The sequence below is a fragment of the Salipiger bermudensis genome, assembly GCF_019801965.1.
In the GTDB taxonomy this organism is placed as follows: Bacteria; Pseudomonadota; Alphaproteobacteria; order Rhodobacterales; family Rhodobacteraceae; genus Salipiger; species Salipiger bermudensis_A.
This window is the reverse complement of sequence record NZ_JAHVIA010000005.1, coordinates 56,629-169,177: the sequence shown is the minus strand read 5'-3', so window position 1 is coordinate 169,177 and position 112,549 is coordinate 56,629. Positions and strand designations below refer to the sequence as shown.

Sequence of the window (112,549 nt, the reverse complement as noted above, 5' to 3'; positions counted from 1 at the left end):
CGGAGGTCTGACATGACGCTCGATCCCATCACCCTCACCGTCATCCAGTCCGGGCTGCAGCAGGTCTGTGACGAGATGGATCTCTCCTTCTCCCGCGCCGCCTTCTCGCCGGTCATCGCCGAGGCCAACGATCGCTCCGACGGTATCTATTCCGCCGAGGATGGCAGCCTCATCGCGCAAGGCTCGCAGGGGCTGCCGGTCTTCGTGGGCGTGATGCAGTATTCCACCGCGACGCTGATCAGGATGATCGCGGAGGGCAAGGTCGTGGCGCCCAAGCCCGGCGACATCTACATCGTGAACGATCCCTATCTCGGTGGCACCCACCTGATGGACGTGCGCTTCGCCATGCCGGTCTGGCGCAACGGCGAGATCTTCTGCTGGCTCTCCAATACCGGCCACTGGCCCGATACCGGCGGCGCGGTGCCCGGCGGGTTCTCGGCCTCAGCCACGGCGGTCGAGCAGGAGGGGCTGCGGCTGCCGCCCGTGCGCCTGTTCAAGAACGGCGAACTCGACCCTGAGATCTACGCCATCATCTGCTCCAACATCCGCGTCGCCGACCAGCGCATCGGCGACGTCAAGGCGCAGGCCGCGGCGCTCTACGTCGGCGAGGCGCGGCTCACCCGGCTGCTCGACCGCTACGGCGACGACACCGTGCGCGAGGCCATCGGCGAGCTGCGCAGCCGCGCCGCCGAGCAGATGCGGGCGCAGATCGCCCAGATCCCGCCGGGCACCTATCGCTCCACCGCCTATATCGACAGCGACGGCGTGGTGAACGAGCCGCTCGAGATCAAGCTCGCGGTGACCGCCGACGGCGAAGGCCTGACCTTCGATTTCGCCGGCTCCAGCCCGCCCTGCCAGGGGCCGATGAACTCGGTCATCGCCACCACGCTGAGCTCGGTCTATCTCGCCATGCGGCACATCTTTCCCGACGTGCCGATCAGCGCCGGCGCCTTCGAGCCGCTCACCGTCAAACGCCCGGAGGGCACCTTCCTCGACGCGCAATACCCGCGCCCCGTTTCGGGCTGCGCGGCAGAGGTCAGCCAGCGTATCGCCGAGGCGGTGTTCGCGGCGCTGGTCGAGGCGCTGCCGGGCAAGGTCAGCGCGGCACCTGCGGGCTCTTCGGGCAATTTCGCGCTCGGCGGCGAGGTGCCGGAAACCGGCCAGAGCTACGTCATGTACCAGATCTCGGGCGGCGGCTACGGCGGCTACGCGGGGGGCGACGGCATCTCCAACGGCTGCTCGACCATCGGCATCTCGAAGGCGCCTCCGGTCGAGATCATGGAGCAGCAATTCCCGGTGCTCTACCACCGCTACGCCCTGCGCGAGGGCTCGGGCGGGGCGGGGGCGCAACGCGGCGGCTTCGGGCTCGACTACGAGGTCGAGATCCTGAAGGGCCAGGCACGGGCGAGCTTCGTCATGGATCACGGCCGCTTCGGCCCGCAGGGGGCGCTCGGCGGCGGTGATGGCGCGGTGAACGAGGTGGCGGTGACGCGCGGCGGCGAGAGCTTCACGCCGGAGCACCTGTCGAAGGCGCAGGACATCTCGCTGGTCGCGGGAGACCGGGTGCGGGTCAAGACGCCGGGTGGCGGCGGCTACGGAGATCCCGCGATGCGGGACCGGGCGTTGGTGGAAGAGGACGTGCGGCTTGGGCGGTATACGGCGGAGGAGGCGAAGCTGCTCTTCGGGTGATCGCTTCCCTCGCGCGGAATCAAGGCCGAAGGCCGCCGCGCAAGCGCCGGACCGTCCCCGCGGTCTGGCGCTCTTGTGACGTTGGCGCGACGTGTCGAGGTCCTTCGGACGTGGCCAAGATAAATCGAGAGGTTCGATACAAGGCGCGCCAAACCACGGTCCGGCGCTTGCGCGGCTGACATTCATCGCACGACCCAATGAGAAAGCCCGCCGGCGAGACCGGCGGGCTTTCTGTCTTTCGGGATCGGGCCACTCGCACCGGAGCACGGGTGGCCTAATCCGAAATCAAGCGGCGGCGAGATCGCGCAGCACGTAGTGCAGCACGCCGCCATGCTCGACATATTCCTTCTCGATCGCCGTATCGATGCGGCACTTGAGGGTGATCTCCTTGGTAGAGCCATCCGCATAGGTGATCGAGCAGGGCACCTCGGCCAGCGGGGTGACACTGTCGAGCCCGGTGATCGAGACCGTCTCCTCGCCGGTGAGGCCCAGCGTCTTGCGGGTGTCGCCGCCGGTGAACTCGAAGGGGATCACCCCCATGCCAACGAGGTTCGAGCGGTGGATGCGTTCGAAGCTCTCAGCGATCACCGCCTTCACCCCAAGCAGCGCCGTGCCCTTGGCCGCCCAGTCGCGCGAGGAGCCCGCGCCATACTGTTCGCCGCCGAAGATCACCAGCGGGGTGCCTTGCTCCTGGTAGGCCATCGAGGCCTCGTAGATCGAGGTCTGTTCGCCGTCCGGGCCCTTGGTGTAGCCGCCCTCGACGCCGTCGAGCATCTCGTTCTTGATGCGGATGTTGGCGAAGGTGCCGCGCATCATCACCTCGTGGTTGCCACGCCGCGAGCCGTAGGAGTTGAACTCGCGCACCGGGACCTGGCGCTCGATCAGGTACTGACCGGCGGGGGTGCTTTCCTTGAACGAGCCGGCGGGCGAGATATGGTCGGTGGTGATCATGTCGCCCAGAAGCGCCAGCACCTTGGCGCCCTCGATATTGGTGATCTCACCGGGCTCCTTCGACATGCCCTGGAAATAGGGCGGGTTCTGCACGTAGGTCGAGCTTGCCGGCCAGTCATAGGTCTCGCCGCCGTTCACCTCGACGGCCTGCCACTTCTCGTCGCCCTTGAACACGTCGGCATATTTCGACTGGAACGACTCGCGCGTCACGGTCTTCTCGACCAGTTCGGCGATCTCGGCGTTCGACGGCCAGATGTCCTTAAGATAGACATCGTTGCCGTCCTTGTCGGTGCCGATCGGATCGGTGGCGATGTTGACGTTCATGTCGCCGACCAGCGCATAGGCCACGACGAGCGGCGGCGAGGCGAGGTAGTTGGCGCGCACGTCTGGCGAGATCCGGCCCTCGAAGTTGCGGTTGCCCGACAGCACCGAGGTGGCGATCAGGTCGTAATCGTTGATCGCCTTCGAGATCGGCGCATCGAGCGGGCCGGAGTTGCCGATGCAGGTGGTGCAGCCATAGCCCACGAGGTTGAAGCCCACCGCGTCGAGATCCTCCTGCAGGCCGGCGGCCTCGAGATAATCCGAGACGACCTGAGAGCCCGGCGCCAGCGAGGTCTTGACCCACGGCTTGCGGTTCAGCCCGAGCTCGCGCGCCTTGCGGGCGACGAGGCCGGCGCCGATCATCACGTAGGGGTTCGAGGTGTTGGTGCACGACGTGATCGAGGCGATCACGATGGAGCCGTCATGGAGCTGGTAGGCGCCGTCATCGGTCTTGTACCAGCCCTTCTTGTGGTGGCCCTCGTCGCCGGGGATGTCGGCGGGCTCGGGGGCGCCGCCTTCGCCTTCCCAGCGGACCTCTTCCTTGTCGGTGGCGTCCTTGCCGGAGCGCTGGCCCTCGACGAACTTGGCAAAGGCCGGGGCCGCGCCGTCGAGCGCGATGTAGTCCTGCGGGCGCTTGGGACCGGAGATCGCCGGCACGATGGTGCCCATGTCGAGCTCGAGCGTGTCGGTGTAGACCGGATCATAATCCGGGGTGCGCCAGAAGCCGTTCTCCTTGGCATAGGCCTCGACCAGCGCAATCCGGTCCTTCTCGCGGCCGGTCTGCTCGAGGTAGCGGATGGTCTCGGCGTCGATCGGGAAGAAGCCGCAGGTGGCGCCGTATTCGGGGGCCATGTTGGCGATGGTGGCGCGCTGCGCCAGCGGCAGGTTGTCGAGGCCGGAGCCGTAGAACTCGACGAACTTGCCGACCACGCCCTTCTCGCGCAGCATCTCGACGACCTTGAGCACGAGGTCGGTGCCGGTGGTGCCTTCCATCATCTCGCCGGTGAGCTTGAAGCCCACCACCTCGGGGATCAGCATCGAGATCGGCTGGCCGAGCATCGCGGCCTCGGCCTCGATGCCGCCCACGCCCCAGCCCAGAACGGCGGCGCCGTTGACCATGGTGGTGTGGCTGTCGGTGCCGACCAGCGTGTCGGGATAGGCGACCTCCTGGCCGTCCTGGTCCTCGTCGGTCCAGACCGTCTGGGCGAGATATTCGAGGTTCACCTGGTGGCAGATGCCGGTGCCCGGGGGCACGACGCGGAAATTGTTGAAGGCCGACTGGCCCCACTTGAGAAACTCGTAGCGCTCGATGTTGCGCTCGTATTCACGGTCCACGTTCATCTGGAAGGCGCGCGGGTTGCCGAACTCGTCGATCATCACCGAGTGGTCGATGACAAGGTCGACCGGGTTCAGCGGGTTGATCTTCTGGGCGTCGCCGCCAAGCGCCTTGATGCCGTCGCGCATCGCGGCGAGGTCGACCACCGCCGGAACGCCGGTGAAATCCTGCATCAGGACGCGGGCCGGGCGGTAGGCCAGCTCGCGATTGCCCTTGCCGCCGTTCTTGGCCCAGTCGGAGAAGGCCTTGATGTCATCCACCGAGACAGTCTTGCCGTCCTCGAAGCGGAGCATGTTCTCGAGCACCACCTTCAGCGCCGCCGGGAGCTTCGAAAACTCACCGAGCCCGGCCGCCTCCGCCGCGGGGATGGAATAATAGGCATAGCTCTTGCCGTTCACCTCGAGCGTCTTGCGGGTCTTGGAGGTGTCGGTTCCGACTGTGATAGGCATATCTGGCTCCCTTGCATGAAGGCTGGAGAAAAACTCTTCGCTTTCCAATATATCTGGCGCAGGACAGGTAGCGTTCAAGTCCGTTTGGCCAAATTGTATACCGTGGAATACAAGATTATGTCGCATTCGCCACGGCTGCGCGGGCTTCACCCGCTCTCGCAAAACCTTGATTGGTTATTTCAACCACCTTTGGATACCCCATTCGAGGGGAAAACCAGGGAAAAGACTTTTGATGCATCGACTCAGCCAATGGATTGCCGCCGCCTGCCTCGCCGTTTCGGCAAGCGCTGCAGTGGCCGAAGAGCATCCCGTGGTGGTCGAGCTGTTCACCTCGCAGGGCTGTGCCTCGTGCCCGGCGGCGGATGCCGTGCTGGCCGAGCTTGGCGAGCAGGACAATGTCATCCCGCTGGCGCTGCACGTGGATTACTGGGATTACATCGGCTGGAAGGACGATTTCGCCGACCCGGCCTTCACCAAGCGTCAGAAAGGCTATGCCCGGGCCGCCGGCCGGCGCTCGATCTACACGCCGCAGATGATGATCGGCGGCAGCTATGACGTGGTGGGCTCCCGCCCGATGAAGGTGGTCGACGCGATCCGCCATGCCAGCGAGAAGCCGGCATTGGCTCGGTTGGTTCTGAGCCGAGAGGGCGATGATCTGACAATCACTGCCGAGCCGCTGGCAGCGCTTCCCGAGACCACGGTGCATCTTGTGCGCTATACGCCGCGCGAGCGGGTCGACATCCTTGATGGCGAGAATGCCGGGCGCGCGATCACCTACACCCATGTCGCCCATGGCTGGCAGGTGCTGGGCGTCTGGAACGGCGATGCCGCGCTCGAGATGAAGGTGCCCGTAGAGGGCAGCGATCCGGTGGTCGTGATGCTTCAGGAGAAGGATTACGGCCCCATCGTCGCGGCGGCGCGCTTGCGCTGACGCTTGGCCTGCCGCCGCGGTTTCCAGCGACGGTGAATCCAGAACCACTGACCGGGATCCGCCTCGATGCGCGCCTCGAGCCGGCGTGTCGCCGCGCGCATCATCTCGACCGGCTCGCCATGCGGGATCGGCGCCTCGAACACCGCCTCGAAGGAGATGCCGTCGGGCTGGCGGATGCCGAAGAAGGGCACGAAGAGCGCCCCGGTCTTGACCGCGATCTCGGCGCTCGAGGTCAGGGTGGGGGCGGGCTGGCCGAGGAAATCGATCGGTGTGCCGTCGCTGCTATAGACATCGAAGAGCAGCACGCCCATGCCGCCGTCGCGGATATGTTTCAGCAGCCCCATGGTGCCGCGCCGTCCCTGCTCGAAGACCGGGTCCGAGAGCGCGTGCATGTTGGCGGCATAGTGCTCGTTGAAGAACGGGTTGGCCATCGGGCGGTAGAGCCCGCCGATGCGCCAGCCGCGCGCCACCAGCGCCGCGCGCGGGGCTTCGAAATTGCCGTAATGGCCGGTGACGAAGAGCACCGGGCGGCCCTCGGCCCGGGCGCGCTCGATCTCGGGCAGACCTTCGCCGGAGACCTTTGCGTCCGTCATGCGCTCGAGCAGGCCGGCGACGTCGTAATTCTCGATCATCGTGCGACCGGCATTTTCCGTCACCTCGTCGGCAATGCGCTGGCGCTCGGGCTCTGGCAGGTCGGGCCAGACATGGGCGAGGTTGTCGAGCACGCGGGCCCGATAGCCGGCGAGCGGAGCGATGACCCGACGCACGGCCCAGCCCATGACCCGGAGCCGGGTGCGCAGCGGCAGGGCGAGCGCCATCGCGATCAGCCCGCGCAGCGCGCGGTCGGCCATCCAGTCGGCCCATCCGCCGCGTGGTTTGTCTTCGCTCTTGCCCAAGCGCTCGCTCCCGTGGTTGCGGGCGAAGAGATAGGCCGGGCGGCGGCGCGGCACAAGCGCCCGGTCCGGACCGCGGGGGTGCGCGGGGCTTCCGCGCATCGGCCGGGCTCTCGCTCCTCAGCCCTGAACGCCGCGATCACTCGTCATCGCTATCGGGATCGCGCAGCTCGATCTCGCCGGTGGCGACCAGCTCGCGGATCGCCGAGACCACCTCGTTCATCGCGGCCTCGCCCTTCTTGGCGTTGACGCTCATGCCGGCGGCATCCTCTCGCAGCGAGCCCGACATGCGCTTGGAGACGTTTTCGAGAATGAACTCCACCGCCTTGAGATCGTCTTCGCCGCTGGCCGCGGCGATGGCCATGGTCAGCACGTCGCCCGGGACATCGCGGGTGATCTTGGGGACATCCGAGGCCTTCATGCGCTCGGGGATGTTGGCGAAGGTGAAGATCGCCTTGCGCACCGCTTCGGCAAACTCCTTGTCGGTCTCCTCGAGCCCTTCGAGCACCTCGTCGCGCTTGGCGCTGGCGGCATAGTTGAGGATCGCGCCGACCCGCTCATTGGGCTTCTTCTCGAAGGCGCGGGGCGGCTCGGCATCGAGCTGGGCGGCGATGCTGAGGCCGATCCGGTCGACCGCCTCCGGGCTGACCCCGGCGGTCATCGAGATGGCATAGCTGATGCGGCGGGCGCGGTCGCCGGGCAGGCGGGCCAGCACCTTGGCGGCCTTCGCGGTCTCGATCTTCGACATCATCACCGCCGCGATCTCGGTCGACTCGCCGAGCACGAGCTTCTCCAGCCGCTCCTCGTCGAGCCCGTTGATGCGCTCCCAGGGATCGCCGGTCTGGCGCACCCCGGCCTCCTTGCGCAGGCGCGCCGCGGTGCGGTGGCTGATGCGCCCGTCGAGCGCCGAGAGCGCGCCGGCCATGTCGCCGGGGAAGGACATGCCGATCTGCTCGAGCTCGTTGGCGAATTCCTCGATCACGCTGTTCAGGGTCTCGCGGTCGATATAGCGCATGCGGCCGAGCTGGGTCGTGAGCTCGGCCTGCAGATCGTCGGGCAGGGCGGATAGCGGCACGTCGGCGCCCTCGTTGAGCAGGAACTGCACCACGATGGCGGCCTTGGCGCGACGGGTCAGCGGGCTGCGGCCGGAGGAGGGGCCCGGAAGGGCGGCGAGAGAGGAGGCTTGGGACATCGGACACCGCTGCGGATGGGACACCCGAAGAGGTAGCGCGGCGGGGTTAACGAAGCCTCACCAGCGGCGTGTGGAGAGGCCCGCGCAGACGGAAAAGGCGGCCGAGGGGCCGCCTTCCCGATCTCGTGTCGCGGGTGGCTCAGCCCGAGACGGTCTTGCAGGTGCCAGTGGCCGCGTCGAACTGCATGCCCTCGGCGCAGCTCACCTTGGCTTCGCTGTGTCCGGTGCAGGCGGCGGTGGCGGCAAAGGGGGCCACGGCGAGGGCGGCGGCGGTCAGCAGGGTCTTGATCGTCATCTTGCGTCCTCCTGTTGGAATGGCAGGAAGGCTAGCACGGGTTGACGCTACGGCAAAAAGAAACCGCGCGGATGCCGGTTTCACATCGCCGTGACGGGTGCGGTGTCAGCGCAATGGCACGTCCGGAAGAACGAACTCCGGTGTCAGCGCGTCGACACAGCTCAGATCGAGCTCGGCCGATGGGTCGAGAATGAAGCGGTCGTTCATATCGAGGCCGCAGTCGGAGTAGAGGCTGGCGCCATGCCCGGCATTGGGGAAGATCACCAGCTGCGCGTGGGGTAGGGTCTCGGCCGCAAGCTGCGACCATTTCCAGGAGGTCTGCGTGTCGTTGGTACCGCCCGCGACCAGCACCGGCACCTCCGAGCGCACCGGTTCGTGAAACTCCGCGCGCGGGGCCGGCTCGAAGAGGGCGCATGTGGCGTACATGTTGCGCAGCTCGGTCTGCATCGGCTCGGTGGCCGCCAGCGCGTAGGGGAAGGCCTCGAGCGCGGCCTCGAACCCGTCCTGTGAGTTGTAGGGAAAGTCCTCCTGACAGGCGTAGATGTAGAGCCCCATGACGCTCTCCACTGCGGCCTCGAAGGGCGCAATCTCGGTGGCGCCCATCTCGAAGACCCGCTCGACATCGGCATCGTTCATCGCGGCAACATGCGCGCTGAGTGCCTGCTGGTCGGGGCCGATGAAGTGGCTGTCGATCCAGGCGGCAATGGCCTCCTTGCTGCGTGGCCCGGCCAGCATGCGGGCATAATCCTTCGCGGCGGCGAACAGCGCCTCCCGGGTGAGGTCGCGCCCCGCCTCGGTGACGCGCTGATCGAAGGCCTCGGCCACCGAGACGGCGGTGACGCCGGTCACGAGGTCGTGCTTGAGCTGCTCCATCGCCGCCGCCACGGTCTTCCTCTGTGCCTGCATGGATTGCGCGGTGGCGAGCGCCGCCAGTGCCAGCGCCCGCTCGTCGTCGCTCAGGCGCTCGGCACCCGCCCCCAGCAGGTCGGCGGGCTCTTTTGACCGGGGGTCGATATGGGTGTCGAGATACCAGTCGAGAGTGGCGGCGTTGCCGTCGCTCAACTCGTAGATCATGCGCGGAAGGTAGGCTGTCAGGTCGCGGGCCCAGAGGGCGCTGTGATGGGTGCGCTGGTTGATGAGGTTGTAGAAACGGGTGGCATCAATCTCGATCTGGCCGCGTGCGGCCGGGATCGGGGTCTGGGTCAGTTTGCCGCCGAGATCCGCCGTTTTCTGGCGCAGGTCGGGATAGGCCTCGGCGCAGGCGGGCTGTGCCGCGCATTGGTCGAACATCGCCTCCAACGCGTCGCCATGCGGACCGAAGAGATCGTCGTAGAGCTTCACGCCGGTCGGCGCGACGCCGTCGATGATCACCGCCCGCACGCCGTCGGGGGCGGTGCGCAGCACCTCGAGCGCCAGCCGGGTGCCATAAGAGATGCCGAAGATGTTATACTCCGGGTAGCCGAGCGCCGACATCACCGCGCGTACGTCGCGCGCATTGTTGGCGGTGTTGTAGGCGGTCAGGTCGGCTTCGCTCGCGTAAAGCTCCTCGATGCAGGGGCCGAACACGGTCTCGTCGCTGACCTCCTCGCCCTCGATGGCGGGCTTGCCTGCGCCGCTGCGGACAAGGCCGACGATGTTCTCAGCCATCACGCCACTGCAGCGCACCGTGGTCGAAGACAGCATGGCAGCGCGCTGGTCGAAGCTGACCACGTCGCGATGCGCCCGCTGGCTGCCGAGGATCACGTCGGTCATCGCGGCGATGGAGCCGAGCGCGCCGCTCGCAGGACCGCCATGCAGGTACACCACGGCATCGGGAAAGGGTTGCGTGGTGTGCGCCCGGCCAAGGGCGAATTCGAGCGGAATACGGCGGCCGTCGGGAGCGTCGTAATTCTCGGGCACGCTGACCGTGCCGCAGATTAGCGTGTGGCCCTCGATGTCAAGCGGTGAGGTGGTTTCAGGGCAGGCCTCGACGCTGACCGGGTAGCGCGCGTCGAAACCGCCATCGCGCAATGTGTCGAAGGCCGGATCCGGTTCGGAGACCAGAAGGCCGATGGCGGCGATGATCTGTTCGGGGGTCATGGCGCGGCTCCTCGCTGGGCGCGGCGCCGGGGCGTCGGGCACCGCTGGCGAAACCAGTGGAGCCCGGAAGTTGCCGCTGCGTCAACCCTGGGTTGACGCTTGCGGCGGCTGGGGCGAGGACGGTCGTGCCGTCCCCGCCATTGGTCGGGAGGTCACTCGCCGAAGACCCGCTTGAAGATCGTGTCGACATGCTTGGTGTGGTAGCCCATGTCGAACTTCTCGTTGATGCCGTCGACGCCGAGCGCGGCCACGACCTCTTCATCCGCCAGCAGCAGCTCACGGAAATCGAGGCGCTCTTCCCAGACCTTGAGCGCGTTGCGCTGCACCATGGAATAGGCATCCTCGCGGCTCACGCCGGCCTGGGTCAGCGCCAGCAGCACGCGCTGCGACATCACCAGACCCGGGAACTTGTTCATGTTGTCGAGCATGTTCTGCGGGTAGATGATCATCTTGTCGACGACGCCGGCGAGGCGGTTCAGCGCGAAGTCGAGGGTGATGGTGGCATCGGGGCCGATGCCGCGCTCGACCGAGCTGTGCGAGATGTCGCGCTCGTGCCAGAGGGCGACGTTCTCCATCGCCGGGATCACCGTCATGCGCACCAGGCGTGCGAGGCCGGTGAGGTTCTCGGTCAGCACCGGGTTCTTCTTGTGCGGCATCGCCGAGGAGCCCTTCTGGCCCATCGAGAAGAATTCGGCGCCCTCCAGCACCTCGGTGCGCTGCATGTGACGGATCTCGATGGCGATGTTCTCGATCGAGGAGGCGATGACGCCGAGCGTGGCAAAGAACATCGCGTGACGGTCGCGCGGGATCACCTGCGTCGAGATCGGTTCCGGGCGCAGGCCGAGCTTGTCGCAGACATGCTCCTCGACCGCCGGGTCGATATTGGCGAAGGTGCCAACTGCGCCCGAGATCGCGCCAGTGGCGATCTCCCACTTGGCCTTCTCGAGACGGTTCTTGTTGCGGTCCATCTCGGCGTAGAAGCGGGCGAAGGTCAGGCCCATGGTGGTGGGTTCGGCATGGATGCCGTGGGAGCGGCCGACGCGCACCGTCATCTTGTGCTCTAGCGCGCGCTTCTTCAGCGCCGCGAGCACCTTGTCGACGCCCTCGAGCAGGATGTCGGCGGCGCGCACCAGCTGCACGTTGAGGCAGGTGTCGAGCACGTCGGAGCTGGTCATGCCCTGGTGCACGAAGCGGGCCTCGTCGGAGCCCACGTGCTCGGCGAGATGGGTCAGGAAGGCGATGACATCATGCTTGGTGACGGCCTCGATCTCGTCGATGCGGGCGACGTCGAACTCGACATCCTTGGCCTTCCACACGGCGTCGGCGTTTTCCTGCGGGATCACGCCAAGCTTGGCCTGCGCGTCGCAGGCATGGGCCTCGATCTCGTACCAGATGCGGAACTTGGTGGCGGGCTCCCAGATCGCGGTCATCTCGGGGCGGGCATAACGGGGGATCATCGGCTGTCCTCGGGGTTGCGTGCGGATTGCGCGCGTCATAGGCCGTGCGGGGCTGGGCGGCAAGGGTTGGCTGCCTTCGCGGCAGGCGGTGGGTTGGCCTGGGCGGTACCCCTGGGGCGCGAGGGGTGGCAGGCTCGGGAGAAGAGGGGGCGCTGCCCCCGCCGCAGCGGAGCTGCGACTCCCCCGGAGTATTTTGGACGTAAAGAAGGGCTTGGCGATGCGTGGGTTGGAGGGGTTTCTCGGAACGTGGCGGATCGAGCGGGAGATCTTGCACGGCGATGGCAGCTCTGCGCGGTTCGAGGGGATCGCGGAATGGCGCGCGGCGGGTGAGGGCGCGGACTATGTCGAACGCGGTGAGCTGGTGATGGGCCAGGGGCGCTTCGCCGCGGAGCGGCGCTATCGATGGGACCGCGAGCTGCGGGTGTTCTTCGGCGACGGGCGGTTCTTTCACCAGGTGCCGGCCGAGGGCGGCGAGGCCGCGCATTGGTGCGATCCCGACCAGTATGACGTGAGCTACGATTTCAGCCGCTGGCCGGAGTGGCAGGCGCGCTGGCAGGTGCGGGGGCCGCGCAAGGACTATGTCATGGTCTCGCGCTACCTGCCGCTGGGGCAGGCAAAGCTCTGAGATTTCCGGGGCTTGCGGGCGGGTATACGCTGGTATCCCGCTAAGGCTCTGAAAGGGCTGGTGAAATTATCTTTACTTCGGGCAAGGGCCTTGTAGGTTTCGGCAAGGAATTGCCCAAGGACGACAGATGCCCCCGATCGAGGACCACCCGCTGCGCTACCAGCTCGCCAACGAGCTGCACGCCCGCCCGTTTCCCGCGCTGCAGGCGCCCGCGAGGGCGGTCTACCTCGCCATCAAGAAGGCGCAGGACGCGGCCTCGCGCGACCGCTCGGAGGATCTCGCGCACCTGATCGACCTGCTCGACCGCTACGGCACCCAGCATCCGCAGCCCGGCGCCACGCATTTCACCGCGCCGATCGGCAAGCACGTGCTGAAATGGGAGCAGCACACCGAGTTCGTCACCTACACGGTGTTCCTGAACGGGCTCGGGGAGCGGCCCTACGACCCGGCGGATTTCGAGGTCTTTCCCGATGACTGGCTGCGCGATGCGCCCGGCGTGCGGGTGACCTCGGCGATGCTGCGGATCTGTGCGCGGCCCGAGGATGAGAGCCAGATCAACGATCTGACCGCCTCGTGGATGGTGGCCGACAGCCTCGCGGTGAGCCGGGTGATCGACGATGCCGTCGTGGTGGCCGGCGATTTCCGCATCGATTCCGGCGGCCACCTGCGTTTCGCGGTGTTCCCGCGCGGCGATGTGGGGGTGCGGCGGGTCGGGCGCATCGTGCAGCGGCTCTGCGAGATCGAGACCTACAAGGCGCTGTCGATGCTGGGCTTCACGCGGGTGCGGGCGATCCAGCCGCGGATGACCGAGATCGACGAGGAGCTGACCGAGCTGATGACCGCCATGACCCATGGCGATGCGCCGGAGGAGGACACGCTGCAGGCGCTCCTGCGGGTGTCTTCCGAGCTCGAGACCCTGGCGGCGCAGACCGCGTTCCGGCTCTCGGCCACCGGCGCCTACGAGGCGCTGGTGACGCAGCGCATCGCGGTGCTGCGCGAGGAGCGCTTCGAGGGGCGGCAGACCTTCCGCGAGTTCATGGCGCGGCGCTTCGATCCTGCGATGCGCACGGTGAAGAGTGCCGAGAAGCGGCTCGAGGCGATGTCGGCCCGGGCGATGCGGGCGGGCGATCTGCTGCGCACCCGGGTCGAGGTCAAGCGCTCGGCGCAGAACCAAGACCTGCTTGAGAGCATGGATCGGCGCGCCGGGCTGCAGCTGCGGCTGCAGCACACGGTCGAGGGGCTTTCGGTCGTGGCGATCAGCTATTACGCCGTCTCTCTGGTGGCCTACCTGCTCTACCCGGTGGCGGGCATGGCGGGGCTCAGCAAGGGCATGATGACGGCGCTGGTGGTGCCGCCGGTGGTTCTGGCGGTGTGGCTCGGGCTCAGGCGCATCCGCGCCAAGGTCGAGGGCGGGGAGACTCACGAATAGCGGTAGCCGAGATCCGCTTCGCGCCCGAGATCGAGCTGGCTTTGCAGGAAGGTGAGATCCTCCGGCGCCAGCACCGACGGGGTCTCGGGGCGGTCGTCGACAGACGGCAGGAAGCGCGATCCGAGGCGTTTGACCACCGGCCGGTAGGGTTGCGGCGCCGGTGGCAGCGCGAGGCGCGTCTCGAGGGTCTTCAGGAAGCCCTGTGGGTCGCTCTGGACGGTTTCGAGCCGGCAGAAGATCACGGAACAGTCGCGGTTGAGGAAGCCCAGCAGCCCCTCGAGCTTGGCGCGGCGCAGGGCGAAAAGATTGGCGAAGGGCGCGCCGGTCAGCGGGTGGCGGTCGAGCTGCAGTGGCTCGCCGGTGCCGCCATGGGCCTTCACGTCCGGGAAATAGCGCGGGCGATCGGCAATGGTGGCCCACTCGGCGCGCAGGAAGTCGGGGAAGGGAAGGCGCTGCATCTCGGGCGGGCAGTGCCAGGGCTTCGCGTGCATCGAGAGGGCCCATTCGGCGGCGTGGCGGAGAACGCAGATCACCGCGAGATCGGCGGGGATCGCGGTCATGTGCGGGAATCCGTGCTTCCAGCCGAAATCGTCGCTCGGGGCCAGCGCGGTGTTCCGCCCGATCAGCCGCTTGACGTAGTTGGTGCCCGAGGAGCGCTCGCCGAAGGTCTGGTAGCGGGTGATCCTGGCGCCGGTCTGGGCAAAATGCAGGCCGGTCTCGGGGAAGGTATCGGGGAGCATGCGGGCGGGCCTCGCGTGATATGCCCGCAACGCTGGCGGGCCGGGCTGGCAATGTCGATTCTCTTCAGCGTGACACGGCGATAGGGTATCGAGGGGGCAGCTGGCAAGGAAGGGATGGGGCGGATGCAATCGGTCGTGGCGGCGGTGACGATGGTGCGGGACGACGCCTTCTTCCTGAAGGCGTGGCTGCGTCATTACGGCGAGATGCTGGGGCGCGAGAATTGCTACGTCGTTAATCACGGGCGCGGCGCAGAGGTGGCGCGGCTTGCCGAGGGCTGCAACGTGATCGGCATCCCCGGCGATCCGCATCCGAATTTCGACATGAAGCGCTGGCGGCTCTTGAACGGCCTCGTGGCCGGGCTGCGCAGCTATTACAGCCATGTCATCGTCGGCGATGTGGACGAGTTGGTGGTGCTGGACCCCGCCGAGGGGCGCGGCCTCGTCGACTATCTCGCCGAGCAGCCGCTGCGGCGGGTTCTGACGCCGCTGGGGCTCGAGGTGATCCACCGCATCGATCTCGAGGAGCAGCCCGTCGAGGGTGCCATCCTCGGGCCGCGTCGGCACGCGCGGCTGGCACCGCATTACTCCAAGCCCTGCGTGCTCTCGCTTGGCACCAAGATTGCGCGGGGCGGGCATTTCACCCAGGCCTCGAAGCTGTTCACGCCGGACCCGCTCTATCTCTTCCACCTGAAGTTCTGCGATTTCGGCACCTATGTCGAGACGATGAACCGCCGCAACGCGGTGACGGAGGAGGTCGGCGTGGGGGTGAAGGAGGCGGCGATCGGGCGGCACTGGTTCGCCGAGGCGCGGGGGGAGGACCGCGCGGTCTTCGAGGGCTTCGCGGCGCTGCCGATGCAGGAGGGGTTCGATCTTGGCTGGGTGCGCAAGCGCATGAAGCGGAGCTGGAAGCCGCGGGGCGAGACCGGCTTCTGGCAGTTCGACCGGCCGGATTACGACCAGCAATACCTGCTGCCGGAGCGCTTCAGCGGGATCTTCTAGGCCACGTGCCGGAGGTGAAAGGCGCGCAGCGCTGCGGCGGTCTCCGCGGGAGATTGATCGGGGAAGAAGTGGCCCCCGGCGATTGCCTGCGCCTCCATCCTCTCCAGCCGGTCGGCCCATGTGGCGGGCACGTCCATCAGCCGGGCCATGGCGCCTTCGGCGCCGTAGAGAACCTGCGTCGGCACCGCGACCTTGCGGCCCAGGTCGGCGGCGTCGTGGTGGAAATCGATCTCGATGGCAGCGCGATAGTCGTTGCAGCCGGCGCGGATGGCGCCCGATTGCGCCCAGGCGCGTCGGTATTCGGCCAGGAGCTCGGGGGCGAAATCCGACAGCTGCGCCTTGCCGAAGCCCAGCAGGCAGCGCTCGAAATAGGTCTCGGGATCGTGGCCGATCAGGGTTTCGGGGAAGGGCGCGGGCTGGGCGAGGAAGAACCAGTGGTAATAGGCGCGCGCCACCTCCTGCGTGCAGTGGCTCAGCAGGTGATGGGTCGGCACGATGTCGAGCAGCGAGACCGAAGCCAGGCGCCCGGGCGCGTCGAGCGCCATGCGGTGGCTGACCCGCGCGCCGCGATCGTGGCCGGCGAGGTGGAAGCGCTCGAAGTCGAGCGTCGTCATCAGCGCCAGCATGTCGCTGCCCATGTTGCGGAAGCTCATCGCCTCCATGCTGTCGGGCATCCAGCTGTCACCATAGCCGCGCAGATCTGCGGCGATCACGGTGAAGGCATCGGTGAGGTGGGGGAGCAGCGGGCGCCAGAGGGCGCGGCATTGCGGATAGCCGTGCAGCAGGAGCAGCGGTGGTCCGTTTCCGGCAATGTCATAGGTGATCGTGTGGTCGCCGATCTCGGCTGCGCGGGTCTCGGTCGGCGTCGGAGGCTGCGTGCTCATGGCCGCAGGGAAGCGCGGCAGCGGGGCCGCGTCAAGCGGCGGCTCAGTTCAGGCCGTTCGACGACACGAAGGAGATCGAGGCAAGGTCGACATTGACGCCCTCGGAGGCCGCGAGGATCAGCGCGTTGGAATTCTCGTGCAGAAGGCCGAGGCCGTTGTCGAACACATCGGCGGGGGTATAGGCCAGCGCGCCGGCGGCGAGGGCACCGACCAGCAGACCGCCGGAGTTGCGCTTGCCGTTGCTGGCGCGGCGCGACATCAGGAAGCGGAGCAGGTGGCCGCCCAGCATGACCGCCGAGATCGACAGCAGACCCGCGAGCATGAAGAAGATGTAGTCATGATACTGGGCCGGCAGAGCGCCCTGGAGGAGGCTTTCCTCGATCTGGGTGCGATTGCGCGCCACGGTGAAGATCAGGTAGGCCCAGCCGAAGCCCATCACCAGCGACAGAAGCGGGCGGGCAGGGCGCGAGCAAGTGCGCTTGGTATCGCCATGCTTGAAGTAATACGGATCGATGCGCTGAACGCGTTGCTGGAAGTCCTGCTGCGTCTGCTTGCGAAACGTGTAGTTTCTCATGTCCGAGACCTTGACCCTTAAGCTCTTCTTCTTGCGAGGCGGCCCGTCCTGTTGGGCGGTCTCCCCTATCCTTAAGGGTAGGCTAGAAACCAATCATGGCATTTTCTTGGGGCGATTTTGGCTTGAAGACGTTTTGAGGAAGAAGATTTTCGCACACGTTTAGATAGTTTTTCGCGGAATCTGGTCAATCGGGGCGACATTGTGGCGAAACTGGGCCGCAAGTGGTCCCAACGGCGGCAAATCGGCGCGTTGGAGGGCCCTGAAGGGGAAACGCGATTCTGACGAATCCCCTTCAGGTTGTTCATCTGTCGTCAGGCCGACATTGCATCGAGGATGCGCGCCCAGCTGCGAATACCCTTGTGATAGCTTTCGAGGTCGTACTTCTCGTTGGGCGAGTGGATCTGGTCGTCATCCTTGCCCCAGCCCACCAGCATGGCGTCCATGTCTAGGATGGTCTTGAAGTAGCCGGCGATCGGGATCGAGCCGCCGCAGCCCGCATAGGCAGCCGGATCGGGCCATTCGTCGGACAGCGCCTTGCGTGCCGCCTCGAAGCCCGGATGCTCGGTCGACATCTGAGAGGCGGGCGAGCAGCTGTGGTCCTTCCAGGCGATCTTGCAGTCGGCCGGGATCTGCGCCTCCACCCAGGCGCGGAAGTTCTTGCGGATCGCCTCCGGGTCCTGCGTGCCGACGAGGCGGAAGCTGATCTTGGCATGGGCCTCGGAGGGCAGCACGGTCTTGAAGCCGTCGCCGGTATAGCCCGACCAGATGCCATTGATCTCGGCGGTGGGGCGGGCCCAGATCATCTCGAGCGGGCTGACGCTGCGCTCGCCCGCCGGGATCGACAGCCCGACATCGCCGAGGAAGCCCTCGGCGTCGAAGCCCAGCCCCTCCCACTGCGCCTTCAACTCGTCCGACAACTCCGGCACACCTTCATAAAGCTCGGGCACCTGGATCACGCCGTTCTCGTCGAAGAGCCCGCCAAGGATCTTGGTGAGCACGCGGGCGGGGTTCATCGCGATGCCGCCATACATGCCCGAGTGCAGATCCTTGTCGGGGCCGGTGATGGTCAGTTCCTCGCCCAGCAGGCCGCGCAGCATGGTCATGATTGCCGGGGTCTTGGACTGGAACAGGCCGGTGTCGCAGATCAGCGCGATCTCGGCCTTCAGCTCCTCGGCGTTCTCCTTCATGAACGGCACCAGCGACGGCGAGCCGCTCTCTTCCTCGCCCTCGAGGAAGAAGGTGATCTTGCAGGGCAGGGCGCCGTGCTCGGCCTTGTAGGCGCGGCAGGCCTCGATGAAGGTCATCAGCTGGCCCTTGTCGTCCGAGGCGCCACGGCCGCGGATCACCTTGCCCTTGGGCGTCTCCTCGATGGCCGGATCGAACGGGTCCCGGTCCCAGAGATTGAGCGGGTCGACCGGCTGCACATCATAATGGCCGTAGAACAGCACGTGCGGGCCGGGGCCGTCCACATGGCCCACCACCATCGGGTGGCCCGGGGTCGGGCGCTTCTCGGCGCTCACGCCGATCGACCGGAGGTCGGCCACCAGCCAGTCGGCGGCCTTGTCGCACTCCGCCTTGTAGGCCGGGTCGGTCGAGATCGACTGGATGCGGAGAAGCTCGAGCAGACGATCGGTTGCGGCGGGGAGATCGCTGTCGATGCGGGCGAGAACGGCGTCGAGGGACATGCCTTGTGCTCCTGTGGCGTTGGGGAGATCAGATGGCCGCGACCCTAGCAGCGCCTTCCGCACTGTCCAGAGCCGGCGCCTGGACCAAGGCCCGTGTCAGACCTGCGCCCGTGTCAGACCGAGACCACCGCCAGCCCGGCCAGCACCATCGCCGCGCCGAGGGTCTGCCGCAGGCTCAGCCCCTCGCCGATCCAGCTGGCATAGCCGAGTACCAGCAGTGTCTCGGCGGCGATGATGGCGAGATAGACAACCGAAAGCTCGGCCCGCCGCATCAACAGGATCTCGGCGAGGAAGGCGCCGAGAAAGCCCGCGATCGCGAGGCTGAGACCGGCGGGCAGGTGGCCCTGGGCGGAAAGCTTCATGCCGATGGTGGCAATCGCGTAGCCGGCCGCGGTGCCGAGCACGAGCGTCGGGGCCGGCAAGGGCGGGAGGGAAAGGCTCCACATGAAATGACCTTCGAAAAAGACCTTTGAAAAATCAACAACGCGTAAAATCGGAACAGCGCCGGGGGCGTCGTCCACGAGTGTCTCTAATTTCATCAGGATGCACGCGTCCGGGTGGTCTGGCGAGTAAGCAAAACCTTACCTTTCGTAACTCTGCCTCGGAACAGGCCGTGGACCCGGGCGACGCCCGGGAGAGGGCCGGGGCGCAAGGGGCGCGCCCCGGCCGGCAGGGCTCAGCGCTTGTGGGATCCCTGGCCTCGGGATCCGCCCTGATTGCCGCTGCCGCTTTTGCCACTGTCGGTCCCGGCGGCGCTGCCGCCGGTCTTGCCATGGGCGTTGCGGGTCATGACCCCACGCATCTCGTCTTCGCCGGGCGTGTCGGCGCTCCTGGCCTGATTGCTGTCGTGGTTCTTCTCCAGAACCTCGCTCAGGTCATCGGTCCACGGGTTGGCGTGGCCCGCCTCGAGCGCGCTGATGCTGCCGCTCAGCGCGATGACGGCAAGTGCGAGTGGCGTGATGTGCTTCATGTGGCTTGGTCTCCTCTTGGTGATGCATGCGAGGGTCCCACGGTGCGCCTGTAATATAACATTTATTGAATGTGATGTCGCCGCGGCATGGTGTCCCGCTCCGCCTCACGCTTGCGGGAGCGGGGAGGAAGGCGCTTGAATTGCTGTATTCGGGCGGTATCTATGCGCCAGATTCCGATGCGCCCCCGAGAGACGACGCCGGAACACGATCCGAAAGTCTTGATGCAAATCAAGGCCGCGACTCTTAGTCTCTTTCTAAACCGTGGACAGGATGCCCTGTGAGCGTTATCCATTCACGAATGTGAATGCGGCCAGAACCGCCGACGAGACACGCAACGACGTGGCCAAAGCGAAGGAGGAGATGCCGGTGGATTACACCGCGAAGCTCGACGAAGCCCTGAACCGCCTGCACGAGGAAGGCCGCTACCGCACCTTCATCGACATCGAGCGCAAGAAGGGCCAGTTCCCGCACGCCACCTGGCGCAAGGCAGACGGCTCGGAGCAGGCGATCACCGTGTGGTGCGGCAACGATTATCTCGGCATGGGCCAGCACCCGGCGGTGCTCGCCGCGATGCATGAGGCGATCGACGCCACCGGCGCGGGCTCCGGCGGCACGCGCAACATCTCCGGCACCACGGTCTATCACAAGCGGCTCGAAGCCGAGCTGGCGGACCTGCACGGCAAGGAGGCGGCGCTGGTCTTCTCCTCCGCCTACATCGCCAATGACGCCACGCTCTCGACCCTGCCCAAGCTGTTCCCCGGCCTGATCATCTATTCCGACGAGCTCAACCACGCCTCGATGATCGAGGGCATCAAGCGCAATGGCGGCGCCAAGCGGATCTTCCGCCACAACGACGTCGACCACCTGCGAGAGCTGATCGCCGCAGACGACCCGCGCGCGCCGAAGCTCATCGCCTTTGAATCGGTCTACTCGATGGACGGCGATTTCGGTCCGATCGGGGAGATCTGCGATCTCGCTGAGGAGGTTGGCGCGCTGACCTATCTCGACGAGGTGCACGCGGTGGGCATGTACGGCCCGCGCGGCGGCGGCGTCGCCGAGCGCGACCGGCTGGCGCATCGCATCGACATCATCAACGGCACGCTCGGCAAGGCCTTCGGCGTGTTCGGCGGCTATATCGCGGCGAGCGAGAAGATGTGCGACGCGGTGCGCTCCTACGCGCCGGGCTTCATCTTCACCACCTCGATCCCGCCGGCGGTGGCAGCCGGGGCGGCGGCCTCGATCGCCCATCTCAAGCAGGATCAGGCCCTGCGCGACGCACACCAGACCCAGGCGCGAATCCTCAAGACCCGCCTCAAGGGCATGGGCCTGCCGATCATCGATCACGGCAGCCATATCGTTCCGGTGATCGTCGGCGATCCGGTGCACACCAAGCAGCTCTCCGACATGCTGCTTGACGGCTACGGCATCTATGTCCAGCCGATCAACTTCCCCACCGTGCCCCGCGGCACCGAGCGCCTGCGCTTCACCCCCTCGCCGGTGCATGGCCCCGACGAGATGGACAAGCTGGTGCGCGCGCTCGACGCGCTGTGGTCGCATTGCGCGCTGAACCGGCAGGAGCTCAGCGCCTGATCCGGACCGGATCCGCGGCCCGGAGACCGTTGCCGACGCCGCGACTGTAACATCGATTGAAACCCTTCCGCTCAAATCGAGCGGGAGGGTTTTATCTATCATTTACCATTCTGTCCGAAGATGCTTGCGCGTCGAACGAGAATCCCTCGATCGGGATTCGTGAGCAGATAGAGGAACTTCGGCGCGGCGCATATCGTTGGGCCGAGTGCACGATGCACGGGCGGGGTTGCGCAGAACCACGCTCATGACCCCTCGAATCTCTGTAAAAGCAGTTGTGATGTGCTAACGTAGTCCTAATAAAACACGCGAAGCGAATCGCGAAAGCGTGATTGGGCAGGCGAGCTGGGACAGCACCATTTTTAGGTTGAACGCATGATCGGGCGGAAATCCTCACGTAGGCCGGACGAGGTTGTCGAAGATGATGGCCCCCGCGGCTTCGATGATTTCACATTGCGGCTGGGAGATGTCATGCGCGGTGAACGCGCGACGATGGGCAAATCCCTGCTCGACGTCCAGCGCGAGCTGAGGATCAAGGCGAGCTACATCGCCGCGATCGAGAATTGCGATCCCTCCGCCTTCGATACCCCCGGTTTCATCGCCGGCTATGTGCGCTCCTACGCCCGTTATCTCGGCATGGATCCCGACGAGTGCTTCCAGGAATTCTGCACCGAGAGCGGCTTCTCCGTCGCTCACGGCATGTCGGAAAACGCCTCGACCATCCGCAAGCCGAACTACACCAAGTCCGAGGCGCCGCGCCCCGCCGCGCGCGATCCCTTCGCCGAGCCGCGGATGCCCTTCGTGCCCGCCGGCGACAGCTTCCTGTCGCGGATCGAGCCGGGGGCCGTGGCCTCGATGCTGGTGCTGGTCGCGCTGATCGGCGGCATCGGCTATGGCGGCTGGGCGGTCCTGCGCGAGGTGCAGCGCGTGCAGCTCGCACCGGTGGATCAGACCCCGGTGGTGCTGAGCGAGCTGGACCCGCTCGACGGCGCCGTTGCACCGATTGCCGAGGAAGATGGTGAAGACGTGCTGGCGCAAGTCGATGGCGTCGGCGCCTTCTCGCCCCCCGGGGCCGAGGCGCTGGATCGTCTCTACCGCCCGCAGGCGCTCGACGTGCCGGTGCTGGTGGCCCGCGATGCCCCGATTTCCTCGCTCGATCCGGCCACGGTCGGTGTCTTCGCGCAGCGCGGCACCGTGCCGCCGGCGCCGGTCGCCGCCCCCGATGGCTCCGAGCGACAGTTCGCCGAGGCCACGCCGCGGGCGCCGCAGCTTGCCACGCCCGGCCAGATGACGCTGGTCGCGGTGCGCCCGGCCTGGGTGCGGGTGCGCGGCGATGACGGCAGCGTGCTGTTCGAGCGGGTGATGGATGCCGGCGATACCTGGGCGGTGCCCGCCGACCAGACCGATCCGAAGCTCAATGTCGGTGAATCCGGCGCGGTCTACTTCGCGATGAACGGCCAGACCTACGGGCCCGCCGGCCCCACCGGCACCGTGACCCGGGATCTTTCGCTGCAGCCCGAGCTGATCGCCGCCGCCTACAGCCCCGCAGACGCTTCCCGCGATGGCGACCTGCAGCGTGTGATCGACGACCTGACCCAGTTTGCCGTGGCGGAGCCGCAGGGCGAGCCCGGACAGCCCAAGGTTCTGGAAGACAGCGCCCCCGGCGTGACGATGATCGCCGTGCGCACCGCCTGGGTGCGGGTGCGCGCCGCCGACGGCTCGGTGATCTACGAGGCGACGATGCGCGCCGGCGACACGTTCGAACTGCCCAACACCGAGGATCCGGCCACCCTGCGGGTGGGCGAATCCGGCGCGGTCTATTTCGCCGTCAACGGCCAGACCTACGGCCCGGCCGGCGATACCGGCGCGGTGACTTCGAACCTCGCGCTCTCGGTCGACAACCTGACCTCGAGCTACCAGGTCGCCGATATCAGCCGCGATGCCGATCTCGAGCGCGTCGTGGCCGAGCTCAACAGCGCCGTGACAGTCACCGACTGAGCCCGGAGCCGGTTGATCCGCTCACCGATTTCGTCCGTAGCTGATCGACCCGGTCAGCGACTGAGCCCGCAACTGACGGACCCGGCCACCGACGGCGTCTCTAACTGACAGCGCCCGTTGCCGACTGAGCCTCTCCGCGGCTGCTCCGGCAGGCGGGGGCAGGGGCGCTTCGGCGGTTTCACGCAATCGTCTCTGGCCTCAAGGCGCTCACGGCATTAGGTATGGCCGCACGCGACCCACCTTTCCCGAGGAGCCTTGCGGCATGAGCCACAACCCGATCCGTCCCTGGCGCAACATCGAGCGGCGCAAGTCGCGCCGGATCATGGTCGGCAACGTTCCCGTGGGCGGCGATGCGCCGATCTCGGTCCAGACCATGACCAACACCATCACCACCGACGTCAAGGCGACGGTGGATCAGGTCCAGCGCGCCGCCGAAGCCGGGGCCGATATCGTGCGGGTCTCGGTGCCTGACGAGGACAGCGCGAAAGCGCTGAAGGAGATCGTTCGCGAGAGCCCGGTGCCGATCGTCGCCGACATCCATTTCCACTACAAGCGCGGCATTGAGGCCGCAGAGGCCGGCGCCGCCTGCCTGCGCATCAATCCCGGCAATATCGGCAGCGAGGCGCGGGTGCGCGAGGTCATCGCCGCCGCCCGCGATCATGGCTGCTCAATGCGCATCGGCGTGAATGGCGGCTCGCTCGAGAAGCACCTGCTGGAGAAATACGGCGAGCCATGCCCCGACGCGATGGTCGAGAGCGCGCTGGATCACATCCGTATCCTCGAGGACAACGATTTCCACGAGTTCAAGATCTCGGTGAAGGCGTCCGACGTCTTCCTCTCCTCCGCCGCCTACATGGGGCTGGCCGAGGTCACCGACAAGCCGATCCATCTCGGCATCACCGAGGCCGGCGGGCTGACCTCGGGCACCATCAAGAGCGCGATCGGCCTCGGCCAGTTGCTGTGGATGGGCATCGGCGACACGTTGCGCGTCTCGCTCTCGGCGGACCCGGTCGAGGAGGTCAAGGTCGGCTACGAGATCCTCAAGTCGCTCGGCCTGCGCCACCGCGGCGTCAATATCATCTCCTGCCCGTCCTGCGCCCGTCAGGGCTTTGACGTGATCAAGACCGTCGAGGCGCTGGAAGAGCGGCTCGAGCACATCAAGACGCCGATGTCGCTGTCGATCATCGGCTGCGTGGTGAACGGCCCCGGCGAGGCGCTGATGACCGATGTCGGCTTCACCGGCGGCGGCGCCGGCAGCGGCATGGTCTATCTGGCGGGCAAGGCCAGCCACAAGATGAACAACGACCAGATGATCGATCACATCGTCGAGGAGGTCGAGAAGAAGGCCGCGCAGATCGAGGCCCAGAACGCAGCCGAAGCCGAGGCCGCATCGGAAGCAGCCGAATAGGGCGCCGGGTCTCCGCGCGGCGCTCGCGCGGGATCAGCCCCGGAGACGACGGCAGGACGACGGCCCGCAAACCATCTCGAAGCCCGCCCCGAGCCGCGCCGGGGGCGGGCTTTTGCTCATCCTTCCGAGCGGATCTGCTCGACCATCTGGCGCATGCCGTCGAGCGGCACGTAGCCGCGCAGCATCTGGTCGCCGAAGACGAAGCTCGGCGTGCCGTTGATCTGCAGCCGCGTCGCCAGCGCGCGGGTCTCCTGGATGCGGCGGGTGACTTCCTCGTCCGACATCCGGGCGATGATCGCCTCGGCATCGAGCCCCAGCGTCTCCGCCAGCCGGCGCAGGACCGGCTCGGAGGGCTCGCCCTCGAGGGTGATCAGCGCGTCATGCACCGACTTGTAGGCCTCGTCGCCCGCTTCCATCAGCGTCGCGATGGCAAAGCGCGAGGAGGTGACCGAGGCCTCGCCGAGGATCGGGAACTCCTTCATGATGAAACGGATGTTGCCGTCGCTCTCGATCAGCTCCTCGACCTCGGGAAAGGCGCGGCGGCAATAGCCGCAGCGATAATCGGAGAATTCGACGATGGTGATGTCGCCATCGGGGTTGCCGCCGACATAGGAATAGCCGTCGCGGAACAGCGCGTCGGCGTTGTCGGCGACGATCTGCTGGTCGGCCACCGCCTGCTGCTCGGCCTGGCGGCTCTCGAGCGCGTTGACGGCCTCCATGATGACCTCCGGGTTTTCCAGGAGGTATTCACGCACCTGCGCCCCGAAGGCGGCGCGCTGCTCGGGCGTCATGGCGGAGAAATCCATCTCCTGTGCCGTGGCCGGCAGCGCTGCGGCGAGACCGGCAGCGAGGGTCAGCGCGGCGGCGGGGCGGGTCAGTCGGGTCAGCATGGAAGCTCCTGTCTTGGTTCGTTGGGTGACCTGTATCGGTCGCGGTGTCGGGTGTCAGCGTTTCTTTTCGGCGCGGGCCGCGGCGTCGGCCACGTCCTGCGCCCGGCGATAGGGGGCGGAGCCGCGGGGCAGCAGACCCAGCGCGCGCTTGGCGTGGATGCCGGCATCGTGCAGACGGCCCTGCAGCGCGTAGCGCTGCGCCGTGGCCTCCGAGGCCATGCCGGTATTGCCGGTCTTGGCATAGGCCACCGCGAGATCGCGCAGCACGCGGCCATCGCGCCAGTCACGGTCGCGGGCTTCTTCGAGCGTGCGCAGCGCGGCACCATATTGGCCGGCGGCGAGCTGCGCCCGACCGAGCCCGCCGAGGATCTGGGCGTTGCGCGGGGCCAGCTGGCGGGCCTGTCCGTAGACCTGCACCGCCGGTCCGGCCTGGCGGCTCTCGAGCAGGATCTCTCCCTTTAGGTCGCGCAGGAACGGATCGTTCGGGCGCATCGCGATGGCGCCGTCGATGGCACGCAGGGCGCGTTTCAGGTCGGATTGCCGGTGCTGCGCCACCGCCTCGGCCATCAAAGCGATATCCTTGCTGGGCAGCCGGTCGAGCCGCCTCAGTGTCCAGCTCGGCGCCCGCAGGAAGCCCGCGAGCTTGGCGCGGGCGCGGGCGAACCAGTAGGCCGTCGCGGGATCGGCGGCGGTGCCCTGGCCGGGCGCGGCGGCGACAAGCCCCTGCAGGGCGCGCAGACGATCGCGGGTCAGCGGATGGGTGCGCACGTAGGGGTCCTGCCGCGGCGCCGAGAGCAGCTCCTGGCCGCGGAAGATCTCCTGCACCTCGACGGCGCCGCTCGGGTCGAGCCCGGCATTCACCATGCTGCGCACCGAGCTGATATCGGCGGCGCTTTCCTCCGCCCGCGTGTGCGACATGAAATTGTTCATCGCCGAGGCCGAGGACCCCAGCATGATCGCCGCCGCGGCGTCGCCGCTGCCGGTGCCCGCCCCGGCCGCCGCCGCCAGCGCCATGCCGAGCAGCGTCGCGGTGCGGGCGTTGCGCATGTTGCCGAGACGCCGGGCGATATGGCCGTTGGTGATATGCGCCGCCTCATGCGCGATCACCGCCTGCAGCTGCGCCGGGGTCTCGAGCTTCATGATCAGCCCGGAATTGATGTAGATCGCCTTGCTGTCGATGATGAAGGCGTTGAGCTTGTCATCCTTGACCACCATCACCTGCACCTGCGACGGGCTCAGCCCGGCGCCGCGCAGTACCGGCGCGGCAACCATCGCCAGCGCGTGTTCGATATCGGCATCGCGCAGCAGGGTGACGGCGCGGGCGGGCAGGGCCGCGAAGAGCAGCGTGGCCACGAGCAGCAGCGCGGCAATCGGTCTTGCGACAGCGGCGGACATTGACCCTCCCCGGTATCCTCAATACTCCCAATCCCGAGCCACCATGGGAGAGCAGGATGCGAAACTCAAGCCGGGGGGCGGTCGATCCCTTCATCGTGATGGATGTCATGGAAGCGGCGCGGGCCGCCGAGGAGGCCGGGCGCCACATCATCCACATGGAAGTGGGCCAGCCCTCGTCGCCGGCGCCGGCCCATGCCCGCGCGGTGCTGGCCGAGACCATGAAGTCCGACCCGCTGGGCTACACGGTGGCGCTCGGCCTGCCGGCGCTGCGCCAGCGCATCGCGCGGCTCTACGGCGAGTGGTACGACGTCGATCTCGATCCGGCCCGCGTGGTGGTTACGCCGGGCTCCTCGGGCGGCTTCATCCTCGCCTTCACCGCGATGTTCGACGCCGGTGACCGGGTGGCGCTGGGGATGCCCGGATACCCGTCCTACCGTCAGATCCTCAAGGCGCTGGACCTGGTGCCCGTGGAGGTGCCGGCGAAGCCCGAGAACGGCTACCAGCTTGTGCCCGGGGATCTCGCGGGCGTCGACTACCAGGGCCTGATGATGGCCTCCCCGGCGAACCCCACCGGAACGATGCTCGACCGCGCCGAGCTCGGCGCGATGATCGAGACCTGCCAGGCCAACGGCGCGGCGTTCCTTTCGGACGAGATCTATCACGGCATCGAGTATGACAAACGCGCGGTGACGGCGCTCGAGCTGTCGGACGATGTCTGCGTGATCAACTCCTTCTCGAAGTATTTCTCGATGACCGGCTGGCGCGTCGGCTGGCTGGTGCTGCCCGAGCGCATGGTGCGGCAGGTCGAACGGCTGGCGCAGAACCTGTTCATCTGCCCGCCGCACGCGGCGCAGGTGGCGGCGCTGGCGGCGATGGATTGCGGCGAGGAGCTGCAGGACAACCTCGCGGTCTATGCGAAGAACCGTCAGCTGATGCTCGACGGGTTGCCCAAGGCCGGCTTCGACCGCATCGCGCCGCCCGACGGGGCGTTCTATGTCTACGCCGATGTCAGCCACCTGACCGACGACAGCCGCGCCTTCGCGGCCGAGATCCTCGACAAGGCCGGGGTGGCGGTGACGCCGGGGCTCGATTTCGATCCCGAGCGCGGCCACGGCACGCTGCGGTTTTCCTATGCGCGCAGCAGCGCCGATATCGAAGAGGGGCTGGCGCGGCTTGCGCAGTTCATGAAGTGCCGCGGGTAAGCCTAAGATTTTTTGGATAAAAATCTTCAAGTTCAAGAATTTTCGCAGGAAAATTCTTGCCGCGGGCGGCGCGGGCTGCGAATCCGGCGCGGGCGTGATAGCGTCGGGCAAAACAACAAGACTGATGGCGGATGAGCAGGATCTTCCTTCTTCTGGCGGCGCTTCTTCTGGGCTCCGCGGCTGTGGCGCAGGAGCTTGGCGGGCGGGCGCTCTACGAGCGCGGCGCGCTCAAGGATCGGCGCGGCGGCACCGAGCTGACGCTCGGGCTGAGCCAGGGTGTGCCGTGGCGCGCCTTCACCCTCACCGATCCGGCGCGGATGGTGGTGGATTTCCGCGAGGTCGACTGGCAGGGCACCGACCCCACCGAGCTGGGCCAGTCGGACGCTGTCGAGACGCTGCGCGTCGGGCGCATCCGGTCGGGCTGGTCGCGGCTGGTGGCCGAGCTCTCCGGGCCGATGGTGATCGCACGGGCAGGGATGCGCGTCGCCGAGGAGACCGGGGTGGCCACGCTCTCGCTGCGGCTCGAGCCTGCCACGCCTGACGAGATGGCCGCCGCCTCCGGCGCGCCGCGCGATCCGCGCTGGGATCTGCCCGAGCCGCGCGCCACCGCGGTGCCACCGCGCGATCCCGCGGCGCCATTGCGCATCATGCTCGACCCCGGGCATGGCGGGATCGACCCGGGCGCGCAGCGCGACGGCCACAGCGAGGCCGAGCTGATGCTCACTTTCGCCCGCGAGCTGCGCGACGTGCTGCGCCGCGCCGGATACTCGGTCGAGATGACCCGCGATGCCGATGTCTTCGTCTCGCTCGAGGCGCGGGTGGCGCTGGCGCACCAGGCCGGCGCCGATCTCTTCGTGTCGCTGCATGCCGATGCCATCGCCGAGGGCGTCGCCCACGGGGCGACGGTCTACACCTTGTCGGAGGACGCCACGGACGCCGCCTCGGCGGCGCTGGCCGAGCGCCACGACCGCGACGATATCCTCGCCGGGCTCGACCTCTCGGGCGCCGATGACCGCGTCGCCAACGTTCTGCTCGAGCTCGCCCGGCTCGACAATGGCCCGCGCAGCACGGCGCTGGCGAAACACCTGGTGGACCGCATCCGCAACGCGGTGGGCGAGGTGCACAAGCGTCCGCTGCGCCGCGCTGGCTTCTCGGTCCTGAAGGCCGCTGACATTCCCTCGGTGCTTGTCGAGGTCGGTTTCCTGTCGACAGAGCGCGACCTCGAGAACCTGCAGGACGAATTCTGGCGCGCCGGCATGGCCGCGGGCATCCGCGACGGCATCAGCGCCTGGGCGCTCGAGGACGCGGCGCTGGCACGGCTGCGGCGGCAATAGACGCCGCGTCGCCCTTGGCAGAGCCCTGCCGTCACGCCCCCGTGTGTTTTGACCGCGGGCGGCGCAGGGTATAAGGACACGGCAATCTTCAGAGGCGGCCCTCAGTGACTCGGTTCATTCTTTCCTTCTTCGGCGGCATCTTCAGCATCATCACGCTGGGGATCATGATGTTCGCGCTCACCGTGGGCGCGGTGATCTGGATCTACGGCCAGGACCTGCCCAGCCACGAGAGCCTGGCGCGCTACACGCCGCCGACGATCAGCCGGATCTACAGCCAGGAAGGCCGGATCATCGACGAGTTCGCCCAGGAGCGGCGCCTGTTTACCCCGGCTGACCAGATCCCCGACCTGGTGAAAGAGGCGTTCATCTCGGCCGAGGACAAGAACTTTTACACCCACCAGGGCTATGACCCGCGCGGCATCGCCGCGGCGGTGGTCGATGCGGTGAAATCCCGCGGCCGCGACGTGCGCGGCGCCTCGACGATCACCCAGCAGGTGATGAAGAACTTCCTGCTCGACGGTGGCCGCCGCGCCGAGCGCAAGGTCAAGGAGATCATCCTCGCCACCCGCGTCGAGCAGGCGCTGAGCAAGGAGAAGATCCTCGAACTCTACCTCAACGAAATCTTCCTCGGCCAGAACTCCTACGGCGTCACCGCCGCCGCCCAGACCTATTTCAACAAGACCCTGTCGGAGCTCGAGCCGCACGAGGCGGCCTTCCTGGCCTCGATGCCGAAGGCGCCGTCGGATTTCCATCCGGTGCGCAACAAGGAGCGCCTGCTGCAGCGCCGCAACTACGTGCTGCGCGAGATGCATGACAACGGCTACCTCTCCGACGAGCTCTACGAGCAGGAGCGCGCGCAGCCGCTGCGCTCGGTGCAGAACGGCGATTTCGAGCCCTACCAGCGCTCGCTGCCGCCGCGGGACTATTTCACCGACGAGATCCGTCGCCAGTTGACCCGCGATTTCGGCGAGGGCGAGTTCTTCTCCGGCGGCTTCAGCGTGCGCGCCACGCTCGATCCCGAGATGCAGACCAAGGCGGCGGAATCGCTGCGCATCTCGCTCGAGAACTACGACCGCAGCCTGGGCCGCTGGCGCGGCACCGGCAAGACCATCCCCGAGGAGCAGCTCGGCTCGGAAGAGGCCTGGCGCGAGGCGCTGGCCAACACCTCGGTGGCACGCGACATCGATCTTGAGAGCGAGTGGCGTCCGGCGGTGGTGCTCGAGGTCGGCGATGCGTCGATGCGGCTCGGCATCGAGGGCATCGCGAGCGACGATGCCCGCGGCACCTCCGTCCCGCGAGACGACATCTCCTGGATCCGCGGCAGCTTCCGCGACAATTTCGAGCGCGGCGACGTTGTGCATGTGCGCGAGATGACCGCCGACAACGATGGCAGCTTCATCCGCTGGACCCTGCGGCAGGTGCCGCGGGTGCAGGGCGCCTTCATGGCGATGGACGTGCATACCGGCCGGGTGATCGCCATGCAGGGCGGCTTCTCCTACCAGGATTCGGTGTTCAACCGCGCCACCCAGGCGCAGCGTCAGCCGGGCTCGTCCTTCAAGCCCTTCGTCTACGCCTCGGCGCTCGACTCGGGCTACGCCCCCTCGACCATCGTCATCGACGCGCCGATCGAGATCGACACGCCGCAGGGCGTGTGGCGGCCGAAGAACGCCTCCAACACCTATTACGGCCCGACGCCGCTGCGCACCGGCATCGAGCAATCGCGCAACCTGATGACCATCCGCCTGGCGCAGGAGATCGGCATGGACACGGTGGCGTGCTACGCCGAGAAGTTCGGCGTCTACGATCACATGGGGCGCTTCCTGTCGAACGCGCTCGGCGCCGACGAGACCACGCTCTACAAGATGATCTCGGCCTACGCGATGTTCGCCAATGGCGGCGAGCGCGTCGAGCCGACGCTGGTCGACCGGGTGCAGGACCGCTACGGTCGCACGATCTACAATCACGAGAGCGCCAAGGGCAACGAGCGGGTCTGCATCGACTGTGCCGAGGACAGCCTGCCGCCGGGCGTCGGCCCGACCATCCGCAACAGCCGCGAGCGGGTGATGGACGCGGTGACGGCCTACCAGCTGACCTCGATGATGCAGGGCGTGGTGCAGCGCGGCACCGCCTCGAGCGTCGTCGATCTCGGCGTGCCCACCGCCGGCAAGACCGGCACCACCAACGACGCCAAGGACGTGTGGTTCATCGGCTTCACCTCGAACATCGTCGCCGGCTGCTACATCGGTTACGACAACCCCAGCCCGCTGGGCCGCGGCGCCTATGGCGCTTCGATGTGCGGGCCGGTGTTCCAGCGCTTCATGACCGAGGCGGTGCAGAAATACGGCGGCGGCGCCTTCGACGTGCCGGAGGCCTGCGAGTTCATCAATATCGACCGCTTCTCCGGCGCCCGTCTCGGCCCCGACGCCTCGGGTCCGAACGTCGTGGCCGAGTGTTTCCGCCGTGGCCAGGAACCGCTCTTCGGCATCCAGCTCGATGGCGGCTGGGCGATGTCGGGCAATTTCGACCTGATCCAGCCCGATGGCACCACCCGGGCCCGCGAAGTCACCACCTCGACCGGGCGCAAGGCGACCGTGGGGCCGAAGGCGAGCTTCGGCACGCTGTCCTCGGGCGGGCTCTACTGAGCTCGGGGCTCCGGCACCGCCGGCGCGGTTGGGCCGCGTTTTGGGGGCGCCGCCCCCGCCGCGGCTGCGCCGCGACTCCCCCGAGGTATTTTCGAACCAGAGAAGACGGGGCGTGGCGCGATCGCGGCCATCTGACCGCGGGGCGGCGGCAGGCGCGCCGGGCCGAGATGAGGCGGGCGCTTGAAGGGGAGGCGGCGCTGGTCTATGTCCCCCTGACCACAGTTTTCCCGAAGTGAGATCGCCATGCGTGCCGAGACCCAGAAGACCGTCGACAAGATCGAGAAGTCGCTCGACCTGTTGGGCCAGCGGCTTGACTGGGAGACCGCGCCGCACCGGCTCGAGGAGTTCAATGCCCGGGTCGAGGATCCCAACCTCTGGGACGATCCGCAAGCGGCGCAGAAGCTGATGCGCGACCGCCAGTTCCTCGTCGACGCGATGGAGACCTACAGTTCGATCAAGCAGGAGCTGTCGGACAATGTCGAGCTGATCGAGCTCGGCGAGATGGAAGAGGATGACGAGGTCGTGGGCGAGGCCGAGGCCGCGCTCAAGGCGCTGGCCGAGAAGGCCGGTCAGAAGGAGCTCGAGGCGCTGCTCGACGGCGAGGCCGACGGCAACGACACCTTCCTCGAGATCAATGCCGGCGCCGGCGGCACCGAGGCCTGCGACTGGGCGCAGATGCTGCAGCGCATGTATGTGCGCTGGGCCGAGAAGCGCGGCTACGAGGTCGAGCTGCAATCGGAGGAAGCGGGCGCCGAGGCGGGCATCAAGTCGGTGGCCTACAAGATCTCCGGGCCCAATGCCTATGGCTGGCTGAAATCCGAGAGCGGCGTGCACCGGTTGGTGCGGATCTCGCCCTTCGGCAAGGGCACGCGCGAGACCTCCTTTGCCTCGGTCTGGGTCTACCCGGTGGTCGACGACAATATCGAGATCGACGTGAACCCCTCCGACATCCGCGTCGACACCTACCGTTCCTCGGGCGCCGGCGGCCAACACGTCAACACCACCGACTCGGCGGTGCGGATCACCCACATGCCGACCGGCATCGTGGTGACCAGCTCGGAGAAATCGCAGCACCAGAACCGCGACATCGCCATGAAGGCGCTGAAATCGCGGCTCTACCAGATGGAGCTCGACCGCCGCAACGCCGAGATCAACGCCCAGCACGAGGCCAAGGGCGATGCCGGCTGGGGCAACCAGATCCGCTCCTACGTGCTGCAGCCCTACCAGATGGTGAAGGACCTGCGTACCAGCCACGAGACCTCCGACACCCAAGGGGTGCTCGACGGCGATCTCGATCCGTTTATGGCGGCGACGCTGGCGCAGAAGGCGGCGGGCAAGAGCCGCGCCGACGCGCAGACCGGCTGAGCCCAGGCGGGGCGCTTGCCGCCCCGCGGGCCCGCCGCTAGGCTTGCCGGAAAACACCGGGGGCAGGGCGATGCGGGCAGCAGACAGGGAGTGTTGCGGGGCAGGGCGCCGCAAGGCCATCGCGGCCGGGCTTCTGGCCCTGACGCTGCTCTCGGCTTGCGCCGCGCCCTGGCGTTCCGAGTATTCCAGACAGGACAGCGTGGCCTTCGCGGAGGCCGTCACCGGTACCACGCTGCTGGCACGGCGGGTGCGGGCGCTTGGCGATCCCGGCGACGGGCGCTCGGGCGTGGCGCTGGTGAGCGATGGCCCCACCGCGTTGGCGCTCAGGCTCGGTCTGACGCAGCGCGCCGAGCGCAGCATCGATGCGCAGTATTACCTCTTGCATGACGACCCCTCCGGCCATCTCTTCCTCGGCCAGCTGATGCGGGCGGCGGATCGTGGCGTGCGGGTGCGGCTGCTGCTCGATGACATGGACGCGGCGGCCTATGACGATGCTCTCGCCGCGCTGGCGCGCCATCCCAAGGTGCAGATCCGGCTGTTCAACCCGTTCCCGCGCGGGCTGGCGCGCCCGGTGGTGACCGCGCTCGAGTTCCTCAGGGTGAACCGGCGCATGCACAACAAGTCGATGACCTTCGACAACGTCGTCACGCTGGTCGGCGGGCGCAACATCGGCGACGAGTATTTCGCCGCCAAGGACGAGAGCAACTACACCGATCTCGACCTGCTGGCGGCGGGGCCGCTGGCGGCGCAGGTCTCGGCGCAGTTCGACGCCTACTGGAACAGCGCCAAGGCGGTGCCGGTGGGGGCGGTTTCGGACCGGGGCATCGCGCTTGCGGAGGCCCGCGAGGCGCTGGAGGCGCGCATGGACGCGGCGCTGCGCACGCCCTTCGGCGCGGCTCTCGCGGCAGGTCGCCGTGATTGGCTTCCGGAGGGCGGGGCGCAGCTCGTCTGGGTGCCGGCCCGGCTGATCGCCGACCCGGTGGAGAAATCCAGCCGCAAGGCCCGTGGCAGCCAGACGGTCAGCGGGCAGATCCTGCCCTACCTGACCGGCGCGGAGCGCGAGCTCTTCGTCTCATCGGCCTATTTCGTGCCGCGCAATCGCGGGGTGGCGCTGCTCGGGGGGCTCGCCCAACGCGGTGTCGACGTGACGGTGCTGACCAACTCGATGGATTCCACCGACGTGCTGTCGGTCTATGGCCATTACGCGCTCTGGCGCACGCCGCTCCTGCAGCGCGGTGTCGACCTCTGGGAGCTGCGCGCCGACAGCGCCCGCGCCGATCGCCTGCGGCTTGGGCTCGAGGAGACGCAATCGTCGCTGCACACCAAGGCCTTCGTGGTCGATCGCCGCTATCTCTTCGTGGGCTCGTTCAACTGGGATCCGCGCTCGGTCTTCATCAATACCGAGATGGGTATCCTGATCGACAGCCCGCCGCTCGCCGGCGAGGCGGCGACGCTGTTCCAGCAGCACCTTCAGGAAAGCGCCTACCGGGTGAGGCTCGATGACGAGGGTACGCTGCGCTGGCAGGAGCGGCGCGATGCGCAGACGCTGGTCGAGTATCGCGGCGAGCCCTTCGTCTCGCACTGGCGGGCGCTCTTGAGCCGGCTCTACACGCTGCTGCCGATCGGCGGCCAGCTCTGAGGCACGCAGCGACTCCGCGCAAAGATCTTGCGCGCGTCGGCGGGTTCGGGGTTACACTCCGAGCCGGAGGAGAGGTCGCATCAGGGGAGGAGCGTCATGAGCGAGACACCGGAGCACGGCGTGCCGCCGCTAGGAGAGGTGAGTTTCGCCACGCTTGGCGAGGCGCTGCGGCGCGGTGCGCGCGACATGATGCGGGCGCCGGGCTTTGCGCTGGTGTTCGCGGGCTTCTACGTGCTCGCCGGGCTGCTGATGAGCTGGATCACCTGGGCCACCGGGCAGAGCTACTGGCTGGTTCTGGCGGCGATCGGCTTTCCGCTGCTGGGGCCCTTCGCGGCGGTCGGCTTCTACGAGGTCAGCCGCCGGCTCGAGCGCGGTCTGCCGATGGACTGGATGCAGATCTTCAGCGTCATCCTGCGCCAGTCGAAGCGCCAGCTGCCGTCGATCTGCGCGGTGATCGTGATCGTCTTCCTGTTCTGGTTCTTCCTCGCGCACATGATCTTCGCGCTGTTCCTCGGACTGTCGGTGATGACCAATGTCTCGTCGAGCTTCGACATCTACCTGAGCGCGGAAGGGCTGACGATGCTGGGTGTGGGCTCGGTGGTGGGGGCGGGCTTCGCGGCGCTGCTTTACATGATCACCGTGCTGGCGCTGCCGCTGCTGCTCGACCGGGAGGTGGATTTCGTGACCGCGATGATCACCTCCTTCCAATACGTGCTGTCGCACCCGGTGGTGATGTTCGCCTGGGCGGCCTTCATCGCGGCGGCAACCTTTCTCGCCATGCTGCCGGGCTTCCTGGGCCTGTTCCTGGTTCTGCCGCTGCTGGGGCATGCCACCTGGCATCTCTACGACCTGATCAAGGCCGGCGCCGCGCCGGAGGCGGCGTCGGGGATCGTGGCGGCCTGACGCGAAGCCGCGTCGCAGTCACACGATGTCAGACGAAGGGTTCGCCGATGCGCAGCTGCTTGCGGTGGAAGGTGGGGAGCTTGTCCTCGGTGACATAGCCGGCGGAGCGGGCCGTGGCGAGGATCTGGTGCGTGTCGTGCCCGAGATATTCATAGACCAGACGGGCGGCGCGCCGTGTGGTCGGGCTCTCGGGCGTGGTCCGCAGCGTGTAGCCGACCCAGTAGATCTTGGCCAGCGCCGGCACCCGCGCGAGATAATTGAACGAGCTGGTCACCGAGTCGCGCCGGCTGACGAGAATCGCGAGCCCCTCCGCTTGCGGCATCACCAGCCCGCGGAATTCGCGGGTCTGCGCGTCGGTGGACATGCCGTGCATCTCCATCGCGGCCTTGGGCTCGAAACCGCGCAGGAAGGCGAAATTGTCGCGCCGGGTGATCTGCACCAGCCCGACGATGAAGCTGTCGGGATCGGTGAAGGCGGCGCGCGAGAAGCGATAGAAGCCGGAGGGAAAATCCTCTTCCGGAATTGGAATGACCAAACCGCCGCCGACAAAGTCTCCGATATAGGGATGATGCAGCAATCCCTTCGGGTCGCTGCCGATGTCACCGACCGGTTCGAGCAGTATTCTGGCATCGACACCAAAGAATGAGCAGATCCGGTGAAGAACATCTGGACGTGGGAAACTCTCCCCGGCAAGATACCGGTTAAATTGAGTTCTATTGATCCCCAAATCGCGGCATAGTTGCGAGACCGATTCTGCAGTTTGACCCAGTTGACGCAGATTCGCGCCAAAGACACTGCGTAATTCGGCCGGACTCCGCTGGTTCATGTCTCTAAGTGACTCAATTTGTATCCGGATTGTCGCCAAGGGCCGGGAGATTGTGGCTAAACCTTGGCGTCAAATGGGCGAAATCACACACAAAATTCCCAAATGACGCCAAGTAGCATCAGAGGTGACGCTGCTTCGCATCAAGAATTATATTATTCGTCACAAAATGCAACCCAGAGACACGTTTCGCGGAATGTGCTGTGACACGGAAATGCTTCACCTTGTTTCACATCGAATTGTTGGGAACGTGAAAATGTCGCAGACGATGTACGGGGTTGTCCTCTGGGCCGATCACACTGATCAGAAAGCTGTCATTTGGTGCGAGGATCACGGAGACCTCGCCCTCTATCACGACACCGAGGCGAGCGTTCATGACGGCGTGTCGCTCGACGAGGGAGATCTCATCGAATTCGATCTCAAGCAGGAGGAGAACCTGCGCCTGGCTCACAATCCCCGACGGCTGGCGCAGAATCACTATCCCGGTCTCGCACAGGCGCTTCGCCACGCTGATGCATCCCGAAACACCGGCCCGACGGTGCCCAACGAGACCGGGAATGTGATCCCATTCAGGGGTCGCAATGCCTCTTCTTCCCGCGGGGCCATTCCCGCGATCCACGCAGGCTGAATTACAAGCGGCGACCACTCACACGACACTACACCCACACTCACGCTGAAACGCCCGATCCCCGAAGATCGGGCGTTTTTCCTTTTCGGCACCCTGTGCTTCGGCGAGGGGCCAAGAAAAAGGCCCGGGACGCGCGTGCTGCGTCCCGGGCCGTGTCAGGCTTGCTCGTTGAAGGGCGGGCGGCTCAGCTGGTGCCGCGCGACAGCGCCGCGACGCCGGTGCGGGCCACCTGGACGAGCCCCAGCGGGCGCATCAGGTCGGCGAAGGCGTCGATCTTGTCGGGGGCGCCGGTGAGCTGGAAGATGAAGCTCTCGAGCGTCGAGTCGACGACCTGGGCGCGGAAGATGTCGGCCAGGCGCAGCGCCTCGACGCGCTTGTCGCCGCTGCCATTGACCTTCATCAGCGCCAGTTCGCGCTCGACCGAGCTGCCCTCGGCGGTCAGGTCATGCACGTCGCGCACCGAGACGATGCGGCCGAGCTGGGCCTTGATCTGCTCGATCACCTGCGGCGTGCCGGTGGTGACGATGGTGATCCGCGACAGGTGGCCTTCGTGGTCGACCTCGGCCACGGTCAGGCTGTCGATGTTGTAGCCGCGGCCCGAGAACAGGCCGATGACGCGCGCCAGCACGCCCGGCTCGTTCTCGACCAGCACGGTGATGGTGTGCGCTTCCTGCACGTCCGAGAAGGTCGGGCGCAGGTTGTAGGCCGAGTGCTTGGACGAGCCCTTCTTGATCTGTAGCGCGGACATGGTCTTTCCTTTCCGGTCGGGTCAGAGAATTTTCGTCCGAAAATCCTCCGGGTAGAGCAGGGGGGAGCAGGAAGAATTTTCGGAGGAAAATTCTTCCCGGTCGCAGCGGTCGTCAGACCAGAACGGCGCCCTTGCCGGCGATGGCGTTGGTGGCCTTGGCGTCGCCCAGCAGCATCTTGTTATGCGGCTCGCCCGACGGGATCATCGGGAAGCAGTTCTCGTGCTTCTCGACGAGGCAGTCGAAGATCACCGGCCCGTCATGGTTCAGCATCTCCATGATCGCGTCGTCGAGATCGGCGGGATCCTTGCAGATGATGCCCTTGGCCCCGAAGGCCTCGGCGAGCTTGACGAAATCCGGAAGCGCCTCCGACCAGCTCGAGGAATAGCGCTCGCCATGCAGCAGCTGCTGCCACTGGCGCACCATGCCCAGACGCTCGTTGTTGAGGATGAACTGCTTCACCGGCAGGCGATACTGCACCGCGGTGCCCATCTCCTGCATGTTCATCAGCCACGAGGCCTCACCCGCGACGTTGATCACCAGCGCCTCCGGGTGCGCGACCTGCACGCCCACCGAGGAGGGGAAGCCGTAGCCCATGGTGCCGAGGCCGCCGGAGGTCATCCAGCGGTTGGGATCCTCGAAGCCGAGGAACTGCGCCGCCCACATCTGGTGCTGGCCGACCTCGGTGGTGATGTAGCGATCCCGGCCCTTGGTCAGCGCCTCGAGGCGCTCGAGCGCGTATTGCGGTTTGATCGTGGTCTCGGAGTTCTTGTAGGTCAGGCACTTGACCTGCTTCCACTCGTCGATCTGGCGCCACCACTTGGCCAGCGCCTCGCGGTTGACCTTGCGGCCGCGCGCCTTCCACACCTTGAGCATGTCCTCGAGCACGTGGCCGACATCGCCGACGATCGGCAGGTCGGTCTTGATGACCTTGTTGATCGAGGACGGATCGATGTCGATATGCGCCTTCTTCGACTTCGGCGAGAACGCGTCGAGCCGGCCGGTGATGCGGTCGTCGAAGCGGGCGCCGATGTTGATCATCAGGTCGCAGCCATGCATCGCGAGATTGGCCTCGTAGAGACCGTGCATGCCGAGCATGCCGAGCCAGTTCTTGCCCGAGGCCGGGTAGGCGCCGAGCCCCATCAGGGTCGAGGTGATCGGAATGCCGGTGGCCTCGACCAGCTCGCGCAGGAGCTGGCTTGCCGCCGGGCCGGAATTGATCACGCCGCCGCCGGTGTAGAAGATCGGACGCTCGGCGGTCTCGATGGCCTCGACCAGCGCGGTGATGGTTTCCATGTCGCCCTTGACCTGCGGCTGGTAGTGGCCGACCGGCGCCTTGGGCTTCGGCGTGTACTCGCTGCTGGCGAACTGCACGTCCTTGGGGATGTCGATCAGCACCGGGCCGGGGCGGCCGGAGGCCGCGACGTGGAACGCCTGGTGGATCACCGAGGACAGGTCCGCCGTGTCCTTCACCAGCCAGTTGTGCTTGGTGCAGGGGCGCGTGATGCCGACGGTGTCGGCCTCCTGGAAGGCATCGGAGCCGATCATGAAGGTCGGAACCTGGCCCGAGAGAACCACGATCGGGATCGAGTCCATCAGCGCATCGGTGAGTCCGGTGACCGCATTGGTCGCACCGGGGCCCGAGGTCACCAGCGCCACGCCGACCTTGCCGGTCGAGCGGGCATAGCCTTCGGCGGCGTGCACCGCGGCCTGCTCGTGGCGGACGAGGATGTGCTGGATGTCGTTCTGCTGAAAGATCTCGTCATAAATCGGTAGAACGGCGCCGCCGGGATAGCCGAATACCGTGTCCACACCCTGATCCTTGAGGGCCTGAACCACCATTTTCGCTCCGGTCATCTGACGTGTCATCGCGTGTCTCCGTTTACGACGTCATTCATGTGTCTTGCGCATAAAAAAGCCCCCGAGGATTTCGGGGGCGCATGGGGGACCATTATGGTTCCGAGTTACCGGCCCATGCGCCATTTTCCTACAATAAGTACCAGACGATCCACGCTGTGGACTCCTTCATTGCGCCGCGGGACCTTAGGAGCATGGGGAGGGGGCGTCAACCACGCAAAGCCGCAAAAAACGACGATCCGGCGAGATTGTTTTTGCGTAAGTTGCTTCCGGGGGTGTTTTTGGGACATTTTCGGAAAGAAATTCGCGCCCGAACGAAATGGGGCAGCAAGGTTCACCCTTTTTGCGGGTCCGGGAGCGCGCCTCGGTCCCGCGCGGCCGGGGCCGAAACCACGCCCGGTGCGACGGGGATTCTCGTCTGTCCGAAGTGCTGTCCGCCGACGGCGCCAAGCAAGGCCGCAGACGGCCGCTCAGACATGGCGTGGCGCGGGAAGTCGATGCCGGGCGCGCTGCTTCGAGGGGCTTCGGATCTGGCCGGGCTCGCCCTGAGACCCTGCAGTTGCCAAGCCGATCCGCGGCCCGACGAGGCGGGGCGGGCATCACCGTCAGCGCGAGGGGAACGGTCCGGTCGGGCCCGGGCTCGCCCCTGTCGCCGCAAGCGTGACCCAGTGTCGCGCTCACCGCTCCGCGCGGCTTCGTGAATTGCGTGAAACATAGTTTCCCGGCATGCTGAACGGAGCAGTTCAATTTCGCCGAAGGGAGAGTGAAATGGCATTTTATTGTGCTAACCGCCTGAACTCGGGTCGTGATTTCACGATGATCCGTGCCGGCGTTCTGGTGGCACTGCTGGCGCTGGCGCATCTGATGGGCAGCCTGAAGATCGACGAGGGCGAGGTCGCGCGCGACGTACAGGCTCACCCGCAAGTGATCCCGGCGATCGCCACCTCGGACGCCGCCGACACAAAGGCCGGCCCGCTGATCTGATCCGCGATCAATGATCCGTCGGGCCGCAGCCGGCCGGCCCGCCGTCCTGTCTCAGACATTCACCCCAGTGCCCTGCAGCACGCCATGCTCCAGCGCGTAGCGCGTGAGCCCGGCGGTCGAGCTGATCCCGAGCTTGCGCTTGATGTTCTTGCGATGGGTCTCGACCGTCCGCACCGAGATATCCAGTGCCTGTGCCACTTCCTTGTTCGACTTGCCCTGCGCCAGCTGCAGCAGAACCGTCTGCTCGCGGTTGGTGAGCTGCTCGCGCCCGCCCGACATGACCGGGCGCAGCGCGCCCTCGGCGCCGGTGCAGAGATAGCGCTCACCCGACATCACCGCATCGATGGCGCGCTTGATCTCCTCGGTGGGGACATCCTTCAGCACGTAGCCCATCGCACCGTGGCCGAGCGCGTTCGAGATGTATTCCGGGGTGTCATGCATCGAGAGAACGAGGATCCGCGTCTCGGGGCGCTGCTCGAGGATCATCTCGGTGGCCGACAGCCCGTTCAGCCCCGGCATGTTGAGATCCATCAGGATGACATCGGGGGCCAGCGCCTCGAGACGGTCGATGACCTCCTGACCGCCCGACAGCGTCGCCGCGACCTCGATATCGTCGTAGCTTTCGAGAATGGCCTCGATGCCTTCGGCCACGAGCGGGTGATCGTCGACGATGACAACACGGGTGGGACGGGTCATGCGCGTGCCCTCGGCGGATTGGCGGCGGCCTCTTCTGGCGGCAGCAGGTGGGACAGGGGGATCTGGGCTTCGATAACCGTGCCCGCCCGCGAGGACAAGACGCGCAGGGTGCCGCCGAGCTGATCCATGCGCTCCTGCATGTTGCGCAGCCCGATTCCCGGGCGCCCGACGGTGTTTTCGGGAGAAATCCCGCAGCCATTGTCGGAGACCCGCAGCGTGGCGCCACGGCGGTGGCCGCGCAGGTCCATCTCGACCCGCGTGGCGCCGGAATGGCGCTCGATATTGGTCAGCGCCTCCTGCGCGATGCGGTAGAGCGCGATGCGGCCCTCCTGGTCGATGCGGTTGCGGAACACCACCGTCTCGAAGCTGGTCTCGATGCCGGTGCGGGCGTGGAAATCCTCGGTCAGCGCGCGCAGGGCAGGGCCGAGGCCAAGATCGTCGAGCATGCCGGGCCGCAGGTCGCGGCTGATCCGGCGCACCTCCTGGATCGCGCCCGAGAGGTTCTCCTGGCCGCGCTCCAGCGCCTGCTCGGCGCGCTCGTCGCCCGTGACAAGCCGCCGGCGCGCGATATCGAGCGCGTATTTCACTCCCACGAGGATCTGGCTGATGCCATCGTGCAGCTCTCGCGCCACCCGGCCGCGCTCTTCCTCCTGCGCGTCGAACACCCGCTGCGTCAGCTCCTTGAGCTTGGCATCCGCCAGCCGCCGCTCGCGCAGGTTCATCATCAGCCCCGAGAGAAACACGGTGAGCAGCGCGATCAGCGTGATCGCCCCGATATAGAGGAAGGTGCGCTGCACCCGCGCCTCGACCCCAGCGCGCGCCAGCGCCACCTCCTCGACAATGTCGTCGATCCACACGCCGGTTCCCACCGCCCATTGCCAGTCCTGGAAGCCCAGCACGAAGGTGATCATCCGTGCCTCCTCGCCGGTCGAGGGCTTGGGCCAGAGATATGTGTGATAGCCCGAGCCCTGGCGGGCGATCTCGATCAGCCGGTCGGTGATCGGGGTGCCCTCGCTGTCGGTCAGGCCCGACCAGTCCTTGCCGATCATCGAGGTGCGGCGCGGCGAGACCAGGTTGGTGCCGTCGTAATCGTAGACGAAGAACGAGCCGTCCTCGCCGTAGATCATCGCCGCGAGGATCTGCGCGACGCGGGTCTTGGCCTCCTCGTCGTCGGGGCGGGCGACGCCGTAGATGAAATAGAAGCCGTTGCGCGCCTGCGTGACGTAGTTGCGCAGCTCCTGCTTCTTGGTCTCGATCAGCTGGGTCTCGAGGGCGCGGATCTCGCGCTCGGCCACGGCGCGCGACTGCCACGCCACCACCGCCGCGATCGCCGCCGCGGCGAGGATCAGCGGCACCGAGGCCAGCAGGAAGAGTTTCTGCCCGTAGCTGGGGCGCAGGCGATCGAGAATCGTGGGCATGGTTTCCGATAGTCGGTGATTCGCCCCGGATCAAACCACGAAAGTAGCCGCTTCCCCAACGGCAGCGGGTTTCAAACCCGCTGTTTTACAGGGCTTTTGCGCAAGAATGCTGCCGTTCTCCGTAGCAATGGGTATTTTCGCGGGGGTTTTCACGATCTAGTGTGGCGCCACTCAAACGATCCGCGCGTGCCGGAGGAGCGGTGCGCGCAACAATACCATGGGAGGATATTCATGGATCGTCGTTCCTTTCTGAGGGCCACCACTGCCGGTGGCGCTGCCGCTGCCGCGACCGCACTTGCCGCTCCGGCCGTTGCCCAGGGCAAGCGCACCCTCACCCTCGTGACCACCTGGGGCCGCGGCCTCGCCGGTGTTCACGACAGCGCACAGTACTGTGCCGACCAGATCACCGCCGCCACCGATGGCGAGCTGACCGTCGAGCTGAAGGCCGCCGGTGAACTCGTGGGCGCCTTCGAGGTGTTCGATGCGGTCTCCGCCGGTCAGGCCGACATGTACCACGGCGTGGACTACTACTTCCTCGGCCAGCACCCGGCTCTGAGCTTCTTCAGCCAGGTGCCCTTCGGCATGAACTTCATGGAATACGCCAACTGGTTCTACCACGATGGCGGCCGCGAGCTCTGCGACGAGCTCTACTCGATCTTCGGCCTCAAGGCCTTCCCGGCCGGCAACACCGGCCCGCAGTCGGGTGGCTGGTTCTCCAAGGAGATCGGCTCACCGGAAGATTTCCAGGGCCTCAAGTTCCGCATGCCGGGCCAGGGCGGCCAGGTGCTGGGCAAGCTCGGCGCCTCGGTGCAGAACCTGCCGGGCGCGGAAGTGTACCAGGCGCTGTCCTCCGGCGCGATCGACGGCACCGAGTGGATCGGTCCGTGGGCCGACGAGAAGGCCGGCTTCCAGGAGATCACCAAGATCTACTACACCGCGGGCTTCCACGAGCCGGGTCCGAACCTGAACCTGACGATGAACCTCGAGGTCTTCGAGAGCCTGACTCCGGGTCAGCAGAACATCGTGAGCCAGGTCGCACGCGCGTCCAACCTCTGGAGCATGTCGCTGTTCATGGCCAACAACTCGGCCGCACTGCAGCGCCTGCAGTCCGGCGGCGTGAAGCTGATGGAATTCCCCGACAGCGTCTGGGATGCCTTCGGCGCCGCCGCGAAAGAGGTCATGGAAGAGCCGATGGGCGACGAGCTCTACAAGCAGACCTACGACAGCTACATGGCGTCGCTGCAGAGCTCGGCCAACTGGGGCAGCCGCTCCGAAGGCGCGTTCTCGGCCCAGCGTAACCGCGTCATGGGTCTCTGAGACCACGCTTAGGCATGATCGGCGCTCCCGCTTCCGGCGGGGGCGTCATCGCTTTTTAGCAAAGCACCTGCGCCGCAGCGCTCCCCCGGGACGGAGCCGCGGCCCGCAGGACGGAACACACCGCAAGACACACCGCAGATAAACAGGGGCACAGGTCATGGAAGAGGCGGCCACCGGCGGAGCGTTCAGTGCAATCCTGAACGGCTTGGGCTGGTTTTTCGGCAATATAGCCATGTCCTTCTACAACCTCGGCTACGCTCTGACGCACCCGTCGAGCTGGCTGGGCTGGTCGGACAACGAAGCGATCATGCGGTTCGTCTATTACGGCGCATCGGTCGAGTTCTTCTTCGTCATTCTCACCACATTCCTCGTGCTGACCGCGATCGGCATCTGGCGCCACAGCTTCATGTGGGGCCTCGTGCGCGGCTGCGAGGCCTTCGGCAACAGCGTCGGCCGCATTGCCGCATGGGCGGGCCTGATCATGGTGCTGCAGCAGGTGATCATCATCTTCGTGCAGCGCATCTTCGCCCGGCCCGACATCAGCTTCGGCTTCGGCGTGCCGGTCACCTTCGACGTCAGCTGGTGGTCGGAAGAGCTGAAGCTCTACAACGCCATCGTGGTGACGCTCTGCCTCGCCTACACCTTCATCCAGGGCGGGCACGTGCGGGTCGATCTGATCTACTCGCCGGTTAAGTACCGCACCAAGAAGATCATCGACATGTTCGGCAGCCTGTTCTTCATGATGCCGATGGCGACGCTGATGTGGCTCTACTCGTGGTTCTTCCTGTGGCGCCACCTGATCGTGCCGAAGCCCTCGGCCTCGGAAGATCTCGAGCGTCTGGTCAACAAGGCCCGCGCCCTGCGCTGGAACGTCGAGACCATCGCCTTCAGCCCCAACGGCTTCTCGGCCTATTTCCTCTTCAAGATCCTCATCGTTGCGATGTGCGCCTTCATCTTCCTGCAGGCCGCGACGTTCTTCTGGCGCTCCTACCTCGAGTGGAAGGAAGGCCCGGAAAGCGAGGGCAAGTACCACGATCACGACCGGGTCGAGCCAGGCGAAGAAGCCTACGACCACGCCGAATTCTGAGAGGGACACAGTAAATGCTATTCGGACTCGATGGCGTCGAGATCGGCCTGATCATCGTCTTTCTCACGCTCTTCTCCGCGATCCTCTCGGGCTTCCCGGTGGCCTTTGCCATCGGCGGGGCCGGGGTGATCTCGTTCTTCATCATCGCGGCGCTCGACAGCGCCGGCCTGCTCGTGCACCAGGCCATCGACAGCGGCTCCGATGCCTACCGGGCGCTGGTCGCCTCCGGCGTGCGCGAGGACACGATCTCGATCTTCCGATACCCGGACCTGCCGCGCTATGCGGCGCCGGTCTTCGACCGGGGCTGGGAGGTCGCGCTCGACCGCAACGTGTCGTTCATCGTCAACCGGATCAACGAGCGCGTCATCGCCGGCGCCAGCATCGAGACGCTGCTCGCGGTGCTGATGTTCGTGATGATGGGCATCGTGCTCGAGCGCTCGAAGATCGCCGACGACCTGCTCAAGACCATGGCGCGCGTCTTCGGCCCACTGCCCGGCGGCCTCGCGGTGTCGATCGTCGTGGTGGGGGCCTTCCTGGCCGCCTCCACCGGCATCGTCGGGGCCACCGTGGTCACCATGGGCCTGCTGGCCCTGCCGACCATGCTGCGCAACAACTACTCGCCCGAGCTCGCCACCGGCGTCATCGCCGCCTCCGGCACGCTGGGGCAGATCATCCCGCCCTCGATCGTCATCGTGCTTCTGGGCACCCTGGCGGGCGATCTCTACTCGACCGCCCAGGAAGCCCGCGCGCAATCGATGGGCTGCACCGACGCGCTGACCTATCTCGGCGAGCCCGCCGTGGTCTCGGTCGGCACGCTGTTCCAAGCGGCGCTGCTGCCGGGCATCCTGCTGGCCGGGCTCTACGCGCTCTACGCCTTCGGCTTCGCGATGCTGAACCCGTCCAAGGCGCCGCCGGTGCATGGCGAGGCCAACCTCGGCGAGCCGGTGACCCGCGGCGAGGCCTTCACCTGGTATCTCGGCGTGCCCTTGCTGCTCATCGTGGCAACCATCGGCTTCAGCCAGATCAACGTGGTGGGCAGCCAGTCGACCATCGTGTCGAGCTTCTCCGAGGCCGGCGAGACCGCCAGCCTGCGTACCAATGTCGGTGAGCAGTGCCAAGCGGCGATGATCGAGCTGCACGGCCAGAGCGCCTGGGACGATGCCGTCGCCCAGCAGGCCGAGATCGATGCCGCGGGCGGTGTCGACACCGGTCACCGTCTCTCGGAAGAGGAACTGGTCGCTGCCACCGCCGCGAAGATCGCGGGCGCAGCCCCGATCGGCACCGGCATCGCGATCCTGACCGTGCTGCTCGGCATCACCCTGGCCTGGGGCCGGGCGGTGTCGCCCAGCTCCGAGCCGCTGCCGCTGCAGATCGGCGCTGCCGGCCTGGCGCTGGGGCTCGTGGTCGACGCGCTGTTCATCTCGCCGACCACCTCGGCGGGCACCACGGTGGTGCTGATGGCGGTGCCGTGGCTGCTGGCGCTCTACGGCTGCAAGCACGCCGCGCAGCGTCTTTCGCAGAACGAGCTGATCCGGGTGGTGTTCCCGCCGCTGGTTCTGATCGTGGCGGTGCTCGGCTCGATCCTGGGCGGCATCACCAACCCGACGCCCGCCGCGGCGCTCGGCGCGGCCGGTGCCATCATGCTCGCCGCCTACCGCAAGCTGCGCGAGGACGACCGCTCGCCGAAGGTGATCCTGTGGTCGACCTTCGCGGTGATCATCATGATCCTCGTGGGCACGAATTTCGACCTGCGGGTGAACGCGGAAGAGGTCAGCGTCGAGAGCTGGATCGCCTTCCTCGTGGCACAGGCCGCCTATCTCTACGCGCTCTTCGGGCTGTTCTTCGCCTGCTGGGTGCTGTTCAAGGCGGGCGTGCTCGGACCGGCGGTGCGCGAGACCGCGAAGGTCACCTCGATGGTGTTCACCATCCTCGTGGCCTCGCAGCTGCTCAACCTGGTGGTGATCTCCTTCGGGGGCGAGCACTACATCCAGCAGTTCCTGCAGAGCTTCGACAACGAGCACAAGGTGTTCCTCGTGGTGATGCTGGTGCTGTTCATCCTGGGCTTCGTGCTGGACTTCCTCGAGATCATCTACATCGTGGTGCCGATCGTGGGCCCGGTGATCTATGGCGGCTCCTTCGATCCCAAGTGGGTGACGATCATGATCGCGGTGAACCTGCAGACCTCGTTCCTGACCCCGCCCTTCGGCTTCGCGCTGTTCTACCTGCGCGGCGTGGCCCCGGCGAGCGTGACCACCGGCCACATCTACCGCGGGGTGCTGCCCTTCGTGTTGATCCAGGTGGCGGGGCTGGCGCTCCTGTGGTTCCTGCCGGGCATCGTGACCATCGTTCCGGACCTGATCCCGAACTGATCGCGCGACAGCACTGCGCAAAAGAAAAAGAGCGGGCCTCCGGGTCCGCTCTTCTCGTATCTGCCGCTTGTGTCCCGGTCGGGCAGGGGGGGCGCTGCCCCCCGTCGCGTGCCGCGACTCCCCCCGGGATATTTTTGGCCAGAAGAAACACGGGCGCCATCTGGCTCCGGCAGGTCTTCTTCTGGCTCTAAATATCCCCGCCGGAGGCAGGCCCGAGATCGCGGCCGGGCGCGCCTCCGCGAAAGGGCGGCGCGGCTCAGACCACCACGGCGGCGCCGTTCGAGGCGAGGCCGACATTCTGGCGGAAAGCCTCGAAGAGCTCGCGCCCGACGCCGTGGCCATTGCCGGTCAGGTCAGCCACCACCGGCTCGCGGGCGTCGAAATCCTCGGCGAGGCAGGTGATCTCGCCCGCCACCGCGTCGACCCGCACCAGGTCACCGTCGCGCAGCCGCGCCAGCGGGCCGCCCTTGGCGGCCTCGGGCGAGATGTGGATCGCCGAGGGCACCTTGCCCGAAGCGCCGGACATGCGCCCGTCGGTGACCAGCGCCACCTTGAGGCCGCGGTCCTGCAGCACCGCGAGCGTCGGCGTGAGGCCATGCAGCTCGGGCATGCCGTTGGCCGAAGGGCCCTGGAAACGGACCACCACGATGGTGTCCTCGGTGAACTCGCCGGCCTTGAACGCCGTCTTCACCGACTCCTGGTCGTGGAAGATCCGCGCCTTGGCCTCGATCACGTGGCGCGAGGGGTCGACTGCGGAGATCTTCATCATGCCGTGGCCGAGATTGCCGGTCAGCTGCTTCAGCCCGCCGGTCTTCTGGAACGCGTCCGAGGCCGGGCGCAGGATCTTGTCGTTCTGGGTCTCGCGCGGGGCGTCCTCGTAGACCACCGCGCCGTCCTTCAGCTTGGGCTCCTGGGTGTAGCGCGACAGGCCGTCGCCGGCGACGGTGCAGACATCCTCGTGCAGCAGGCCCGCGTCGAGCAGCTCGCCGATCAGGTATTGCAGGCCACCGGCGGCGTGGAAGTGGTTCACGTCGGCCAGACCGTTCGGATAGACCTTGGCCATCAACGGCGTGACCGAGGAGATCGCCTCGAAATCCTCGAGCTCGAGCTCGATGCCCGCCGCCCGCGCCATGGCGGGCAGGTGCAGCACCAGGTTGGTCGACCCGCCGGTCGCCATCAGCCCGACCATGCCGTTGACGAAGGCCTTGGCATCGAGGATGTCGCAGACCGGGCGATAGTCATTACCGAGCCTGGTGATCTCGAGGGCGCGGGCGGCGCCGGCGACGGTCAGCGCGTCGCGCAGCGGCGTGTTGGGGTTGACGAAGGACGCGCCGGGCAGGTGCAGCCCCATGAACTCCATCAGCATCTGGTTGGAATTGGCGGTGCCGTAGAAGGTGCAGGTGCCCGGCCCGTGATAGGACGCCATTTCGGCCTTCATCAGCTCGTCGCGCCCGACCTCGCCGGTGGCGTATTGCTGGCGCACCTTGGATTTCTCGTCGTTCGGCAGGCCCGAGGTCATCGGGCCGGCGGGGAGGAAGATGCCGGGGATGTAGCCGAAGGTGGCGGCGCCGATCACCAGACCCGGCACGATCTTGTCGCAGACGCCGAGATAGATCGCCGCGTCATAGGTGTTGTGCGACAGCGACACGCCGGTGGCCAGCGCGATCACGTCGCGCGAGAACAGCGACAGCTCCATGCCGACCTGGCCCTGGGTGACCCCGTCGCACATGGCGGGCACGCCGCCTGCTACCTGCGCGGTGCCGCCGCCGGCGCGGGCGGCGTCGCGGATGATCTGGGGGAAGCGCTCGAAAGGCTGATGCGCGGAGAGCATATCGTTGTAGGAGGTCACGATGCCGAGGTTCGGCGCCCGGCCCTCGGCCAGCGCGCCCTGATCCTGGCCCATCGCGGCATAGGCGTGGGCCTGGTTGCCGCAGGTCAGGTGGGCCCGGCGCGGGCCCTCGTCGGCGGCGCGGCGCATGCGGTCGAGATAGGTGGCGCGGCGGCTCTCGGAGCGGGCCTCGATGGCCTCGGTAACCTTCGCGATCGTGGCGTCGAGCGGCATGGAAGCTCTCCCTTTGACTGGCCGTCCCGCCCGGATGGCGAGACATCGCTGGCCCCGCGTTTAACGCGGTTAGCGCTATCAGTAAAGCGCGCGTGTGGCTGCGCGCGGGCGCCGGGGCCGGTACGGGAGCAAAACGCCGCAAAATGCCGCGCTGTTCCCCGGGAGGCGCGGGGGCCGCGCCGATTTCCCCGCTTCCCGCGCCCATGCGCCCGCGCTATAGGGGCGGCATGAGCTCTGATACCTTGCCTGTCGTCCGTCTGACGCCCAAAGCCAACGCCCGCGCCATCCGTCGCGGGTTTCCGTGGATCTATGCCAACGAGCTGGTGCTCGACCGGCGCACCAAGGGGCTTGCCCCCGGCACCATCGCGGTGCTCGAGGATGGCGAGCGCAAGCCCGTGGGGCTGGTCGGCGTCACGCCGGCCTCGAAGATCGCCGGGCGCATGCTCGAGCGCGACACCGAGATCGAGATCGGCCGCGACTGGCTGAGGGCCAAGCTGAGCCGCGCGCTCGAACTGCGCGAGCGGTTGTTTGCCGCGCCGTTCTACCGGGTTGTCCATGCCGAGGCCGACGGTCTGCCCGGCGTCATCATCGACCGCTTCGGCGACACCTGCGTGCTGCAGCCGAACGCCGCCTGGGCCGAGGCGCTGCTGCCGGAGCTGACCGAGGCGCTGGCCGAGGTCACCGGCGTGGTCAACATCCTCAAGAATGCCGGCTCGCGCGGGCGCCAGCTCGAAGGGCTCGACGATGCCGACGCGGTGCTGCTGGGCGCCGCGCCCGAGGCGCCGCTGCCGGTGGAGATGAACGGCGCCACCTACATGGCCGACCTCACCGGCGGCCAGAAGACCGGCCTGTTCTACGACCAGCGCCCGAACCATGCCTTCGCGGCGCGGCTGGCACATGGCCAGCGCGTGCTTGACGTGTTTAGCCACGTGGGCGGCTTCGCGCTGGCGGCGCTGGCAGGTGGCGCGACAGAGGCGCTCTCGGTCGACGGATCGGCCCCGGCACTGGCGCTGGCCGAGGAGGGCGCCAGCCGCATGGGCGCGGGTGAGCGCTTCTCGACGCGTCAGGGCGATGCATTCAACACGCTCACCGCGCTTGGTGAGGAGGGCGAGAGCTTCGGTCTGGTGATCTGCGACCCGCCCGCCTTCGCGCCGGCCAAGCCCGCGCTCGACGCCGGCCTGCGCGCCTATGAGAAGGTCGCGCGGCTCTCGGCGCCGCTGGTCGAGGAGGGCGGCTACCTTGTGCTCTGCTCCTGCTCGCACGCGGCGGACCTGTCGAGCTTCACCGGCGCCTGCCTGCGCGGCATCGGCCGGGCCGGGCGGCGCGCTCAGCTGATCCACACCGGCTTTGCCGGGCCGGATCACCCGCTGATGCCGCAGCTCGCCGAGAGCGGCTATCTCAAGGCGCTGGTCTTCCGCCTGTGAAGGTGCTGCTCGACACCTGCGTGATCTACCCCACGGTGATGCGCGAGGTGCTTCTGGGCGTCGCCGCGCAAGGCGTGTTCGAGCCGCTCTGGTCGGCGCGCATCCTCGAGGAATGGGCGCTGGCGTCGCGCAAGCTAGGCCCCTTGGGCGAGGTGCAGGCGCGCGGCGAGATCGCGCAGGTCCGGGCGGCTTGGCCCAAGGCCGAGGTGCGCTGGAAGCCGTCGCTCGAGCAGCGCCTCTGGCTGCCCGACGCGAACGACATCCACGTGCTCGCCGCCGCGGTGGCGGGCAGCGCCGATGTCATCGTCACCGAGAACGCCAAGGACTTCCCGCGTGGCGTGCTGGCCGAAGAGGGCGTCTCCCGCGTCGATGCGGATGGCTTTCTGCGCGGGCTCTTCGAGGCCCAGCCGGGGCTCGTGCGCGAGGCTTGCGAAGGCGTTCTGGCCGAGGCGCGCCGTCTCTCGGGCGAGGACTGGACGATGCGCGCGCTGCTCAAGAAGGCGCGGCTGCCGCGGCTTGCCAAGGCTCTGGAGAAGGCGGCCGAGGCCGGTTGACGCGGCGCGCGCTTGCCGCGACCGGATGGCGCTGGTAATCGCTGCCGGAATTCCGATATCTTCGCTCGGAAAAGACGGAAGGCAGGCACCTTGCAGACACCCCGGCTGGAAATCCGAAATCTCGTGCGTCGCTTCGAGGGGCGCCGGGTGGTGGACGACGTTTCTCTGACCATCCAGCCCGGCCATGTCACCTGCCTGCTCGGTCCTTCGGGCTGCGGCAAGTCGACGACGCTGCGGATGATCGCCGGTGTCGACATGCAGGACGAGGGCGAGATCCATGTCGACGGCAAGCTAATCTGCGACACCGTCTTCCGGGTGCCGCCGGAGCGGCGGCAGATCGGGCTGATGTTTCAGGATTTCGCGCTGTTCCCGCATCTGTCGGTGGGTGACAACGTGGCCTTCGGGCTCAAGGGCGGCAAGGCCGACAAGCGCAAGCGCGCCGGTGAGCTGCTCGAGCGGGTGGGGCTGTCGCATTACATCGACGAGTTCCCGCACCAGCTTTCGGGCGGCGAGCAGCAGCGCGTGGCGCTGGCCCGCGCGCTGGCGCCGCGGCCCAAGATCATGCTGATGGACGAGCCCTTCTCGGGGCTCGACAACCGCCTGCGCGACGGCATCCGCGACGAGACGCTGGCGCTGCTGAAAGAGGAAGGCGCCTCGGTTTTGCTGGTCACCCACGAGCCGGAAGAGGCGATGCGCATGGCCGACGAGATCGCCCTGATGCGCGACGGGCGCATCGTCCAGCGCGGCGCGCCCTACAACATCTACAACAACCCCGCCGACAAGGCCGCGGTTGCGTTCTTCAGCGATATCAACGTGCTGCGCGGCGAAGTTCAGGGCGCGCTCACGCAGACGCCCTTCGGCGCCTTCCTCGCGCCGGGGGTGCCCGATGGCGGGCAGGTCGACATCGTCTTCCGCCCCCAGCATGTCAGCATCGATTTCGACCGCAACGGCCGCGGCCCGCACCCGACCGAGCTTGCCGGCACCCCGGCGCGCGGCGTCGTCGAGCGGGCGCGCTTCATGGGCTCGGAGAGCCTTGTCGAGTTCCGCATGGATTTCAACGACGAGGTGCTGAAGGTGACGGTGCCCAACGTCTTCATCCCCAAGCCCGGCACGCCGATGTGGCTGACGGTGCGGCGCAACCGCTGCTTTGTCTTCCCGGTGAAGAGCTGAGCCGGCGGCAGGCCGCTGCCCGCGCAATTTCCGTCCCCGACAGGGTTGATCTCGCCCCTCCCGGCATGTTCGGCACGCGTCCGTGACTCGTTCGAACCGCCCGAGAGGATGCCGATGACCGATCTGACGATACGACGAAATGTCGAGACCGACCTCGCGCCGCTAGCCCGGCTGCTGGCCGAGCCCGAGGCGCTGACGCTGGTGAACCCCAATGCCAAGCAGCCCTTCGACCCGGCCGAATGGCAGGAGAAATGGCTGGGCGAAATGGATGACGAGAGCTTCTACCTTGTCGATGCCGACGGCACCGAGGTCGGCTTCTTCGCCCTGCGCGTGGGCATCGGCCCCGAGGTCCGGCACCTGACCTACGTCTTCGTTGCAGAGGAGATGCGCGGCGGCACCGGCCATCTGCTGGCCAGCTGGATCGAAGCGGCGGCGCGCGATCTCGGCGCGCTCACCATCACGCTCAAATGCGAGACCGACAACGCGCCCGCGATGCGCATCTACGAGGCCGCGGGATACGAGATCCTGAGCGAGAAGAACGGCATGGCGACGATGCGGCGCGATCTCGACTGAGCCGCGCGGCAGCTCCCGCGCGATGCGTCAGCTCGCAAGTGCCGAAGACCCCGGGTCCGCGTCAGGAACGCCAGCGCCAAGTCCGCGTTGGGCGGGTGAACGCTGGCGAACGGCACATGGAGGCGTCCGGATGTGGGGCTGGATCACGCAGAACTCGGGCGCTTTGAGCGCCGTGCTGAACGCCGCGATGCTGGTGATCTGGATCGCCTACCTGCAGCTCTTCTTCGTCAGCTTCCGACGCTCGAACCGCACGGTGATCCATATCGGCATGGCCGCGGCGCAGGGCGGAGATGCCCGCTGTCTTGTGACCAACATGGGCTCTGACACCGCCTATGTGCTTGCGGTCAAGATTGACCTCGATTTCGGCGAGGAGAGCCGCTCGGCTCTGGTCACCGATCGTGTCGAGGACGACGATCCGCTGGGGGGCGATTTCCGCGACATGACCAGCGAAGGTCCATTGGCTGGCGGCGAGGCGCTCGATATCGGCTCGCTGCGCCGGATCGTCGAGCGCGCCGCCCGCCGGACCGGCGAAGAGCTGACACTCGAGCAGTGCCGAGCGGTGACGATCACGGTGATGGTGGCCTCGCAACAGGCGCATCGCCTGTCGGGAGGCTACAAGCGATACGAGATCGAAGGCGGCGAGGGCGAAGACCTACGCTTCCGGCCCTCGGACGTGCTCACCCGGCAGATCCGTCGCCGCAGCCAGCGCCGCGCACTGCGCGAACTGCTCGACGCGTGAGCCGCCTCAGCGCCCCTGGCGCCGCGCCATGAAGGCCAGCCGCTCGAAGAGATGCACGTCCTGTTCGTTCTTCAAGAGCGCGCCGTGCAGCTTGGGCAGGGCGCTGGCGCCGTCGCGCTTCAGGTCCTCGGCGTCGAGATCCTCCGCCAGCAGCAGCTTCAGCCAGTCGAGCACCTCGGAGGTGGAGGGCTTCTTCTTCAGCCCCGGCTGTTCGCGCAGCTCGTAGAACTGGGTCAGCGCGGCGGTGAGCAGGGCGGGCTTGATCGCGGGATGGTGGACCTCGACGATCTTGCGCAGCGTGTCGTGGTCGGGGAACTGGATGTAGTGGAAGAAGCAGCGGCGCAGGAAGGCGTCGGGCAGCTCCTTCTCGTTGTTCGAGGTGATGATCACGATCGGCCGTTGGCGCGCCGTCACGGTCTCGCCGGTCTCGTAGACGTGGAATTCCATCCGGTCGAGCTCCTGCAGCAGATCGTTGGGGAACTCGATATCCGCCTTGTCGACCTCGTCGATCAGCAGCACGACCTTGCCCTCCGCCTCGAAGGCCTGCCATAGCTTGCCCTTGCGGATGTAATTGCCGACGTCGTGCACCTTCTCGTCGCCGAGCTGGCTGTCGCGCAGGCGGCTGACCGCGTCATACTCGTAGAGCCCCTGTTGCGCCTTGGTGGTCGACTTCACGTTCCACTCGATCATCGGCAGCCCGAGCGCCTGCGCCACCTGCCGCGCCAGCTCGGTCTTGCCGGTGCCGGGCTCGCCCTTGACGAGCAACGGCCGCTCCAGCGTGATCGCGGCGTTCACCGCCATGGTCAGGTCGTCGGTCGAGACGTAGTCGTCGGTGCCGTCAAAGCGCATCGTGGTCTCCGAAAAGGTTTCTCCACCGGGGATAAAGACCGTGATGCAGCCATGCAAGCGCGCAGCGGATGGCGGCAGGCCTCCTGCGCGTGGTGCGGGCATCGTTGCCCTTGGGGAAGCGCTCCCACGGGGGTGTTTCCAGCGTCTCGCCGGCCCGGATGGCGGGCGCGGCCGTGGCCGGCCTGGGCAGCCAAGGGCCGCATTGCGGGCTGAAAGTATCAACGGGAGAGTTTTGATTTTACCTGAGAAATCAGGACAATCGCTATCGGCCGCAGGGACTGTCACGAGGGCGCGGTCAAAGCAGCGATTACTTGGTGTGCGAATGCCGCGATTCAACCCCGCAGCGCATGATTGTGTAGTGACAACCTGTCGGCCTTGGGATAGTTCCAGCCTCGCAAGGGGTGCCGGCGCTGTTCAGGGTCAACCGGATCGGTGGGCCGGCTTTTCAGAGGGAGCAGAAATGAAGCCCGAAACCTTCCTACCGGACGATTACCGTCCCGCCGAGGACGAGCCGTTCATGAACGAGCGTCAGCTCGAATATTTCCGCCGCAAGTTGATTGCCTGGAAGAACGACATTCTTGCCGAAAGCCGCGACACCATCGAGGCCCTGCAGGAAGCCACGCGAAACATCCCCGACGTCACCGACCGCGCCAGCGAAGAGACCGACCGTGCGCTCGAGCTGCGCACCCGCGATCGTCAGCGCAAGCTGGTGTCGAAGATCGACTCGGCCCTGCGCCGCATCGACGAGGGGGAATACGGCTATTGCGAGGTCACCGGCGAGCCCATCTCGCTCAAGCGCCTCGACGCACGCCCGATCGCGACCATGAGCCTCGAGGCTCAGGAACGTCACGAGCGCCGCGAGAAGGTGCATCGCGACGACTGAGACCGGCGGGCGGCCAATTGTCGGCCGCCACGACCGACATGACACACAGGGCGCCGGGGCGATTGCCTCGGCGTTTTGCGTCTACGCCCCGGACCGCGGGTCCGGCGGCGCCAGGGGAGACACGGCATGGGGCTGAACGGGCGGCAGATCATCGTCGCGGGTGGCGGCATCGGCGGGCTGGCAGCCGCGCTGGCGCTGCGCCAGCGCGGCGCCGAGGTGCGGGTGCTGGAGCAGGCCGGCGCGATCACCGAGGTCGGCGCGGGCATCCAGGTAAGCCCGAACGGGCTGCGGGTGATCGAGGCGCTGGGGCTCGGCGACGCACTGCGCGCGCGCTCCTGCCGGGCCCGCGCCGTGAGCCTGCGCGATTACCGCGCCGGGGCCGAGGTGACGCGGCTCGATCTCGACCGGTTGCCCGCCTCGCAGGGCTATTACTTTGTGCACCGCGCCGACCTGATCGAGCTGCTCGCCGAGGCGGCGCGCGCCGCCGGGGTGACGATCCGCCTACTGCAGAAGGTTACGGGCGTCACACCCGGAACCCGCCCGGAGCTGTCGCTGGCCAATGGCGATACGGTAAACGCCGATCTCGTCATCGGCGCCGACGGACTGCACTCGGTGATCCGCGGCGCGCTCAGCGGCGATGCGGCGCCGTTCTTTACCCGGCAAGTGGCCTGGCGCGCGGTGATCCCCAACCTGACCGGACACCCGCCCGAGGCGCAGGTCCACATGGGGCCGGGGCAGCACCTGGTGAGCTACCCCTTGCGCGATGGATCGCAGGTCAATCTCGTCGCCGCGCAGGAGCGTGACGCCTGGGCCGAGGAGGGCTGGGCCCACGAGGACGCCCCCGCCAATCTCCGCGCCGCCTTCGCGGACTTCGGCGGCGATGTTCCGGTGATGCTGAACGCGGTCGAGCGGGTCGGGCTCTGGGGACTGTTCCGGCACCCCGTGGCGCGGGCCTGGCACGGCGAGGGTCTGGCGCTGCTCGGCGATGCGGCGCACCCGACGCTGCCCTTCATGGCGCAGGGCGCCAACATGGCGCTCGAAGATGCGTGGTCGCTCGCGGCACTGCTCGACGCCGGGCCCGACCTGGGTGCTGCCCTTCACCGCTACCAGGAGCGGCGCCGGCCGCGCTGCGAGCGGATTGTCGCGGCGGCGAATGGAAACGCGTGGAAATACCACCTGCGCAATCCGCTCGTCCGTGGCGCCGCGCATCTGGGGCTGGGGCTCGCCGGCCGTCTCGCGCCCGACCGCCTGATCCACCAGTTCGACTGGATCTATGGCCACGACGTTACCACCATGGCTGGCTGAGCTGCCCCGCATAGCTCCCGCGAGGCGCCCGGCCGCGATCTTCGGCCTGCCTCCGGCGGGAGTATTTTTGACGAAGAGAAGCCAGGGGCGCGGCGCTCCTGCCTTCTCTGGTTTCCAAATTCCTCGGGATGAATTGGCGCAAGAGCGCCAAGAGGGGGCAGCGCCCCCTTATTCGCCGCCAGAGCCGTATAGCGGCACGGTCGAGATCGCGAGCTTGGCGGAGCCGTCGACCAGTTCGTTGGCATGCACAAGGTAGATCAGGGTCTGGTTGGCCTCATCGAAGATCCGCTTCACCCGCAGGCTCTTGAAGATGATCGAGCGCGAGGCGCTGAACACGTCCTCGCCATCCTCGCCGCGGTCGATGTCACCGATCGTGATCGGCCCGGTCTGGCGGCAGGCGATCGAGGCGTTCGACGGGTCCTCGAACCAGTTGCCCTTGGAGAGCCGGTCGAGCAGCCCGCGGTCGAAATAGGCGACGTGGCAGGTCACGCCCTCGACCTTGGGGTCGGAGACCGCTTCGATCAGGATATCGTTGCCGGTCCAGTCGACCCCGACCTCGCCGACCTGCTCGGCTTGGGTCATCAGGGGCGACAGGCTGAGCAGGGCGGCGAGGCAGAGCTGTTTCATGGGCGTTCCTTGGCAGTGATTCAGAAGACCACGCGACCATGCTCGCCAACGTCGGGCGTGTCACCCGTCAGATTGGCCTTGGCGATCTCGTAGAGGAAGCTCGCGCCGCCATCACCGGACCAGACCTCCGCCTCGTGCGGGGTGAACTTCACCAGCTGCACGGCGCTGTCGTCGCGGCCATCCTCGAACCAGGCGGCGGCGAAGGCGTTCCAGAGCTCGTCGAGCTTGTCGCTGTCATTCACCACGGCCAGCTTGCCGAACACGTTGGCGTAGAGATGGGCCTTCGAATCGGCGACGTGGAAAGACGCTTCGCCGCCGCTCACGGCGGCGCGGTCGGCGGCGCTGCCCTTGGCGGTGATGAACCAGATCGCCTTCTCCTCGGCATCGCCCTGCGGCGACATCGGCACCGGGCGCTCGCCGTCCGCAGCCAGCAGGCCGGCGCGCACGTCTTTCAGTTGGCTCCAGAATTCGGCTTTGAGATCCTTGGACATGCTGTCCTCCTATTGCGTTGTTCACCGTCTCAACGCCGCCCGGGTGGGGCGCGTTCCGTGCCGTCGCGTCGGCAGCCGATGACGGGGCTTGACGGCTGCGTGATCGGAGGCATAGATTTGAACAAGCGTTCAATAACCGCCGGGAGGAGGGCTGGAATGTTCAACGCGGTCATGAGCTTTGATCTGGGCGAGGATGTGAATGCGCTGCGCGAGATGGTGCATCGCTGGGCCCAGGATCGGGTGAAGCCGATGGCGGGTGAGGTCGATGCCTCGAACGCCTTTCCAAACGAGCTGTGGACCGAGATGGGCGAGCTCGGGCTCCTGGGCATCACCGTGCCCGAGGAATTCGGCGGCGCCGGCATGGGCTATCTTGCCCATGTCATCGCGGTCGAGGAGATCGCCCGGGCCTCGGCCTCGGTGTCGCTGTCCTATGGCGCGCATTCCAACCTCTGCGTCAACCAGATCAAGCTGAACGGCTCGCCCGAGCAGAAGGCGAAATACCTGCCCGGGCTGGTCTCGGGGCAGCATGTCGGCGCGCTGGCGATGTCGGAGCCCGGCGCCGGGTCGGACGTGGTCAGCATGAAGCTGCGCGCCGAGAAGAAGAACGACCGCTTCGTTCTGAACGGCAACAAGTACTGGATCACCAACGGCCCCGATGCCGACACGCTGGTGGTCTATGCCAAGACCGACCCGGAGGCCGGCTCGAAGGGCATCACCGCCTTCCTGATCGAGAAGAGCATGACCGGCTTCTCGACCAGCCCGCATTTCGACAAGCTCGGGATGCGCGGCTCGAACACCGCCGAGCTGATCTTCGACGATGTCGAGGTGCCGTTCGAGAACGTGCTCGGCGAGGAGGGCAAGGGCGTGCGGGTGCTGATGTCGGGGCTCGATTACGAGCGCGTGGTGCTCGCGGGCATCGGCACCGGCATCATGGCCGCCTGTCTCGACGAGATCATGCCCTACATGGCCGAGCGCAAGCAGTTCGGCCAGCCGATCGGGAGCTTCCAGCTGATGCAGGGCAAGATCGCCGACATGTATACGGCGATGAACTCGGCCCGGGCCTATGTCTACGAGGTCGCCAAGGCCTGCGACCGGGGCGACGTGACCCGGCAGGACGCCGCGGCCTGCTGCCTCTACGCCTCCGAGCAGGCGATGGTGCAGGCGCATCAGGCGGTGCAGGCGATGGGCGGCGCGGGCTTCCTCGCCGATGCGCCGGTGGCGCGGCTGTTCCGCGATGCCAAGCTGATGGAGATCGGCGCCGGAACCTCCGAGATCCGCCGCATGCTGGTGGGCCGGGAACTGATGGCCGCCATGGGGTGAGCGGGGCGGCGAAGGTTCCGAGACCGGGAGTTTCGCCGGGCCAAGAATTTTAGCTAAAATTCTTGGCCACCTGCGCCGCAATGGCAGTCGAGGGAGGAGAGAATGCAACCGACCCTGACGGGCACAGATTATGCCGCGCTTTGCGAGGGCTTCGCGTGGCGCTTTCCGTCGCGGCTCAACATGGCCGCGCAGGTCTGCGATGACTGGGCCGCGCGCGAGCCTGAGCGCGGCGCGATCCTCGACATGCGCGCCGGCGACATGCAGCTCTGCACCTATGGCGCGCTGCAGCGCCTGTCGCGCCGGGTCGAGGCGTGGCTGCGCGGGCAGGGTGTCGTGCAGGGCGACCGCGTGGGCGTGCTTCTGAGCCAGAGCCCGCTCTGCGCTGCCGCCCATATCGCCGGCTGGCGCATGGGGGCGATCTCGGTGCCGCTGTTCAAGCTCTTCAAGCACGATGCGCTGGCCTCGCGGCTGGGCGACAGCGGTGCGCGCGTGGTGGTGACCGATGCGGAGGGGGCCGGGATGGTCGCGCCCTTCGGCCTCGCCACCGTCACCGAAGACGCGCTGCCCGGGCCCGGCGACTGGCCCGCGGCGGAGACCGGGCCGGAGGATCCGGCGGTGCTGATCTACACCTCGGGCACCACCGGCAAACCCAAGGGTGCGCTGCACGGGCACCGGTTGCTGACCGGCCACCTGCCGGGGGTCGAGATGAGCCACGACCTGCTGGGCCAGCCGGGCGACGTGCTCTGGACCCCGGCGGACTGGGCGTGGATCGGCGGGCTCTTCGACGTGCTGATGCCGGGGCTGGCGCTTGGCGTGCCGGTGGTGGCGGCACGGATGCCGCGCTTCGGCGTCGAGGAATGCCTGAGGATCTGCCGGGAGGCCTCTGTCCGCAACGTGTTCTTCCCGCCCACCGCGCTGCGCATGCTGAAGGCCGAAGGCGCGAAGATCCCCGGGCTGCGCTCGGTGGCCAGCGGCGGCGAGCCGCTCGGGGCAGAGATGCTGGGCTGGGGGCGCGAGGCCTTCGGTGTGGAGATCAACGAGTTCTACGGCCAGACCGAGTGCAACATGGTGGCCTCGTCCTGCGCGGCGCTGTTTGCGGCGCGGCCCGGCTGCATCGGCAAGCCGGCGCCGGGGTTCCGCATCGGGGTGATCGACGAACAGGGATGCGAGACCGAGGGCGAAGGCGACGTGGCGATCCATCGCGGCGCGGGTTCGATGATGCTGGAATATTGGCAGAACCCCGGGGCCACCGCGGAGAAGTTCCGCGGCGACTGGCTGGTGACCGGCGACCGGGGCATCTGGGAAGCGGGCTACCTGCGCTTCGTCGGGCGCGAGGATGACGTCATCACCTCGGCCGGCTATCGTATCGGTCCGGCGGAGATCGAGGATTGCCTGCTGACCCATCCGGGCGTTGCCACGGTGGGCGTGGTCGGCAAGCCCGATGCGCTGCGCACCGAGCTGGTCAAGGCCTACGTGGTGCGCAAACCGGGCCATGATCCGAGCGCCGAGGAGCTTCAGTCCTGGGTCAAGGAGCGGCTCGCAAGCTATTCCTATCCAAGGGAAATCGGATTTCTGGACGCCCTGCCGATGACGGTGACGGGCAAGGTGATCCGCAAGGAACTCAAGGCCCTCGCGGCCGCCGAATGTGAGGCCGAGACGGCCGGGGAGGTTTCATGAAACTGGCGTCAACGGCAATCCCCTCGTCGGAGGGATTCATCGCCAACCGCGCGGCCCATCTCGAGGCGCTCGAGACGGTGCGCGCGGCGGCCGAGCTGGCCGCAGAGGGCGGCGGCGAACGGGCGCGCGAGCGGCACCTGTCGCGCGGCAAGATGCTGCCGCGCGAGCGGGTGGCCAATCTGCTCGACCCGGGCGCGCCCTTCCTCGAGATCGGCGCCACCGCGGCGCATGGCATGTATGACGGGGCGGCCCCCGCGGCGGGGGTGATCGCCGGCATCGGGCGGGTCAATGGCCGCGAGGTCATGGTGGTGTGCAACGACGCCACCGTGAAGGGCGGCACCTACTACCCGATGAGCGTCAAGAAGCACCTGCGGGCGCAGGAGATCGCCGAGGAGAACCGGCTGCCTTGCGTCTACCTCGTCGACAGTGGCGGGGCGAACCTGCCGAACCAGGACGAGGTCTTTCCCGACCGCGACCATTTCGGGCGGATCTTCTACAACCAGGCGCGGATGAGCGCGAAGAACATTCCGCAGATCGCCGTGGTCATGGGCTCCTGCACCGCCGGCGGCGCCTATGTGCCGGCGATGTCGGACGTCACGATCATCGTCAAGGAACAGGGCACGATCTTCCTCGCCGGCCCGCCGCTGGTGAAGGCGGCGACGGGCGAGGTGGTGAGTGCCGAGGATCTCGGCGGCGGCGACGTGCACACGCGGCTCTCGGGCGTGGCCGATTATCTCGCCGAGGACGACGCCCACGCGCTGGCGCTGGCGCGGCAGGCGGTGGGCTCGCTCGGCGGTATGGCCGCGGGCGGGCTGCTGCGCGAGGCGCCCGAGGCGCCGGCCTACGATCCCGAGGAGATCCTCGGCGTGGTGCCGGGCGATCTGCGCACGCCCTACGACATCCGCGAGGTCATCGCGCGGCTCGTGGACGGCTCGCGCTTCGACGAGTTCAAGCCGCGCTACGGCGAGACGCTGGTGACCGGTTTTGCCCATGTGGATGGCTGGCCGGTGGGGATCATCGCCAACAATGGCGTGCTGTTCTCGGAGGCGGCGCAGAAGGGCGCGCATTTCGTCGAGCTCTGCTCGCAGCGTCGCATCCCTCTGGTCTTCCTGCAGAACATCACCGGCTTCATGGTGGGGCGGAAATACGAAAACGAGGGCATCGCACGGCACGGCGCCAAGATGGTGACCGCGGTGGCGACGACCAACGTGCCGAAGATCACCATGCTGGTGGGCGGCTCCTTCGGCGCCGGCAATTACGGCATGGCGGGGCGCGCCTACCAGCCGCGATTCCTCTGGAGCTGGCCCAACAGCCGGATCTCGGTGATGGGCGGCGAGCAGGCGGCCGGCGTTCTGGCCACCGTCAAGCGCGACGCCATCGAGCGCGGCGGCGGGGAATGGTCGGCGGAGGACGAGGCGGAGTTCAAGCGGCCGACAATCGAGATGTTCGAGCGCCAGTCGCACCCGCTCTATGCCTCGGCCCGGCTCTGGGATGACGGCATCGTCGATCCGCGCAAGTCGCGCGAGGTGTTGGCGCTGTCGCTCTCGGCCTGCCTCAACGCGCCGATCGAGGAGACCCGCTTTGGCGTGTTCCGGATGTGATCTGCTGCGGGCGTCGCGCCGGCCCGGTGGCGGAGCCGGGTGCAGCGCCGCCGGGTGCAGCGCCGCCGGGGCTGGGCGATGAGCGCGGTGCTCGAGGCGGCACTGGCGCGCTGGCCGGGGGCGCAGAGCTACCGGCCCGGCGACAGTGCGGCGCTGAACGCCGAGATCCTCGGGCTGATGCGGTCGGGGAAGAAGCGCGCGAGCTGCGAGGCGTGGTCGGTCTTCGAGGAGGGCACGGAGGCGTTGCCCGAGGTCGGGCGGGTGGATCTGGCGCTCGACTGGCAGGGCCGCCCGGCGCTGGCGCTGCGCACCACCGAGGTGCTGCGGCTGCGCTTCGGGGAGATGGGCGAAGCGATGGTGGCCGAGCAGGGCGAGTTCGCGGATCTCGCCGACTGGCGGCGCGGCTACGAGGCGTATCTGACGCGGGCCGGACGGTTCGAGCCGGAGGTGGAGATGATGTTTGAGCGGTTCGAGCTGGTGGAGGATCTCGCGGGATGGTGAGCAAGGTTTTGGGGCTCTGCCCCGTCCGCGCGAGCGCGGACTCCCCGGGATATTTTAGGCCAGAAGAAACCAAGGGCGTTCGGGAGGACGGAGATGTTTGACACGGTACTGATCGCCAACCGGGGCGAGATCGCCTGCCGGGTGATGGAGACGGCGCGGGCCATGGGGCTGCGCTGCGTCGCGGTCTATTCCGAGGCCGATGCGGGGGCGAAGCATGTCGCGATGGCGGACGAGGCGGTCTGCATCGGCGGCGCGGCGCCCTCGGAGAGCTACCTGCGCGGCGCGCGCATCATCGAGGCGGCGCTGGCCACCGGCGCGGGGGCGATCCACCCGGGTTACGGCTTCCTGTCGGAGAACCCGGATTTCGTCGAGGCGGTGGAGGCGGCGGGGCTGGTCTTCGTCGGGCCCGGCGCCGAGGCCATTCGCGCGATGGGGCTCAAGGACGCGGCCAAGCGGCTGATGCACGAGGCCGGGGTGCCCGTTGTGCCGGGCTATCACGGCGAGGAGCAGGACGCGCGCTTCCTCGCCGGCGAGGCCGAGGCCATCGGCTACCCGGTGCTGATCAAGGCAGTGGCGGGCGGCGGTGGCAAGGGCATGCGGCTGGTCGAGCGGGCGGAGGATTTTGCCGAGGCGCTGAAGAGCGCGCAGGCGGAGGCGCGCGGCGCCTTCGGCAACGAGGCGGTGCTGATCGAGAAATTCGTCTCCAAGCCGCGCCATATCGAGGTGCAGGTCTTCGGCGACGGCACGCGCGCGGTGCATCTCTTCGAGCGCGACTGCTCGCTGCAGCGCCGGCACCAGAAGGTCATCGAGGAGGCGCCGGCGCCGGGCATGACCGCCGAGATGCGCCAGGCCATGGGGGCGGCGGCGGTGCGCGCCGCGGAGGCCATCGGCTACAAGGGCGCGGGCACCATCGAGTTCATCGTCGACGGCTCGCGCGGGCTGCGCCCCGACGGGTTCTGGTTCATGGAGATGAACACCCGCCTGCAGGTCGAGCATCCGGTGACCGAGGCGATCACCGGGGTCGATCTGGTCGAGTGGCAGCTGCGGGTGGCCGCCGGCGAGCCGCTGCCGCTGGCGCAGGAGCAGCTGAGCATCACCGGCCACGCCTTCGAGGCGCGGCTCTATGCCGAGGACGTGCCGGCGGGCTTTCTGCCGGCCACCGGGCGGCTGGCGCAGCTGGCCTTTCCGGGCGATGTGCGGGCCGATAGCGGCGTGCGCTCGGGCGATGTCATCGCGCCGCATTACGACCCGATGATCTCGAAGCTGATCGTGCACGGGCCGACCCGCGAGATCGCGCTGCGCAAGCTGGCGCGCGGGCTGGCGCACACGCAGGTTGCGGGGACGGTCACCAACCTTGCCTTCCTCGGCGCGCTGGCGCGGCACGAGGGCTTCGCGCGCGGCGAGGTCGATACCGGGCTGATCGGACGTGATCTCGCGGCGCTGACCGAGGCGCCGGCGCTGTCGCCGGCGGTGGTGGCGCAGGCGGCGCTTGCCGGGGCCGGGCTCTGGGAGGGGCGCGCGCCGCACCAGGGCTTCGCGCTCTGGGCGCCGCTGGCGCGGCAGGTGCTGCTGCGCCGCGGTGGCGAGGATCTCGCGGTGACGCTGCGGGTGACAGGCGCGGATCGCGTGGAGGTTTCATTCGGCGAGACCACCGTGCTGGCCGAGCGCACGGGCGGCGACTGGCGTCTCGACGGGCGGCCGGCGGCAGCGCTGTTCCGCGAGGGGGCGGAGATCACCGTCTTTGTCGATGGCGGGCAGGTCTTCGAACTGGTCGATCCGCTGGAGCGGGCGGCGGAGGCCTCGGGCGGCAACCTGATCGAGGCGCCGATGCCCGGGCGCGTGGTGTCGGTCCATGCCGAGGCGGGGCAGGCGGTCAGCGCCGGTGACCGGCTGGCGGTGCTCGAGGCGATGAAGATGGAGCACACCCTGACCGCCTGGCGCGACGGCGTGGTGGCCGAGGTGCTGGTCACCGCTGGCGCGCAGGTCGAGGCCGGGGCGGCGTTGATGCGGCTCGAGGACGAGGCGGAGGACGCGGCGTGATCCGGCTGCATCACGTGCCGCAATCGCGGTCGATGCGGGTGCTGTGGCTGCTCCATGAGCTGGACGTGCCCTTCGAGCTGGTGCTGCGGCCCTTCGACAAGAGCCTGCGCGGGCCGGAGTATCTGTCGCTCTCGCCCGCGGGCCGGGTGCCGGCGCTGGAGATCGAAGGCGAACGCATGTTCGAGAGCCTCGCGATGATGGAGTATCTCTGCGAGCGCTTCCCGGAGGCGGGCCTGGGCCGGGCGCCGGGCAGCCCCGACCGCATGGGCTGGCTGAGCTGGTTGCAGTTTGCTGAGACCATCAGCCAGCACGCGGCGGCGCTGACCCAGCAGCACATCATGCTGCGCGAGGATTCCATGCGCTCGCCGATCATCATGCAGCTCGAGGCGAAACGGCTGGAGAAATGCTACGCCGCGCTCGAGGCGCGCTTGTCGCCGCCGGTGGAGAAGCGCGATTACCTGCTGACCTCGGGGTTCTCCGCGGTCGATATCGCGGTCGGGCAGGCGGTCTACATGGCGCGGCATTTCGCCAGGATCGAGGGGTTTGACGAGCTGAGCGCCTGGTACGGGCGGATCACCGCGCGCGAGGGCTTTGTCAAGGCGCTGCCGGGGGCGGAGGAGCGGCTCTACGGGCAGGACTTCTACCCGGCCTGGGAGTGAGGCTGGCGGAGCGCGCCGTGCCGGCGCGCGCTGGTCGTCTCGCCGCCGTGGCGGCGGCTCGGGTTGGGGCTGGTGGCGGGCTTGCGCGGTTCGCCCGGCGGTCGGTTGGTGGCGCGGGCGGGATTCGAGTATTTGGGACGTAGAGAAGATGGGGCGCCGGGAAGGCGTGGAGAGGCCGGTTCGGGCTGTCAGGTCTTGGTGGCCGGCGTGGTGATCGGTGGCCCGGCGCTGCGAGCGGTGTGAGGGCGGAATTGAGTATTTGGGACGTAGAGACGTTGGGAGTGGCGCGGAATGGGTGAGCGGGTCGAGATTTTCGAGGTCGGGCCGAGGGACGGCTTGCAGAACGAGGCGCGGGAGATCCCCGCGCCGGAGAAGATCGCGCTCGTCGACTGCCTGTCGCGGGCCGGGTTCCGGCGCATCGAATGCGCCAGCTTCGTGAGCCCGAAATGGGTGCCGCAGATGGCATCGTCGGCGGAGGTGCTGGCCGGGATCGCACGGGCCGAGGGGGTGTCCTACGCGGCGCTCACGCCCAACATGAAGGGCTTCGAGGCGGCGATGGCGGCCAAGGCCGACGAGGTGGCGATCTTCGGCTCGGCCTCGGAAGGGTTCAGCCGCGCCAATATCAACGCCTCGATCCAGGAGAGCCTGGCGCGGTTCGCGCCGGTGGCGGAGGCGGCGCAGGCGCGCGGCGTGCCGGTCAGGGGCTATGTCTCCTGCGTCGTCGAGTGCCCCTATGACGGGGCGGTGGCGCCGGAGGCGGTGGCGCGGGTGGTCGCGGCGCTGCGAGACATGGGCTGCTACGAGGTTTCGCTCGGCGACACCATCGGGCGCGGCACGCCCGAGGCCGTCGACGCGATGCTGGCCTCGGTGCTGGGAGAGATGCCGGCGGACCGGCTGGCGGGGCATTTCCACGACACCTCCGGGCAGGCGCTCGACAATATCGAGGTGGCGCTGGGGCGCGGGCTGCGGGTGTTCGACGCCGCGGTCGGCGGGCTCGGCGGCTGCCCCTACGCGCCGGGCGCGGCGGGCAACGTGGCCACCGAGGCGGTGGCGGCGCGGCTCGAGGCGCTGGGCTACGCGCATGGGCTCGACATGGAGGTGCTGGCGCAGGCCGCGGAGATGGCGCGGGCGATGCGCGGCTGAGCGAGACGGAACGGAACAAGGGAGACGCGGCGATGGAACTGATCAAGGTGGCGCGCGACGGGCGCGGGGTGGCGGTGCTTACGCTGGCGCGGGCCGAGAAGCACAACGCGCTCTCGGCGCAGATGATGACCGAGCTCGAGGCGGCGGCGAAGCAACTGGCGGGCGAGGACGACGTGCGCGTGGTGGTGCTGACCGCCGAGGGGCGCTCGTTCTGCGCCGGCGGCGATCTTGCGTGGATGCGCGCGCAGTTCGGTATGGACGCGGCGACGCGCAAGGCCGAGTCGCGGCGCATCGCCACCGCGCTGGCGGCGCTGGCGGCGCTGCCGCAGCCGCTGATCGGCAAGGTGCAGGGCAATGCGCTGGGCGGCGGGGTCGGTCTGGTCTCAGTCTGCGACGTGGCCATCGGGGCGCAGGGGGTGAAGATGGGGTTCACCGAGACCCGGCTGGGGCTGATCCCGGCCAATATCGGCCCCTATGCCATCGCCCGCATGGGCGCGACGCGGGCCCGCGAGGTCTTCATGTCGGGCCGTGTCTTCGGCGCCGAGGAGGCGGTGCGGCTCAACCTGTTGTCCCGGGTGGTGGCGCCGGAGGCGCTCGACGACGCCGTCGAGGCGGAGATCGCGCCCTATCTCTCCTGCGCGCCCTTCGCGGTGCGCGACGCCAAGGCGCTGCTCAACGCGCTGGCGGGGCAGGTGAGTGCCGCCGATCTCGACTTCGCCATCGAGGCGCTGGCCAAGCGCTGGGAGACCGAGGAGGCCCGCGAGGGCATCGGCGCGTTTCTCGACAAGCGCAAGGCGCCATGGGGCTAAAGGCGGCCTGAAAGCGGGCAGGGGCGATGGATCGCGGCACCGGCCCTTGCGCCGCGGCGCCGAGGCGGTCAGGCTGGGCTGAGCTGCAAGGAGACCGCGCCCTGATCCAGATCGCCCATTTCCACGCAACGCTTTGCCTGGCCGTGATCTTCTTCCAGATCGCGCTGATCTTCGGCGCGCCGCTCGCCGCCGTCGCGCCAGGGGCGGCCGAGACCGGCGCCTTGCCCTATCGCGGCCGGCTCTTTGCCGGGCTCACCGCCTTCCTGATGCTGTTTGCCGCGCTGTCGATCATCGCGGCGGCGGGCTTTCCGGGGCTGGTCTGGCCGCGCTGGACCGGCTGGGTCACCGTCCTGCTGCACGCCGCCTCGGCCGGGCTGAGCCTGATGTCTCGCAAGCCGGCCGAGCGCGCCGGCTGGGCGCCGGTGCAGGCGGTGCTGGCGGCGCTGGCGCTGGTGGTCGTCACCGCCTGAGCGCCCCCGAGGGCGCGGCAATTGTATGCAGGAGTCGACGATAAAAATGTCGCGACCTTGCGGTGAGGGCCCGAATTCCAAGCTATCCCTCTAAAAAATCAGTGTTTTAGCCAATTCTGAATATTTGAGCGGCTTGTTGACCCCGCCGGGTGTGAGCGATAAGTCACTCATAGCAAGGCAACATCGCCATGGTCTCCGCGCCGGTCGCTCGGCGCGCCTCGCAAAGGAGCCAGCAAGTGGAAGAGATGCTGAGGGAGTACCTCCCTATTCTCGTTTTCCTGGGCATCGCGATCGCGCTCGGCGCCATCCTGATCCTCGCCGCCGTCGTGCTCGCCGTTCGTCATCCCGATCCCGAGAAGGTCTCGGCCTACGAATGCGGCTTCAACGCGTTCGATGATGCGCGCATGAAATTCGATGTCAGGTTCTACCTGGTGTCGATCCTGTTCATCATCTTCGATCTCGAGATCGCCTTCCTGTTTCCCTGGGCCGTGGCCTTCAAGGATATGAGCATGGTGGGCTTCTGGTCGATGATGGTGTTCCTCGGCGTGCTGACCGCTGGCTTTGCCTATGAATGGAAGAAAGGGGCGCTGGAATGGGAGTGAGCGACGGGCAGACGCCGCTGGTGACCGACGTGCAGGGCAGCGGGGCGCAGGCGCCGCGGCGGAAATCCGGCGCCTCGGCCCCGGCGGCCTACGGCGCCTACCGCGCCGGCGGCGACAAAGAGGTCGCCACGCAGGCGCTCAACCGCGAGCTCTCCGACAAGGGCTTCCTGCTGACCTCGGTCGACGACATCATCAACTGGGCGCGCACCGGCAGCCTGCACTGGATGACCTTCGGTCTGGCCTGCTGCGCCGTCGAGATGATGCAGACCTCGATGCCGCGCTACGATCTCGAGCGCTTCGGCACCGCGCCGCGCGCCAGCCCGCGCCAGTCCGACCTGATGATCGTCGCCGGCACGCTGACCAACAAGATGGCCCCGGCGCTGCGCAAGGTCTATGACCAGATGCCGGAGCCGCGCTACGTCATCTCCATGGGCTCCTGCGCCAATGGCGGCGGCTATTATCATTACAGCTACTCAGTGGTGCGCGGCTGCGACCGCATCGTCCCGGTCGACGTCTACGTTCCGGGCTGCCCGCCGACGGCGGAGGCGCTGCTCTACGGCCTGATGGCGCTGCAGAAGAAGATCCGCCGCACCGGCACGATCGTGCGATAGGCGAGGCGGGGAGAGAGACATGACGCAAGCACTGAAAGAACTCGGCGGCCATCTCGAACTGCGGCGCCCCGATTGCGTGCTCGGCTGGTCCGTGGCGTTCGACGAGCTGACCGTCGACGTGACCCCGGCCAACATCCCGGGCTTCGTCGAATTCCTCAAGACCGATCCGTCCTGCCGGTTCTCGTCGCTGGTCGACATCACCGCGGTCGATCATCCCGAGCGCCCCAAGCGCTTCGACGTGGTCTACCACTTCCTGTCGATGTACCAGAACCAGCGCATCCGCCTGCGCGTGGCGGTGCGCGAGGATGACGTGGTGCCGTCGATCACCGGCACCCACCCCAGCGCCGACTGGTTCGAGCGCGAGGTGTTCGACATGTTCGGCATCATCTTCTCGGGCCACCCGGACCTGCGCCGCATCCTCACCGATTACGGCTTCCGCGGCCATCCGCTGCGCAAGGATTTCCCGACCACCGGCTATGTCGAGGTGCGCTACGACGAAGAGCTCAAGCGCGTGGTCTACGAGCCGGTGAGCCTGGTGCAGGAATACCGCCAGTTCGACTTCATGTCGCCATGGGAAGGCGCGCAATACGTGCTGCCCGGCGACGAGAAGGCGGAGGCGAAATGATGCGTGCAACGTCAGAGCCGAAGATTTTTCGGACGAAAAATCTTGGCCCCGCGAAAAATCTTCGGACGAAGATTTTTGGCGCCCCCGCGATGAGAGGAGAGCTGGGATGATGGACGGCTCGAAATTCGACGACGGCAGCACCGACGCGCTGTCGGGCGAGCAGAAGATCCGCAACTTCAACATCAACTTTGGGCCGCAGCACCCGGCGGCGCACGGCGTGCTGCGCCTTGTGCTCGAGCTCGACGGCGAGATCGTCGAGCGCTGCGATCCGCATATCGGCCTGCTGCACCGCGGCACCGAGAAGCTGATGGAGAGCCGCACCTACCTGCAGAACCTGCCCTATTTCGACCGACTCGACTATGTCGGCACGATGAACCAGGAGCACGCCTGGTGCCTCGCCATCGAGCGCCTCACCGGCACCGAGGTGCCGCGCCGGGCGCAGCTCATCCGGGTGCTCTATTGCGAGATCGGGCGCATTCTCAACCACCTGCTGAACGTGACCACGCAGGCCATGGACGTGGGCGCGCTGACGCCGCCGCTCTGGGGCTTCGAGGAGCGCGAGAAGCTGATGATCTTCTACGAGCGCGCCTGCGGGGCGCGCCTGCACGCGGCCTATTTCCGTCCTGGCGGTGTGCACCAGGATCTGCCGCCCGAGCTGATCGACGACATCGACACCTGGTGCGACGAGTTCCCGGCCCGCCTGCAGGACATCGATGACCTGCTGACCGAGAACCGGATCTTCAAGCAGCGCAACGCCGATATCGGCGTCGTTACTGAGGATGACATCCAGAAATACGGCTTCTCGGGGGTCATGGTGCGGGGCTCCGGCCTCGCCTGGGACCTGCGCCGCGCGCAGCCCTACGAGTGCTACGACGAGTTCGAGTTCCAGATCCCCGTCGGCAAGAACGGCGATTGCTACGATCGCTACCTCTGCCGCATGGCCGAGATGCGCGAGAGCGTGAAGATCATGAAGCAGGCGCTCGAGAAGCTGCGCCTGCCGGAAAATCAGGGCGACGTGCTGGCGCGCGGCAAGGTGACCCCGCCGAAGCGCTCCGAGATGAAGACCTCGATGGAGGCGCTCATCCACCACTTCAAGCTCTACACCGAGGGCTTCCACGTGCCAGAGGGCGAGGTCTATGCCTGCGTCGAGGCGCCCAAGGGCGAGTTCGGCGTCTATCTCGTGGCCGATGGCAGCAACAAGCCCTACCGCGCTAAGCTGCGCGCGCCGGGCTTCCTGCACCTGCAGTCGATGGACTACCTCTGCCGCGGCCACCAGCTGGCCGACGTGGCGGCGATCCTCGGCTCGCTCGACATCGTGTTCGGCGAGGTCGACCGCTGAGGCGACCAAAGTGATGACGGGTGGGGCACCTCGGAGTGCCCGGCCAATCGGCGTCTCCGGGAACCCCGAGAGACGCACAGAGAAAAAGGACGAGGGAACGAGATGCTGAAGAAAAGCTGGCTGCTGCTGCCGCTCATCGCCACCGCCGGCTGCCTCGCGCTGCCGCCCCAGGGCATCGACGACGCGCAGCTGCGGGCCTTTGACGAGGCCGTCGCCTCGATCGGCTGCACGCTCGATTACGAATCTGATTACCTGCCGGTCGAGCTGCAGACGGGCCTGACCCGCGAGCAGATCCAGCAGGTCGCCAATTACCGCGTCGCGGCCGGCGCCGGCGTGGCCAGCGAGGCCGGCGGCTTCCGCCTGACCACCGGCGCCTGCACGCCGAGCGTCGACGCCCCCGCGCCGGAGGCGGCCGCCTGATGCGTGTGGTTTCCCTCATTGCAGCGCTTGCCTGCGCGCCGGGTCTGGCCGCGGCGATCGAGGTGGGGGAAAGCCGCTATGCCTTCGTCTCCGAGCTGGCGGCGGAGGGGTTCGCGCCCTTCGCCACCTCGCCGGCCGGGAATGCGAGCTTCGGCATGATGAAGGACACGGAGATGTACCTGTGTTTCATCGCCGACAACATCGAAACTCAGAACCAGCGTCAGACCGTGCTGCTCAAGGAACTGGCGGGGGAGTCCCCCGACCGCACCGTCCCGAACATCCCGCTCGTCTGCGTGCTGACCCAATAGGAACTGCCCGATGCTTCGCCGTCTTCATCCAGACCAGCCAGAGAGTTTCGCCTTCACCCAAGCCAACATGGCCTGGGCCGAGGGGCAGATCAGCAAGTATCCCGCCGGTCGCCAGGCCAGCGCCGTGATCCCGCTGCTGTGGCGGGCGCAGGAGCAGGAGGGCTGGCTGACCCGTCCGGCGATCGAGGCCGTGGCCGAGATGCTCGACATGGCCTATATCCGGGTGCTCGAGGTCGCGACCTTCTACTTCATGTTCCAGCTGCAACCGGTTGGCTCCATTGCGCATATCCAGATCTGCGGCACCACCACCTGCATGATCTGCGGCGCCGAGGACCTGATCGGCGTCTGCAAGGACAAGATCGCCCCCAAGCCGCATGAGGTCTCCGCCGACGGCAAGTTCTCCTGGGAAGAGGTCGAGTGCCTGGGCTCCTGCGCCAACGCGCCGATGGCCCAGATCGGCAAGGACTATTACGAAGATCTCACCGCCGAGCGCCTGGCCGAGATCCTCGATGAGCTCGCCGCGGGCAAGGTGCCGGTGCCGGGTCCGCAGAATGGCCGCTATGCTTCCGAGCCCAAGGGCGGGCCGGTGGTTCTGACCGAGCACGTCGAGGGCCGCGCGGAGTACAACGCCTCTGTCGAGCTCGCCACCACGATCGGCGACACGGTCAAGCGCATCGACGGCACCGAGGTGCCGCTGCGCACCCCGTGGCGCGACCGCTCGGACGAGAAGGGCGATGCCGAGCCCGACACCCACGCGCCGAAGCTGGCCGAGGGCGTTCCGGCCGATGACACTGGCGTGGACAAGCGCGAAGCGCCGGTCGAGTCGGCCGCCAAGGTCGAAAGCCCGGTCGAGGAGGCCGATGTCGGCACCCGCCCCGAGGCGCTCGAGGCCCCGCGCGACGGTGGCGCCGACGATCTCAAGCTGATCAAGGGCGTCGGGCCGAAGCTCGAGGCGCTGTGCCACAGCCTCGGCTTCTACCATTTCGACCAGATCGCCAACTGGTCCGAGGATGAGGTCGCCTGGGTCGACGCGAACCTGCAGGGCTTCAAGGGCCGGGTCACCCGGGATGGCTGGGTGGATCAGGCGAAAGTCCTATCCTCCGGTGGAGAGACGGAATTCTCCGGTCGTGCTAAGAAGGGGGACGTCAGCGAAGACTGACGCGGACCCACACGACCTTTTAGGGGAGGACTGGAATGACGGACATGGCAACGAACGGAACCTGCAAGCGCAACTGCTGGATTGCGGCTTCCGTGATCGGGCTGCTGGTGGCGCTGTTTGCGCTCGGCGCTCACAAGGGGATCGTCGCGGCGATCCTGCTCGGCATCCTGGCGGCGGCGCTGCTGGGGAGCCTGTTCGTCTGGCTGACCTGTGCCCCGGTGCCGAAGCTCGGCGCCCGCAAGAGCGGCGCGCCCGCGCCGGCCGCCGAGCCGAAGCAATCCAAGGCCGAGGCCCCGGCGCCTTCGCCCGCGCGGGCCGCCGCGCCCGCTCCGGCCAAGGTCGAGGAGGATGCGCCAGCGTCCGAGGAGACCGCCGCCACGTCCGCGTCCTCTGAGGCGTCCGAAGAGCCGCTGATCAAGCCGAGCAAGCCGCTTGCCGGCCAGGCCGAACTGGCCTCGCGCAAGGGCGCATGGAAATACGAAGGCGAGGCCGAGACCGGGGCTGAGACTGGGGCCGCCCCTGCGCCGGAAGGCGAGGGCAGCCAGCCGGAGGCCCTCTCGGCACCGCGCGACAGCGGCGCCGATGACCTGAAGGAGATCAAGGGCGTCGGTCCCAAGCTCGAGTCGCTGCTGCACGATCTGGGGATCTACCATTTCGACCAGATCGCCAGCTGGAGCGCCGCTGAGGTGGCGTGGATGGACGCCAATCTCAAGGGCTTCCGCGGCCGCGTGTCGCGCGATGACTGGATCGGCCAGGCGAAGATTCTTGCCGCCGGGGGCGAGACCGCGTTCTCGACCCGCGTCGACAAGGGCGAGGTCTACTGAGGCCGGCAAGGACGTCCCGCCCAGGCCAGGCGCCCGGGCGGGAGCAAAAGACAAGACGGGCCGCGGCGCGATGGGCGTGTCGCAGCGCCCCCGAGGCCAAGGAAAGGGCCACCGCATGACCGACCGGGACCGCCACAACCGGCAAGGGCGCATCATCGCGCTCGTGATCGCCGGCACCGGGCTGGCCTGGATCGCCGCCATGCTGGCCGGCGAGGCGCTGGGATGGTCCCAGCGCACACGCGCCTTCTTCGACCTGGCGGCGATCGCCGGGTTCGGGACGGCGATCTGGATGATTTACGGGCTCTGGCGCGCGCGCCAGCAGAACAAGGACTGATGCGATGCTGAAGGACGAGGACCGCATTTTCACCAATCTCTACGGCATGCATGATCGCACGCTGCAGGGTGCGAAGAAGCGTGGCCACTGGGACGGGACCGCCGGGATCATCGGCAAGGGCCGCGACTGGATCATCGATGAGATGAAGGCCTCCGGCCTGCGCGGCCGCGGCGGGGCGGGTTTCCCGACCGGCCTGAAGTGGTCCTTCATGCCTAAGGAGAGCGATGGTCGCCCGGCCTACCTGGTGATCAACGCCGACGAGTCCGAGCCCGCGACCTGCAAGGACCGCGAGATCATGCGCCACGATCCGCACACGCTGATCGAGGGCGCGCTGATCGCCAGTTTCGCCATGGGGGCGCACACCTCCTACATCTACATCCGCGGCGAATACATCCGCGAGCGCGAGGCGCTGCAGGCGGCCATCGACGAGGCCTATGACGCCGGCATGATCGGCAAGAACGCCTGCGGCACCGGCTGGGATTTCGACCTCTACCTGCATCACGGCGCCGGCGCCTATATCTGCGGCGAGGAGACCTCGCTGCTGGAGAGCCTCGAGGGCAAGAAGGGCATGCCGCGGATGAAGCCGCCGTTCCCGGCGGGCGCGGGCCTCTACGGCTGCCCGACCACCGTGAACAACGTCGAGTCCATCGCCGTGGTGCCGACCATCCTGCGCCGCGGTGCGAGCTGGTTCTCGGGCTTCGGCCGCAAGAACAACTCGGGCACCAAGCTCATGGGCCTCACCGGCCACGTCAACACGCCCTGCGTCTTCGAGGAGGAGATGTCGCTCTCGGTGCGCGAGATCATCGAAAAGCACGGCGGCGGCATCCGAGGCGGCTGGGACAATCTCAAGGCCATCATCCCCGGCGGCGCCTCCTGTCCGATCCTGCCCAAGGACAAGCTCGAGGACGCGATCTTCGATTTCGACTGGATGCGCGAGAACAAGTCGAGCTTCGGCACCGGCTGCATGATCGTGATGGACCAGAACACCGACGTGGTGAAGGCGGTCTGGCGGCTGTCGAAATTTTTCAAGCACGAGAGCTGCGGCCAGTGCACCCCGTGCCGCGAGGGCACCGGCTGGATGATGCGCGTGATGGACCGGCTGGTGCGCGGCGAGGCGGAGGTCGAGGAGATCGACATGCTACTCGACGTGACCAAGCAGGTCGAGGGCCACACCATCTGCGCCCTGGGTGACGCGGCGGCCTGGCCGATCCAGGGCCTGATCCGGCATTTCCGAGAGGAGATCGAGGATCGCATCAAGGCCAAGAAGACCGGCCGCATGGGCGCGATGGCGGCGGAGTGAGCATGTCGCGGCGGGCCTCATATCTCCTCGTGCCGGTTTCGGCGCTGCTGCTCGCGGGCTGTGCCGCCGGCACCACCATGTCGAGCGGCGCGGCGCTGCCCTCGGGCGGCGCGCTCGAGGATCGCTGGGAGCGCCGCGTGGTGACGCTGCTGGTGGCCGAGCGCATCGCCGATGCCTGCTACGGGCAGGGGATCACCATGGCGCCGTCGCCCTATGGCGGCGCGGTGCACCGCGCCACCGAGGAGATGGTCGCGGCGGGCGAGGATCGCGCGGCGCTCGACGCGGTGTTCGCATCGCATGATTTCAACGGCACCACCGCGGCGGTCGAGGGCTACCTCGCGTCGCGCGGCGGCTCCGTCGAGGCGCCGCAGTCGCTCTGCCCGGTGGGCGAGGCGGAGATCGCCGAAGGCTCCGATGTGGGCCGGGTGCTGACGAGACTTTGAAGGACGGGATGGGCAAGGTGAGCAAGCGAAACGGCATCGGAACCTGGGCGGCGCTGGCGCTGACTGCGGTTGCGGTTGCGGGATGCGGCAGCATCAAGAACGATTATAACTACGGCGGCGTCACCTTCTCGGGCAAGGCCAAGCCGGTGAAGGGCGACCGCGCCAGCTTCGTCGCGACCGCTGGCCCCGCCAGCGCCTCGCTCGATGGTGCCGTCGGCGGCGCGGAATACGAGGGCATTAAGTACTGCATCGAGTATCTCGGCACCTCCGATATCGACTGGCAGGTCGGTCCCGAGACGCCGCGCCAGCAGCTCGATCTGAGCGACAACAAGGTCACCTTCCGGGGGCGCTGCGCGGAGTGAGAGGTTTCGCCGTCATATCAGCGGCTTGCCGCGCATGTTATTGCATAACGGAACATGCGGCCCCCATGTCGGGAGATGGAGGCGTGCGCTCGCGCGCGCGCTCCGCAACCCCGCATCGGAGGACTGACATGCGCATCATCAAGACGCTTCTCCTGGCCTGCGCGACAGCGCTCGCGAGCCTGCCCGCCGCCGCCACCGCGAAGGCGCCGCTGGGCCAGGTCAAGGAGATCCATGACGGCCTGCTGGCGGTGGGCATCGCCGACGAGATCCGCAACACCTGCGGCAGCATCGACGCCCGCATGATCACCGCCTACGCCTATCTCGCGAAGCTCAAGTCGCGCGCCCGCTCGCTGGGCTATAGCGAAGACGAGATCGAGGATTACGTCACCTCGAAACAAGAGAAGAAGAAGATGCGCGCCGAGGGCGAGGCATGGCTCGAGGCCCGCGGCGTGACGCTGGGCCAGGAAGCCGGCTATTGCCGCGTCGGCCGCGAAGAAATCAGCAGGGGCTCGCAGATCGGCGCGCTCCTGAGGGCCCGGTGATGCGGCGCGGCGCAGAGAACGCCACGATGCGCCTCGCTGGCGCCGCGGGCGGCCTTTGCGCCGTGCCGAGCCAAAATTCTGTCTGGGAAGATGCCAATGAGTGACCTGCGCAAGATCATCATCGACGGGAAAGAGCTGGAGGTCGATCCGGCCATGACGCTGATCCAGGCCTGCGAGCAGGCCGGGATCGAGATCCCGCGCTTCTGCTACCACGAGCGCCTGTCGATCGCCGGCAATTGCCGCATGTGTCTTGTCGAGGTGGTGGGCGGTCCGCCCAAGCCCGCGGCCTCCTGCGCCATGCAGGTGCGCGATCTGCGCCCCGGGCCCGAGGGCCAGCCGCCGGTGGTCAAGACCAACTCGCCGATGGTTAAGAAGGCGCGCGAGGGGGTGATGGAGTTCCTGCTCATCAACCACCCGCTCGATTGCCCGATCTGCGACCAAGGCGGCGAATGCGATCTGCAGGACCAGGCGATGGCCTATGGTGTCGATTTCTCGCGCTTCCGCGAGCCCAAGCGCGCCGTCGACGACCTCGATCTCGGCCCGCTGGTCGAGACCCACATGACCCGCTGCATCTCCTGCACGCGCTGCGTGCGCTTCACCACCGAGGTGGCGGGCATCGCTCAGATGGGCCAGACCGGGCGCGGCGAGGATGCCGAGATCACCAGCTACCTCAACCAGACGCTCGACTCGAACCTGCAGGGCAACATCATCGACCTTTGCCCGGTGGGCGCGCTGGTCTCCAAGCCCTACGCCTTCACCGCCCGCCCCTGGGAGCTGACCAAGACCGAGAGCATCGACGTGATGGATGCGCTCGGCTCCAACATCCGGGTCGACACAAAGGGCCGCGAAGTGATGCGCTTCCTGCCGCGCAACCATGACGGCGTGAACGAGGAGTGGATTTCCGACAAGACCCGCTTCGTCTGGGACGGCCTGCGCCGCCAGCGCCTCGACAAGCCCTATATCCGCGACAACGGCAAGTTGCGCCCGGCCAGCTGGCCCGAGGCGCTCGGCAAGGTCGCCGAGGCGCTGAAGGCTGCCAAGAAGCCGGTGGGCCTCGTCGGCGATCTGGCCTCGGTGGAGGCGGCGTTCTCGCTCAAGACCCTGATCGAGGGGCAGGGCGGCTCGGTCGAGTGTCGCACCGATGGCGCCAAGCTGCCCGCTGGCAACCGCTCGGCCTATGTCGGCAACGCGCTGATCGAGGATCTGGATCATGCGCGCGAGGTCATCCTCGTCGGCGCCAACCCGGCGCAGGAAGCGCCGGTGCTCAATGCGCGCATCCGCAAGGCCTGGCTGCACGGCGCCACCGTGAAGCTGATCGGCGAGGCGGTGGACCTGACCTATGACTACGAGCATCTCGGCGCCGACCGCGCGGCGCTCTCCGCCGCCGAGGCGGGCGAGGGCGCGGTGGTCATCGTCGGGCAGGGTGCGCTGCAGGAGGCCGATGGCGCCGCGGTGCTCTCGACCGCGATGAAGCTGGCCGAGGCGGCCTCTGCCAAGTTCATGGTGTTGCACACCGCCGCGGCCCGCGTCGGCGCGCTCGACGTGAACGCGGTGACCGAGGGCGGCATGGAGGCGGCGATCGACGGCGCCGACGTGATCTGGAACCTCGGCGCCGACGAGGTCGAGATCGCCGAGGGCCCGCTGGTGATCTACCAGGGCAGCCACGGTGACCGCGGCGCGCACCGCGCCGACGTGATCCTGCCGGGCGCGGCCTATACCGAGGAGCACGGGCTCTTCGTCAATACCGAGGGCCGCCCGCAGCTCGCCATGCGCGCGTGCTTCCCGCCGGGCGAGGCCAAGGAGAACTGGGCGATCCTGCGCGCGCTCTCCGCCGAGCTCGGCGCGACGCTGCCGTGGGACAGCCTGCCGCAGCTGCGTCAGAAGCTGGTGGCCGAGGTGCCGCACCTGGCGCAGATCGACGAGGTTCCGGGCAACACCTGGGCCAGCACCGAGCCGGGCTCACTGGGCGACGCGTCGTTCCGCTACGCGGTCAAGGATTTCTACCTGACCAACCCGATCGCGCGGTCGAGCGTGCTGATGGCCGAGCTCTCGGCCAACGCCAAGGCCCGCCGCGACCAGCCGCTCGCCGCCGAATGACCATGCGGGCGCGCCTCTCCCTTTCCTGCCTCGCGCTGACGGCGCTGGCCTCCTGCGCCGAGACGGCGCCGGAGCCCGACGCGCCGTTCGTGCCGGTCTACGAGGGGGTTGAGACGCGGCTGCTGGATGGCGATCTGGTGAATTTCTTCGTGCAGATGCGCGGCGCCCGCGATGCGGCGGATGTCGAGGATTACGCCCGTTGCGCTGCGGCGCAGTATGCGCTGATCCGCGGCTACGGATTTGCGCGGCATCTGCGCACGAATGTCGCGCAAGAGGGTGGCCTCTGGCGCGGAGATGCTGTTTACACGATCTCGGCGGCGTTGCCCGCGGGGCTGAAGACGATCGATGCCGAAGTCGTCGCATCAGCCTGCGCCGAGAACGAAATACCGATGGTGTGAGGGACACTTGATGGCAGACTTCTTCTCAACCCCGATCGGAACCTTCGTGATCATCCTGGCCCAGTGCCTGGCCGTGCTCGGCTTCGTGATGATCTCGCTGCTGTTCCTGGTCTACGGTGACCGCAAGATCTGGGCCGCGGTCCAGATGCGGCGCGGGCCCAACGTGGTGGGCACCTTCGGGATCCTGCAATCGGTGGCCGACGCGCTGAAATACGTCGTCAAGGAGGTGGTGATCCCCGCCGGCTCCGACAAGGCCGTGTTCATCCTTGCGCCGATGATTTCCTTCGTCATGTCGATGATCGCCTGGGCGGTGATCCCGTTCTCCGACGGCTGGGTGCTGTCCGACATCAACGTGGCCATCCTCTACGTCTTCGCGATCTCCTCGCTCGAGGTCTACGGCGTGATCATGGGCGGCTGGGCGTCGAACTCGAAATACCCGTTCCTGGGCTCGCTGCGCTCCGCGGCGCAGATGATCTCCTACGAGGTCTCCATCGGCCTGATCATCATCGGCGTGATCATCTCGACCGGCTCGATGAACTTCGGCCACATCGTCGAGGCACAGGATACCGGCTGGGGCTTCTTCGGCTGGTACTGGCTGCCGCATTTCCCGATGGTCTTCCTGTTCTTCATCTCGGCGTTGGCCGAGACCAACCGCCCGCCCTTCGACCTGCCGGAAGCGGAATCGGAACTGGTCGCCGGCTATCAGGTGGAATACTCGGCCACGCCCTTCCTGCTGTTCATGGCCGGTGAATACATCGCCATCTTCCTGATGTGCGCGCTGACCTCGCTGCTGTTCTTCGGCGGCTGGCTGTCGCCGATCCCGGGCCTGCCCGACGGCGCGCTGTGGATGGTCGGCAAGATGGCCTTCTTCTTCTTCATCTTCGCGATGGTGAAGGCGATCACGCCCCGCTATCGCTACGACCAGCTCATGCGCCTCGGCTGGAAGGTGTTCCTTCCGTTCAGCCTCGTGTGGGTGGTCTTCGTGTCCTTTGCCGCCAAGTTCGGCTGGTTCTGGGGCATCTTCGCCCGCTGGACCACGGGAGGTTAAGCTAGCTCATGACTCAGATCGATTACGGCCGCGCTGCGAAGTATTTCCTGCTGGCGGATTTCATCAAGGGCTTCCAGCTCGGACTGAAATACTTCTTCGCGCCCAAGCCGACGCTCAACTATCCGCACGAGAAGGGCCCGCTCTCGCCCCGTTTCCGCGGCGAGCACGCGCTGCGCCGCTACCCCAACGGGGAAGAGCGCTGCATCGCCTGCAAGCTCTGCGAGGCGATCTGCCCGGCGCAGGCCATCACCATCGATGCCGAGCCGCGCGATGACGGCAGCCGCCGCACCACGCGCTACGACATCGACATGACCAAGTGCATCTATTGCGGTTTCTGCCAGGAGGCCTGCCCGGTGGACGCCATCGTCGAGGGGCCGAATTTCGAGTTCTCCACCGAGACCCGGGAAGAGCTGTTCTACGACAAGCAAAAGCTGCTCGACAACGGCGAGCGCTGGGAAGCCGAGATCGCCCGCAACCTCGAACTGGACGCGCCCTACCGCTGAGCCGAGAGAAATCGCCATGACCGCCACCCGCATCGCCCCTATCGGACCCCGCTGCCGCCCCGCGCGGCGGCGTGGCGCTGCCCATGAGCAAGGAGCCGCGGCATGACCGACAAGACCCCGTTCGAGCTGATGATGCAGCAGGCGCAGGAGATGGCGAAGGCCTTCAACCCGGCGCTCGAAAGCTTCTCGCCCCGCGAGTACGAAAAGCTCTGGCCGACCATGCCCAAGGATTTCATGGAGTTCTGGTTCGGTCGCGGCATGTCGAAGGAGGGGCTCGACAGCAAAACCCGCCTTCTCCTGACGCTGGCGGGCTTGACGATGCAGGGCGCGCAGGCCGATACGCCGCTCAGGATGACCGTGCGCCACCTGATCGAGGCCGGCGCCACCAAGGACGAGATCGCCGAGACCATCGCCCACATGTCGATGTTCGCCGGCATACCCGCCATGACCCGCGCCATGGAGCTTGCGCGCGAGGTGATGGAAGACAACAAGGATGACGAAGAATGACCGTGTTCGCCTTCTACCTGTTCGCGCTCTGCACCATCGTCGGCGGGCTGTTCACCGTGATCAGCCGCAACCCGGTGCACTCGGTGCTCTGGCTGATCCTGGCCTTCCTCAGCTCGGCTGGGCTCTTCGTGCTCCTGGGGGCGGAATTCGTGGCGATGCTGCTGGTCATCGTCTATGTCGGCGCGGTGGCGGTGCTGTTCCTCTTCGTTGTGATGATGCTCGATGTCGATTTCGCCGAGCTTCGGGCGGGGATGGCGAAATACATGCCGCTGGCGCTGCTGATCGGGGTGATCCTGCTGATGCAGCTGGGCATGGCCTTCGGCGTCTGGGAAACCTCCGAGATCGCCGCCTCGCAGCTCTCGGCGCCGACGCCGCTGGCCTCCGAGACCCAGAACACCGCGGCGCTCGGCCTGCTGCTCTATGACCGTTATTTCCTGCTGTTCCAGCTCGCCGGCCTGATCCTGCTGGTGGCGATGATCGGGGCCATCGTGCTGACCCTGCGCCACCGTCAGGACGTCAAGCGCCAGAACGTGCTGGCGCAGATGTACCGCGATCCGAAGAAGGCGATGGAGCTGCGGGACGTGAAACCGGGGCAGGGGCTCTAACGCCGCCGCCCGGCCCGCGCCGCGCGCGGGCGACAAGAACCGGGGCCCGTGGGCCCGAAGCAAGACAAATGCTCCCTGCGAGGAGCAGGAAGAGGGACAGCGATGAGCATAGCCAGTTGGATAGCCATCTTTTTTGCGGGGATCTTCGTTCCCGTCGTCCTCGGGGTGCGCCAGTCGCGGCGCGGCAAGGGAGAGCGCACATGATCGGAGTCGAGCATTACCTCACGGTGGCAGCGGTGCTGTTCGTCACCGGCATCTTCGGGATCTTCCTGAACCGTAAGAACGTCATCATCCTGCTGATGAGCATCGAGCTGATCCTGCTTTCGGTGAACATCAACTTCGTCGCCTTCTCGGCGCATCTGGGCGATCTCGCGGGGCAGGTCTTCACGCTCTTCGTGCTCACCGTGGCCGCCGCCGAGGCGGCCATCGGCCTCGCGATCCTCGTCTGCTTCTTCCGCAACCGCGGCTCGATCGCCGTGGAAGACGTCAACGTGATGAAAGGCTAAAGCGAGATGGAGACGATCATCCTCTTCGCGCCGCTCGTGGGCGCCATCATCGGTGGCTTCGGCTGGAAGATCATCGGCGAGACCGCCGCGATGTGGACCACCACCGGCCTGCTGTTCCTGGCCTGCCTGCTGTCGTGGATCGTGTTCCTGACGCTGGGCGAGGCGCACACGGTGTCGCTGTTCCGCTTCATCGAGAGCGGCACGCTCTCGACCGAGTGGGCGATCCGCGTCGACCGCCTCACCGCGATCATGCTCATCGTGGTGACCACGGTCTCGGCGCTCGTGCACCTCTACAGCTTCGGCTACATGGCGCATGATCCGCAGTTCGAGCACACCCCCTACAAGGCGCGCTTCTTCGCCTATCTCTCGCTCTTCACCTTCGCGATGCTGTCGCTGGTGACCGCCGACAACCTCGTGCAGATGTTCTTCGGCTGGGAGGGCGTGGGTCTCGCCTCCTACCTGCTGATCGGCTTCTACTACAAGAAACCCTCGGCCAACGCCGCCGCGATGAAGGCCTTCGTGGTCAACCGGGTCGGCGATTTCGGCTTTGCGCTGGGGATCTTCGGGCTGTTCTACCTGACCGACAGCATCCAGTTCGACGTCATCTTCAACGAGGTGCCGCGGATCGCCGAGACCCAGCTGCACTTCCTGTGGCGCGAGTGGAACGCCGCCAACCTGATCGCCTTCCTGCTGTTCATCGGCGCGATGGGCAAGTCGGCGCAGCTGCTGCTGCACACCTGGCTGCCCGACGCGATGGAAGGCCCGACCCCGGTCTCGGCGCTGATCCACGCCGCCACCATGGTGACCGCGGGTGTCTTCCTGGTCTGCCGCATGTCGCCGCTGATGGAATTCGCGCCGCAGGCCACCGCCTTCATCACCTTCCTCGGCGCCACCACGGCGTTCTTCGCGGCCACCGTCGGCCTGGTGCAGAACGACATCAAGCGCGTCATCGCCTACTCGACCTGTTCGCAGCTCGGCTACATGTTCGTGGCCGCCGGCGTCGGCGTCTACTCGGTGGCGATGTTCCACCTGCTGACCCACGCCTTCTTCAAGGCGATGCTGTTCCTCGGCGCGGGCTCGGTGATCCACGCGATGCATCACGAGCAGGACATGCGCAATTACGGCGCGCTGAAGAACAAGATCCCGATGACCTTCTGGGCGATGATGATCGGCACGCTTGCAATCACCGGCGTCGGCATCCCGCTGACCGGCTGGTTCGGCTTCGCGGGCTTCGTCTCCAAGGACGCGATCATCGAAAGCGCCTGGGCCGGCACGGCAGGGGGCTACGCCTTCTGGATGCTGGTCATTGCGGCGCTGTTCACCAGCTTCTACAGCTGGCGCCTGATCTTCCTGACCTTCTTCGGCAAGGCACGGGGCGACAAGCACACGCACGAACACGCCCATGAGAGCCCCAAGGTCATGCTGATCCCGCTCGGCGTTCTCGCCATCGGCGCGGTGTTCTCGGGCATGGTGTTCTACAAGTCCTTCTTCGGCGACCACGACAAGGTGCTGGGCTTCTTCGGAATGCCCGCGCATCACGCCGAGGCCTCCGAGGGCGGCCATGGCACCGAAACCGCCGAGGCCGGCCATGCCGAGGAGGCCGCGCCCGCGGCCGATGAGGCTCACGGCGAGGACACGCAGACCGCAGACGCCACGGCCGAAGCCACAGCCGGCGAAGAGACCGCCGCCGCGGACGAGGCGCATGGCGAGGAGGGCGCAGCCGCCCATGCCACCACCGGGCTCGAGTATGGCGCGATCTACATGGCGCCCGACAACACCGTGATGGACGACGCGCACCACGCGCCGGTCTGGGTCAAGCTCTCGCCCTTCATCGCGATGGTGCTGGGCTTCGTGGTCGCCTACTGGTTCTACATCGTGAACCCGACCCTGCCGCGCAAGCTCGCCGAGAACCAGCGCCCGCTGTATCTCTTCCTGCTCAACAAGTGGTATTTCGACGAAGCCTACGATTTCCTCTTCGTCCGCCCCGCCAAGGCGGTGGGCCGGATCTTCTGGAAGCGCGGTGACGGCAACGTCATCGACGGCACCATCAACGGCGTCGCCATGGGGATCATCCCCTTCCTGACCAAGCTCGCGGGACGCGCGCAGTCCGGCTACATCTTCACCTACGCCTTCGCCATGGTGATCGGGATCGCGATCCTGGTGACATGGATGTCGATCCTCGGAGGGGCCCACTAATGGATAACCTGCTGTCCATCGTCACCTTCCTGCCGGCGCTTGCGGCGCTGATCTTGGCGCTGTTCCTGCGCGGCGGGGATGCGGCCGCCGACCGCAACGCCAAGTGGCTGGCGATGATCGCCACCTCGGCGACCTTCGTGATCTCGCTGTTCATCCTGTTCCAGTTCGACGCCTCCGACACCGGCTTCCAGATGGTCGAAGAGGGCAGCTGGATCATGGGGATGAACTACAAGATGGGCGTCGATGGCATCTCGGTGCTGTTCGTCATGCTCACCACCTTCATGATGCCGCTGACCATCCTCGCCAGCTGGGACGTCAAGCTGCGGGTGAAGGAATACATGATCGCCTTCCTGCTGCTCGAGACCCTGATGCTCGGCGTGTTCATGGCGCTCGACCTGGTGCTGTTCTACCTGTTCTTCGAGGCAGGGCTGATCCCGATGTTCCTGATCATCGGCATCTGGGGCGGCAAGAACCGCATCTATGCCAGCTTCAAGTTCTTCCTCTACACCTTCCTCGGCTCGGTGCTGATGCTGGTGGCGATGGTGGCGATGTATGCCGATGCCGGCACCACCGACATCCCGACGCTGCTGGCGCACGAGTTCGCCTTCGCCGATTTCGAGGTTCTGGGCATCCACATTGTCGGCGGCCTGCAGACCATGCTCTGGCTGGCCTTCTTCGCAAGCTTCGCGGTCAAGATGCCGATGTGGCCGGTGCATACCTGGCTGCCCGACGCGCACGTTCAGGCGCCCACGGCGGGCTCCGTCGTGCTGGCGGCGATCCTGCTGAAGATGGGCGGCTACGGCTTCCTGCGCTTCTCCCTGCCGATGTTCCCGGTGGGCTCCGAGGTGATGGCGCCGCTGGTGTTCTGGATGTCGGCCATCGCCATCGTCTACACCTCGCTGGTGGCGCTGGTGCAGGAGGACATGAAGAAGCTCATCGCCTATTCGTCGGTGGCCCACATGGGCTACGTGACCATGGGCATCTTCGCCGCCAACCAGCAGGGGATCGACGGCGCCATCTTCCAGATGCTGAGCCACGGCTTCATCTCCGGCGCGCTCTTCCTCTGCGTCGGCGTGATCTACGACCGGATGCACACCCGCGAGATCGACGCCTATGGCGGCCTCGTGAACCGGATGCCGGCCTACGCGCTGATCTTCATGCTCTTCACCATGGCCAATGTCGGCCTGCCGGGCACCTCGGGCTTCGTCGGCGAATTCCTGACGCTGATGGGGATCTTCCAGGTCAACACCTGGGTCGCCGCCGTGGCCGCCACCGGGGTGATCTTCTCCGCCGCCTACGCGCTCTGGCTCTACCGCCGCGTGGTGCTGGGCGACCTGATCAAGGAGAGCCTGCGCACCATCCAGGACATGACCGCGCGCGAGAAGTGGATCTTCGCGCCGCTGGTGGTCATGACGCTCTGGCTCGGGGTCTACCCGGCGGCGGCGCTGGACATCATCGGGCCCTCGGTCGAGGCGCTCGTGGGCAATTATGACACGGCCGTCGCGGCCGCCGATCTCGGCGGACCGACCGTGGCCGAAGCGAACCACTAAGGGGGCGGGGCATGATCTCGGCTGATCTCAACATCATCCTCCCGGAGATCGTTCTGGCGGTCTTTGCCATGCTGGCGCTGATCGGCGCGGTCTATACCGGCAAGGACAAGCTCGCCCCGGTGCTGGTCTGGGCCAGCGCCGCGGTGATGCTGGTCATGGCGCTCTGGATCGGCACCACCGGCGGGCAGGACCAGACGGCGTTCTGGGGCATGTTCATCGACGATGCCTTCTCGCGCTTCGCCAAGGTGGCGATCCTGCTCTCGGCGGCGGCGGTGCTGCTGATGTCCGAGGGCTACATGTCGCGCCACGGGCTGCTGCGCTTCGAATACCCGGTGCTGGTGCTGCTCTCGGTCGTGGGCATGATGGTCATGGTCTCCGCCGGAGACCTGATGACGCTCTACATGGGGCTCGAGCTGCAATCGCTGGCGCTCTACGTCGTGGCCTCGCTGCGCCGCGACAGCGAGCGTTCGACCGAGGCCGGCCTGAAATACTTCGTGCTCGGTGCGCTGAGCTCGGGCCTGCTGCTCTACGGCGCCTCGCTGGTCTACGGCTTCGCCGGTACCACGCTGTTCTCGGGCGTGATCGCCGCGGCCACCGAGGGCCACATGTCGCTGGGGCTGCTCATCGGCCTGGTGCTGATGGTCTCCGGCCTCGCCTTCAAGGTCTCGGCGGTGCCCTTCCACATGTGGACGCCTGACGTCTACGAGGGCTCGCCGACCCCGGTCACCGCGTTCTTCGCCACCGCGCCGAAGGTCGCCGCCATGGGCCTCTTTGCCCGGCTGCTCTTCGACGCCTTCGGCGGCGCCATCGCCGACTGGAGCCAGGTCGTGGCGCTGCTGTCGCTGTTGTCGATGTTCCTCGGCGGCATCGCCGCGATCGGCCAGCGCAACATCAAGCGCCTGATGGCCTATTCCTCGATCACCCATATGGGCTTCGCGCTGATGGGCCTCGCGGCGGGCACCGAGTTTGGTGTGCAGGCGATGCTGGTCTACATGGCGATCTACGTCACGATGAATGTCGGCACCTTCGCCTTCATCCTGTCGCTGAGCCGCGACGGCCAGCCGGTGACCGACATCGGCGCGCTGGGGATGTATTCCAAGCGCGAGCCGGGCAAGGCGCTGGCGATGCTGGTGCTGCTCTTCAGCCTCGCCGGCGTGCCGCCGCTGGTCGGCTTCTTCGGCAAGTTTTACGTGCTGCAGGCCGCCTATGGCGGCGGGCTGGCCTGGCTGGCGGTAGCCGGCGTGATCGCCTCGGTGATCAGCGCCTTCTACTACCTGCGCATCGTCTACTTCATGTATTTTGGCGAGGATCGCGAGGACGCGCTCGATACCGGCGGCTCGCCGGTGCTCTGGGGCTTCCTGATGGTCTCGGCCTTCCTGATGGTGGCCGGGGTGGTCAACCTCTTCGGCGTCGAGGGCGCCGCGGCGGCGGCGGCGGCAACGCTTGTCAACTGAGCCGCTGCGCCAGATGCCTGCAAACGGTGACGCGCCATTGGCGCGTCGCTTTTTTGGTGCCGCCTTCGGCGGGTTTGCCTCCGGCGGGGATATTTTGAGCCAGAAGAAACACAAGAGGGCGCGGGCGTGAGCTGGCCCGCGGGATATGGCCGCCGGGTGCTGGCGGAGATCGACAGCACCAACGCCGAAGCCGCGCGGCTGGCGGGATCGTTGCCGGGGCCGGAATGGATCTGCGCCCTGCGCCAGAGTGCCGGGCGTGGGCGACGGGGCAGGGCCTGGGCCAACCCCGAGGGCAATTTCGCGGCGACGCTGCTGACCATGCCGCGCGAGGCGCCGCAGGTGGTGGCGCTGCGCAGCTTCGTGGCCTCTCTGGCGCTGTTCGACGCCTTCGTCGCCGCCACCGGGCGGGTCGATGGGCTGGCGCTGAAATGGCCGAATGACGTGCTTCTGAACGGCGGCAAGGTGGCGGGCATCCTGCTCGAGAGCCTCGGCCAGCGCCGCGGCGTGGCGCATCTGGCGATCGGCATCGGGGTCAACCTGGTGTCCGCCCCCGGCGCGGAGGAGGTCGAGCCCGGCGCGCTGCGTCCGGTGTCGCTCTTGTCGGAGACCGGGGTGCAGGTGGCGCCGGATGCGTTTCTCGAACTGCTGGCCAGCGCCTATGCCGAGCACGAGGCGCGCTTCGTGACCTATGGGTTTGCGCCGCTGCGCGAGGCCTGGCTGGCCCGCGCGGCGCGGCTCGGCGAGGTGATCACCGCGCGCACAGGCACCGCCGAGATCACCGGCACCTTCGAGACCGTGGACCTTGCCGGCAATCTGGTGTTGAAGACCAGCGCCGGGCGTCAGGCGATCGCCGCGGCAGACGTGTTTTTCTGAGGGAGGAGGCCTGGATGCTTCTGGCCATCGACTGCGGCAACACCAACACCGTCTTCTCGATCTGGGACGGAGAGCGCTTCCTCGCCACCTGGCGGACCTCGACCGAGCATCAGCGCACCGCCGACCAGTATTACGTCTGGCTCTCGACCCTGATGGAATTCCAGGGCATCGAGGCCGACATCACCGACATGATCATCTCGTCGACGGTGCCGCGGGTGGTGTTCAACCTGCGCGTCCTGGCAGATCGCTATTTCAACACCCGCCCTTACGTGGTCGGCAAGCCCGATTGCCGGCTGCCGGTCGACGTGCGCGTCGATGCCGGCACCGCCGTCGGGCCCGACCGTCTTGTAAACACGGTGGCGGGATACGATCTCTATGGTGGCGACCTGATCGTGGTCGATTTCGGCACCGCCACCACCTTCGACGTGGTGGCGCGCGACGGGGCCTACGTCGGCGGCGTGATCGCGCCGGGCGTGAACCTCAGCCTCGAGGCGCTGCACCAGGCCGCCGCGGCGCTGCCGCATGTAGACATCACCAAGCCGCAGCGTGTGGTCGGGACCAACACCGTGGCCTGCATGCAATCCGGCGTGTTCTGGGGCTATGTCGGCCTCGTCCGTGAAATTTGCGACCGCATCAAGGCCGAACGCGATCGGCCGATGCGGGTCATCTCAACAGGCGGGCTGGCGCCTCTTTTCCAGCAATCCGAGGACCTGTTCGACGAGTGGGTGGATGAACTCACCATGCATGGTCTGACCGTCATACACAGCTACAACAAGAGGCAGGAAACTGCATGAGTAACGAGCGTATCATCTATCTCCCCCTCGGGGGCGCCGGCGAGATCGGCATGAACTGCTATGTCTACGGATATGGCGAACCGGGCAAGGAGCGGCTGATCGTCGTCGACCTGGGCGTCGCCTTCCCCGACATGGACAGCAGCCCCGGCGTCGACATCATCTTCGCCGACATCTCCTGGCTGGAGCAGAACCGCGACCGCATCGAGGCAGTGTTCATCACCCACGCCCACGAGGACCATATCGGCGCCGTGGGCCATTGCTTCGAGCGCCTCGGCGTCAAGATTTACGCCCGCGCCTTCACCGCCAATCTCGCGCGCCAGAAGCTGGCCGAGTACGGCTATTCCGAAGACACGGTGCAGACCTGCTCGAAATGGCCCGAGACCGTCGAGGCAGGGCCGTTCAAGGTCGGCTTCCTGCCGATCTCGCACTCGATCCCGGAGAGCTCGGCGCTGGTCATCGACACGCCCGCCGGCCGGCTGATCCACTCGGGCGACTTCAAGCTCGACACCAGCCCGGTGGTGGGCGAGGCCTTCGATCCCGAGCTCTGGGCCGAGGTCTCCTCGGGCGGCGTCAAGGCGCTGGTCTGCGACTCGACCAACGTGTTCTCGCCGAACCCGGGCCGCTCGGAGAGCGAGGTCGGCCCCAATATCGAGGAGCTGGTCGCCGCGGCCCCCAACATGGTCGTCGCCACCACCTTCGCCTCCAACGTGGCGCGGGTGAAGACGCTGGCCGAGGCGGGCTCCAAGGCGGGCCGCTCGATCTGCCTTCTGGGCCGCGCCATGCGGCGGATGATCGAGGCCGCGATCGAGACCGGCGTGCTCACCGATTTCCCCAAGGTGATCGGGCCTGAGGACGCGGTGCAGATCCCGCGCGAGAACGTCATGCTGATCGTCACCGGCAGCCAGGGCGAGCGCCGGGCGGCCAGCGCGCAGCTTTCGCGCGGCAAGTACAACGGCATCGAGCTGAAGGAGGGCGACCTCTTCCTGTTCTCCTCCAAGACCATTCCGGGCAACGAGAAAGACGTGATCCGGATCATGAACAACCTGTCGGAAAAGGGCGTCGACGTGGTCGATGACAGCGCCGGCAAGTATCACGTCTCGGGCCATGCCAACGGGCCGGACCTCGCGCGTCTGCACGAGATCGTGGCGCCGCAGATCGTCATCCCGATGCACGGTGAGCACCGCCACCTGCGCGAGCATGTCAAGCTGGCGCAGTCGAAGGGGCGCACCGGTGTGCTGGCGGTCAACGGCATGATGATGGACCTCAGCGGCAACGAGCCGACCGTGGCCGAGTGGATCGAGGCAGGGCGCACCTATCTCGACGGCTCGGTGCAGATCGGCGCGCTCGACGGCATCGTGCGCGACCGCATCCGCATGGCGCTGAACGGCCATGTCATCGTGACGGTGATCCTCGACGAGGATGACGAGCCGCTGGGCGAGCCGTGGTGCGAGCTTAAGGGCCTGCCCGAGATCGGCCGCAGCAACGCGCCGCTGGTCGATGTTCTGGAGGAGGACCTCAGCCAGTTCCTCGGCCGCGCCGGCGAGAAGACCCTCACCGATGACGACAAGATCGAGGAGGGCATGCGCCGCATCGTGCGCAACAGCGCCCAGAACGAAATCGGCAAGAAGCCGGAAGTCACCATCGTGGTCAGCCGCCTCTCCTGAGGCGGTGAGACCCCGTTGACGAAGGCGCCGCCTTGCGTCATCCCGTCCGTCATGACGGATCATGATGCAGAGGCGGTGCTCGGCCGCATTCCCGGACGCCTGAAAGAGGCGCGGCAGGCCCGTGGCCTGTCGCTCGACGCGGTGGCCAAGCTCTCGGGCGTCAGCCGCTCGATGGTGAGCCAGATCGAGCGCGGCGAGAGCAATCCCACCGTGGCGACGCTGTGGAACCTCACCCGCGCGCTGCAGGTGGATTTCGCCGGGCTGCTGGAGCTCGGTCAGCCCGAGCGCAGCATCGAGGTGATCCGCGCCGCGCAGGCGCCGACCATCACCGGCCACGGCCAGGGCTGCCACATTACCATCCTCTCGGAGCCCGAGAAGGTCGGCATTCACGAGATCTACGACATCCGCTTCGATCCCGGCGGCGCGCTCGAGAGCGAGCCGCACGGGCAGGGCGCGCGCGAGCACCTGACCGTGCTCGAGGGTGGGCTGAGCGTGGTTTCGGGCGAGGCGCAGGAGACGCTCGCGCCGGGCGACACGGCGCGCTACGCTGCCGATGTCGCGCATGCGATCCGCGCAGGCGAGCAGGGCGCCCGCTGCTTCCTGATCGTGGAGACGCCGTGACGGCGCGACTGGCCCTGCAATGGGTGGCGCGATAGCGGACGGGAATCCGTGATAGCGTATCTTTTATATTGACCTGAAATCCGCAATGACGGAAAAGGGGCGCAGTCCAACGGAAGGAGCGCCACTATGTCCGATGCTTTTCTCAGCCACATGCGCGACACGCTCGCGGAGATCGAGGCCGAGGGCCTGATGAAGACCGAGCGTCTGATCACCTCGCCGCAGGGCACCCGCGTGGGCGTCGACGGGCGCGAGCTGATCAATCTCTGCGCCAACAACTATCTCGGGCTTGCCGATCACCCGGCGCTTGTCGAGGCGGCAAGCTCGGCGATGCGCGATCACGGCTACGGCATGGCCTCGGTGCGCTTCATCTGCGGCACGCAGGATCTGCACCGCGAGCTGGAGCAGCGGCTGGCCGCCTTCCTCGGGACCGAGGACAGCATCCTCTTCGCCGCCTGCTTCGACGCCAACGGCGCGCTGTTCGAGCCGCTGCTCGGCCCGGAAGACGCGGTGATCTCGGATGCGCTCAACCACGCCTCGATCATCGACGGCATCCGGCTGTGCAAGGCCAAGCGTTACCGCTACGCCAATTCCGACATGGCGGATCTCGAGGCGCAGCTGAAAGCGGCGCGGGCCGATGGCGCGCGGCACATCATGATCGCCACCGACGGGGTGTTCTCGATGGATGGCTATCTCGCCAAGCTGCCCGAGATCCGCGCGCTGGCCGATCGCTATGACGCGCTGCTGATGGTCGATGACTGCCACGCCACCGGCTTCATGGGGCCCAAGGGGCAGGGCACGCCGGCCCACTGCGGCGTCAGCGCCGATCTGCTGACCGGCACGCTCGGCAAGGCGCTTGGCGGCGCGCTTGGCGGATATATCGCCGGGCCGCAGCCTGTCATCGACCTGCTGCGCCAGCGCGCGCGGCCCTACCTGTTCTCCAACGCGCTGCCGCCGGCGGTGGTGGCCGCGGGGCTCAAGGCGCTCGATCTGGTCGAGCAGGGCGACGACCTGCGCGCGCAGCTCTTCGACAACGCCCGGTACTGGCGCGAGGGGCTGACCGAGGCGGGCTTCGAGCTGCTGGAGGGCGAGCACCCGATCATTCCGGTGATGCTTTACGACGCGCGCAAGGCGCAGGCGATGGCGCAGCGGCTCTACGAGCTCGGCGTCTACGTCTCGGGTTTCTTCTTCCCGGTGGTGCCCAAGGGCCGCGCCCGCATCCGCACCCAGATGAACGCCGCGCTGACCCGCTCGGATCTCGACGAGGCGCTGGCGGCATTCGCGCAGGCGGGCCGAGACACAGGGGTTCTGACATGACCAACCAGATGATCGCATTGCAGAAATCGAAGCCGGAGCCGGGCCTCTGGCAGGTCGAGGCGCCGGTGCCCGAGATCGGCCCCGAGGATGTGCTGATCCGGGTCAACAAGACCGGCATCTGCGGCACCGACATCCATATCTGGAACTGGGACGAATGGGCGCAGCGCACCGTTCCTGTGCCGCTGATCACCGGCCACGAATTCGCCGGCGAGATCGTCGAGCTGGGCCGCGACGTGACCGGGCTCGAGATCGGCCAGCGCTGCTCGGGCGAGGGGCATCTGATCGGCCGCCAGAGCCGTCAGAGCCGCGCCGGGCGCTTCCATCTCGATCCCGAGACCCGCGGCATCGGCGTCAACGAGCAGGGGGCCTTCGCCGAGTATCTGCGCCTGCCGGCCTTCAACGTGGTGCCGCTGCCGGACGCTGTCGATGACGAGATCGGCGCGATCCTCGATCCGCTGGGCAACGCGGTGCACACGGCGCTGAGCTACGATCTGGTGGGCGAGGACGTGCTGATCACCGGCGCCGGCCCCATCGGCATCATGGCGGCGGCGGTGGCGCGGCACGTGGGCGCGCGCCACGTGGTGATCACCGACGTGAACCCGGCGCGGCTGGAACTGGCGGCGCAGGTCACGGACGTCGTGCCGGTCAACGTGGCGCAGGAGGATCTGCGCGACGTGGCTTCGCGGCTGAAGATGAAGCAGGGCTTCGACGTGGGGCTCGAGATGTCGGGCAACCAGGCGGCGCTCGACCAGATGGTCGAGAGCCTGGTGATGGGCGGACGCATCGCGCTCCTTGGCATCCCGCCCGGCAAGAGCCCGGTCGACTGGTCGCGCATCGTGTTCAAGGCGATCACGCTCAAGGGCATCTACGGCCGCGAGATCTTCGAGACCTGGTACAAGATGATCGCGATGCTGGAAAACGGGCTCGACGTGCGCCGGGTCATCACCCACCGCTTCGCCGCGAAGGACTTCCGCGAGGGCTTCGAGATCATGCGCAGCGGGCTTTCCGGCAAGGTGGTGCTGGACTGGCGGTGACGGGGGGCTGCACCGGCAGATTTCCCCTTAGCCAAACGGTCGAAGTCGTCTGATGCTCGTCCTCTGCCCCGCGCGGACCCCAGGCGTAGCCGCCGCGCGTCGCCGGCCCGCCCCCCGGGCGGAGGATCTGGCTGGGCAAGACGCCGCGGTGCGTGCTCCTTTGGACTTGGCCGGAATAGATCGAGAGGATCTGCGGAGAGAACGCCATTCGGCGGACCGACGATGCGCGCCAGCATCCGGCGTTCCAAGCGCCCGCCTCAGCGAGGGCAACGAGCAGGCACAGACACCGCATGGCTCTCAGCGGGCGGCGGGCCATCGCGGCCGCGCCGCCCGCTGAAACCTGTCACAACTATGCATCTTCCCGGCCCGCTGCGCGGCGACCACTTTCCGTGAGCCGCCCACCGCCCTAGATTGGGCGCATGTCCGTCGAATCCCCGGCTGATGCGCTTGACCCCTCCAAGCTGATCGCCTGTCCCGCCTGCGATGCCCTCTACACCGACCGCGACGTCGCGACCGGCGAGACGGCGCGTTGCCGGCGCTGTCACGCGGTGCTCGAGGCGCCTCGGCGCACGGCGATGACCCGGATCATCATGCTGGCGCTGGCGGCGCTGATCCTGATGGTGGCGGCGATCTTCTTTCCCTTCCTCGAGCTCGAGGCGGCAGGGCGCATCCAGACCGCCTCGCTGCTGGACACGGTGCAGGCCTTCTCCTCCGGGCTGACCGCGCCGCTGACCTTCGCGATGGCGGCGCTGATCGTGATCCTGCCGGTGATCCGCTTCCTCGCGCTGATCTACGTGCTGGGCCCGATGGCCTTTGGCCACAAGCCCGCGCGCCATGCCGAATTCTTCTTCCGTCTCGCCGACCTCCTGCGCCCCTGGGCGATGGCCGAGGTGTTCATCGTCGGCGTGGCGGTGGCGCTGGTGAAGGTGGCGGGGCTGGCGCATATCTTCATCGGCCCGGCCTTCTGGGCCTTCGTGGCGCTGGTCATCGTGACCGTGCTGAAAGACAATTTCATGAGCAGGCTGACGCTATGGAAAACGCTGGAACGGCGCCGCGCATCCTGACCGCCAGGGAGGCGGGGCTGGTGGGCTGCACCGAATGCGGCCGCGTCCATCGCCCCGGCGTGGCGCGCTGCAGCCGGTGCGGCAGCCGGCTGAAGAGCCGTGACAGCGCCAGCCTGCAGCGGGTCTGGGCCTGGCTCTTCGCCGGGCTGGTGGTCTACGTGCCGGCCAATCTCTACCCGATGCTGCGCACCACGCTGCTCGGCAAGACCACCGAGAGCACCATCTTCGGCGGCGTCGTCGATCTCATACACCACGGCAGCTACGGGGTGGCTGCGATCGTCTTCATCGCCTCGATCATCATCCCGGTCTCGAAGTTCATCGCCATCGGCTACCTCGCGCTCAGCGTGCAGCGGCGGGTGCAGATGTCGGCCCACCGGCGGCACCTGCTCTACGAGGCGGTGGAATTCATCGGGCGCTGGTCGATGATCGACGTCTTCGTGGTTGCGATCCTGTCCTCTCTGGTGCAACTCGATTTCGCGGCCTCGATCAACCCCGGGATCGCGGCGGTCAGCTTCGCGCTTTCCGTAGCTTTTACAATGATTTCAGCCCTGAGTTTCGACTCGCGGCTGATCTGGGACGCAGACGTTGGAGTGAACGAGAATGAGTGACCCGCGACCCGCCGAGATGGAGATCGAGGGCCCCAAGCGGTCGATCTGGCGCAACCTGTCGCTGACCTGGCTGATCCCGATCGCAGCCCTTGCGATCACCCTGCTGATCGCCTGGCAGAGCTGGGCCGAGCGCGGCACCCGCATCGAGATCACCTTCGAGAACGCCGCCGGCATCGTGCCGGGCGAGACGGCGCTGCGCTATCGCGACGTGAACATCGGCCTGGTCGAGGACGTGACCTTTGCCAACGATCTCTCCTCGGTGCGCATCGGCGCGCGGATCGACAATATCGTCGCCGAGTCGCTGCCCTCGGATGCCGAGTTCTGGGTGGTGCGACCCGAGGTCAGCGCCTCGGGCATCTCGGGCCTGTCGACGGTGCTCTCCGGCGTCTATATCGAGGCCGCCTTCGACCCGCAGGAGGGCGCCGAGGCGACCCGCTTCGAGGGTCGCGACACCGCGCCGCTGGTCCGGCCCGGCATGAAGGGCACCCGCATCGTGCTGCGCGCCCCAGATGGCGCCATGCTCAGCGCCGGCGCCCCGATCTTCCACCAGGGCATCGAGGTCGGCCGCATCGAGACGCCGCGCCTGCTCGACAGCGGCAATGGCGTCATCGCAGACGCCTTCATCGAGGCGCCGCACGATCGCCGCGTCACCACCTCGACACGGTTCTGGGACACCTCCGGCTTCAACGTCAATTTCGGCCCGCAGGGTCTCGACCTCTCGGTCGGCTCGGTGGCAGCGCTGATCCGCGGCGGCATCGCCTTCGACACCGTGGTGTCGGGGGGCAACCCGGTGCCCTCGCGCTACGTCTTCGACCTTTTCGATGACGAGACCGCGGCGCGCGACAGCGTGTTCAGCCAGAGCATCGACAACGCCGTCGATCTCGTCGTCGAGTTCGACGAGTCGGTGCGCGGGCTCGAGGCCGGCTCCCCGGTCACCTATCGCGGCCTCAAGATCGGCGCGGTCAATGCGCTCGGCGCCTTCATCGACGACGTGAGCGGCGAGCAGCGGGTCAAGCTGCGGGCCTCGATCTCGATCGACCCGCGGGCGCTCGGTCTCGAGGATGACACCGCCGCCGAGGCCGAGATCATCACCTTCCTGTCGGAAGCCGTGCAGGATGGTCTGCGGGCTCGCCTCGCCTCGCAGGGGCTGTTCAGCCAGTCGCTGATGGTCGAACTGGTCACCATTCCCGATGCCGAGCCCGCGGCGCTTGGCATCTTCGACACCGAGGCGCCGGTGCTGCCGTCGGTCGAGTCCAACGTGCCCGACGTGGCGGCCACCGCCGAGGGGCTGTTCCAGCGCATCGACGACCTTCCGGTCGAGGAGCTGATGGAGCAGGCGATCGCCACCCTGCGCTCGGTCGAGAACCTTGCCGGCGATCCCGACCTGCGCGCCGTGCCGAGCTCGGTCAGCGGCCTGATCGACGAGGCCCGCGGGCTGATCGGCAGCGAGGAGACGCAGGCGCTTCCGGGCGAACTCAACGCCACGGTCACCGCGCTGCGCGAGATCGTCGAGGAGCTGCGCGAGGCAGGCACCGCCGAGAAGCTGGCCGCCGCGCTCGACGGCGCCACCGCCGCCACCGACAGCGTCAGCAGCGTCGCCACCGAGATCACCTCCGCCACCGAGGAGGTGCCGGCCCTGATCGCCGACCTGCGCGATCTGGTGGCCAAGGCCAACGCCCTGCAACTCGAAGCCTTCGTCGACCGCGCCACCGCGCTGGCCGACAGCGCCGACCGGCTGATCGCCAGCGATGCGACGCAGGCGCTGCCGGGCGAGATCAACGCCACCGTCGCCGAGCTGCGCGGCGTGGCCGAGGATCTGCGCGCCGCCGACGCCATCGGCCGTCTCGTGAGCACGCTCGAAAGCGCCTCCGCCGCCGCCGACACGGTGACCGGCGTGGCGCAGGATCTCTCCGGGGCGACCGCGGAGGTGCCGGCGCTGGTCGAGGACCTGCGCAACCTCGTCGAGACCGCCAACGACCTGCCGCTCGAGGCCTTCGTCGAGCGCGCCACCAGCCTCGTCGAGAGCGCCGACCGCCTGATCGACAGCGATCAGACCCGGGCACTGCCCGGCGCGCTGACGCGGATGCTCGACGAGGCGCGCTCGGCGCTCGAGGAGCTGCGCGCGGGCGGGGTGGTCGAGAACACCAACGCCACGCTGGCCTCGGCCCGCGACGCTGCGGCGGCCATCGAGGAGGCGGCGGAAAGCCTGCCGAGCCTCTCGGCCCGGATCCAGAGCATGGTCGGCGAGGCCGAGCTGGCGCTTCAGGGCTATGGCGAGAACTCGCGCTTCAACCGCGAGACGCTCTCGGCCCTGCGCGAGGTCCAGGCCGCCGCCGAGGCGCTCAACAAGCTCGCACGCTCCATCGAGCGCAACCCCAACTCCCTCCTGTTTGGACGTTAAGCCCATGTACCTGCGCATTCTTCCTCTCGCCCTGATGCTCGCCGCCTGTTCCGGTGCCGAGCCGCAATTCCTCATCGACACGCCGGCACAGGTGGGCAGCGCGCGGCTGAGGGTGGCCACTCTGGAGGTGCGGCAGGTCTCTCTGCCGGCCTATGCTGCGGCCTCCGAGATCCTGCTGGAAGACGAGGACGGCGCGCTCACCCAGGTCGACAACGCGCTCTGGGCCGACGAACCGGCGCGGGCGGTGACGCTGGCCGTTGCCGAGCAGATCGGCGCGGCCTCCTCGGCCACCGTGGCCCCCGAGCCCTGGCCGCTGGCCGATGACGCCCAGGCGGCGGTGCAGGTGACGGTCTCGCGCCTCGTGGCGCGCAATGACGGCACGCTGCGCCTCACCGGACAATACGCGCTCTCCTCCTATGACAAGGTGATCCGCGAGCGCATCCAGAGCTTCGACATCACCGTGCCGATGGTCGGCACGGGCCCGCAGGCCATCGCGCAGGCCACCGGCGCCGCCATCAGCCAGCTTTCGGGACAGATCACCCAGAGCCTGCGCTGAGGCGCGGGGCCTCCGCAGACAGGAGCGGCGTCGGGCAAACAGCCCGGCGCCGTTTTTCATTGAGGGGGAAGGATCAGCTGCGGCTGTCGGGCAGCGAGATATTGGCGACCTGCTCGGCGATCGGATCGGTGGAGAGCGGGTGGCGCTCCTCGTCGTAATCGCGGGTATCGAGCATCGGCTCCCAGCGGCCGCGGCGATAGACCTCGAGCGAGTCGAACTGCGCCTTGTAGCCCATCTTGGGGCTGCCGGGCACCCAGTAGCCGAGGTAGACGTAAGGAAGCCCGGCCTCGCGTGCGATTTCGACATGGTCGAGGATCATCCACGTGCCGAGGCTCTGGCGCGCCAGCTCGGGCTCGTAGAACGAGTAGACCATCGACACCCCGTCATCGAGCACATCCGTCAGGCACACCGCCTTCAGGTCGCCGCTGGCGATGTCGCTATACTCGACCACGCGCGAGCGGATCGGGGTTTCCTCGATCATCGCGGCGAACTCGAAGATGTCCATGTCCGCCATGCCGCCGTCGGCGTGGCGGGTGTCGAGATAGCGGCGGAACAGCGAGAACTGCTCTTCCGTGGCCCAGGGGCTCGAGGCGCGCCGCGCCAGGTTGGCGTTGCGCTTGAGCGCCCGGCGCTGGCTCTTCGAGGGCGAAAAGCGGCGCACGTCGATGCGGGCGGAAAGACAGGCCGAGCAATCCGAGCAGGACGGTCGGTAGAGCACGTTCTGCGAGCGCCGGAAGCCCTGCTTCGACAGGCTGTCATTGAGCTTCTCGGCACTGTCTCCCTGCAGCGCGGTGAACAGCTTCCGCTCCATCCGGCCCGGCAGATACGGGCAGGGCTGGGGGGCCGTCACATAGAATTGCGGCGCGAGGGGCAGGGAGTGGCGCATGAAGGTCCTGTCTGGAGATCCTCGAAAAACCTAGCAACGAATTCTCGACCCGCCAAGCCCCCGAAAAAGGTGGGTCGCGGGGCTTTGATCTCGCCTGGCTCCGGGGCGAACGCGGGGCGCGACGGTCGGTCCCGCGCGGGAAGGCGCCGCAACGCAAGACGCCCGGCGGAGACCGCCGGGCGCTTCGGAAGGGACAGGGGCAGGCGCTTGTTGAGCGCAGCTCCTTATGCCCGCTTGTTGAGCGCGACCGTCCCCAGGACCATGTCGGTCAGGCCCTGGCCACGCTCGGTGGCAAACATGCAAACGATCGAGATCAGCTGCAGCGGCGCGATGGAGACCGAGACGGCATAGCCCAGCGTGTGCAGCAGCGCCTGCATGAAATCGAGCCGCTGGCCGCGCCAGTCGCGGAACTCGATCGCCATCATGCGCATGCCCCAGGTCGCGGAGCCGCCGGCGATGGTCAGCACGCGGTAGGCAAAGCTCACCACCATCCAGAGCGCGAAGAACACGAAGGCGCCGAGGAAGGCGGTGAAGACCAGCGCCAGCAGCACGAAGAAGGCGACGATGATCGTGTCGATGACCCAGGCGAGGCCGCGCTTGATCGCGACACTGTCGTAGAACGCGCTCTGGCGCACCGGGTCGGGCAGCTGGGAATAGGGGGCGTCGGTATACATCTGGGTCACGGATCGGGTCTCTGGAACTGTCTCTCTGGTATGATGTCAGACCTTGGCCCCGTGATGGGGCGGGTCTCTCGGCGGATGGCAGACCATACTCCCGTTGCTCGGGGACGGCCTTGGGAAACGATAGACCATGGCCCCGCTGCGGGGGACGGCCTTGGGGAACGATAGACCATGGCCCCAACTCGGGGCCATGGGGGAGGCGCTTACGCGTCCTCTTTGCGGTCTTCGTCTTCCACCTCGCGGGCGGTGCGGCTGCGCTCGTCCATGAACTGGTCGAACTCGGCCTTGTCGCGGGCCTCGCGCAGGCGCTGCAGGAACTCCTCGAAGTTCTTCTGCTCGTCCTCGAGCCGGCGCAGCGTGTCCATCTTGTAGGCATCGAAGGCGGCGTTGCCCGAGGGGCGCATGGCGTTGAAGCCCTGACGGTAGGCGTTGGTGCTGCTGTTGCTGCGGTGACGGCAGGATTTTCCAAACATGCGTTTGCTCCAGATCATGTAGGCAAGAAGGGCGAGGCCGATGGGCCAGAAGAAGATGAAGCCAAGTACCATGGCCACGATCCAGGCGGGTCTGCCGCGCTCGTCGAGCCAGGCCTCGGCGCGTTTCAGCCAGCCGGGATTGGCGGGGCGGGCTTGATACTGCGCTGCGGCGTTCATGTGCGGTGTCCTTTGTCTCTCGTTACGGAATGTGAATGTCTTTCACATTACATCAGATCGGGATTGTGACCGGCGCTATCAAGGGGTGATGTGAAAGTTTTTAACATTTCCCGGAAAGGGTGAATAATCTCAGTGCCTTGCCTGCGTGAGTTTTGCAGGGCGCCGGGGGCGGGGCGGCGTATTCGCGCGCCCTGACGGCCGGTTTTGAGAGGGGAGAACGGCCTGTTCTGAGAGGGAAGAGCCGCTTTGCCCGCCCGTCACATCGGGATCGGGCGCTGCTCCTCGATCGCCTCCATGGCGAAATAGGAGGTCACCGTCTCGAGCTCGACCTCCTCGATCAGGCGCTTGTAGACCTCGTCATAGCTGGCCATGTCGCGGGTGATGATCTTGAGCAGGTAATCGTACTCGCCGCCGATGCGGAAGAAGTCGATCACGTCGGGGATCGAGGAGACATGGGTGCGGAAGCGCTTGAGCCAGCTCGCCGAGTGGTGCCGCGTCTTGATCATCACGAAAACCACCAGCCCAGCGCCGAGCTGGTTGCGGTCGAGAACCACGGTGTGGTTGCGGATGACGCCTGCGGCATCGAGCGCCTTGAGCCGCCGCCAACAGGCGTTTTGCGACAGGCCGACTCGTTCGCTGAGCGCGCGCTGCGACTGCGAGGCATCACGCTGGAGCTCTTCTAGGATGCGGTAGTCAAGATGATCGAGTTTAAGGTCCATTCGTCGTTCATATGATAGAATATTGGCGTTTGGAAGGTGTAAATATGTGAAGAATTTTCCGTTATGCGTGACATGCTTTGCATCAACGCCTCACGAAACGATACGGATCCTTCATGTCCCCCCTCGACGATTTCGCCCGCTCGCTCAAACGCCCGGACCTGGCCAGTTGGCTGCGTGGCGGCCTGATCGGAGACGGCGTGGAGATCGACGGCCCTTATGGTCCCAAGCCCTTGATCTACGCTGATTATGTCGCCTCCGGGCGGGCGCTGGCGCAGGTCGAGGATTTCATCCGCGACCGGGTGCTGCCCTATTACGCCAACAGCCATACGCAGGCCTCGTTCTGCGGCGCCTTCACCACGCAGCTGCGCGAGGCCGCCCGGGCCGAGATCGCCCGCATCACCGGCGCGGGCGAGGATATGAGCGTGGTGTTTACCGGCTCCGGCAGCACCGCCGGGATCAACCGGCTGGTGGGCCTGCTCGACATTCCCGGCCTTCTGGCCACGGGCGGCCGCGCCGTGGTTCTGATCGGACCGTATGAGCACCATTCCAACCTGCTGCCGTGGCGCGAGAGCGGCGCCGAAGTGATCGAGATCCCGGAAGCGCCGCAGGGTGGTCCCGACATGGGCGCGCTCACCGCCGCGCTGCTGGAGGCGCATGGCGCCGAGCTGATCGTCGGCAGCTTTTCGGCGGTGTCCAACGTCACCGGCATCCTCACCGACACCGACGCGGTCACCCGCACGCTGAAGGCGCACGGCGCGCTGGCGTTCTGGGATTTCGGTGCCGGCGGGCCGTATGTCCGCATGGACATGGCGGCCGGGAGCGATGCCGAGAAAGACGCCATCGTGTTCTCGACGCACAAGTTTCCGGGCGGCCCCGGCGGCTCCGGCGTGCTGGTGCTGCGCGGTGCGGTGGCCCGGCGCGAAACCCCGACGCTGCCCGGAGGCGGCACGGTGAGTTTCGTGTCCCCTTGGGGACACCGCTATTCTGGCAGCCTCTCGAGCCGCGAAGAGGGCGGCACGCCCAACGTGGTGGGTGATATCCGCGCCGCTCTGGCACTGATGGTCAAGGAGGCGCTCGGGCAGGACTGGCTTGACCAGCGCCAAGCCTGGTTGCGCGCCCGCGCCGAGGCGGTCTGGCGCAAGAACCCGCAGATCGAGCTCCTCGGTCTCGACGGGCCGGCGGCGCTGCCGATCTTCTCCTTCCGCATCCGCGACGGGCAAGGCGGGCTGGTGCATCACCAGTTCTTCACCCGCCTCCTGAGCGACGTCTACGGCATCCAGGCCCGCGGCGGCTGCGCCTGCGCCGGCTCCTACGCGCATCGGCTGCTGCGGCTCTCGGAGGGCGAATCGGAGGCCATGTTCGCCGCCATCGACCGCGGCGAGGAACTCGCCAAGCCCGGCTGGGTGCGGCTCAATTTCTCGGCGCTGATGAGCGATGACAAAGCTGCTATGATCGTGGAGGCGGTGGACATTCTGGCGCGGAAAGCGTCAGAATACCTGCCACAATATCGTGCGGACGAAACAACCGCCCGCTTTGCCCCCGTTCTCGAAACACCGGAGAGCCTCGCCTCGTGACCAGCCCGCTTGCCAACCGATCCTTCCGCACGCTGTTCGCGGCGCAGGTCTGTTCGCTGCTGGCGGTGGGGCTGCTGACCGTGGCGCTGTCGCTGGCGGCCTACCGCATCGGCGGGCTTGACGCGGGCGGCAAGATCCTCGGGCTGCTCTTGGCGCTGAAGATGGTGGCCTATGTCGGGCTCGCGCCCTTCGCCGAGAGCGTGCTGGCGCATCTGCCGCGCAAGCGGGCGATGGTGCTGCTGGATTTCGGCCGCATGCTGCTGCTTTTGCCGATGTTCTTCGTCACCCAGACCTGGGAGATCGCGGCGCTGGCCTTCGTCTTCTTCGTGCTGGCCTCGGGCTTCACGCCGCTGTTCCAGTCGGTGATCCCCGACGTGCTGCCCGAGGAAGAGAGCTATACCAAGGCGCTGGCCTGGTCGCGCATCGCCTACACGCTGGAATCGGTGCTGAGCCCGGTGATCGCCGCCGTCGTGCTGAAGATCGTCGCCCCGGAGGCGCTGTTTCTCTGCGCCGCGCTGGCCTTCGTGGGCTCCGTGGGCTTTCTGCTCGCAACCGCCTTTCCCGAGCGCGGACACGTCACCCGCAAGGGGCCGTTCCTGCAGCGCGCCTTCCGGGGCATGAAGATCTACGCCCGCACGCCGCGGCTGCGCGGGCTGTTCCTGCTGAACCTCGCGCTGTCGCTGGTGATGGCCTGGGTGCTGGTCAACACCGTGGTCTATGCCGGCGCGCGGCTTGGCGATGCCGACGGGCTCTACCCGGTGCTGATGGCGGGCTACGGGCTCGGGGCGGCGCTTGGCGCGATCACCGTGCCGCGCCTGCTGCGCCGCATTGAAGAGCGCAGCGCCATGCTGGCGGGCGTGCTCGCCTTCGCGGCGCTGGCGGCGGGCTTCGCGCTGCTGCCGCAGCCGCCGCTGGCGCTGCTTCTGCCGATCTGGGCGGGCTTCGGGCTGGCCTCGTCGCTGGTGCTGACGCCTGGCGGGCTGGTCATCACGCGCTCCGCCGCCCGCGAAGACCGCGCCGCGGTCTTTGCCGCGCAGTTCTCGCTCAGCCATGCCGGCTGGCTCATCGCCTATCCGCTGGCGGGCTGGCTCGCCAGCGTCGCCGGGCTCGAGCACGCGCTGCTCGTGCTGGCGCTGCTGGGGGCCGTGGTGGCGCTCGTCGCGACCCGCGTCTGGCCGGCGCATGACCCGCTCGAGCGGACCCACAGCCATCCCGAGCTTCCCGCAGATCACCCGCATCTGCGCTCTCACCCGGGCCAGGGGAACGGCCACGCGCATGCCCACGCCTACTACATCGACGATCTGCATCCGAATTGGGCCGAAACGCCGAATTGATGCTGAACCGAAACACCTTTTTCTACTAGGATGATTCGTATGCAAACGAATGACCGCTCTCCGATCGACGCTCAGGGCCTGGATGTGCTGGAAGCCCGTCTCCGCGAGGATCTCGAATTCCTGTGTTACCCCGGCAAGGACTGGGTGCCGGCGCAGGAGGGCGTGAGCGATGTCGTGATCATCGGCGGCGGCATGTGCGGCATGGTGGCCTGGCTCGGCCTGACCACCGGCGGCGTGCAGAACATCCGCGTGCTCGACCGCAACCCGGCGGGGCTCGAGGGGCCGTGGCTCAACTATGCCCGCATGGAGACACTGCGCTCGCCCAAGACGCTGACCGGCCCGGCTTTCGGCCACGGCGCGCTGACCTTCCAGGCGTGGTATCGCGCCCAGCACGGCCGCGAGGCCTGGGAGGCGATGGACAAGATCCCGCGGCCGATGTGGATGGAGTACCTGCGCTGGTATCGCAAGGCACTGAACGTGCCGGTGGAAAACGGCGTCTCGGTCGACAAGGTCGAGCCCGAGGGCGATCTGCTGCGGCTCACCGTGTCGGGCGCGGCGGAGGGCACGATCCTGACCCGCAAGCTGGTCTTTGCCACGGGCCGTGACGGCACCGGCGGGCCCAACATCCCGGGCTTCATCAAGGATCTGCCGCGCCGCTTCTGGGCGCACAGCGCCGACGAGATCGATTTCGACGCCCTCAAGGGCAAGCGCGTGGCGGTGATCGGCGTTGGCGCGTCGGCGGTCGACAACGCCGCCGAGGCGCTCGAGCACGGCGCGGGCGAGGTCCGCCACCTGATCCGGCGCAAGGAGATGCCGACGATCAACAAGATGATGGGCATCGGCAGCTACGGCTTCACCGCCGGCTTCTCCGAACTGCCCGACGAATGGCGCTGGCGCTTCATGCAATACAGCTTCACCACCCAGACGCCGCCGCCGCATGGCTCGACCCTGCGGGTGAGCCGCCATCCGAACGCTTATTTCCACTTCGGCAAGGCCACCACCCGCATCGAGGAGCGCGGCGACGAGGTCGAGGTGATGTTTGCCGACGGCACCTCCTACGTTGCCGACTTCGTCATCCTCGGCACCGGCTTCACCATCGACCCGATGGCGCGCACCGAGTTTGGCGAGGTGGCGGGCAAGATCCTGCTCTGGGAAGACGTCTACACCCCGCCCGAGGACGAGAAGCAGGCCGATCTCGGCCGCTTCCCCTATCTCAACCCCGATTTCACCTTCCGCGAGAAGGTGCCGGGCGAGGTGCCGTGGCTCAGCAAGGTCTATTGCTTCAACTACGGGGCCTCCGCCAGCCTCGGCAAGGTGAGCGGCGACATCCCCGGCGTCTCGGAGGGCGCGGCCTGGCTGGCCAAGGCCATGGCGGCCACGCTCTATGCCGAGGATCTGGAAACCCACTGGCAGGCGATGCTGGACTATGAAACGCCTGAGCTCGACGGCAGCGAATGGCAGCCGAGCGAACTGACACCGGCAAAGGAAGGGCAGGTGGCATGACCATCTTCGACACCACGACACTGAGCGCCGCGGGCATCACCGCGGGCAGCGCCCCGGGCGCTGCGGCAGAGACCCGCGCCAACATCATCGAGGCCACGCAGGCCGCCGAGGACGCCGTCCTGACGCCGAAGGATGCGGGCGCTTTCCCGCACGCGCTGCGCGCGGCGCTGGCGGCGCGGATCGCCAACGAGGCGGGCGAGAACGATCTCGCCGAGCGCTACCTCGCGGGCGCGGGCGACATGGCCGGTCTGGCCGATCCCTCGCAGGACGGCGAGGAAGAGGGTCTCGCGCATGTGGTGGCCTTCGCCGACAAGGCGGCGAACCACACCCGTGATATCCTCGCCGAAGACATCTCCAAGCTGCAGGCCGCGGGCGTCGATGACGCCGATATCGTGCGCCTCTGCGAGCTGGTGGCCTTCGTGGCCTACCAGCTGCGCGTGGTCGCCGGGCTGCGCCTGATGAAAGGGGCCGCCGCATGAGCCGCATCGTTCACAAGTTCACCCGCACCGTCCCGCAATGGCAGCCGCGCGTGACGCCGGTCGACCTGCAGGAGGCCACCGAGGAGCAGCTCGACGCGCTCTCGGTGACGCCGTCGAACACCAAGGTCTCGGCCTATGTGCTGACGCTGGCGCATGACGTGGAGAGCCTCAAGGTGCGCTCGCCGCTGTTCAACGCGATCATGTACGACCCGGGCGGCATGTCGCGCGCCGAGCGTGAGCTCGGGGCGATCGGCGCCAGCATGGTCAACCGCTGCATCTATTGCGCCGCCGTCCATGCCGACCGTCACGCCAAGCTCGAGAAGGACACGAGCGTTACCGACGAGCTTTTCGCGAAGGGTGAGAAGGCGGATCTAAGCCCACGCAATCGCGCGATTTTCGACTTCGCGCGCAAGCTCTCGGAAAGCCCGGTCGCGGCCGATGAGGCCGACATGGCCACGCTGCGCGAGGCCGGCCTCAACGACGAGGAGATCCTCGACCTGATCCTGTCGACCGCGCTCTTCGGCTGGGCCAACCGGCTGATGCACGTGCTGGGCGATCCGGTGCGCGAGGAGGTGCCGGCATGAGCTCCAAGGTCGGGATCGCCGGCGCCGGCTCCATCGCCTTCGGCAGCGCCGCGCTGCTGCACCAGAACGGCCACGAGCCGATGCTGTGGTCGCCCTCGGGCGCGTCCACCAAGGCGCTCGAGGACGGCCCGCTCGAGGCCAGCGGGGCCGTCGAGACGGTGTTTGCCCCGCGCATCGCCGGATCGGCGCAGGAGCTGGCAGAGCAGAACGACGCCATCCTGATCGCGCTGCCGGGTTATGGCCACAAGGCTGTGTTCGACGCGCTGGCGCCGCATATCCGCGATGGTCAGCACGTCATCATCAGCAGCCACGCCTCGCTGGGCGCGGTCTACCTGATGCAGAAACTCGCCGAGCGCGGCGTTGATGCGGCGATCACCGCCTGGGGCACCACCGTGGTGACCGGGCGGCGCGGCGAGGGGGCGAGCGTCAAGGTCAACACCGTCCGCAAGAAGGTCGATCTCTGCACCGTGCCCGAGACCCGTTCGGATTGCGCGCTGGCGGTCTGCACCCGGCTCTTCGGCGATGTCTTCGTGCCGCGCGACGGGCTGCTGGCGATCTCGCTATCGAACCTCAACCCGCAGAACCACTTGGGCATCGCGCTTGGCAACATCACCCGCATGGAGCGCGGCGAGAGCTGGAGCCAGGGCCAGAATGTCACGCCCAAGGTGGGCGCGCTGCTCGAGGCGCTGGATGCCGAGCGGCTCGAGATCGTGGCGGCGCTGGGGCTGCAGACCAAGACCATCTTCGAGCATTTCAGCCAGAGCTTCCACGTGCCGATCTCGACGATCTCGGAGATGAACCAGCAGATGCACGCGCAGGGCAATGGCGGCACCGGGCCTGCGACGGCCGACAGCCGCTATGTCACCGAAGACGTGCCCTACGGCCTGCAGCTCACGGCCGTTCTGGGCCGGCTGGTGGGCAAACCCGCCGAGCTGCACGAGGCGGGGATCAAGATCTTCTCGGCCATGTATGGCCGCGATTTCGCCGCCGAGAACGAATTGCTCAACGCGCTGGAGCTTGACGGCTACAGCCTCGACGATCTGCGGCAGGCCGCCCGTACCGGCCTTCTGCGGAAGACGCCGGAACCGGCGTCCTGACCATAAAAACGATACGGATACCAACCCTCAGGGAGACGACCATGACAAAGCTCATTCTCAACCGCCGGAAATTCCTCAACACCGCGGCCATGACCGGCGCCGCGCTTGCCAGCCCCGCCTACCTGCGCCGTGCCCACGCGCAGGGCGGCGAGGTCAACATCTGGACCTATAACGATTTCGTCCCGGAAGCGTTCAAGGAGCAGTTCGAGGCCGAGACCGGCATCAAGGTCAACGTCCGCCTCGTCGACGACCAGGGCAAGCAGTTCAACCTGCTGGCTGCCGAGGCGCCGAACCCGTCTGTGGACATCATGACCGTGGCCGGCCACCGCTTCCTGCAGTTCATCGACAGCGACCTGCTTGCGCCGCTCGACACCGACCGTCTGAGCAACTGGGGCAACATCAACCCGACCTTCTCGGAATCCGACTGGTCGACGATCAACGGCGAGAAGTGGGGCGCCCCGATCCTGTCGGGCATGGAGGTTCTGGCCTACAACACCGACTACGTCTCGCCGGAAGAGGCCGAGACCTGGGACACGCTCTTCAGCGAGAAATACTCGGGCCAGACCGCCTATATCATCCAGGACATGATGTCGATCATCATGCTGAAGATGGGCTATGACGGCAACATGGTCGCCTACATGGACGACCCCGAGAAGGCCGCGGCGATCGTCGAGGAAGCCAAGCAGTTCCTGATTGAGAAGAAGCCGCTGGTGCGCAAGTACTATGACGGCGGCGCCGAGTTCCAGCAGATGATGGTCAACCAGGACATCGTCATCGGCCATTCGTGGAACGGCCCGGCGGCGGCCCTGATCAATGACGGCTTCCCGCTTGGCATGTCGATCCCGAAGGAAGGCTCCTACGGCTTCGTCTACACCTACAACATCGCCAAGAACTGCCCGAACCCGGACAACGCCTACACCTTCCTCAACGCGATCCTCGCGTCGCCCGAGATCGGTGCCGCGATGACCAAGGCCTCGGGCTTCATCTCGACCTACAAGGACGCGTCGAACTACCTGACCGACCTCGAGAAGAAATCGACCTCCTTCCCGGACGAGCAGCTCGCCAATCTGCAGTTCTTCCGCGCCGAGGCGAACGAGATGAAATACGGCCTCGTCGATCCGGCCGTGGAAGCCATCAAGGCCGCGTAAACGCGCGCCGCGCCTGATTGCCCGTCCGCCGCGCCAGAGCGCCCGGCGGGCGGGCCCCTCACACGACCCGCCGTCGTTCCTCTCGAAAGGAAGACCCAATGACCTATGACGCATCCGCGCGCGAAGAACGCGGGGCCGTCGCGGAGAGCGCCTCCGACCGCACCTTCTGGGGACGCCTGTCGAGCTGGGCGCCGTACCAGTGGCTTGCAACCTTCGCCACCGCCTCGCCGCGCCGCCAGTTCCTCATCCTCGCCGTGTTCCCGATCCTGTGGGTGCTGACCCAGCACCTCGGGCCGATGCTGCAGATGCTGCGCGTGTCGCTGACCGATGCCTACCCGGTCGCGCCCGGCGTCGAGCAGCATTTCACCTTCGACAACTACCTCAGCTTCTTCGGCGACAGCATCTTCTGGATGCCGTTCTTCCGGACGCTGATCTTTGCCGGGGTATTTACCTTCTGCACCCTGATCATCACCTACCCGGTGGCCTATTTCCTGGCCCGCCACGTCAGCCCGAAGAACCGGATGCTGCTGCTCCTGCTGCTGCTGATCCCGTTCTGGGTCGGCGAGATCGTGCGGACCTATGCCATCATGATCCTGCTCGGCAATACCGGCGCGGTGAACATGGTGCTGCGTTTCTTCGGCCTGATCGACCGGCCGATCCCGTTCATGTACACGAGCTTTTCCATGGGGGTGGGCATCGTCTACCTGACCGCCCTCTACATGCTGCTGCCGCTCTACTCGGCGCTCGAGAAGCTGCCCAAGTCGATGAACGAGGCCGCCGCCGATCTCGGCGCGGGCGCCTGGACGCGGTTCCGCCGCATCACCCTGCCGATGACCCTCGAGGGGATCTCTTCGGGCTGCACGCTCGTGTTCCTGATTTCGACCGGCTTTTACGCCACCCCGGTGCTGCTGGGCGGGCCCTCGACCACCGTCTTTGCCGAGACCATCGCGGGCTTCTTCCACGTCGCCGGTGACCAGTGGCCCACGGGCGCGGCCTTCGCCGTCATCATGTTCCTCGCGGCGCTGCTCATCACCGCCGCGTTCCAGCGGCTGATGAACGCCCTGCGCAAGGGAGACACCAAATGACCCGTCACAACCGCATCCTGCTCTCCTGCGTCTACTGGGCCTTCGTGGCCTATGTCTTCGTGCCGCTGATCCTGATGGTGATGATGGGCTTCAAGGACAGCAAGTTCATCGGCTTCCCGATCAAGTCCTGGACGCTCGACTGGTACACTGGCGTCTTCGCCGACACCGAGACGCTCGCCGCCTTCGGCTACTCGGTCGCCATCGCGGTGCTCTCGACGGTGATCTCGGTGATCGTCGGGACCTGGATCGCGGTGCTGCTCGAGGGGCGCAAGTTCTGGGGCCGGGCGGTGATCTTCGGGATGACCGTGCTGCCGGCGCTGATCCCGGGCATCATCTCGGCCATCGCCTTCCGGATCTATGCCCGCTATCTCGGCATCGAGCCGGGCATGGGCGCCATCGTCTGGAGCCACGCGGTGCACAACGTGCCCTTCGTGGTGCTGGTGGTGATGGCGCGGCTCTCGACCCTGCCGAAGAGCCAGATCGAGGCCGCCCGCGACCTCGGCGCCGACCCGCTGATCGCCTTCCTGCGCATCACCTTCCCCTATCTCGTGCCGGCCATCATGGGCGCGAGCATCTTCTGCCTTCTTCTCAGCTTCGACGATTTCGTGCGCTCGTTCTTCCTCGGCGGCTACGAGCCGACCCTGCCGGTGCTGATCTTCGCCAAGCTGAAATCGGGCATGTCGCCCGAGATCAACGCCATCGCGACCGTGGCGCTTGTCCTGACCGCCGTGATCGGCGTCTGGGCCGAGCGTTTCACCCGCCGCATGAACAAGGATAGCTGAGCCATGTCTTCTGATCCTCTCGTCCGCCTCGAAGGCGTGACCAAGCGCTTCGGCGACACCGTGGCGCTCGACAACCTGACGCTCGACATCGCGCAGGGTGAGTTCGTCACCTTCCTCGGCCCGTCGGGCTGCGGCAAGTCCACCACGCTGCGCATCCTGGGCGGCTTCGAGCAGCCCTCGAGCGGCCGCGTGCTGCTGCGCGGCGACGACGTGACCAAGCGTCCGCCGGAGAAGCGCAACGTCAACATGGTGTTTCAGGACTACGCGCTGTTCCCGCACATGACAGTGCGCCAGAACATCGGCTTCGGGCTCGAGCTCAAGGGCATGGGCAAGTCCGAGATCGCCAGGCGGCAGGACGAGATCATGTCCTTCCTCGAGCTCACCGCCTATGGCGACCGCTACCCGGCGCAACTCTCGGGTGGCCAGAGGCAGCGCGTGGCGCTGGCCCGCGCGCTGGCGCCAGACCCGGCGCTCCTGCTGCTCGACGAGCCGCTGGGCGCGCTCGACGCCAAGCTGCGCGGTCAGGTGCAGCAGGAGCTGAAATCGATTCAGCGCCGCACCAACAAGACCTTCTTCTTCGTCACCCACGACCAGGAAGAGGCGCTGACCATGTCGGACCGCATCGTTGTCATGAACAAGGGCAAGGTCGAGCAGGACGGCACGCCGGAAGAGCTCTATTTC

Annotated in this window: 105 protein-coding genes and 1 pseudogene (1 of these 106 cut by a window edge); 78 read left to right on the top strand and 28 right to left on the bottom strand. The window is 67.2% G+C overall.

Annotated features, from left to right (window positions below; genetic code table 11):
* Positions 1 to 12 precede the first annotated feature (12 nt).
* Entirely contained in the window at positions 13 to 1,689 is a 1,677-nt protein-coding gene (locus tag KUV62_RS12635) for a hydantoinase B/oxoprolinase family protein (RefSeq protein ID WP_222604071.1), read from the top strand.
* A gap of 285 nt (positions 1,690 to 1,974) precedes the next feature.
* Here the strand turns inward: KUV62_RS12635 and acnA are convergent, their stop codons facing one another.
* Positions 1,975 to 4,746 (bottom strand): aconitate hydratase AcnA, encoded by a 2,772-nt coding sequence (acnA, locus tag KUV62_RS12630; protein WP_222604070.1) that lies wholly within the window; start codon positions 4,744 to 4,746, stop codon positions 1,975 to 1,977.
* Between the two features lie 232 nt (positions 4,747 to 4,978).
* Between acnA and KUV62_RS12625 the strand changes: the two genes are divergently transcribed.
* Positions 4,979 to 5,677 carry a DUF1223 domain-containing protein gene (locus tag KUV62_RS12625; RefSeq protein WP_222604069.1) on the top strand — a complete coding sequence of 233 codons (699 nt, stop codon included), beginning with the start codon at positions 4,979 to 4,981 and terminating at the stop codon, positions 5,675 to 5,677.
* Here KUV62_RS12625 and KUV62_RS12620 read toward each other — a convergent pair.
* The 5 genes from KUV62_RS12620 to purB form a co-directional block, all read right to left on the bottom strand.
* On the bottom strand, positions 5,641 to 6,573 hold the full coding sequence (locus tag KUV62_RS12620; RefSeq protein WP_222604068.1) for a lysophospholipid acyltransferase family protein: 933 nt from the start codon (positions 6,571 to 6,573) through the stop codon (positions 5,641 to 5,643). The genes KUV62_RS12625 and KUV62_RS12620 overlap by 37 nt on opposite strands.
* 136 nt (positions 6,574 to 6,709) lie before the next feature.
* Positions 6,710 to 7,762: a flagellar motor switch protein FliG gene (locus tag KUV62_RS12615; RefSeq protein ID WP_222604067.1), complete on the bottom strand. Its 1,053-nt coding sequence runs from the start codon at positions 7,760 to 7,762 to the stop codon at positions 6,710 to 6,712.
* Between the two features lie 139 nt (positions 7,763 to 7,901).
* Positions 7,902 to 8,057: an adenylosuccinate lyase gene (locus tag KUV62_RS12610; RefSeq protein WP_222604066.1), complete on the bottom strand. Its 156-nt coding sequence runs from the start codon at positions 8,055 to 8,057 to the stop codon at positions 7,902 to 7,904.
* Between the two features lie 105 nt (positions 8,058 to 8,162).
* Complete coding sequence (locus KUV62_RS12605) at positions 8,163 to 10,136, bottom strand: alpha/beta hydrolase (RefSeq protein WP_222604065.1); 1,974 nt, start codon at positions 10,134 to 10,136, stop codon at positions 8,163 to 8,165.
* A 152-nt stretch (positions 10,137 to 10,288) separates the two neighbouring features.
* On the bottom strand, positions 10,289 to 11,593 hold the full coding sequence (purB, locus tag KUV62_RS12600; RefSeq protein ID WP_222604064.1) for an adenylosuccinate lyase: 1,305 nt from the start codon (positions 11,591 to 11,593) through the stop codon (positions 10,289 to 10,291).
* Between the two features lie 217 nt (positions 11,594 to 11,810).
* On the opposite strand from purB, the gene KUV62_RS12595 reads away from it, so the two are divergent.
* A complete protein-coding gene (locus KUV62_RS12595) occupies positions 11,811 to 12,218 on the top strand; it encodes a DUF6314 family protein (RefSeq protein WP_222604063.1) in 408 nt (135 codons plus the stop codon).
* Between the two features lie 127 nt (positions 12,219 to 12,345).
* Positions 12,346 to 13,647 (top strand): DUF3422 family protein, encoded by a 1,302-nt coding sequence (locus KUV62_RS12590; RefSeq protein ID WP_222604062.1) that lies wholly within the window; start codon positions 12,346 to 12,348, stop codon positions 13,645 to 13,647.
* Here KUV62_RS12590 and KUV62_RS12585 read toward each other — a convergent pair.
* Positions 13,638 to 14,387 (bottom strand): hypothetical protein, encoded by a 750-nt coding sequence (locus tag KUV62_RS12585; protein WP_222604061.1) that lies wholly within the window; start codon positions 14,385 to 14,387, stop codon positions 13,638 to 13,640. The genes KUV62_RS12590 and KUV62_RS12585 overlap by 10 nt on opposite strands.
* Positions 14,388 to 14,510: 123 nt before the next feature.
* Here KUV62_RS12585 and KUV62_RS12580 point away from each other — a divergent pair, with 123 nt between their 5' ends.
* Complete coding sequence (locus tag KUV62_RS12580) at positions 14,511 to 15,386, top strand: glycosyltransferase family 2 protein (RefSeq protein WP_222604060.1); 876 nt, start codon at positions 14,511 to 14,513, stop codon at positions 15,384 to 15,386.
* Here KUV62_RS12580 and KUV62_RS12575 read toward each other — a convergent pair.
* The 5 genes from KUV62_RS12575 to KUV62_RS12555 form a co-directional block, all read right to left on the bottom strand.
* Positions 15,383 to 16,270, bottom strand: a complete 888-nt coding sequence (locus KUV62_RS12575) for an alpha/beta fold hydrolase (protein WP_222604059.1) — start codon at positions 16,268 to 16,270, stop codon at positions 15,383 to 15,385. The two genes, KUV62_RS12580 and KUV62_RS12575, sit on opposite strands and share 4 nt — an antisense overlap.
* Before the next feature lie 43 nt (positions 16,271 to 16,313).
* A complete protein-coding gene (locus tag KUV62_RS12570; RefSeq protein ID WP_222604058.1) occupies positions 16,314 to 16,844 on the bottom strand; it encodes a hypothetical protein in 531 nt (176 codons plus the stop codon).
* A gap of 311 nt (positions 16,845 to 17,155) precedes the next feature.
* A complete protein-coding gene (locus KUV62_RS12565; protein WP_222604057.1) occupies positions 17,156 to 18,529 on the bottom strand; it encodes a M20/M25/M40 family metallo-hydrolase in 1,374 nt (457 codons plus the stop codon).
* A gap of 113 nt (positions 18,530 to 18,642) precedes the next feature.
* A complete protein-coding gene (locus KUV62_RS12560; RefSeq protein ID WP_222604056.1) occupies positions 18,643 to 18,975 on the bottom strand; it encodes a 5-aminolevulinate synthase in 333 nt (110 codons plus the stop codon).
* A 230-nt stretch (positions 18,976 to 19,205) separates the two neighbouring features.
* Complete coding sequence (locus KUV62_RS12555; protein ID WP_222604055.1) at positions 19,206 to 19,499, bottom strand: hypothetical protein; 294 nt, start codon at positions 19,497 to 19,499, stop codon at positions 19,206 to 19,208.
* A 367-nt stretch (positions 19,500 to 19,866) separates the two neighbouring features.
* Here KUV62_RS12555 and hemA point away from each other — a divergent pair, with 367 nt between their 5' ends.
* The 3 genes from hemA to ispG all read left to right on the top strand — a co-directional run bounded on the left by hemA (position 19,867) and on the right by ispG (position 24,493).
* Entirely contained in the window at positions 19,867 to 21,090 is a 1,224-nt protein-coding gene (hemA, locus tag KUV62_RS12550) for a 5-aminolevulinate synthase (RefSeq protein WP_222604327.1), read from the top strand.
* A gap of 372 nt (positions 21,091 to 21,462) precedes the next feature.
* A complete protein-coding gene (locus tag KUV62_RS12545; RefSeq protein WP_222604054.1) occupies positions 21,463 to 23,085 on the top strand; it encodes a helix-turn-helix domain-containing protein in 1,623 nt (540 codons plus the stop codon).
* Between the two features lie 262 nt (positions 23,086 to 23,347).
* Complete coding sequence (gene ispG / locus KUV62_RS12540; protein WP_222604053.1) at positions 23,348 to 24,493, top strand: flavodoxin-dependent (E)-4-hydroxy-3-methylbut-2-enyl-diphosphate synthase; 1,146 nt, start codon at positions 23,348 to 23,350, stop codon at positions 24,491 to 24,493.
* Between the two features lie 116 nt (positions 24,494 to 24,609).
* Here the strand turns inward: ispG and KUV62_RS12535 are convergent, their stop codons facing one another.
* Together KUV62_RS12535 and KUV62_RS12530 are read right to left on the bottom strand one after the other, a co-directional pair.
* Positions 24,610 to 25,383 (bottom strand): DsbA family protein, encoded by a 774-nt coding sequence (locus KUV62_RS12535; RefSeq protein WP_222604052.1) that lies wholly within the window; start codon positions 25,381 to 25,383, stop codon positions 24,610 to 24,612.
* Between the two features lie 54 nt (positions 25,384 to 25,437).
* The gene (locus KUV62_RS12530; RefSeq protein WP_222604051.1) at positions 25,438 to 26,778 is read right to left on the bottom strand and encodes a M48 family metalloprotease; all 1,341 of its coding nucleotides are present in this window, start codon (positions 26,776 to 26,778) and stop codon (positions 25,438 to 25,440) included.
* A gap of 56 nt (positions 26,779 to 26,834) precedes the next feature.
* Between KUV62_RS12530 and KUV62_RS12525 the strand changes: the two genes are divergently transcribed.
* The 6 genes from KUV62_RS12525 (at position 26,835) to KUV62_RS12500 (ending at position 35,863) form a co-directional block, all read left to right on the top strand.
* Positions 26,835 to 27,980: a pyridoxal phosphate-dependent aminotransferase gene (locus KUV62_RS12525; protein WP_222604050.1), complete on the top strand. Its 1,146-nt coding sequence runs from the start codon at positions 26,835 to 26,837 to the stop codon at positions 27,978 to 27,980.
* A gap of 131 nt (positions 27,981 to 28,111) precedes the next feature.
* Positions 28,112 to 29,314: an N-acetylmuramoyl-L-alanine amidase gene (locus KUV62_RS12520; RefSeq protein WP_222604049.1), complete on the top strand. Its 1,203-nt coding sequence runs from the start codon at positions 28,112 to 28,114 to the stop codon at positions 29,312 to 29,314.
* Between the two features lie 104 nt (positions 29,315 to 29,418).
* The gene (locus KUV62_RS12515) at positions 29,419 to 31,956 is read left to right on the top strand and encodes a penicillin-binding protein 1A (RefSeq protein ID WP_222604048.1); all 2,538 of its coding nucleotides are present in this window, start codon (positions 29,419 to 29,421) and stop codon (positions 31,954 to 31,956) included.
* Between the two features lie 243 nt (positions 31,957 to 32,199).
* The gene (gene prfB / locus KUV62_RS12510; RefSeq protein WP_222604047.1) at positions 32,200 to 33,321 is read left to right on the top strand and encodes a peptide chain release factor 2; all 1,122 of its coding nucleotides are present in this window, start codon (positions 32,200 to 32,202) and stop codon (positions 33,319 to 33,321) included.
* 70 nt (positions 33,322 to 33,391) lie between these two features.
* Positions 33,392 to 34,960 (top strand): phospholipase D family protein, encoded by a 1,569-nt coding sequence (locus tag KUV62_RS12505; protein ID WP_222604046.1) that lies wholly within the window; start codon positions 33,392 to 33,394, stop codon positions 34,958 to 34,960.
* 96 nt (positions 34,961 to 35,056) lie between these two features.
* Positions 35,057 to 35,863 (top strand): DUF2189 domain-containing protein, encoded by an 807-nt coding sequence (locus tag KUV62_RS12500; RefSeq protein WP_222604045.1) that lies wholly within the window; start codon positions 35,057 to 35,059, stop codon positions 35,861 to 35,863.
* Between the two features lie 28 nt (positions 35,864 to 35,891).
* Here KUV62_RS12500 and KUV62_RS22820 read toward each other — a convergent pair whose 3' ends face one another.
* On the bottom strand, positions 35,892 to 36,398 hold the full coding sequence (locus tag KUV62_RS22820; protein ID WP_315901586.1) for an XRE family transcriptional regulator: 507 nt from the start codon (positions 36,396 to 36,398) through the stop codon (positions 35,892 to 35,894).
* Between the two features lie 102 nt (positions 36,399 to 36,500).
* Positions 36,501 to 36,689, bottom strand: a pseudogene (locus tag KUV62_RS22815) (helix-turn-helix domain-containing protein); the annotation flags it as partial.
* Positions 36,690 to 36,942: 253 nt separating this feature from the next.
* On the opposite strand from KUV62_RS22815, the gene KUV62_RS12490 reads away from it, so the two are divergent.
* Positions 36,943 to 37,314: a hypothetical protein gene (locus KUV62_RS12490; RefSeq protein ID WP_222604043.1), complete on the top strand. Its 372-nt coding sequence runs from the start codon at positions 36,943 to 36,945 to the stop codon at positions 37,312 to 37,314.
* 184 nt (positions 37,315 to 37,498) lie between these two features.
* Here KUV62_RS12490 and ilvN read toward each other — a convergent pair whose 3' ends face one another.
* Together ilvN and KUV62_RS12480 are read right to left on the bottom strand one after the other, a co-directional pair.
* The gene (gene ilvN, locus KUV62_RS12485) at positions 37,499 to 38,062 is read right to left on the bottom strand and encodes an acetolactate synthase small subunit (protein ID WP_222604042.1); all 564 of its coding nucleotides are present in this window, start codon (positions 38,060 to 38,062) and stop codon (positions 37,499 to 37,501) included.
* Between the two features lie 112 nt (positions 38,063 to 38,174).
* Positions 38,175 to 39,929 (bottom strand): acetolactate synthase 3 large subunit, encoded by a 1,755-nt coding sequence (locus KUV62_RS12480; RefSeq protein WP_222604041.1) that lies wholly within the window; start codon positions 39,927 to 39,929, stop codon positions 38,175 to 38,177.
* 756 nt (positions 39,930 to 40,685) lie between these two features.
* Here KUV62_RS12480 and KUV62_RS12475 point away from each other — a divergent pair.
* A complete protein-coding gene (locus tag KUV62_RS12475) occupies positions 40,686 to 40,901 on the top strand; it encodes a hypothetical protein (RefSeq protein ID WP_222604040.1) in 216 nt (71 codons plus the stop codon).
* 51 nt (positions 40,902 to 40,952) lie between these two features.
* On the opposite strand, the gene KUV62_RS12470 is transcribed toward KUV62_RS12475, so the two are convergent.
* A complete protein-coding gene (locus KUV62_RS12470) occupies positions 40,953 to 41,597 on the bottom strand; it encodes a response regulator transcription factor (RefSeq protein WP_222604039.1) in 645 nt (214 codons plus the stop codon).
* Positions 41,594 to 43,015, bottom strand: coding sequence for a cache domain-containing protein (locus KUV62_RS12465; RefSeq protein ID WP_222604038.1), 1,422 nt, complete (start codon positions 43,013 to 43,015; stop codon positions 41,594 to 41,596). The genes KUV62_RS12470 and KUV62_RS12465 overlap by 4 nt, the downstream gene beginning before the upstream one ends.
* 231 nt (positions 43,016 to 43,246) lie before the next feature.
* Here KUV62_RS12465 and KUV62_RS12460 point away from each other — a divergent pair, with 231 nt between their 5' ends.
* The 3 genes from KUV62_RS12460 to KUV62_RS12450 all read left to right on the top strand — a co-directional run bounded on the left by KUV62_RS12460 (position 43,247) and on the right by KUV62_RS12450 (position 47,788).
* Positions 43,247 to 44,332 carry a TRAP transporter substrate-binding protein gene (locus tag KUV62_RS12460; protein WP_222604037.1) on the top strand — a complete coding sequence of 362 codons (1,086 nt, stop codon included), beginning with the start codon at positions 43,247 to 43,249 and terminating at the stop codon, positions 44,330 to 44,332.
* A gap of 157 nt (positions 44,333 to 44,489) precedes the next feature.
* Positions 44,490 to 45,419 carry a TRAP transporter small permease subunit gene (locus KUV62_RS12455; protein ID WP_222604036.1) on the top strand — a complete coding sequence of 310 codons (930 nt, stop codon included), beginning with the start codon at positions 44,490 to 44,492 and terminating at the stop codon, positions 45,417 to 45,419.
* A gap of 14 nt (positions 45,420 to 45,433) precedes the next feature.
* Positions 45,434 to 47,788, top strand: coding sequence for a TRAP transporter large permease subunit (locus tag KUV62_RS12450; RefSeq protein WP_222604035.1), 2,355 nt, complete (start codon positions 45,434 to 45,436; stop codon positions 47,786 to 47,788).
* Positions 47,789 to 48,044: 256 nt separating this feature from the next.
* Here KUV62_RS12450 and edd read toward each other — a convergent pair whose 3' ends face one another.
* On the bottom strand, positions 48,045 to 49,850 hold the full coding sequence (edd, locus tag KUV62_RS12445) for a phosphogluconate dehydratase (RefSeq protein ID WP_222604034.1): 1,806 nt from the start codon (positions 49,848 to 49,850) through the stop codon (positions 48,045 to 48,047).
* Positions 49,851 to 50,077: 227 nt separating this feature from the next.
* On the opposite strand from edd, the gene KUV62_RS12440 reads away from it, so the two are divergent.
* From KUV62_RS12440 to KUV62_RS12420, 5 genes are all read left to right on the top strand, one after another.
* Positions 50,078 to 51,274, top strand: coding sequence for an RSP_2647 family RNA methyltransferase (locus KUV62_RS12440; protein ID WP_222604033.1), 1,197 nt, complete (start codon positions 50,078 to 50,080; stop codon positions 51,272 to 51,274).
* Entirely contained in the window at positions 51,271 to 51,828 is a 558-nt protein-coding gene (locus tag KUV62_RS12435) for an RSP_2648 family PIN domain-containing protein (RefSeq protein ID WP_222604032.1), read from the top strand. The genes KUV62_RS12440 and KUV62_RS12435 overlap by 4 nt, the downstream gene beginning before the upstream one ends.
* 90 nt (positions 51,829 to 51,918) lie before the next feature.
* Positions 51,919 to 52,998, top strand: a complete 1,080-nt coding sequence (locus tag KUV62_RS12430; protein WP_222604031.1) for an ABC transporter ATP-binding protein — start codon at positions 51,919 to 51,921, stop codon at positions 52,996 to 52,998.
* A 114-nt stretch (positions 52,999 to 53,112) separates the two neighbouring features.
* On the top strand, positions 53,113 to 53,571 hold the full coding sequence (locus tag KUV62_RS12425) for a GNAT family N-acetyltransferase (RefSeq protein ID WP_222604030.1): 459 nt from the start codon (positions 53,113 to 53,115) through the stop codon (positions 53,569 to 53,571).
* 130 nt (positions 53,572 to 53,701) lie between these two features.
* A complete protein-coding gene (locus tag KUV62_RS12420; protein ID WP_222604029.1) occupies positions 53,702 to 54,310 on the top strand; it encodes a hypothetical protein in 609 nt (202 codons plus the stop codon).
* Between the two features lie 6 nt (positions 54,311 to 54,316).
* Here the strand turns inward: KUV62_RS12420 and KUV62_RS12415 are convergent, their stop codons facing one another.
* Positions 54,317 to 55,159, bottom strand: coding sequence for an AAA family ATPase (locus tag KUV62_RS12415; protein ID WP_222604028.1), 843 nt, complete (start codon positions 55,157 to 55,159; stop codon positions 54,317 to 54,319).
* 460 nt (positions 55,160 to 55,619) lie between these two features.
* Here KUV62_RS12415 and dksA point away from each other — a divergent pair, with 460 nt between their 5' ends.
* Both dksA and KUV62_RS12405 read left to right on the top strand, forming a co-directional pair.
* Entirely contained in the window at positions 55,620 to 56,042 is a 423-nt protein-coding gene (gene dksA / locus KUV62_RS12410; protein WP_222604027.1) for an RNA polymerase-binding protein DksA, read from the top strand.
* 126 nt (positions 56,043 to 56,168) lie between these two features.
* Positions 56,169 to 57,347: an FAD-dependent monooxygenase gene (locus KUV62_RS12405; protein ID WP_222604026.1), complete on the top strand. Its 1,179-nt coding sequence runs from the start codon at positions 56,169 to 56,171 to the stop codon at positions 57,345 to 57,347.
* Between the two features lie 168 nt (positions 57,348 to 57,515).
* On the opposite strand, the gene KUV62_RS12400 is transcribed toward KUV62_RS12405, so the two are convergent.
* Complete coding sequence (locus tag KUV62_RS12400) at positions 57,516 to 57,974, bottom strand: CreA family protein (RefSeq protein ID WP_222604025.1); 459 nt, start codon at positions 57,972 to 57,974, stop codon at positions 57,516 to 57,518.
* A 20-nt stretch (positions 57,975 to 57,994) separates the two neighbouring features.
* Complete coding sequence (locus KUV62_RS12395; protein WP_222604024.1) at positions 57,995 to 58,465, bottom strand: pyridoxamine 5'-phosphate oxidase family protein; 471 nt, start codon at positions 58,463 to 58,465, stop codon at positions 57,995 to 57,997.
* A 156-nt stretch (positions 58,466 to 58,621) separates the two neighbouring features.
* Here KUV62_RS12395 and KUV62_RS12390 point away from each other — a divergent pair, with 156 nt between their 5' ends.
* The 42 genes from KUV62_RS12390 to KUV62_RS12185 all read left to right on the top strand — a co-directional run bounded on the left by KUV62_RS12390 (position 58,622) and on the right by KUV62_RS12185 (position 99,347).
* Positions 58,622 to 59,785 carry an isovaleryl-CoA dehydrogenase gene (locus KUV62_RS12390; protein WP_222604023.1) on the top strand — a complete coding sequence of 388 codons (1,164 nt, stop codon included), beginning with the start codon at positions 58,622 to 58,624 and terminating at the stop codon, positions 59,783 to 59,785.
* A gap of 102 nt (positions 59,786 to 59,887) precedes the next feature.
* Positions 59,888 to 61,462 (top strand): AMP-binding protein, encoded by a 1,575-nt coding sequence (locus KUV62_RS12385; RefSeq protein WP_222604022.1) that lies wholly within the window; start codon positions 59,888 to 59,890, stop codon positions 61,460 to 61,462.
* The gene (locus KUV62_RS12380) at positions 61,459 to 63,063 is read left to right on the top strand and encodes a carboxyl transferase domain-containing protein (protein ID WP_222604021.1); all 1,605 of its coding nucleotides are present in this window, start codon (positions 61,459 to 61,461) and stop codon (positions 63,061 to 63,063) included. The genes KUV62_RS12385 and KUV62_RS12380 overlap by 4 nt, the downstream gene beginning before the upstream one ends.
* Before the next feature lie 39 nt (positions 63,064 to 63,102).
* Positions 63,103 to 63,564 carry an ASCH domain-containing protein gene (locus KUV62_RS12375; protein WP_315901584.1) on the top strand — a complete coding sequence of 154 codons (462 nt, stop codon included), beginning with the start codon at positions 63,103 to 63,105 and terminating at the stop codon, positions 63,562 to 63,564.
* A gap of 93 nt (positions 63,565 to 63,657) precedes the next feature.
* Positions 63,658 to 65,604, top strand: a complete 1,947-nt coding sequence (locus KUV62_RS12370; protein WP_222604020.1) for a biotin carboxylase N-terminal domain-containing protein — start codon at positions 63,658 to 63,660, stop codon at positions 65,602 to 65,604.
* Positions 65,601 to 66,263, top strand: coding sequence for a glutathione S-transferase family protein (locus KUV62_RS12365; protein ID WP_222604019.1), 663 nt, complete (start codon positions 65,601 to 65,603; stop codon positions 66,261 to 66,263). Before KUV62_RS12370 ends, KUV62_RS12365 begins: the two co-directional genes overlap by 4 nt.
* A 291-nt stretch (positions 66,264 to 66,554) precedes the next feature.
* The gene (locus KUV62_RS12360) at positions 66,555 to 67,406 is read left to right on the top strand and encodes a hydroxymethylglutaryl-CoA lyase (protein ID WP_222604018.1); all 852 of its coding nucleotides are present in this window, start codon (positions 66,555 to 66,557) and stop codon (positions 67,404 to 67,406) included.
* 32 nt (positions 67,407 to 67,438) lie between these two features.
* Positions 67,439 to 68,215 (top strand): crotonase/enoyl-CoA hydratase family protein, encoded by a 777-nt coding sequence (locus KUV62_RS12355; RefSeq protein WP_222604017.1) that lies wholly within the window; start codon positions 67,439 to 67,441, stop codon positions 68,213 to 68,215.
* 26 nt (positions 68,216 to 68,241) lie between these two features.
* Entirely contained in the window at positions 68,242 to 68,685 is a 444-nt protein-coding gene (locus KUV62_RS12350) for a hypothetical protein (protein WP_261395610.1), read from the top strand.
* A gap of 236 nt (positions 68,686 to 68,921) precedes the next feature.
* Positions 68,922 to 69,287, top strand: a complete 366-nt coding sequence (locus KUV62_RS12345; protein ID WP_222604016.1) for an NADH-quinone oxidoreductase subunit A — start codon at positions 68,922 to 68,924, stop codon at positions 69,285 to 69,287.
* A complete protein-coding gene (locus tag KUV62_RS12340) occupies positions 69,278 to 69,898 on the top strand; it encodes a NuoB/complex I 20 kDa subunit family protein (protein WP_222604015.1) in 621 nt (206 codons plus the stop codon). Before KUV62_RS12345 ends, KUV62_RS12340 begins: the two co-directional genes overlap by 10 nt.
* A 19-nt stretch (positions 69,899 to 69,917) precedes the next feature.
* On the top strand, positions 69,918 to 70,523 hold the full coding sequence (locus tag KUV62_RS12335; RefSeq protein WP_222604014.1) for an NADH-quinone oxidoreductase subunit C: 606 nt from the start codon (positions 69,918 to 69,920) through the stop codon (positions 70,521 to 70,523).
* Positions 70,524 to 70,632: 109 nt separating this feature from the next.
* A complete protein-coding gene (locus KUV62_RS12330; RefSeq protein ID WP_222604324.1) occupies positions 70,633 to 71,862 on the top strand; it encodes an NADH-quinone oxidoreductase subunit D in 1,230 nt (409 codons plus the stop codon).
* Between the two features lie 102 nt (positions 71,863 to 71,964).
* Entirely contained in the window at positions 71,965 to 72,282 is a 318-nt protein-coding gene (locus KUV62_RS12325) for a hypothetical protein (protein WP_222604013.1), read from the top strand.
* Positions 72,282 to 72,590, top strand: a complete 309-nt coding sequence (locus tag KUV62_RS12320) for a hypothetical protein (protein WP_222604012.1) — start codon at positions 72,282 to 72,284, stop codon at positions 72,588 to 72,590. Before KUV62_RS12325 ends, KUV62_RS12320 begins: the two co-directional genes overlap by 1 nt.
* A 10-nt stretch (positions 72,591 to 72,600) precedes the next feature.
* Positions 72,601 to 73,749 (top strand): NADH-quinone oxidoreductase subunit E, encoded by a 1,149-nt coding sequence (locus KUV62_RS12315; RefSeq protein ID WP_222604011.1) that lies wholly within the window; start codon positions 72,601 to 72,603, stop codon positions 73,747 to 73,749.
* 35 nt (positions 73,750 to 73,784) lie between these two features.
* Positions 73,785 to 74,573: an endonuclease gene (locus tag KUV62_RS12310; protein WP_222604010.1), complete on the top strand. Its 789-nt coding sequence runs from the start codon at positions 73,785 to 73,787 to the stop codon at positions 74,571 to 74,573.
* A 115-nt stretch (positions 74,574 to 74,688) separates the two neighbouring features.
* Positions 74,689 to 74,907, top strand: coding sequence for a DUF5337 domain-containing protein (locus KUV62_RS12305; RefSeq protein WP_040544732.1), 219 nt, complete (start codon positions 74,689 to 74,691; stop codon positions 74,905 to 74,907).
* Between the two features lie 4 nt (positions 74,908 to 74,911).
* A complete protein-coding gene (gene nuoF / locus KUV62_RS12300; RefSeq protein ID WP_222604009.1) occupies positions 74,912 to 76,207 on the top strand; it encodes an NADH-quinone oxidoreductase subunit NuoF in 1,296 nt (431 codons plus the stop codon).
* Between the two features lie 2 nt (positions 76,208 to 76,209).
* The gene (locus KUV62_RS12295; protein ID WP_222604008.1) at positions 76,210 to 76,650 is read left to right on the top strand and encodes a DUF5333 family protein; all 441 of its coding nucleotides are present in this window, start codon (positions 76,210 to 76,212) and stop codon (positions 76,648 to 76,650) included.
* 8 nt (positions 76,651 to 76,658) lie between these two features.
* Complete coding sequence (locus KUV62_RS12290; RefSeq protein ID WP_222604007.1) at positions 76,659 to 77,012, top strand: hypothetical protein; 354 nt, start codon at positions 76,659 to 76,661, stop codon at positions 77,010 to 77,012.
* 128 nt (positions 77,013 to 77,140) lie between these two features.
* Positions 77,141 to 77,554, top strand: coding sequence for a DUF5333 domain-containing protein (locus tag KUV62_RS12285; protein WP_222604006.1), 414 nt, complete (start codon positions 77,141 to 77,143; stop codon positions 77,552 to 77,554).
* A 96-nt stretch (positions 77,555 to 77,650) separates the two neighbouring features.
* The gene (nuoG, locus tag KUV62_RS12280) at positions 77,651 to 79,651 is read left to right on the top strand and encodes an NADH-quinone oxidoreductase subunit NuoG (RefSeq protein WP_222604005.1); all 2,001 of its coding nucleotides are present in this window, start codon (positions 77,651 to 77,653) and stop codon (positions 79,649 to 79,651) included.
* 2 nt (positions 79,652 to 79,653) lie between these two features.
* Positions 79,654 to 80,049 carry a hypothetical protein gene (locus KUV62_RS12275; RefSeq protein ID WP_222604004.1) on the top strand — a complete coding sequence of 132 codons (396 nt, stop codon included), beginning with the start codon at positions 79,654 to 79,656 and terminating at the stop codon, positions 80,047 to 80,049.
* A gap of 10 nt (positions 80,050 to 80,059) precedes the next feature.
* Entirely contained in the window at positions 80,060 to 81,097 is a 1,038-nt protein-coding gene (gene nuoH / locus KUV62_RS12270; protein WP_222604003.1) for an NADH-quinone oxidoreductase subunit NuoH, read from the top strand.
* An 8-nt stretch (positions 81,098 to 81,105) separates the two neighbouring features.
* Positions 81,106 to 81,600 (top strand): NADH-quinone oxidoreductase subunit NuoI, encoded by a 495-nt coding sequence (gene nuoI, locus KUV62_RS12265; RefSeq protein WP_222604002.1) that lies wholly within the window; start codon positions 81,106 to 81,108, stop codon positions 81,598 to 81,600.
* A gap of 102 nt (positions 81,601 to 81,702) precedes the next feature.
* Entirely contained in the window at positions 81,703 to 82,107 is a 405-nt protein-coding gene (locus KUV62_RS12260) for a carboxymuconolactone decarboxylase family protein (RefSeq protein WP_222604001.1), read from the top strand.
* A complete protein-coding gene (locus KUV62_RS12255; protein ID WP_222604000.1) occupies positions 82,104 to 82,712 on the top strand; it encodes an NADH-quinone oxidoreductase subunit J in 609 nt (202 codons plus the stop codon). The genes KUV62_RS12260 and KUV62_RS12255 overlap by 4 nt, the downstream gene beginning before the upstream one ends.
* 200 nt (positions 82,713 to 82,912) lie before the next feature.
* Entirely contained in the window at positions 82,913 to 83,218 is a 306-nt protein-coding gene (nuoK, locus tag KUV62_RS12250; RefSeq protein WP_007799404.1) for an NADH-quinone oxidoreductase subunit NuoK, read from the top strand.
* Positions 83,219 to 83,224: 6 nt separating this feature from the next.
* On the top strand, positions 83,225 to 85,414 hold the full coding sequence (gene nuoL, locus KUV62_RS12245; RefSeq protein ID WP_222603999.1) for an NADH-quinone oxidoreductase subunit L: 2,190 nt from the start codon (positions 83,225 to 83,227) through the stop codon (positions 85,412 to 85,414).
* Complete coding sequence (locus KUV62_RS12240) at positions 85,414 to 86,964, top strand: NADH-quinone oxidoreductase subunit M (RefSeq protein WP_222603998.1); 1,551 nt, start codon at positions 85,414 to 85,416, stop codon at positions 86,962 to 86,964. The genes nuoL and KUV62_RS12240 overlap by 1 nt, the downstream gene beginning before the upstream one ends.
* A gap of 11 nt (positions 86,965 to 86,975) precedes the next feature.
* The gene (gene nuoN, locus KUV62_RS12235; protein WP_222603997.1) at positions 86,976 to 88,418 is read left to right on the top strand and encodes an NADH-quinone oxidoreductase subunit NuoN; all 1,443 of its coding nucleotides are present in this window, start codon (positions 86,976 to 86,978) and stop codon (positions 88,416 to 88,418) included.
* Between the two features lie 126 nt (positions 88,419 to 88,544).
* Positions 88,545 to 89,291, top strand: coding sequence for a biotin--[acetyl-CoA-carboxylase] ligase (locus KUV62_RS12230; RefSeq protein WP_222603996.1), 747 nt, complete (start codon positions 88,545 to 88,547; stop codon positions 89,289 to 89,291).
* A gap of 14 nt (positions 89,292 to 89,305) precedes the next feature.
* Positions 89,306 to 90,085, top strand: coding sequence for a type III pantothenate kinase (locus KUV62_RS12225; protein WP_222603995.1), 780 nt, complete (start codon positions 89,306 to 89,308; stop codon positions 90,083 to 90,085).
* Positions 90,082 to 91,749 carry a ribonuclease J gene (locus tag KUV62_RS12220; RefSeq protein WP_222603994.1) on the top strand — a complete coding sequence of 556 codons (1,668 nt, stop codon included), beginning with the start codon at positions 90,082 to 90,084 and terminating at the stop codon, positions 91,747 to 91,749. Before KUV62_RS12225 ends, KUV62_RS12220 begins: the two co-directional genes overlap by 4 nt.
* A 51-nt stretch (positions 91,750 to 91,800) precedes the next feature.
* Positions 91,801 to 92,370: a helix-turn-helix domain-containing protein gene (locus tag KUV62_RS12215; protein ID WP_222604323.1), complete on the top strand. Its 570-nt coding sequence runs from the start codon at positions 91,801 to 91,803 to the stop codon at positions 92,368 to 92,370.
* Positions 92,371 to 92,496: 126 nt separating this feature from the next.
* Entirely contained in the window at positions 92,497 to 93,684 is a 1,188-nt protein-coding gene (locus KUV62_RS12210) for a glycine C-acetyltransferase (RefSeq protein ID WP_222603993.1), read from the top strand.
* Positions 93,681 to 94,718 carry an L-threonine 3-dehydrogenase gene (tdh, locus tag KUV62_RS12205; protein ID WP_261395607.1) on the top strand — a complete coding sequence of 346 codons (1,038 nt, stop codon included), beginning with the start codon at positions 93,681 to 93,683 and terminating at the stop codon, positions 94,716 to 94,718. The genes KUV62_RS12210 and tdh overlap by 4 nt, the downstream gene beginning before the upstream one ends.
* A gap of 419 nt (positions 94,719 to 95,137) precedes the next feature.
* Positions 95,138 to 95,782 carry a paraquat-inducible protein A gene (locus KUV62_RS12200; protein ID WP_222603992.1) on the top strand — a complete coding sequence of 215 codons (645 nt, stop codon included), beginning with the start codon at positions 95,138 to 95,140 and terminating at the stop codon, positions 95,780 to 95,782.
* Positions 95,749 to 96,390 (top strand): paraquat-inducible protein A, encoded by a 642-nt coding sequence (locus KUV62_RS12195; RefSeq protein ID WP_222603991.1) that lies wholly within the window; start codon positions 95,749 to 95,751, stop codon positions 96,388 to 96,390. Before KUV62_RS12200 ends, KUV62_RS12195 begins: the two co-directional genes overlap by 34 nt.
* Positions 96,383 to 98,791 (top strand): MlaD family protein, encoded by a 2,409-nt coding sequence (locus KUV62_RS12190; protein ID WP_222603990.1) that lies wholly within the window; start codon positions 96,383 to 96,385, stop codon positions 98,789 to 98,791. The genes KUV62_RS12195 and KUV62_RS12190 overlap by 8 nt, the downstream gene beginning before the upstream one ends.
* Positions 98,792 to 98,795: 4 nt before the next feature.
* Positions 98,796 to 99,347 (top strand): membrane integrity-associated transporter subunit PqiC, encoded by a 552-nt coding sequence (locus KUV62_RS12185; protein WP_222603989.1) that lies wholly within the window; start codon positions 98,796 to 98,798, stop codon positions 99,345 to 99,347.
* Positions 99,348 to 99,420: 73 nt separating this feature from the next.
* On the opposite strand, the gene KUV62_RS12180 is transcribed toward KUV62_RS12185, so the two are convergent.
* From KUV62_RS12180 to KUV62_RS12165, 4 genes are all read right to left on the bottom strand, one after another.
* The gene (locus KUV62_RS12180) at positions 99,421 to 100,233 is read right to left on the bottom strand and encodes an arginyltransferase (protein ID WP_222603988.1); all 813 of its coding nucleotides are present in this window, start codon (positions 100,231 to 100,233) and stop codon (positions 99,421 to 99,423) included.
* Positions 100,234 to 100,457: 224 nt separating this feature from the next.
* Positions 100,458 to 100,907: an RDD family protein gene (locus KUV62_RS12175; RefSeq protein WP_222604321.1), complete on the bottom strand. Its 450-nt coding sequence runs from the start codon at positions 100,905 to 100,907 to the stop codon at positions 100,458 to 100,460.
* Positions 100,908 to 101,116: 209 nt separating this feature from the next.
* Complete coding sequence (locus KUV62_RS12170; RefSeq protein WP_222603987.1) at positions 101,117 to 101,563, bottom strand: DUF2852 domain-containing protein; 447 nt, start codon at positions 101,561 to 101,563, stop codon at positions 101,117 to 101,119.
* A 257-nt stretch (positions 101,564 to 101,820) separates the two neighbouring features.
* A complete protein-coding gene (locus tag KUV62_RS12165) occupies positions 101,821 to 102,282 on the bottom strand; it encodes an Lrp/AsnC family transcriptional regulator (RefSeq protein WP_222603986.1) in 462 nt (153 codons plus the stop codon).
* 113 nt (positions 102,283 to 102,395) lie between these two features.
* Between KUV62_RS12165 and KUV62_RS12160 the strand changes: the two genes are divergently transcribed.
* From KUV62_RS12160 to KUV62_RS12115, 10 genes are all read left to right on the top strand, one after another.
* Positions 102,396 to 103,856 carry an aminotransferase class V-fold PLP-dependent enzyme gene (locus KUV62_RS12160; protein WP_222603985.1) on the top strand — a complete coding sequence of 487 codons (1,461 nt, stop codon included), beginning with the start codon at positions 102,396 to 102,398 and terminating at the stop codon, positions 103,854 to 103,856.
* Positions 103,853 to 105,190 (top strand): MFS transporter, encoded by a 1,338-nt coding sequence (locus tag KUV62_RS12155; protein WP_222603984.1) that lies wholly within the window; start codon positions 103,853 to 103,855, stop codon positions 105,188 to 105,190. Before KUV62_RS12160 ends, KUV62_RS12155 begins: the two co-directional genes overlap by 4 nt.
* 39 nt (positions 105,191 to 105,229) lie before the next feature.
* Positions 105,230 to 106,693: an NAD(P)-binding domain-containing protein gene (locus KUV62_RS12150; RefSeq protein WP_222603983.1), complete on the top strand. Its 1,464-nt coding sequence runs from the start codon at positions 105,230 to 105,232 to the stop codon at positions 106,691 to 106,693.
* Positions 106,690 to 107,172, top strand: coding sequence for a hypothetical protein (locus KUV62_RS12145; RefSeq protein ID WP_222603982.1), 483 nt, complete (start codon positions 106,690 to 106,692; stop codon positions 107,170 to 107,172). The genes KUV62_RS12150 and KUV62_RS12145 overlap by 4 nt, the downstream gene beginning before the upstream one ends.
* On the top strand, positions 107,169 to 107,756 hold the full coding sequence (locus KUV62_RS12140) for a peroxidase-related enzyme (RefSeq protein WP_222603981.1): 588 nt from the start codon (positions 107,169 to 107,171) through the stop codon (positions 107,754 to 107,756). The genes KUV62_RS12145 and KUV62_RS12140 overlap by 4 nt, the downstream gene beginning before the upstream one ends.
* On the top strand, positions 107,753 to 108,853 hold the full coding sequence (locus KUV62_RS12135) for an NAD/NADP-dependent octopine/nopaline dehydrogenase family protein (RefSeq protein ID WP_222603980.1): 1,101 nt from the start codon (positions 107,753 to 107,755) through the stop codon (positions 108,851 to 108,853). Before KUV62_RS12140 ends, KUV62_RS12135 begins: the two co-directional genes overlap by 4 nt.
* Positions 108,854 to 108,894: 41 nt before the next feature.
* Positions 108,895 to 110,001: a PotD/PotF family extracellular solute-binding protein gene (locus KUV62_RS12130; protein WP_222603979.1), complete on the top strand. Its 1,107-nt coding sequence runs from the start codon at positions 108,895 to 108,897 to the stop codon at positions 109,999 to 110,001.
* Positions 110,002 to 110,099: 98 nt separating this feature from the next.
* Positions 110,100 to 111,086, top strand: coding sequence for an ABC transporter permease (locus tag KUV62_RS12125; protein ID WP_222603978.1), 987 nt, complete (start codon positions 110,100 to 110,102; stop codon positions 111,084 to 111,086).
* Positions 111,083 to 111,868 carry an ABC transporter permease gene (locus KUV62_RS12120; RefSeq protein WP_222603977.1) on the top strand — a complete coding sequence of 262 codons (786 nt, stop codon included), beginning with the start codon at positions 111,083 to 111,085 and terminating at the stop codon, positions 111,866 to 111,868. The genes KUV62_RS12125 and KUV62_RS12120 overlap by 4 nt, the downstream gene beginning before the upstream one ends.
* Before the next feature lie 3 nt (positions 111,869 to 111,871).
* Positions 111,872 to 112,549, top strand: partial view of an ABC transporter ATP-binding protein gene (locus KUV62_RS12115; RefSeq protein WP_222603976.1) — the 5' portion only. The gene runs 405 nt beyond the window's last position; 678 of the gene's 1,083 nt are visible here — the first part of the coding sequence; the start codon lies at positions 111,872 to 111,874; the stop codon falls past the right edge of the window.

Excerpts from the sequence above, each read along its gene's own strand:
- KUV62_RS12635 (WP_222604071.1), top strand. The coding sequence starts at position 13 with ATGACGCTCGATCCCATCACCCTCACCGTCATCCAGTCCGGGCTGCAG.
- acnA (WP_222604070.1), bottom strand. The coding sequence starts at position 4,746 with ATGCCTATCACAGTCGGAACCGACACCTCCAAGACCCGCAAGACGCTC.
- KUV62_RS12625 (WP_222604069.1), top strand. The coding sequence starts at position 4,979 with ATGCATCGACTCAGCCAATGGATTGCCGCCGCCTGCCTCGCCGTTTCG.
- KUV62_RS12615 (WP_222604067.1), bottom strand. The coding sequence starts at position 7,762 with ATGTCCCAAGCCTCCTCTCTCGCCGCCCTTCCGGGCCCCTCCTCCGGC.
- KUV62_RS12610 (WP_222604066.1), bottom strand. The coding sequence starts at position 8,057 with ATGACGATCAAGACCCTGCTGACCGCCGCCGCCCTCGCCGTGGCCCCC.
- KUV62_RS12605 (WP_222604065.1), bottom strand. The coding sequence starts at position 10,136 with ATGACCCCCGAACAGATCATCGCCGCCATCGGCCTTCTGGTCTCCGAA.
- purB (WP_222604064.1), bottom strand. The coding sequence starts at position 11,593 with ATGATCCCCCGTTATGCCCGCCCCGAGATGACCGCGATCTGGGAGCCC.
- KUV62_RS12595 (WP_222604063.1), top strand. The coding sequence starts at position 11,811 with ATGCGTGGGTTGGAGGGGTTTCTCGGAACGTGGCGGATCGAGCGGGAG.
- KUV62_RS12590 (WP_222604062.1), top strand. The coding sequence starts at position 12,346 with ATGCCCCCGATCGAGGACCACCCGCTGCGCTACCAGCTCGCCAACGAG.
- KUV62_RS12585 (WP_222604061.1), bottom strand. The coding sequence starts at position 14,387 with ATGCTCCCCGATACCTTCCCCGAGACCGGCCTGCATTTTGCCCAGACC.
- KUV62_RS12580 (WP_222604060.1), top strand. The coding sequence starts at position 14,511 with ATGCAATCGGTCGTGGCGGCGGTGACGATGGTGCGGGACGACGCCTTC.
- KUV62_RS12575 (WP_222604059.1), bottom strand. The coding sequence starts at position 16,270 with ATGAGCACGCAGCCTCCGACGCCGACCGAGACCCGCGCAGCCGAGATC.
- KUV62_RS12570 (WP_222604058.1), bottom strand. The coding sequence starts at position 16,844 with ATGAGAAACTACACGTTTCGCAAGCAGACGCAGCAGGACTTCCAGCAA.
- KUV62_RS12565 (WP_222604057.1), bottom strand. The coding sequence starts at position 18,529 with ATGTCCCTCGACGCCGTTCTCGCCCGCATCGACAGCGATCTCCCCGCC.
- KUV62_RS12560 (WP_222604056.1), bottom strand. The coding sequence starts at position 18,975 with ATGTGGAGCCTTTCCCTCCCGCCCTTGCCGGCCCCGACGCTCGTGCTC.
- KUV62_RS12555 (WP_222604055.1), bottom strand. The coding sequence starts at position 19,499 with ATGAAGCACATCACGCCACTCGCACTTGCCGTCATCGCGCTGAGCGGC.
- KUV62_RS12545 (WP_222604054.1), top strand. The coding sequence starts at position 21,463 with ATGATCGGGCGGAAATCCTCACGTAGGCCGGACGAGGTTGTCGAAGAT.
- ispG (WP_222604053.1), top strand. The coding sequence starts at position 23,348 with ATGAGCCACAACCCGATCCGTCCCTGGCGCAACATCGAGCGGCGCAAG.
- KUV62_RS12535 (WP_222604052.1), bottom strand. The coding sequence starts at position 25,383 with ATGCTGACCCGACTGACCCGCCCCGCCGCCGCGCTGACCCTCGCTGCC.
- KUV62_RS12530 (WP_222604051.1), bottom strand. The coding sequence starts at position 26,778 with ATGTCCGCCGCTGTCGCAAGACCGATTGCCGCGCTGCTGCTCGTGGCC.
- KUV62_RS12525 (WP_222604050.1), top strand. The coding sequence starts at position 26,835 with ATGCGAAACTCAAGCCGGGGGGCGGTCGATCCCTTCATCGTGATGGAT.
- KUV62_RS12520 (WP_222604049.1), top strand. The coding sequence starts at position 28,112 with ATGAGCAGGATCTTCCTTCTTCTGGCGGCGCTTCTTCTGGGCTCCGCG.
- prfB (WP_222604047.1), top strand. The coding sequence starts at position 32,200 with ATGCGTGCCGAGACCCAGAAGACCGTCGACAAGATCGAGAAGTCGCTC.
- KUV62_RS12505 (WP_222604046.1), top strand. The coding sequence starts at position 33,392 with ATGCGGGCAGCAGACAGGGAGTGTTGCGGGGCAGGGCGCCGCAAGGCC.
- KUV62_RS12500 (WP_222604045.1), top strand. The coding sequence starts at position 35,057 with ATGAGCGAGACACCGGAGCACGGCGTGCCGCCGCTAGGAGAGGTGAGT.
- KUV62_RS12490 (WP_222604043.1), top strand. The coding sequence starts at position 36,943 with ATGTCGCAGACGATGTACGGGGTTGTCCTCTGGGCCGATCACACTGAT.
- ilvN (WP_222604042.1), bottom strand. The coding sequence starts at position 38,062 with ATGTCCGCGCTACAGATCAAGAAGGGCTCGTCCAAGCACTCGGCCTAC.
- KUV62_RS12480 (WP_222604041.1), bottom strand. The coding sequence starts at position 39,929 with ATGACACGTCAGATGACCGGAGCGAAAATGGTGGTTCAGGCCCTCAAG.
- KUV62_RS12475 (WP_222604040.1), top strand. The coding sequence starts at position 40,686 with ATGGCATTTTATTGTGCTAACCGCCTGAACTCGGGTCGTGATTTCACG.
- KUV62_RS12470 (WP_222604039.1), bottom strand. The coding sequence starts at position 41,597 with ATGACCCGTCCCACCCGTGTTGTCATCGTCGACGATCACCCGCTCGTG.
- KUV62_RS12465 (WP_222604038.1), bottom strand. The coding sequence starts at position 43,015 with ATGCCCACGATTCTCGATCGCCTGCGCCCCAGCTACGGGCAGAAACTC.
- KUV62_RS12460 (WP_222604037.1), top strand. The coding sequence starts at position 43,247 with ATGGATCGTCGTTCCTTTCTGAGGGCCACCACTGCCGGTGGCGCTGCC.
- KUV62_RS12455 (WP_222604036.1), top strand. The coding sequence starts at position 44,490 with ATGGAAGAGGCGGCCACCGGCGGAGCGTTCAGTGCAATCCTGAACGGC.
- KUV62_RS12450 (WP_222604035.1), top strand. The coding sequence starts at position 45,434 with ATGCTATTCGGACTCGATGGCGTCGAGATCGGCCTGATCATCGTCTTT.
- edd (WP_222604034.1), bottom strand. The coding sequence starts at position 49,850 with ATGCCGCTCGACGCCACGATCGCGAAGGTTACCGAGGCCATCGAGGCC.
- KUV62_RS12440 (WP_222604033.1), top strand. The coding sequence starts at position 50,078 with ATGAGCTCTGATACCTTGCCTGTCGTCCGTCTGACGCCCAAAGCCAAC.
- KUV62_RS12425 (WP_222604030.1), top strand. The coding sequence starts at position 53,113 with ATGACCGATCTGACGATACGACGAAATGTCGAGACCGACCTCGCGCCG.
- KUV62_RS12420 (WP_222604029.1), top strand. The coding sequence starts at position 53,702 with ATGTGGGGCTGGATCACGCAGAACTCGGGCGCTTTGAGCGCCGTGCTG.
- KUV62_RS12415 (WP_222604028.1), bottom strand. The coding sequence starts at position 55,159 with ATGCGCTTTGACGGCACCGACGACTACGTCTCGACCGACGACCTGACC.
- dksA (WP_222604027.1), top strand. The coding sequence starts at position 55,620 with ATGAAGCCCGAAACCTTCCTACCGGACGATTACCGTCCCGCCGAGGAC.
- KUV62_RS12405 (WP_222604026.1), top strand. The coding sequence starts at position 56,169 with ATGGGGCTGAACGGGCGGCAGATCATCGTCGCGGGTGGCGGCATCGGC.
- KUV62_RS12400 (WP_222604025.1), bottom strand. The coding sequence starts at position 57,974 with ATGAAACAGCTCTGCCTCGCCGCCCTGCTCAGCCTGTCGCCCCTGATG.
- KUV62_RS12395 (WP_222604024.1), bottom strand. The coding sequence starts at position 58,465 with ATGTCCAAGGATCTCAAAGCCGAATTCTGGAGCCAACTGAAAGACGTG.
- KUV62_RS12390 (WP_222604023.1), top strand. The coding sequence starts at position 58,622 with ATGTTCAACGCGGTCATGAGCTTTGATCTGGGCGAGGATGTGAATGCG.
- KUV62_RS12385 (WP_222604022.1), top strand. The coding sequence starts at position 59,888 with ATGCAACCGACCCTGACGGGCACAGATTATGCCGCGCTTTGCGAGGGC.
- KUV62_RS12380 (WP_222604021.1), top strand. The coding sequence starts at position 61,459 with ATGAAACTGGCGTCAACGGCAATCCCCTCGTCGGAGGGATTCATCGCC.
- KUV62_RS12370 (WP_222604020.1), top strand. The coding sequence starts at position 63,658 with ATGTTTGACACGGTACTGATCGCCAACCGGGGCGAGATCGCCTGCCGG.
- KUV62_RS12360 (WP_222604018.1), top strand. The coding sequence starts at position 66,555 with ATGGGTGAGCGGGTCGAGATTTTCGAGGTCGGGCCGAGGGACGGCTTG.
- KUV62_RS12355 (WP_222604017.1), top strand. The coding sequence starts at position 67,439 with ATGGAACTGATCAAGGTGGCGCGCGACGGGCGCGGGGTGGCGGTGCTT.
- KUV62_RS12350 (WP_261395610.1), top strand. The coding sequence starts at position 68,242 with ATGGATCGCGGCACCGGCCCTTGCGCCGCGGCGCCGAGGCGGTCAGGC.
- KUV62_RS12340 (WP_222604015.1), top strand. The coding sequence starts at position 69,278 with ATGGGAGTGAGCGACGGGCAGACGCCGCTGGTGACCGACGTGCAGGGC.
- KUV62_RS12335 (WP_222604014.1), top strand. The coding sequence starts at position 69,918 with ATGACGCAAGCACTGAAAGAACTCGGCGGCCATCTCGAACTGCGGCGC.
- KUV62_RS12330 (WP_222604324.1), top strand. The coding sequence starts at position 70,633 with ATGGACGGCTCGAAATTCGACGACGGCAGCACCGACGCGCTGTCGGGC.
- KUV62_RS12325 (WP_222604013.1), top strand. The coding sequence starts at position 71,965 with ATGCTGAAGAAAAGCTGGCTGCTGCTGCCGCTCATCGCCACCGCCGGC.
- KUV62_RS12320 (WP_222604012.1), top strand. The coding sequence starts at position 72,282 with ATGCGTGTGGTTTCCCTCATTGCAGCGCTTGCCTGCGCGCCGGGTCTG.
- KUV62_RS12315 (WP_222604011.1), top strand. The coding sequence starts at position 72,601 with ATGCTTCGCCGTCTTCATCCAGACCAGCCAGAGAGTTTCGCCTTCACC.
- KUV62_RS12310 (WP_222604010.1), top strand. The coding sequence starts at position 73,785 with ATGACGGACATGGCAACGAACGGAACCTGCAAGCGCAACTGCTGGATT.
- KUV62_RS12305 (WP_040544732.1), top strand. The coding sequence starts at position 74,689 with ATGACCGACCGGGACCGCCACAACCGGCAAGGGCGCATCATCGCGCTC.
- nuoF (WP_222604009.1), top strand. The coding sequence starts at position 74,912 with ATGCTGAAGGACGAGGACCGCATTTTCACCAATCTCTACGGCATGCAT.
- KUV62_RS12295 (WP_222604008.1), top strand. The coding sequence starts at position 76,210 with ATGTCGCGGCGGGCCTCATATCTCCTCGTGCCGGTTTCGGCGCTGCTG.
- KUV62_RS12290 (WP_222604007.1), top strand. The coding sequence starts at position 76,659 with ATGGGCAAGGTGAGCAAGCGAAACGGCATCGGAACCTGGGCGGCGCTG.
- KUV62_RS12285 (WP_222604006.1), top strand. The coding sequence starts at position 77,141 with ATGCGCATCATCAAGACGCTTCTCCTGGCCTGCGCGACAGCGCTCGCG.
- nuoG (WP_222604005.1), top strand. The coding sequence starts at position 77,651 with ATGAGTGACCTGCGCAAGATCATCATCGACGGGAAAGAGCTGGAGGTC.
- KUV62_RS12275 (WP_222604004.1), top strand. The coding sequence starts at position 79,654 with ATGCGGGCGCGCCTCTCCCTTTCCTGCCTCGCGCTGACGGCGCTGGCC.
- nuoH (WP_222604003.1), top strand. The coding sequence starts at position 80,060 with ATGGCAGACTTCTTCTCAACCCCGATCGGAACCTTCGTGATCATCCTG.
- nuoI (WP_222604002.1), top strand. The coding sequence starts at position 81,106 with ATGACTCAGATCGATTACGGCCGCGCTGCGAAGTATTTCCTGCTGGCG.
- KUV62_RS12260 (WP_222604001.1), top strand. The coding sequence starts at position 81,703 with ATGACCGACAAGACCCCGTTCGAGCTGATGATGCAGCAGGCGCAGGAG.
- KUV62_RS12255 (WP_222604000.1), top strand. The coding sequence starts at position 82,104 with ATGACCGTGTTCGCCTTCTACCTGTTCGCGCTCTGCACCATCGTCGGC.
- nuoK (WP_007799404.1), top strand. The coding sequence starts at position 82,913 with ATGATCGGAGTCGAGCATTACCTCACGGTGGCAGCGGTGCTGTTCGTC.
- nuoL (WP_222603999.1), top strand. The coding sequence starts at position 83,225 with ATGGAGACGATCATCCTCTTCGCGCCGCTCGTGGGCGCCATCATCGGT.
- KUV62_RS12240 (WP_222603998.1), top strand. The coding sequence starts at position 85,414 with ATGGATAACCTGCTGTCCATCGTCACCTTCCTGCCGGCGCTTGCGGCG.
- nuoN (WP_222603997.1), top strand. The coding sequence starts at position 86,976 with ATGATCTCGGCTGATCTCAACATCATCCTCCCGGAGATCGTTCTGGCG.
- KUV62_RS12225 (WP_222603995.1), top strand. The coding sequence starts at position 89,306 with ATGCTTCTGGCCATCGACTGCGGCAACACCAACACCGTCTTCTCGATC.
- KUV62_RS12220 (WP_222603994.1), top strand. The coding sequence starts at position 90,082 with ATGAGTAACGAGCGTATCATCTATCTCCCCCTCGGGGGCGCCGGCGAG.
- KUV62_RS12215 (WP_222604323.1), top strand. The coding sequence starts at position 91,801 with ATGACGGATCATGATGCAGAGGCGGTGCTCGGCCGCATTCCCGGACGC.
- KUV62_RS12210 (WP_222603993.1), top strand. The coding sequence starts at position 92,497 with ATGTCCGATGCTTTTCTCAGCCACATGCGCGACACGCTCGCGGAGATC.
- tdh (WP_261395607.1), top strand. The coding sequence starts at position 93,681 with ATGACCAACCAGATGATCGCATTGCAGAAATCGAAGCCGGAGCCGGGC.
- KUV62_RS12200 (WP_222603992.1), top strand. The coding sequence starts at position 95,138 with ATGTCCGTCGAATCCCCGGCTGATGCGCTTGACCCCTCCAAGCTGATC.
- KUV62_RS12195 (WP_222603991.1), top strand. The coding sequence starts at position 95,749 with ATGGAAAACGCTGGAACGGCGCCGCGCATCCTGACCGCCAGGGAGGCG.
- KUV62_RS12190 (WP_222603990.1), top strand. The coding sequence starts at position 96,383 with ATGAGTGACCCGCGACCCGCCGAGATGGAGATCGAGGGCCCCAAGCGG.
- KUV62_RS12185 (WP_222603989.1), top strand. The coding sequence starts at position 98,796 with ATGTACCTGCGCATTCTTCCTCTCGCCCTGATGCTCGCCGCCTGTTCC.
- KUV62_RS12180 (WP_222603988.1), bottom strand. The coding sequence starts at position 100,233 with ATGCGCCACTCCCTGCCCCTCGCGCCGCAATTCTATGTGACGGCCCCC.
- KUV62_RS12175 (WP_222604321.1), bottom strand. The coding sequence starts at position 100,907 with ATGTATACCGACGCCCCCTATTCCCAGCTGCCCGACCCGGTGCGCCAG.
- KUV62_RS12170 (WP_222603987.1), bottom strand. The coding sequence starts at position 101,563 with ATGAACGCCGCAGCGCAGTATCAAGCCCGCCCCGCCAATCCCGGCTGG.
- KUV62_RS12165 (WP_222603986.1), bottom strand. The coding sequence starts at position 102,282 with ATGGACCTTAAACTCGATCATCTTGACTACCGCATCCTAGAAGAGCTC.
- KUV62_RS12160 (WP_222603985.1), top strand. The coding sequence starts at position 102,396 with ATGTCCCCCCTCGACGATTTCGCCCGCTCGCTCAAACGCCCGGACCTG.
- KUV62_RS12150 (WP_222603983.1), top strand. The coding sequence starts at position 105,230 with ATGCAAACGAATGACCGCTCTCCGATCGACGCTCAGGGCCTGGATGTG.
- KUV62_RS12145 (WP_222603982.1), top strand. The coding sequence starts at position 106,690 with ATGACCATCTTCGACACCACGACACTGAGCGCCGCGGGCATCACCGCG.
- KUV62_RS12140 (WP_222603981.1), top strand. The coding sequence starts at position 107,169 with ATGAGCCGCATCGTTCACAAGTTCACCCGCACCGTCCCGCAATGGCAG.
- KUV62_RS12135 (WP_222603980.1), top strand. The coding sequence starts at position 107,753 with ATGAGCTCCAAGGTCGGGATCGCCGGCGCCGGCTCCATCGCCTTCGGC.
- KUV62_RS12130 (WP_222603979.1), top strand. The coding sequence starts at position 108,895 with ATGACAAAGCTCATTCTCAACCGCCGGAAATTCCTCAACACCGCGGCC.
- KUV62_RS12125 (WP_222603978.1), top strand. The coding sequence starts at position 110,100 with ATGACCTATGACGCATCCGCGCGCGAAGAACGCGGGGCCGTCGCGGAG.
- KUV62_RS12120 (WP_222603977.1), top strand. The coding sequence starts at position 111,083 with ATGACCCGTCACAACCGCATCCTGCTCTCCTGCGTCTACTGGGCCTTC.